The sequence below is a fragment of the Pseudomonas sp. EB271-G4-1 genome, from assembly GCF_058791355.1.
The window spans coordinates 1-115,343 of the sequence record NZ_JBYTEO010000006.1 but is presented as its reverse complement, the minus strand read 5'-3'; the positions used below and the strand labels follow the sequence as shown (position 1 = coordinate 115,343).

Here is a 115,343-nt window from a genome sequence, read left to right as displayed (position 1 = left end):
GATACGGGAACTGCATGACCGACGTGGTAATGGAAATACCACGTTGCTTTTCCATTTCCATCCAGTCGGAGGTGGCATGGCGGTCGGACTTACGAGATTTCACCGTACCGGCTACCGCAATCGCCTTGCCCATCAGCAAGAGCTTCTCAGTGATGGTGGTCTTACCGGCATCGGGGTGGGAAATAATGGCGAAAGTGCGGCGTTTCGCGACTTCGGCGGCCTGTTTGGTCATGGGAAATCGCCTGGCAGGTGATTCAAAAAAGGGCGCAGATTATAGCCCAACTTGATTCAATAACCGAACCGTTGAGCACATTAGGGGTGGCCAAATGATTCTTCAGATGGGAACCTTTTAATACACGGAGACGTCCACTCCCCCGTAACGACCACTCGTCGGGGGCTTGAAATACCTGCAAAGCGGCCTGACGAGGCTGTGCTCATGGCTCAATAGCCGTACGCCTCCCCCTGTAGGAGCGAGCAAGCTCGCGATGGACGTTAACGACAACGCTGGGTACTTGAATGTGCGCGTTGTCTGAAGGTTTTTCGCGAGCATGCTCGCTCCTACAGGGGACCGCGCCCGGCATGAGCTGCTTCTCGCGATCATTTTTTCGGCAGCCAGGAATGGCGTTGCCACACGAGAAAGTGTTCGCCGACTGAAAAAAAGGAGTCCGCCTGTGGCTATTCGCTATGGCAAAGGGCTGATAGGAGGCGCGCTGGTAATCGCCCTTCTGGCCCTGCTGGTCCACTGGATCGGCATCAACACGATCGAACACTACCGCGACGATTTGTTGTTTTACCTGCAAGCTCATCTGATTCTCGTCCTCGCTTCCATGCTGGCCGCCCTCATTGTGGGCATTCCTGCCGGCATCTTCCTCAGCCGCCCGACCATGGTTGGACGCGCCGAACGCTTCATGCAGGTCTTCAACATCGGCAACACCGTGCCACCTCTCGCCGTACTGGCCATTGCCCTGGGCGTCCTTGGCATCGGCAGCGGCCCCGCGATATTCGCCCTGTTCCTCGCTTCATTGTTGCCGATCGTGCGCAACACCTACGAAGGCCTGAAAAATGTTCAGGGTTCGCTCAAGGAAGCGGCCGTCGGCATCGGCATGACCCCGTCTCAGGTGCTGTGGCGGGTCGAACTGCCCAATGCCGTGCCGATCATCATCGGCGGCGTGCGCGTCGCCTTGGCGATCAACGTCGGGACGGCGCCGCTGGCGTTCCTGATCGGTGCCAACAGCCTGGGCAGCCTGATCTTCCCAGGCATCGCCCTGAACAACCAGCCGCAACTGCTGCTGGGTGCGGCCTGCACCGCCCTGCTGGCGTTGCTGCTCGACGGCCTGGTGACACTCGCCAGCCGTCTCTGGCTCGAACGCGGTTTGCGCCCGTCTTAAGCCCCGGCAAAGGAATCATCATGAAAACATCAAGCTTTTTACTAGGCTGCATGCTGCTGTTCGCAGGATTTGCCCAAGCCGCGGATAAACCCGTTATCCGCATCGGCGCCCGGGTATTCACCGAGCAAACCCTGCTCGCGGAAATCACCTCTCAATACCTGCGCGCCAAGGGTTATGACACCCGGGTGACCGGTGGATTGGGCAGTAACCTGGCCCGCAGCGCCCAGGAAAGTGGCCAACTGGATCTGATGTGGGAATACACCGGCGTGTCGCTGGTGGCCTACAACCATGTCACCGAAAAACTCGACAGCGCACAGTCCTACACCAAGGTGAAAGAACTCGACGCGAAAAAAGGCCTGATTTGGCTCACTCCGTCGAAGTTCAGCAACACATACGCATTGGCGCTGCCGGAAAAAACCGCAAAGGCCTACCCGCAGATCAACTCCATCAGCGAACTGAACACCGTGATGCAGGCTGAGGCGAAAACCAATCACCTTGTCGCGCTGGACACCGAGTTCGCCAACCGTTCCGACGGTCTGGACGGCATGGTCGACCTCTACGGCATGAACCTGACCCGCAAAAACATCCGCCAGATGGATGCCGGGCTGGTCTACACCGCCCTGCGCAATGGCCAGGTGTTCGCAGGCCTGGTCTACACCACCGACGGTCGCCTGAACGCCTTCAAGCTCAAGTTGCTTGAAGACGACAAGCACTACTTCCCGGACTACACCGCTGCGCCAGTGGTGCGTCAGGATTACCTCGATGCCCATCCGCAACTGGCGCAAGAGATCAAGCCGCTGGCCGAACTGTTCGATGACGAAACCATGCGCCAGCTCAACGCGCGGGTCGATGTCGATCACGAAAGCCCTTCGTCCGTTGCCGCAGATTTCCTGCGCCAGCATCCAATCAAATAAGGAGGAAAAGCCATGGAATTTATCAACGCCTTTTCCCACCTCGACTGGGCACAGGTACTGCACCTGACCGGGCAACACATCACCCTGGTCGGCATCGCCGTGACCTTGGCGATCGTGGTCGGCGTGCCGCTGGGCGTCCTGATGACGCGCTTTCCGACGCTCGCCGGGCCGCTGCAGGCCAGCGCCACCGTGCTGCTGACCGTACCATCGATTGCCCTGTTCGGCCTGCTGCTGCCGTTCTACTCGAAATTCGGCCAGGGCCTGGGCCCGATGCCGGCCATCACCGCGGTGTTCCTGTATTCGCTGCTGCCCATCATGCGCAACACCTACCTGGCCCTGACCAACGTCGAACCGGGCATCCGCGAAGCCGCGCGCGGTATCGGCATGACCTTTGGCCAGCGCCTGCGCATGGTCGAACTGCCGATTGCCGTGCCGGTAATCCTTGCCGGCGTGCGCACCGCCGTGGTCATGAACATCGGCGTGATGACCATTGCCGCGACCATCGGCGCCGGTGGCCTCGGCGTGCTCATCCTCGCTTCCATCAGCCGCAGCGACATGTCGATGCTGATTGTCGGCGCCGTGCTGGTCAGCCTGCTGGCCATCTTCGCCGACCTGCTCCTGCAATGGCTGCAACGCTCGCTGACTCCTAAAGGACTGCTCAAATGATCGAACTTCAAAACCTCAGCAAGACCTTCCAAAGCAACGGCAAAGACGTGAAAGCCGTGGACTCGGTGAGCCTGACCGTCAATGAAGGCGAGATTTGCGTGTTCCTCGGGCCTTCGGGCTGCGGCAAAAGCACCACGCTGAAGATGATCAACCGCCTGATCACACCGACCTCGGGCAAGATCCTGATCAATGGCGAAGACACCACCGGTCTCGATGCAGTGACCCTGCGCCGTAACATCGGCTATGTGATCCAGCAGATCGGTCTGTTCCCGAACATGACCATCGAGGAGAACATCGTGGTGGTGCCGAAACTGCTCGGCTGGGACAAACAGAAATGCCACGACCGCGCCCGCGAGTTGATGAGCATGATCAAGCTCGAACCCAAGCAATACCTGCATCGCTACCCTCGGGAATTGTCCGGTGGCCAGCAACAGAGGATCGGCGTGATTCGCGCGCTGGCCGCTGATGCACCGCTGTTGCTGATGGACGAACCGTTCGGCGCAGTCGACCCGATCAACCGCGAAATGATCCAGAACGAATTCTTCGAGATGCAGCGGGCGCTGAACAAAACCGTGATCATGGTCAGCCACGACATCGACGAAGCCATCAAGCTCGGCGACAAGATCGCGATTTTCCGCGCTGGCAAACTGCTGCAGATCGACCACCCGGATACCCTGCTGGCCCACCCGGCTGACGACTTTGTCAGCAACTTCGTCGGCCAGGACAGCACTCTCAAGCGCCTGTTGCTGGTCAAGGCTGAAGACGCGGCGGATAACGCCCCGTCCGTCAGCCCGGAGACCTTGGTGGCCGAGGCGCTGGAACTGATGGACGAGCATGACCGGCGTTATGTCGTGGTCACCGACGGTGAGAACAAGGCGCTGGGTTATGTACGACGCCGCGACCTGCACCGTCAGACCGGTGCCTGCGCGCAGTACTTGCGCGAGTTCAACGCTACGGCGGCCTACGACGAGCATTTGCGTATCCTGCTGTCGCGCATGTATGAGTTCAATCGAGCGTGGCTACCGGTGATGGATGCCGAACGAGTGTTTCTGGGCGAGGTGACGCAAGAATCGATTGCCGAGTATCTGAGCTCCGGCAAGTCACGTGGCGGCAAGACCCAAATCGTTTCGCCGGCCGAAACTGTGTCGGCCTGATAGCCTGCTTCAACCGACCGCGTTCAACCGATGGAGGGGGGTAATAGGCTGCTTTATATTTTAGGAGCTGCCCCCTATTAGAAATAGAAAACTCTCACAAAAACACAATTTCCATTCTTTTTAACTCTTAAAACTAACACTTCAGATAGTTTCAACACCTTTCGACTCGTGACACCATCAGTCCGGATTCAAACAAAATATCTGAATCACAACAGCTTGCTCGAGTGACCAATAACTTTTTCGAATCAAGGATTAGATTAATGAAAACTGAAACAACTGAAAGTGTGAAAAACGTGCCGAATGAAATCAGAATTAGCGGCATCCCTGCACAGCCTATAAAAACCGGAAACCCCCTCAATGCTAACACCGGCGTGAGCGTGCACGGCCCAAACGGAAGTACATTCCCCAATGAGTTTATCAACTGGGAAGTATCATCGCAGCCGGCTTCCAATATGACTGCCATTAAAACTGGCACTCAATTCGCAAGAATCCATTTGCCTAGTGTACAGAGAAGCTACAACGTAACAGTAACTGCAACAGTGCATAACTATCCAAACCTGAAAGCAACCACGACATTTGCTGTCAATGCAGTTTAATCAAATCTAGTTTTAAAAATCACCAAGCCAGCAACCCAACACATGTAGTCACTTTACTGCTGACTTTTCCACCGAAACAAAGTTTTTGTGGTGAAGGAGCTTGCTCACTCGCCACAAAAACCGTTCGAATTCCTTTCAAATCTCCCTCCTGGGGGAACATCAATCCGTCATCCCTGTCGGTTACACAGGTAGCTGTAGGCTGCCTTACGACGGATGCGTGCAAAAACGCGACATTTTTTGTTGATCTCAAGCCCCTCACGCCCTAAAGTTCGCGCCGAACGTCCATGCTGGAAACGATCCATCCGGCTCAAGTACTGACGACGAGACAGCAAGGCCAAGGGAAAGCAGCGCTTCCCATGGCCTTTTTGCTTTCGGCGACATGCCTTGGGAAGTAGGCGAACCAAAGTGGGGATACGGAGGACGTTCATTTGCACCCATTGATAATTTCAGTTTGCCAGTAGGAGTTCCCAGCATGTCGATCCAGGTCGAAGACTATTTCGCGCGTGAAACCTTCCAGAAAATGAAGGCGTTCGCCGACAAGCAAGAAACCCCGTTCGTGGTGATCGACACCGCGATGATCAGCCAGGCCTACGATGACCTGCGCGCCGGTTTCGAATTCGCCAAGGTCTACTACGCGGTCAAGGCCAACCCGGCGGTGGAAATCATCGACTTGCTCAAAGAGAAAGGCTCGAGCTTCGACATCGCCTCGATCTACGAGCTGGACAAAGTGCTGAGCCGCGGCGTCAGCGCCGATCAGATCAGCTACGGCAACACCATCAAGAAATCCAAGGACATCCGCTACTTCTTCGAGAAGGGCGTGCGCCTGTATGCCACCGACTCCGAAGCCGACTTGCGCAACATCGCCAAGGCCGCACCGGGCTCGAAAGTCTACGTACGCATCCTGACCGAAGGCTCGACCACCGCCGACTGGCCTCTGTCGCGCAAATTCGGCTGCCAGACCGACATGGCCATGGACTTGCTGATCCTGGCCCGTGACCTGGGCCTGGTGCCTTACGGCATCTCCTTCCACGTAGGCTCGCAGCAGCGCGATATCAGCGTCTGGGATGCCGCGATCGCCAAGGTCAAGGTGATCTTCGAACGCCTGAAGGAAGAAGACGGCATCGTACTGAAGCTGATCAACATGGGCGGTGGCTTCCCGGCCAACTACATCACCCGCACCAACAGCCTGGAAACCTACGCCGAAGAAATCATTCGCTTCCTCAAGGAAGACTTCGGCGACGACCTGCCGGAAATCATCCTGGAACCAGGCCGCTCCCTGATCGCCAACGCCGGCATCCTGGTCAGCGAAGTGGTGTTGGTCGCCCGTAAATCCCGCACCGCCGTCGAGCGTTGGGTATACACGGACGTGGGCAAGTTCTCCGGCCTGATCGAAACCATGGACGAAGCCATCAAGTTCCCGATCTGGACCGAAAAGAAAGGCGAGATGGAAGAAGTCGTCATCGCCGGCCCAACCTGTGACAGCGCCGACATCATGTACGAAAACTACAAGTACGGCCTGCCGCTGAACCTGGCGATCGGTGATCGCTTGTACTGGCTGTCGACCGGCGCCTATACCACCAGCTACAGCGCGGTTGAATTCAATGGCTTCCCGCCGTTGAAGTCGTTCTACGTGTAAGCGCTACACGCCGAAATCAAAAAGCCCATGACGAGTCATGGGCTTTTTTGTGCCTGAAATTTTTTGTACCTGATCGTTCCCACGCTCTGCGTGGGAACGATCTGTCTTCAGGTGTGCCTACAGTTCGGCGCAACGTTTGGCGTAGTCGTCGGCCATTGCGTGAATCCGGGGCTCGGTTGCGCCCATGAGCGCCTGGCTCGCCACCCGAAGAAAGTTCAGATTGCCATTGGCCAATGCCTTGCGTAGCCAGACCAATGCAGTATCGATACTCCCCTCTGCGGCCAACACCGCCGCAAAACTGAACTGCCCACGAAAATCCCCTCCCTCTGCCGAGCGCCGATACCAGTCCCGAGCCGCTTGGGGATCTGCCGGGCAAACACGCCCCTCTTCCAGATAGCGCCCCAGCAGGTTCATCGATTTCGCATGGCCAAGCTCGGCAGCTCGACGATACAGGTTCAGTGCCGACGATTGATCCTCAGCCACCCCACGCCCGGTCGCCAGCAGATTGGCGTAGTTGTACATCGCCCAATCCAGCCCCGCTTGCGCGGCGATTCGATAATGCCGAGCAGCCATTGCAGCATCGGCCACACACCCCCAGCCGTGTTCGTGACATCGCCCCAGCATGTTGCGGGCCATCAGGTGCCCTTGTCGGGCGGCGATGTCGAACCAGCGCAACGCCAGCGGTTGATCCTGGGCGATTCCATTTCCATCCAGCAGGATCTGCCCAAGCAGCGCCTGGGCATCGACAAGCCCCTCGCGGGCTGCTGCTACGATCGCCTGGGCCGCACGGGCCGGGCTTTCGTCGAGCATGGCTTTGAGACGGTCTCCATCGAGTACCTCTTGGCGGCGCAATTGAAAACTCATACCTCGACCCAACGGCGCAACAGGTTGTGATACGTGCCCGTCAGGCGGATCAATGACGGGTGATCCGGCACGTCCTGGGTCAACTGCCGGATCGCCCCGTCCATCTCGAACAGCAGCGCACGCTGGCTGTCTTCGCGCACCAGGCTCTGGGTCCAGAAAAACGAGGCGTAGCGCGTACCACGGGTGACGGCGTTGACCTTGTGCAGGCTGGTGCCGGGGTACAGCACCATGTCACCCGCCGGCAACTTCACCCGCTGGGTGCCGTAGGTGTCCTGGATTTCCAGCTCCCCGCCGTCGTAATCCTCAGGTTCGCTGAAGAACAAAGTGGCCGAGAGGTCGGTGCGCACCCGTTCGATACTGCCCTTGGGCTGACGCACCGCGTTGTCGATGTGGAAATCGAAACTGCCGCCAGCCGTGTAACAGTTCAGTAACGGAGGAAACACCTTGTGCGGTAACGCTGCTGACATGAACTGCGGGTTTTTCCACAGCCGCTCCAGCATGGCCGCGCCGATTTCCTTGGCCAGCGGGTGGCCTTCCGGCAACTGCAGATTGTGCTTGGCCTTGGCCGACTGGTACCCGGCCGTGATCTTGCCATCAGCCCAATCGGCCTGTTGCAGAGCCTCGCGAATGCGCTGCACTTCTTCTTTTTCGAACAGGCCGGGAATGTGCAGCAGCATGGGGCAAGCACCAGAAAGCAAAGGGATGCCAATGGTATTGATTCTTATTGCCCTTGTAAAACCCGCGAGACGAACGAAACAGTAAAAACCGTAAGGCTAAATTGTAAAGATTGTAAATTCAGTGCGAATAGTAATTTTTCGCAATTGATACAAATACGTGTTTACACTATATTCCGCCGCCTCAAATCCTTGGGGAGGGGAATAAAAATGTCACGCCAACAACCACAACTACCGGTCAGTTCACCGCGTTTACTCGCTTCTGCAATTGGCGTGGCGATCACTGCCGGCTCTGCGGGCCAAATGGTTTTCGCGGCGGAAAAAACCAACGAGCAGGCACCGAGCAACACGATTTCCCTCGGCGCAACCGCGATCACCGGCGAAGCCCAGGATGAGACCTCCTACAACGTCGAAAAAGCCTCCTCGCCCAAGTACACCGCGCCCCTGGTAGACACTCCGCGCTCGATCACTGTCATCCCGCAACAAGTCCTCAAGGACACCGGCGCCCTGAACATGCAGGACGCACTGCGTACCGTCCCGGGCATCACCTTCGGTGCCGGTGAAGGTGGCAACCCTCAGGGCGACCGTCCGTTCATCCGCGGTTTCGATGCCCAGGGCGATACCTACCTGGACGGCGTGCGCGATACCGGTTCGCAGAGCCGTGAGATCTTTGCCGTTGAATCGATCGAAGTCAGCAAGGGCCCTAACTCCGCCATTGGCGGTCGCGGCGCTGCCGGTGGCAGCATCAACCTGGTGAGCAAGAAAGCGCATCTGGGCGACTCGTTCGACGGTGGCTTTACCTGGGGTTCGGACCAGACCCAGCGTTACACCATGGACGGCAACTACCAGTTCTCCGACACCGTTGCCGGTCGCCTGAACCTGATGAGTCACGAAAGCAATGTCGCCGGTCGCGAAAGCGTCGACTACGATCGCTGGGGCGTCGCGCCTTCTCTGGCCTTCGGCCTGGGCACCGACACCCGTGTCAACCTTGACTACTACCATCTGGAAAGCAACGACACGCCAGATTCGGGTATTCCCTACACCATCCCGGCCGGTGGCTCGGCTGCCCGCACCAAGTCCAATCCGGACAAGCCCTATGCCGGCGGCGATAGCAGCAACTTCTACGGCCTGACCGATCGTGACTTCCGCAAGGGTCGTACCGACACCGCGACCATCGCCATCGAGCACGACCTGAACGACGCGTTGACCGTCAAGAACACCCTGCGCCACGGCAGCAGCATGCAGGACTACATCCTGACCCAGCCGGACGACAGCAAGGGCAACGTCAACAACGGTACCGTGTGGCGTCGGGCCAACACCCGCGTCAGCAACACCGATACGACGACCAACCAGACCGACCTGTTTGGTGATGTCTACATCGCAGGCTTCAAGAACAGCTTCGCGACCGGTATCGAGTTGAGCCGCGAGGAAAGCAAGAAGTCCTCATATACCGTCAACACCGACACCACGCCAGGGACCACTCCAGTCACCACCACGTGCAACCCGGCAATCATCGGCGCACCCAGCGGCTACAACTGCACCTCGCTGTCGAACCCGAACCCGAACGATCCATGGAACGGTTCGATCACCCGCAACTACGCCGGCACCGACACCAAGGCGAACACCTACGCACTGTACGTGTTCGACACCCTGGAGCTGTCCGAGCAGTGGCTGGTGAACATGGGCCTGCGCTACGACCATTTCGAGACTCAGTACCGCACTTATGATGCCAGCGGGGCAACGGTCGTGAACAAAGGCGTGCCGGCCAAAGCCAAGGACACCAGCGAGTTCGTCACCGGTCAGTTCGGCGTTGTTTACAAACCTGCTGAAAACGGCAGCATCTACGCTTCCTATGCCACCTCTGCCACCCCGCCGGGGAACTCTCTGGGTGAAGCCGTGGAAACCAATTCGTTGCCTGGCACTCCTGATCGCAACGGCAACCAAATAAGCAGCGACCTGGAACCGGAAACCACCAAGAACTACGAAATCGGTACCAAGTGGGACCTGCTCAACGATCGCTTGTCGCTGACTGCCGATATCTTCCGCACCGAAAAAGACAACGCCCGCGTCCAGGTCGATACCACCACATACGAAAACGCTGGCAAGACCCGCGTCCAGGGTGTCGAGCTTTCGGCCACTGGCAAGATCACCGACAAATGGCAAGTCTTCGCCGGTTACGCCTACATGGACAGCGAGCAAGTCGACGGTGGTGACCTGCCGGCAAACAAAGCCAACGACGGCAACGAACTGCCTAACACGCCAAAAAACAGCGCCAGCCTTTGGACGACCTACCAGGTCACGCCAAGGCTGACCATCGGTGGCGGTGCGTTCTATGTCGACGACGTGTTCGGTAACGTGGCCAACACCACCATGGTCAATGACTATGTGCGCTACGACGCGATGGCCGCGTACAAGCTGACCAAGAACATCGACCTGCAGCTGAACGTGCAGAACCTGACCGACGTTACCTACTACGACAAGGCGTTCTCCAACCACTTCGCCAACCAGGCGGCGGGCCGGACTGCCTTGTTGAGCACCAACTTCCACTTCTGATAACAGAAGCATGGACACAAACCTGTAGGAGCTGCCGCAGGCTGCGATCTTTTGATCTTCGGCGATTGCACCACCGCCCAAAATCAAGATCAAAAGATCGCAGCCTGCGGCAGCTCCTACAGGGGTCAGGCCCCGTTCATCCAGGTGAACGGGGCTTTTGTGTGTAAAGGGAATGTTCCTCGATAACCCACGGCATAATGCGCGCCGTGATGACTATTTTTAAACGAGCAAGGCGAGCGACGTGTTGAAGAAAACCCTGTTCCAGTTGCACTGGTTTCTTGGCATCAGCGCAGGGCTCGTCCTGGCCCTGATGGGCATTACCGGGGCGACGGTCTCGTTTCAGGATGAAATCCTGTACGCGCTGAACCCTTCCGTGTTGCAGGTCCAGAAACAAGTCGCCGGCGTGCTGCCACCGGCTGACCTGGTGGAGAAGATCGAGGCGGCGACGCAGATGAAAGTGGCGATGCTCTCGGTCGGCATCGACAGCGACGTTGCCGCAAAAGTGTTCTTCACCCCGCCAGCGGGCGAGCGTCGCGGCCCCATGCGTTACGTCGACCCGTACACCGGCGAACTCCTGGGCGACGCCACCGGCCAAGGCTTCTTCGGCCTGATGTTGCAACTGCACCGCTTCCTCGCCATGGGCGATACCGGCCGGCAAATCACGGGCGCCTGCACCCTGATCCTGGTGTTCTTCTGCCTGTCCGGCCTGTACCTGCGCTGGCCTCGCCAGTGGAAAAGCTGGCGCGCCTGGCTGACCCTCGACTGGAAGAAAAAAGGCCGCAGCTTCAATTGGGACTTGCATTCGGTTGCCGGCACCTGGTGCCTGGTGTTTTATCTCCTGGCCGCGCTGACCGGGTTGTCCTGGTCCTACGAGTGGTACAACAAGGGCCTGACACGCCTGCTCTCCGATTCGCCACAGAATGAACGTGTTCGCGGTGGACGCGGCCCTGGGCCAAGCGGTCCGGCACCGGTGGTCGACTACTCGGCGATGTGGAGCAGCATCTACAGCGCTGCCGGTCCCGACCTGAGTTTCTACAACACCCGCATGCCGTCCGTGGCCGGGCAACCGGCAACTGTTTTCTACCTGTTGAAGAACTCGCCCCACGACCGCGCGCTGAACCAGATCACCCTGGACCCGGTGACCGGCGCGATCAAACGGCATGACCGCTACAGCGACAAGAGTTTCAAGGCGCAGTTGTTGACCAGCATCTACGCGCTGCACGTGGGCAGCTATTTCGGCATCGTCGGGCGCATCGTCCTGACGCTCACGGCCCTGAGCATGCCGCTGTTCTTCGTCACCGGATGGCTGCTGTACCTGGATCGTCGACGCAAGAAACGCCAGATCAAGGACGCCCGCAAAGGCCTGGCACAACCCGACAGTAACACCCCGGCCTGGCTCATCGGTTTCGCCAGCCAGAGTGGCTTTGCCGAGCAATTGGCCTGGCAGACCGCCGGCCAGTTGCAGGCGGCGGGCCTGCCGGTGAAGGTGCAGCCACTGGCGGATGTCAGCGAGCAGGACCTGCATGCTTCGAACAACGCGCTGTTTGTGGTCAGCACCTTCGGTGACGGCGAAGCGCCGGACAGCGCCCGGGGTTTCGAGCGCAAGGTGCTGGGCCGGTCGTTAAGCCTCGACAGCCTGAACTATGCCGTGCTGGGACTCGGCGACCGGCAGTATCAACACTTCTGCGGGTTTGCCCAGCGCCTGCACAAGTGGCTGGGCGAGCACGGCGGCAAGACCTTGTTCGCGCCGGTGGAAGTCGACAGCGGCGATCCCTATGCCTTGCGTCACTGGCAGCAGCAACTGGGCCTGTTGACCGGTCAGGCGCCTGTGGGCACCTGGCAAGCACCGAGCTACGAAAACTGGACGCTGGTCCGCAGGGAATTGCTCAACCCCGACAGCAGCGGCTCATCGGTGTACTTGCTGGGCCTGAAGGCGCCAGGTACCAACAGCTGGCTGGCCGGTGACCTGGTGGAGGTGCTACCGCGCAATTGCCCTTGGGCCATCGAGCACTTCCTCGAAGGATTGGGGATCGACGGTCGCGCGACGATTACCCACGAGGGTTTGTCGCAACCGCTGGAACAAGCCCTCGCCAGCCGGCAGCTGCCCGAGAACCGCAGCCATTTGGTCGGCCTGCATGCGCAGTCCCTGGTGGATGCCCTCGTGCCGTTGGCCATGCGCGAATACTCCATCGCCTCGATAGCCGCCGACGGCATCCTGGAATTGATCGTGCGCCAGGAGCTGCACCCTGATGGCACCCTTGGCGTCGGCTCCGGCTGGCTGACCGAACACGCCGCCGTGGGCGGCAGCATCAGCCTGCGCGTGCGGCGCAACAGCGGTTTCCACCTGCCCAATGAACCGGTGCCGATGATCCTGCTGGGCAACGGCACGGGACTCGCTGGCTTGCGTAGCCTGCTCAAGGCGCGCATCGCCGATGGCCAGCAACGCCAGTGGTTGTTGTTCGGCGAGCGCAATCGCGAACACGATTACCTGTGCCGCGACGAGCTGGAGGAGTGGTTGATTTCCGGCGACTTGCAGCGCCTGGACCTGGCATTCTCGCGTGATCAAGCCGAGAAGATCTACGTGCAGGATCGCTTGCGCGATTCGGCCGAAGAGCTGAAGAAATGGCTGGCGGAGGGTGCGGTGATCTACATCTGCGGCAGTCTTCAGGGGATGGCCGCAGGCGTCGATCAGGTGCTGAACGATGTGTTGGGCATCGCCGAAGTCGAGCGCTTGATCGAACAAGGCCGCTACCGCCGCGACGTTTACTGACCCTACAGTGATCATTCCCACGCTTTGTGTGGGAATGCCTCAACGGACGCTCCGCGTTCGGCTCCGGAAGGGACGCGGAGCGTCCCGGGCTGCGTTCCCACGCAGAGCGTGGGAACGATCAATCTGATTTAACGCCCGGAGCCTGATAGCGCCTACAGGGGGCCAGTGTCAGGCGTTGACGGGTTCCACCGCCATCTCCACCACTTCCGGCCGCTTGACCAGCGCATACACCACCGCCGTCAACAAACTCCCCGCCACAATCGCCAGCAAGTACAGCAATGCATGGTTGATCGCATTCGGAATCGCCAACACAAACAACCCACCATGGGGCGCCATCAACTTGCAGCCGAAGTACATCGACAACGCACCGGTCAGCGCACCGCCGGCAATGCTCGCCGGGATCACCCGCAGCGGGTCTTTGGCGGCAAATGGAATCGCGCCTTCGGAGATAAAGCACAGCCCCAGTACCAAGGCCGCTTTACCCGCCTCGCGTTCGGTCTGGGCGAACTTGCGCCTGGCAATGAACGTGGCGATGCCCAGGCCGATCGGCGGCACCATGCCGGCGGCCATGGTCGCCGCCATCGGTGCATAACTCTGCGACGCCAGCAGCCCGACCGAAAACGCATACGCGGCCTTGTTGATCGGCCCGCCAAGGTCGACACACATCATGCCGCCCAGTAGCACGCCGAGCAGAATCGCGTTGGTCGTGCCCATGCTGTCGAGGAAATGCGTGAGCCCGGCGAGCATGCCCGCCACCGGCTTGCCGACCACGTAGATCATCACCAGGCCAGTGAACAGGCTTGCCAGCAAGGGGATGATCAGGATCGGTTTCAGCGCCTCGAGACTCTGCGGCAACCGCGCATAACGATTGATCGCCTGCGCCGCGTACCCGGCGAGGAAACCGGCAATGATCCCGCCGATAAAACCGGCACCCAGGGTGCTGGCCAGCAGGCCGCCGATCATCCCCGGCGCCAGGCCCGGACGGTCGGCAATCGAATAAGCGATGTAGCCTGCCAGCAGCGGCACCATGAGCTTGAACGCGGTGTCGCCGCCGATCTGCATCAGCGCCGCCGCCAGCGTCCCCTCTTCCTTGAAGGCGGTGATGCCGAATACGAACGACAAGGCAATCATCAAGCCGCCTGCCACCACCATCGGCAACATGTACGACACGCCGGTCAACAGGTGTTTGTAGACCCCGGTCTTCTCTTGTTTGACCGGCCCCTTGGCACCGGTCGAAGCGCTTTCCTGCTTGCCTTCGGCCAATGCTTTATTGAGTGTCGCTTCAGCCTGCTTGAGGGCAATGCCGGTGCCGCAACGGTAGATTTTCTTGCCAGCGAATCGCTCGGTGGCCACTTCGATGTCCGCCGCCAGCAGCACCACATCGGCGTCGGCAATCGCTTGGGCGCTCAGCGGATTGCGTGCGCCGACCGAACCCTGGGTTTCCACCTGCAAGTCATAGCCCAAGCGCTTGGCCGCTTGCTGCAAGGCTTCGGCGGCCATGAAAGTGTGGGCGACACCGGTTGGACAGGCCGTCACGGCAACGAGTCGCGGCGCGTTTTTAACGACGGCCACCGGCTCAACCACGGCTTGCGGTGCGACATACACCTGAGCCTCTTCAGCACCACGGCGCAATACCGCTTCGACGTCTTGCAGCGCTTGGGCAGGGGTACTCTGGAACAAACGCTTACCGACAAAACGCGACATATCCACAGGCGCGCTGGTCACCAGCAACACCCACTCGGCCGCCTCGATCGTGGCGGCCGACAGTTGCCGTTCGGGATGTGCCGAATCGCTGATCTCCACGCTGGTGCTCCAGCCCTGACGCTGGGCCGCGGCATCGAGCAACCGGGCGCACAGCACACTGGTGACCATGCCGTTCGGGCAGGCAGTAACAATGGCTAACTTCATGACCAACCCTCTTATTGTTCTGTCAGGGCGCGCACGCGCACGCCCTGTTCGAGCTGCGCCAGTTGCGCTGCATCGCTGATACCGAAGCCGATCTGGGTGACCGCCATCGCGGCAATCGCCGTGGCGGTGCGCAAGGTTTGTTCAGGCGTATCGGCACTGAGCAACCCGTGGAGCATGCCGGCCAACAACGAATCGCCCGCGCCTACCGTACTGGCGACGCTGACTTTCGGCGGCGTGGCATGCAGCGCCGAACCGACGCTGAACCAGTTCACACCCTCGGCACCGTGAGAAATCACCACATGCTCGATGCCTTGGGCGTGCAGGCGACTCGCGGCTTGCGCCTGGGCCAGGACCGACACCGTCTCGCCACCGAGCACTTCAGCCAACTCCTCGGCATTGGGCTTGATCAACCATGGAGCAGCCTTGAGCGCCGCCCGCAATGCTTGCCCACTGGTGTCCAGGGCGACCTTCAAGCCCAGATCATTCAATCGCCCGATCAATGCCTGCAACCACTGCGGGCTGATGCCTTGGGGCAGACTGCCGGCAACCACTACCGCATCATGCCCCGGCGCTATCTGGTCGAGACGCTCGAGCAATGCCTGCTGCGCCGCGGCGCTGACCAGCGGCCCTGGCCCATTGAGGTCGGTGATACGTCCATCGCTTTCCGCCAGCTTTATGTTGCTGCGCGTCTCACCGGGAACACGAATGAACGCATCGACAAAACCGCGTTTGGCGAACAGGTTTTCGAAAGCTTGCTGATTGTCTTCACCGAGAAAACCGCTGACGGTCAATTGATGCCCGAGGTCCGCCAACACCTGCGCCACGTTCACCCCTTTGCCCGCAGCATGGGTGTGCATGGTGTCGCTGCGGTTGACCTGACCGGGTTCCAGGCGCGCAAGCTGGACGGTGAGGTCCAGCGCCGGGTTGAGGGTCAGGGTTAAAATCCTGGCCATTACAAAGCCTCCACTAATGCGCGCACTTCATTCGCGCTGCCCACGGCAAGTGCCTGTTGGGCAAGGGTTTGAGCCTGGGTCAGGCTGAGTTCGCGAACCCGCGCCTTGACCTCGGCAATGCTGCGTGCGCCGACACTGAGTTCATCCACGCCCAAGCCAACCAACACCGGTACCGCCAACGGATCGGCCGCCAACTCGCCGCACACACCGACCCATTTGCCATGGGCATGGGCCGCGCGCACGGTGATGTCGATCAGCTGCAGCACCGCCGGATGCAAGCCATCGGCCTGGGCCGACAAGGTTGGATGGCCACGGTCGATGGCCAGGGTGTATTGCGTCAGGTCATTGGTGCCAACGCTGAAAAAGTCGACTTCCCTGGCCAGCACCGGCGCCAGCAAGGCCGCCGACGGCACTTCGATCATGATGCCCAATTGCAGGTCCGCCACTGGAATTTCCAGGCGCAGGCGTTCGGTCATGTCCCGCGCCTGGCGCCACTCGTCGACGCTGCCGACCATCGGAAACATGATCCGCAGCGGGCGGTTGTCGGCGGCGCGCAACAAGGCGCGCAACTGGGCTTCCATGATCTGCGGCCGTTGCAGGGTCAAGCGAATGCCGCGCACCCCGAGGAACGGATTTTCTTCCTTGGCGATCGGCCAATACGGCAGCGGTTTATCGCCACCGACATCAAGGGTGCGCACCACCAGCGGACGACCGGCCAGGCCATCGAGAACACGGCGGTATTCGGTTTCCTGGGTCGCCTCGTCCGGCGCTTGCGGGTGGGCCATGAAAATCAATTCGGTGCGCAACAGACCAATGCCTTCGGCGCCCTGCTCTACCGCACTGGTGACGCCGGCACTTTCACCGATATTGGCGAACACTTCGACGGCATGGCCATCGGTGGTCAACGCCGGTTGATGGCGTTGTTCGGCGGCGGCCTTCAGGCGTTGCTCGCGGGTATCACGCTCCTGGGTGGCGCGCTGCAAGGTCGCCGCGTCGGCGTCCACATGCAAACGCCCGCGTTGGCCATCGATCAACAGCGGCGTGCCCGGCGCCAGCAGCAACACCGCGGCACCGGCACCGACCAGGGCTGGAATTCCCAAGGCCCGCGCAACAATCGCGCTGTGAGCGGTGGCGCCACCGCGGGCGGTGAGAATACCGGCGACACGGGCCGGATCAAGGCGCGCCACATCGGACGGACCGACTTCGTCCATCACCAGAATGTAGGGCTGCTCAGGTTCATGCGGTGTTTCGACACCACTGAGCTGCGCCAGCACTCGACGGCCGATATCGCGCAGATCGGCGGCGCGCTCGGCGAGCAAGGCGTCCTGCAAGGACTCCTGTTGCCTGGCAGCGGCTTCGATCACCGACATCCACGCCGCTTCCGCGCTTTCGCCCTGCTTGAGACGGGTGTCGACCTCATCGGTCAACTCCGGGTCGTCGAGCATTTCCTGGTGGGTGATGAAAATCTCGCGGATAGCCTTGGCCTTGCTGCGTTCGATCAAGCCGCCGATGTCCTGGCGCACGTGCGCCAGCGCTTGCTTGAGGCGCTCACGCTCGATGGCGGCGGACTCTCCCCGTAGCGGGTAATCGATGGTTTGCAGTACCTGGATATGCGCCGGGCCGATGGCGATTCCCGGAGCGGCGGCGATGGCCTGCACCAGACTGCCCGGCGCCGGGGCGAGCAGTACTTGGGCCACCTCGACGATTTCTTCACGAGGCTGGCTCACCGCTGGCAACGGCTCGACTTCTTCACCGAGGCCCTCTTCAATCGCGGTCAACAGAGCGGGCAAGGCATCGGCGGCGATGCTCGGCTCGGCGATGATTTCCAGCACCTGCCCACGACGGGCGCCCAGGCTGAGCAGTTTGCTCAAGCTTTTCACCGACACCGCACTGTCCTGGCCGTCGACGATGCGGATGCGAATCTCGCCTTCAAAACTTTTCGCCAGTTGCGCGAGGATCTTCGCCGGACGGGCATGCAGACCGTGGGCGTTGGCCAGCGCAATGCGTGCGCTCGGCCAGTCTGCCGGCAACTCGCCGCCGAGCACTTCAAGCACCGCGCGGCAACTGGTGGCACGGCCCAACTCATGGCCGCGACCTTCAATCAGCAACGCACACAGGCGTTCGAGCAACGCTTGGTGGGCCTCGCCCAGGCTGGCCAGGCAAAACAGGCCGCTCAGCGGTTGACCGAGGTAGCGCAGCGGTTTGTCCGGGGTGACGAACGCCAGGCCTGGACGCTTGACCGTTTGTTCACTGTGCAGCCACCACAGCCCATCGCCCAGCGGCAGCGCTTCGACTTGCTGCAACACGGCGGAGAAACCATTGCTGACGCAGTCGGCCTGACGCAGTAACCGCGCGCCACGCCAGACCAGCTCTTCGAAATCTTCGGCAGCGACGCCCAAGCCGATCATCTGCGCATCCAGCGCCAGCTCTTGCGGCGCGCCTTGCAGCAGTTTCAGCAAGGCCTCGGCGCTGCTGGCGCGACGCAAGGCTTGGCCAAGGTCGGTCTCGCCGAGCGCGCGGGTCAGCAGTTGCAGCAGGCGCAGGTGTTCGTCGGATTTGGCGGCAATCCCGATCGCCAGGTAGACGATCTGTCCGTCACCCCAGTCCACGCCGTCGGGGAACTGCATCAGGCGCACGCCCGTGGAAAACACTTGGTCGCGGGTTTCTGGCGTACCGTGGGGGATGGCAATACCTTGACCAAGAAAAGTCGAGCCCTGGGCTTCGCGTGCCTGCAAGCCGGCGAGGTAGCCTTCGTCAACCAGACCATCGTCGACCAGGTGCCTGGCCAGCAGTTGCAGCGCGGCGGATTTATCCACAGCCGACTGGCCCATGGATATCTGCTCTATGGTGAGCTCGAGCATGCTGTCTCCTGTTGGCGCCCTTGGGGCGCCAGGTATTGTTTTTGAATGATTCAGCTTAGGCCTTTGTCTTAAAACAATCTTCGGCGGTTTCACGGCAGAACCGGCCAAAGCAGCCATTAATGTAGAAAATACGCTTGCTGAATCGTTTAACCTAGAGTGATTGGCACGTTACTCGATAATGGTGCATCGTTGAAGCCCAACTTGTCGGATGCGTTGTGACCAAGGTCGCCTGCCTGAATCGGGTAGGATTGGTGAAAATGTCGAGGCAAGCTCGAAAAAACAAGGAATAGCGGGTTGAAACTCAGTGATATAGCCCAGCTGGCCGGTGTGTCCGTCACCACCGCCAGCTACGTCATCAACGGCAAGGCCGAACAGCAACGTATCAGCAGCGCCACCGTTGAGCGCGTGCGCGCGGTCGTCGAAGAACATGGTTTCACGCCTAATCCCCAGGCGGCCGGCCTGCGCAGTCGCCACACCCGGACCCTGGGCTTCATTCTGCCGGACCTGGAAAACCCCAGTTACGCGCGGATCGCCAAGCTCCTTGAACAAGGTGCCCGGGCGCGTGGCTACCAGCTATTGATTGCCAGTTCCGACGATGCACCCGACAGCGAACGGCAATTGCTGCAACTGTTCCGCGCCCGTCGTTGTGATGCCCTGATCGTTGCCAGTTGCCTGCCGCGGGGTGACGACAGCTATCGCCAACTGCAAGCCAAAGGCATTCCGATCATCGCCATCGACCGGGTCATGGAGCCTGAATATTTCTGCTCGGTGATCAGCGATGACCGAGAGGCCAGCCTGCACCTGACCCAAAGCCTGCTTGAGCCGTTGCCCAAGCAGATCGCCTTGATCGGCGCGCGTCCCGAATTGAGCATCAGCCAGGAACGGGCTGCTGGCTTCAAGCAGGCCCTGGTCGGGTACGACGGCGAAGTGCTCATCGAACACGCTGATTCGTTCAGCCGTGAGTGCGGCAAGCAGTTGATGGAAGAACTGATCCAACGCGTAGGACATTTGCCCGAGGCCCTGGTGACGACGTCCTATGTACTGCTTCAGGGTGTGTTCGATGCGTTGCACGATTTCCCGTTGAAAACCCGCCCGCTGCGCCTCGGCACATTTGGAGACACCCAGTTGCTGGATTTCCTGCCGCTGCCGGTGAACGCCATGGCACAACAACACCAATTGATTGCCGACAAGGCGCTCGCACTCGCCCTGGCAGCCATCGAGCAGTCCGATTACCAACCCGGTGTGCTGGCCATCGCGCGGACGTTCAAACAACGTATTCGCCAGGACTGAGCCATGGACCTGATCGACACCCACACCCACCTGGACTTCCCCGACTTCGACGCGGATCGTCAGGCACTGATGGCCCAGAGCCGTGCTCTCGGGGTACGTGAAATGGTGGTATTGGGGGTGTATCAGGGTAATTGGCAGCGCGTCTGGGAATTGGTGCAAAGCGATCCCGACCTGCATGCGGCGTTCGGTTTGCACCCTGTGTACCTGGAGGATCATCGCCCCGAACATCTCACCGAACTGGGCGACTGGCTGGGGCGACTGGCCGGCCATCGCCAGCTGTGTGCGGTGGGCGAGATCGGCCTGGACTACTTCATCGAAACCCTGGACCGCGAACGACAGCAGGCGTCGTTCGATGCGCAACTGCAACTGGCGGTGGATTTCCACCTGCCCGCGCTGATCCATGTGCGGCGCAGTCATGCGGCGGTGATTGCCACGCTCAAGCGTTTCAAGTTGAAACGCGCCGGAATCATCCACGCCTTCGCGGGCAGTCAGGAAGAAGCGCGCGAATACATCAAGCTCGGTTTCAAGCTCGGCCTCGGCGGCGCTGCGACCTGGCCCCAGGCACTGCGCATGCACCGCGTACTCGCCCACTTGCCACTGGAGTCGGTGGTGCTGGAAACCGACTCGCCGGACATGGCGCCAGCGATGTTCCCCGGCCAGCGCAACAGCCCGGCGCACTTGCCAGCGATCTGCACGGCGCTGGCGCAAATCATGTCGCTCGCCCCGGAACAACTGGCCGCCGCGAGCAGCGCCAACGCCCGTGAACTGTTCAACTGGTAATCAGTCGACGTGGGCCTTGGCGGCCTCGAGAATCAACGTCATGTGCTGACGCTGGCGGGCGAATCGAAGAGCAACGAAGTAGACGAAAATCGCCACCAGTGAAATGTTCAGTTGCTCCACGACGCTGAGCATTCCAATCCATTCCAGTACCAACGCCACCAGCAATGTGCTGCAAATCATGATTAGCAGGCTGGCCTTCAACATGGCTAACGAGTCCAGGGTCTTGAAGCGCCTGATCTGTTTCGGGTCGCTCAGTTGCAGGGCTTTCTGACAGTGGGTACAGGTGAATGCTTCGTTGATTGCAATGGCATTGAGTTGCCAGGGTTTGAGCAATAGCGTGCGCTGGCAATGTGCACAGCGCCCCTGGATACCAAGTGTTGCGACAGCCATAACCGTGCCTCCTCCATGCGGTCAGTGACGTTGATAGTCCTTCATTGAAGACGAAAAAAGCAGTTCCTAAGAAAATAAGGACCTTTCCTACAAAAGAAGAGGATGAGGTACTACAGAAATTTCAGGCGCTCACCAACCTGTGGGACTGAACTCCCACAGGTTGGTGAGATGTCTTCAGACCCGGAAGGCGCTGATCAACTGCTTGAGCTGCACCACCTGCGCCGACAGCGCGCGACTGGCATCCTCCGTCTGGTGCGCACCTTCGGCAGTACGCTCTCCGGCACGATTGATCTCGACAATGTTCTGGTCAATGTCGTGGGCCACGGCGGTCTGCTGCTCCACAGCCGCGGCAATCTGCTGGTTCTGATCGACGATCATGCCGACAGCGCCCAGGATATTGTCCAGGGCTTGCTGGACCTTTTCCGACTGCCCCACCGTTCCATTGGCCATCTCATGGCTGACGCTCATCGCCTTGACCGCGGCCCCAACACCGCCATGCAGCTTGGCGATCATCTGTTCGATCTCTTCGGTCGATTGCTGGGTGCGCTTGGCCAGTGTGCGGACTTCATCCGCCACCACCGCAAATCCGCGCCCCTGCTCACCCGCCCTGGCTGCCTCAATAGCGGCATTGAGTGCCAGCAAGTTGGTCTGTTCGGCAATGCTCTTGATCACCTCCAGCACACGACTGATGGACTGGCTGTCGCTGGCCAGTTGGTTGATCACCTGCACCGACTGGTCGATTTCACTGGCCAGCGCAGCGATGCTGCCCTGCTGCGATTCCACCAGCCCACGACCGCTCGCCGTTTCGTCGTTGACACTGTGGGCGCTGCTGACGGCGGCGGCAGCACTGCGCGCCACCTCAAGGGACGTGGCCGACATCTGATTCATCGCCGTGGCGACCTGCTCGATCTGCGAGCGCTGACCGGCCACGGCCTGGTTGCTTTGCGCGGAGACACTCTCTACTTGCCCGGCTTGGCGCTCGACCTCGCCGACGGTCTGTCCGACACGCTCGATCAAGTCATGGATCTTTTTCACGGTGCCGTTGAACACCTCGCCCAACTCACCCAGCTCATCACGACTGTGGGCGTTGAAAGTGACCGTCATGTCGCCGGCCGCCACTTTGTCCATGACCTCGCCAAGACGTTTGAGGGTGGTGCGGGTCGAGGCGTAGAAGGCGCCGTAAAGATAAAAAATCAGCACAAACACCACCGACAGCGCCACAGCCTGCAGAATCATGTGCGTGCGGTTCTGTTCCAGGCGTTGTTGCAACTGGGTGCCGAGAAATTTCAAGGTGGCTTCATTGAGTTGATAGGTCTGGCCCATCAGCGCCGAGACCTGATCGTAAAAGGCCTGCCATGGTGCATCGAGCGTGTCGGCCATCACCACCTGCTCTTCGAACAGTTCGCTGGCCTTTTTCAACGAGGCCTTGCTGCTGTCAGCCTGGGTCGCCAGGGTTTCGCGTGCGGCGTTGCTCGAGCCCGTTGCGTCCTGCAGCTTCAGGCCGTACTCGGCATGGAGCTTGTCGAGCTGTACCAGCAATTCATCGAAACGCGTGCTCGACGACGAATTGAGAAACCCCTGGCCCAGGGAAGAGGAGCCCAATGCGCGACCTTCACCCAGCATCTGGGTAACGCGCGGAGTGATGTTGGTGACGAGCTCGCTCAGCTGACGCATGTCACTCTGGCTATCGTGGCTGAGACCGGCCTGACTGGCGATGATCTGGCCGAAGACCTGCGCATTGCCGAGCAGCTTGCTGATCAGTGCACTTTTGCTTTGCAGGGACTTTTCCGTCTGCTGCGCTTTGAATGCGCTGATCATTTCATCGCGCTTGGCATCGAACAGCACGACCTGCTCCGGATCGGTGGCCATTGCCGTCAAGCCCTGCAAACGTGCCAGGACACCTTGTTCAAGCGTACCGATCTGCGTCTCGACATTTCCCGCCTTGCCCGACTGGCCCAAGGCGACGTTGATCTGCACAAGATTGTTCAGGGTTTCCAGATCACGCCTTAACGCGAGACTGCTACCCAACAGATCCAGGCTCTGCAATTCGACCCGGGTGCCCTGGAACTCGCGATAGGAATCACGCACCAGGTAGAAGTTGGTTACCAGCATCGGCACCAGGAACAGTACGCTGATCAGGCTGAACTTCATGCCGAAGCTCAGGCGGTTCATCAGCGCGACGGCGGGATAGAGCAAGCTCTTCACTGGAAGTCTCCCTTCGATTTCTTATTTTTATTGGCGGGCGCAGCGAGACGGCAGATAGCCAGTATTCGGCGCTATCTCTGTATAGCGTAAATCAGGGGAGATTTTTGTAACTTAAGGTTAACGGAAGACACATTTTAAGAGTGACGGCATTCCCGCGAAGAACGATGACGCGGTGCTACAGACACACCGCGGCGCCTGGTTCGCCGGCAACCCAGCGCCTACGGCAGAACCGTCCACAACGCAAACCCCGCATACCAGAGCACTGCCGCTCGCAGCAGCAACTCCCAGATGCGATCGAGGCTGTTGACGCCTTCAGGCCCGACCACCGGGGCTGGAATCTCACCGGCTACCAGCCCGACCTTTTCGATCAATTGGGCAGCGCTGATGTTCCAGTTCAACAGTTCGTGCAACATCACCCGGCTGACCGCGACAAAGTTGCCGACCAGGGCAAAGCTCGCTGCCAACAGACGCACCGGCACCCAGTCGAATGCATGGCGCAGTTGCGCAGCACGCTCGACCACAGCCGGGTTTTGCCCGTGTTCTTCTGCCAGCGCCAGCAATCGATAACTCAGCGCGGCCACCGGCCCGAGCAGGAAGTACCAGAAAATTATCGCGAAAAAGCTCTGGTAGGCCTCCCACAGCAAATGCCCTTCGACCCGCTCCAGCAGTTGCTCGGCATTGTCGGCGCAGATGTCCAGGTCACGCTTGGCCACATGAGCCGCCGCTTGCAGGTCTTCGCGACGCCAGGCATCGCGAAAGGATCCTAGCTCCCCCAGCAGGTCACCACGCCCCAGGCTGTAGATCACCACCAGCAAATGCACCGGCAACGCCAACAGACCGTAGGCTACGGGGTCGAGCACCACCAGCAGCAAGCCCAGCACCGCCACTGGAAACAACACCAGCACGGCAAGGACCAGCCACGGCCGCTCTACCAGACGCGGGCTGAGCTCTAGCTTGTTCAGCTCACGAATCCAGCCAGCGTCGTGCTGAACCCGGTGGCGCAGGGCCGAAAACTTCTCGATCCATACCGCCAACAGCAACACCAGAAAACTCATTATCCTTCCTCTTGTGCCAAGGCCGCGCGAAAGCGTGCCCAATCGAACGCGGGTCCCGGATCGGTCTTGCGCCCAGGGGCGATATCGCTGTGCCCGCAGATACGCTGCGTGGTGATGGCCGCAAATGCCGATTGCAACTGCCGGGTCAGGGTCGTCAACGCTCGATATTGCGCATCGTCGAACGGCAGATCATCCGTGCCTTCGAGTTCGATGCCTATGGAAAAATCGTTACAGGTTTCCCGCCCTTCAAAACTCGACACGCCCGCATGCCAGGCACGCTCAAGGCAAGAAACAAACTGAGTGACGGTGCCGTCACGCTCGATCAGAAAGTGCGCGGAAACCCGCAGGTGCGCAATCCCTTCAAAATAGGGATGCTCCGTGACATCCAGGCGGTTCTGGAAAAACTCCTGCACCTTTCCAGTCTTGAACTGCGCTGGCGGCAGGCTGATGTTGTGGATCACCAGCAGGGAAATTTCGCCCTCGGGGCGCGCATTGAAGTTGGGCGAGGGGCATAAATGCACGCCTTTGCACCAACCGCTGGCGGGGTCCAACTGCATACAGGTTCCTTCAACGACGACTGTGTTGGCGCCAGTATGCCGCGATAGGCCATCGGGGGCGATCATTTGACGCGATTGAGGTACTGCAATTTGCCCATCACTGAAGCCAGGTCTGGTTCAAACAATACGCCATCGTCGAACACACGTGCAGTATCAACCGGACCTTCCTCAGCCGTAGGCAGGATGATTGGCTCCAATACCTCGACCGTCGCTGTCGCATCGGCTCGCGAATGCCCTGGATGCTCGAACATTTGAACGTGCAGGTACTCCAGCTCGCTGAAAAACGCACGGGTCGCAAATGGATCGAACGCCGAACCGCTCAGCCCTTCGCGCAATGCCTTTAGCAACGCCGGAACCAGCGTCAACAAATGCTCACGAGCATCGGGCGGGTCATGACGTTGGACGCTCCAGATCAATTGCATCATGGTCTGCACATCAGCCTGCCACTGCAGTGACAGATGGCCACGCTTGAGGCAGGTCAGTAGCAATACCTTGCTCCAAGTCTCGAGCACGAATGCCAGCACACTTTGCGGCAATGTCTTACCCAGCAGAGCCTGGTTCAAAGCTTGCTCTACTCGCTGGCGGGCCAAAGCGGTCTGGGCGTGACTTTCTTCGGCGTCGCGAATCCGCTGCTCCAGCCGTTCAATGCGTCGGCGTTCGTCACGGGTGAGCGCGTCAGCTTGCTCACCTTCCGGCATGGCAAGCTCAGAAGCGATGTTGTTATCCATCGTGTCGTTTGTAGGGGCAGGTGTCAGGCCTGGCAGCACGCCGGTGGCGATCAACAGTTGGTTGGCCTGGGCGTAAAGCTGGCCGGCGCCACTGAGCACATAGCGATCAAACAGCGTGAGGATGATCAGCTTGACCTTGATGTCCACACCGAGGTGACGCCCGGCCGCCAGGAAGCACTTGCAGAGCACCGTGGGCCCCAGGGGATTGTGCTGTTCGATCAGCGTCCTTCCCAACAACGTACTGAGGCGTGCGGTGAGCTGGTCGAGGGCGAAACCGTCGCGGTAGAGCACCTTGTTGACCATCGCTTGCACAGCCAGGTTGCGTTCGGGCGCGTCATCAGTCGGCGCAACACTCGCATTGGGAGACAATGACCGAGGCAGCATCCTGTAGGCGAGATCGCATTGGCCGAGGTTGATGAACGCCTTGAAGAGTTGCTCGAAAAACAACCGCTCGATACTTTTGCGTTTCAAACGCAAATCGCGCATCGCCTCAAAGAAAAGATTCTGCTCAACATCGTCAGGTGCCCGGTCGGCCATTTCGAAGAGGGTATCGTCGGCATTATCGAACAGCGCCTGCAAGCCCTGCCTGAGCTGTTGCGTCGCCTTGTCGCGAACCTGCAACACAATGACAGGCAGGCGGGCGAGTGGCAGTTGCGTCGCCTGGTCACTAGCGACCCTGCGCAATGGCACTACATTCCCGTCGATGTGCATCCAGCCTCCTGAAATTCCAGACCGTCAAAGCCATGACGTCAAATCCAAGGCGAATTATCAGGTAAAGGGCGTCCTTGCGCCACCCCGGCGCGTACTTCGCAGGAAAAGGAGGCAGCCCCAAGGGGGCATCACACACGCAATCGACCAAATGCAGGCTTCAGAACGCCAGCAACCGTTCTGACGCCTTGGGTTGCTCAGTACCATGGCCCTATAATCGGGGCACTTTGTTTGTGGAGCGCCTTATGCCGAATCTACGTCTCGCCGACTTGAACGCCGAAATCGAAGCCAACGTGCGCCGCGCGTTGCTCGAAGACATCGGCAGCGGCGACATCACCGCACAGCTGATCCCTGCTGAACGCCTGGCCAAAGCCACCATCATCACTCGCGACGCTGCCGTCATCAGCGGCACCGCCTGGGTGGATACCGTGTTTCGCCAGCTCGACCCACGGGTTGCGGTGCACTGGCAGGTTGCCGATGGCGAGCGGGTCAAACCCAATCAGGTACTGTTCCACCTCGAAGGGCCAGCTCGCTCGCTGCTGACGGGGGAGCGCAGCGCGCTGAACTTCCTGCAAATGCTCTCTGGCGTTGCCACTCGCGCGCAGCAGTTGGCGGACTTCGTTGCCAATACCCAAGTTAAACTGCTCGACACCCGCAAAACCCTGCCAGGGCTGCGTTTGGCGCAGAAGTACGCCGTAACCTGTGGCGGTTGCCACAACCACCGCATCGGCCTGTATGACGCCTTCCTGATCAAGGAAAACCATATCGCCGCCAGCGGTGGCATCCCGCAGGCCATCGCCGCCGCCCACAAGATTGCGCCGGGCAAGCCGGTAGAAGTCGAAGTGGAAAGCCTGGATGAACTCAAGGAAGCCCTGGCGGCCGGTGCCGACATCATCATGCTTGATGAGCTGAGCCTGGATGACATGCGCGAAGCCGTGCGCTTGAACAACGGCAAGGCAAAGCTGGAGGCCAGCGGCGGGATCAACGAAAGCACGCTGCTGCCGATTGCCGAAACCGGGGTGGATTACATTTCGATTGGGGCGATGACCAAGGATGTGAAGGCTGTCGATCTGTCGATGCGACTGAGTCTGTGACCCGCAACGCATACCTGTAGAAGCCCGGCTTGCCGGCGATGGCGATCTGAAGGACGCTATCGTCGGCAAGCCGGCCTCTTAAAGAGCGTTTTTGTCAGACCACCAGATTGTTCATCTCGCAGTACTCTTCCCATTCCACACCCAAGACCTCGGCCGCTTCCTTGTGCAGTTTCAGGCGTTCGGTCTCGTACTCTTCAGGGGTCGAGGTGTACTTGAGCGTCAACTCCCACGGCTGCAAGCCCTGGGCTTCGGCTTCATCCTCGAATGCCCACTGGATCTGGTCCTTCTGATCATCGGGTGGCAAGTCCTTGATCTCTTCCAGCAAATGGGGTACGTCCAGCACGTATTTCTTGAGGGCTTCTTCGTGTCTGGCTTCTTGAGACAATTCTTTAACGGTCATGGCGTTCTCTTTGATCGGGGGAATGGAAGATGGATCTGGATCATCAAGGATCTCTCTGACGCAAAAAAACCGCGTGAAGCCCGGCTTTTCTGGCCTTCAGAACCATTCGGGATCATCTGAAAACAACGTGTCGCTGGTGCCCGAGACAGGAATCGAACCTGCGACCTTCGCGTTACGAGTGCGCTGCTCTACCGACTGAGCTACACGGGCAGTGGGCTAAACCTAGCACTGACCATGGGGCCAGGCAACTTCGAACACTGTTAAAAATCAAAAGATCGCAGCCTTCTGCAACGCCCGCATAAGGCTACGATCCTTTGATTTTTCTGCACATGGCAAAACGCCCCGAACCAGTCGGGGCGTTTTGTTGTTCAGCGGTCAGATGCGGGAGTGATTAAACGCCCGAAGCCTTCGCCGCCGCTACGTCCTTGATGGACAGCTTGATACGGCCGCGGTTGTCCACGTCCAGTACCAGCACTTCCACTTCCTGACCTTCTTTCAGAATGTCAGTCACTTTCTCTACGCGAGCATCGCTCAGCATGGAGATGTGAACCAGACCGTCCTTGCCAGGCAGGATGTTGACGAATGCGCCGAAGTCGACGATGCGCTCAACCTTACCGACGTAGATCTTGCCGATTTCGGCTTCAGCGGTAATACCCAGGACGCGCTGACGAGCAGCTTCTGCAGCTTCCTTGGTTTCACCGAAGATCTTGATCGAACCGTCGTCTTCGATGTCGATCGAAGCCTTGGTCTCTTCACAGATCGCACGAATGGTCGCGCCGCCTTTACCGATGACATCACGGATTTTGTCGGTGTCAATTTTCATCGCGATCATGGTCGGAGCGTTTTCCGACAGCTCGGTACGCGACTGGCCAATGATCTGGTTCATCTGGCCGAGGATGTTCAGGCGCGCTTCCAGGGCTTGGCCCAGAGCGATCTCCATGATCTCTTCGGTGATGCCCTTGATCTTGATGTCCATCTGCAGCGCGGTCACGCCTTTGGCGGTACCGGCTACCTTGAAGTCCATGTCGCCCAGGTGGTCTTCGTCACCCAGGATGTCGGTCAGGACGGCGAATTTCTCGCCTTCTTTAACCAGACCCATGGCGATACCGGCAACCGGTGCCTTCATTGGGACGCCAGCGTCCATCAGGGCCAGGGAAGCACCGCAAACGGAAGCCATGGAGCTCGAACCGTTGGATTCGGTGATTTCCGATACAACGCGGATGGTGTACGGGAACACGTCAGCGGCAGGCAGCATGGCCTGAACCGAACGACGTGCCAGGCGGCCGTGACCGATTTCACGACGACCAGCGCCACCCATGCGACCACACTCGCCCACCGAGAACGGAGGGAAGTTGTAGTGCAGCATGAACGGGTCTTTTTTCTCGCCTTCCAGGGTGTCCAGAAGTTGTGCGTCACGGGCAGTACCCAGCGTCGCAACTACCAGGGCCTGGGTTTCGCCACGGGTGAACAGGGCCGAACCGTGAGTCTTCGGCAGAACGCCGACTTCGATGTTCAGCGGACGTACGGTACGGGTGTCGCGACCGTCGATACGTGGCTTGCCGTTCACGATGTTTTCGCGAACGGTGCGGTATTCGATTTCGCCGAAAGCCGCTTTGACTTCAGCAGCGGAAGGTTGGCCTTCTTCGCCGGACAGCTTGGCGACGACCTGGTCCTTCAGCTCACCCAGGCGAGCGTAACGGTCAGCCTTGATGGTGATGGTGTAGGCCTGGGAGATCGCCTCGCCGAACTCGGCGCGGATCGCACCCAGCAGTTCAGTGGCTTCAGCTTGCGGAGCCCAGGTCCAGGTTGGCTTGGCAGCTTCGGCAGCCAGCTCCTTGACGGCCTGGATCACGGCCTGGAATTCGTCGTGGGCGAACAATACTGCGCCCAGCATCTGGTCTTCGGTCAGCTCTTTGGCTTCCGATTCAACCATCAGGACAGCTTCCGAAGTACCGGCAACGACCATGTCCAGGCTCGAAGCCTTCAGTTGTTCGTAAGTCGGGTTCAGCAGGTAGCCGGTGCTTTCGTGGAAGGCAACGCGGGCAGCGCCGATCGGGCCATCGAAAGGAATGCCGGAGATGGCCAGGGCAGCCGAGGTACCGATCATCGCAGCGATGTCCGGATCGGTCTTCTTGCTGGTGGACACGACGGTGCAGACAACCTGCACTTCGTTCATGAAGCCTTCAGGGAACAGCGGACGGATCGGACGGTCGATCAGTCGGGAAGTCAGGGTTTCTTTCTCGGAAGGACGGCCTTCGCGCTTGAAGAAACCGCCAGGGATCTTACCGGCAGCGTAAGTCTTTTCCTGGTAGTGAACAGACAGTGGGAAGAAACCCTTGCCTGGATCGGCTTGCTTGGCACCAACGACGGTCACCAATACGCTGACGTCGTCGTCAACGGTGACCAATACTGCGCCGGAGGCCTGACGGGCGATACGGCCAGTCTCGAGGGTAACGGTCGACTGACCGAACTGGAATTTTTTGATTACCGGGTTCACGGTGTCCTACCTTCTTTTGTGGCTCTTGGGGAAACTGGGTTCTTGCGAAATTCTTGGGCAACACCGGGAATCGGCCCGACGGGTTGTCCTGGGTGCTCTTGCACAGGCAAAACGAGTATCCAGATAAAACTTGAGGCTGGGAGCCTGCCATGCACCGGCGGAAACCCGCTGACGCATGACAGACAACCAACCTCTAGCGCAATCGCTGATTAGCGACGCAGACCCAGGCGAGCGATCAGAGCGCTGTAACGGCTCACGTCCTTGCCTTTCAGGTAGTCCAGCAGCTTACGACGCTGGTTAACCATGCGGATCAGACCACGACGGGAGTGGTGATCTTTACCGTTGGCCTTGAAGTGACCTTGCAGTTTGTTGATGTTGGCGGTCAGCAGTGCAACTTGCACTTCTGGCGAACCAGTGTCACCAACAGCTTGCTGGTAGTCAGCTACGATTTGAGCTTTTTCTTGAACGTCGAGAGCCATGTGGCAATCCTTTTATCAGGAAACTGTTTCAAAAACAGTTTCAACAGGCCAGGGACAAATCCCTGTATCTAAAAATGAGTAGTGACCGTGCCTGCTAACAGCCACACTCGTCCGGTCATTCTGACCGAATCAGTCGACGCGGCGCGATGCGCCCGTCTTCGCTCACTTCACCAATACCGATGAAGCGACCATTGTGATCCTGTACCCGTACCATGCCGAACTTCGGGGCATCCGGGGCGCGTACCGGCTGGCCATTGAGCCAGTAGAACGCGCTCGCTTCCGAGAACTGCAACAGTGGCCAATCCAGCAGGCCGCTGTCCGATGGCATCAGGAAGCGGTCGACCGCCTCGTTGCCGCCTTCGGCATGTACCGCTTCCAGCTCTTCGAGGGTCACGGTCTGCGCCAGGGTGAAAGGCCCGGCCTGGGTACGTCGCAGTTCTGCAACGTAAGCGCCACAACCGAGTTGCTCACCGATATCCTCCACCAGGGTGCGAATATAGGTGCCTTTGGTGCAATCCACCGCAAGCCGCGCAGTATCCCCTTCGAAGGCCAGCAATTCCAAGCGCGTAATAGTAACAGAACGCGGTTCGCGCTCCACTACTTCACCTGCACGGGCCAGCTTGTACAAGGGCTGCCCATCACGCTTGAGAGCCGAGTACATCGGCGGTATCTGACTGATTTGCCCACGAAATTGCGGTAATACAGCTTCGATATCGGCGCGACCAACGGTCACCGGGCGCTCCTGCAAAACCTCGCCCTCGGCATCGGCCGTGGTGGTTGTCTTGCCCAGTTGCGCGAGGGTTTCGTAACCCTTGTCGGAATCGAGCAGGTACTGCGAGAACTTGGTGGCCTCACCGAAGCACAGCGGCAACACGCCAGTGGCCAGCGGATCGAGACTACCGGTGTGCCCGGCCTTCTCGGCGTTGAGCAACCAGCGGACCTTCTGCAAGGCTGCGTTGGAGGTGAACCCCAGCGGCTTGTCGAGCAGGATGATGCCGCTGACGTTACGACGGATACGTTTGACCTGAGCCACCGATTACTCCTTGGTGTCTTCGGCTTGTGCCGCAACCGAGTGCTGGTTGTCTTCAGCCACTGCGCGCTCGATCAAGGCCGACAGATGCGCACCGCGCACGACGCTTTCATCGTAGTGGAAGTGCAACTGTGGAACGCTGCGCAGCTTCATCTCGCGAGCCAGCTGCATGCGCAGGAAGCCAGCGGCGGAGTTGAGCACCTTGATGCTTTGCGCGATCTCTTCGTGACTGTCCTGGCCCATCACGGTGATGAAAATCTTGGCGTGACCGACGTCACGGCTGACTTCCACAGCGGTAATGGTGACCAGGCCGACGCGCGGGTCTTTGACTTCACGACGGATCAGTTGTGCCAGCTCACGCTGCATCTGATCGCCGATACGTTGGGTACGGCTGTATTCTTTTGCCATGTCTTGTTACCTGTTACTGCCCCACGGTGAAACCCGTAAGGTCTGAAAGCGGCAAACGCCCGGCCTGACAAAAGCCAGACCGGGCGTTGCGTTTAGAGTCCGGGCGATGCGCCGCGCAATTGCATGCGGCTGGCCATCACGGCTCTTGAAGTGCGCGAGTTAGAGGCTGCGAGCAACCTGGACCTTCTCGAAGACTTCGATCTTGTCACCGACCTTGACGTCGTTGTAGCTCTTCACGCCGATACCGCATTCCATGCCGGCACGTACTTCGGAAGCGTCATCCTTGAAGCGACGCAGGGATTCCAGCTCGCCTTCGAAGATAACGATGTCTTCACGCAGTACACGGATTGGACGGTTACGGTGAACAACGCCTTCGATCACCATGCAGCCGGCGATCGCGCCAAACTTCGGCGAACGGAACACGTCACGCACTTCGGCGATGCCCAGGATGTTCTCGCGAACGTCGCTGCCGAGCATACCGGTCAAGGCTTTCTTGACGTCTTCGATGATGTCGTAGATCACGTTGTAGTAACGCATATCCAGACCTTCCTGCTCGACGATCTTGCGAGCGCCGGCATCGGCACGCACGTTGAAGCCGAACAGTACAGCGTTGGAAGCCAGTGCCAGGTTGGCGTCGGATTCGGTAATACCACCGACACCGCCACCGACCACGCGCACTTGCACTTCGTCGTTGCCCAGGCCGTTCAGGGCACCGTTCAACGCTTCCAGCGAACCACGGACGTCGGATTTGAGGACGATGTTGAGCGTCTTCTTCTCTTCCTGACCCATGTTTTCGAAGATGTTTTCCAGCTTGCCGGCGTGAGCACGGGCCAGCTTGACTTCGCGGAACTTGCCTTGACGGAACAGAGCCACTTCACGGGCCTTCTTCTCGTCGGCAACCACGCTCATCTCGTCGCCAGCGTCCGGGGTACCGTCCAGGCCGAGAATCTCGACAGGGATGGCCGGACCGGCTTCCTTGATTGGCTTGCCGTTCTCGTCGAGCATGGCACGTACGCGGCCATAGTTCGAACCGACCAGCACCATGTCGCCCTGGCGCAGGGTACCGTCTTGAACCAGAACGGTTGCAACCGGGCCACGGCCCTTGTCGAGGCGGGATTCAACCACGACACCACGGCCAGGAGCCGATGGAGTAGCGGTCAGTTCCAGTACTTCGGCTTGCAACAGAACGGCTTCGAGCAGTTCGTCAACGCCGGTACCCATCTTCGCGGAGACCGGTACGAATGGAGTGTCGCCACCCCACTCTTCGGAGGTCACGCCGTGAACCGACAGTTCGCTACGGATGCGATCGAGATCGGCGCCCGGCTTGTCGATTTTGTTCACAGCAACCACCAAAGGAACGCCAGCCGCCTGAGCATGCTGAACAGCCTCGATGGTCTGTGGCATCACGCCGTCGTCCGCTGCAACTACCAGGATCACGATGTCGGTCGCCTTGGCACCACGGGCACGCATTGCGGTAAACGCGGCGTGACCCGGGGTGTCGAGGAACGTCACCATGCCACGGTCGGTTTCAACGTGGTAGGCACCGATGTGCTGGGTGATACCGCCGGCTTCGCCAGCAGCTACCTTGGCACGACGGATGTAGTCGAGCAGGGAAGTCTTACCGTGGTCAACGTGGCCCATTACGGTCACGACCGGTGCACGGGAAACCGCCTCACCTTCAAACTTCAGGGACTCAGCCAGGGAATCTTCCAGGGCGGTGTCGCTGACCAGGGTCACTTTGTGGCCCAGCTCTTCGGCAACCAACTGGGCAGTTTCCTGGTCCAGTACCTGGTTGATGGTCGCTGGAGTACCCAGTTTGAACATGAACTTGATGATTTCAGCAGCCTTGACCGACATCTGCTGGGCCAGATCGCCCACAGTGATGGTCTCGCCGATCTTCACTTCGCGCACGACAGGGCCGGTTGGGCTCTGGAAACCGTGGGCGTTGCGCTTCTTCAGCTTGGCCTTGCCGCGACCACCACGACGGAAGCCATCGCTTTCTTCGTCGGTAGTACGTGGGGCAACGCGTGGCGCAGGCGCCTTTTCCTTGACCGAAGCACGATGCGGAGCGTTTTTGCGCTCACCATCGCCGCCACCGCGACGATTGTTGTCGTCGGCACGTGGTTTGTCCGGACGACGCTGTTCGTCGCGCTTGCGGGTATCGGCTGCAGGTGCCGGAGCGGCAGCCACGACCGGCGCGCTTTCGCGCACAGGCTCGGCCACCGCAGCTGGCGCTGCAGCAGGTTGGGCTTGGGCGGTCGGCGCAGCAGCTGGCTGGCGACGCGCTTCTTCTTCGGCGCGGCGCTTGGCTTCTTCTTCAGCCTTCTGACGTGCAGCATTTTCTACTGCGCGACGTTCATCCAGTTCACGCTTGCGTTCGGCTTCGATTTCTTCCGGGCTGCGCTGTACGAAGACTTTCTTCTTGCGTACTTCAACGCTGATGCTTTTGCTGCCAGCAACACGCAGGGTGCTGGTGGTTTTACGCTGCAGCGTAATCTTGCGTGGTTCTTCCACTTTCGCCTTGTGGCTGCTTTTCAAGTGAGTCAGCAACGATTGCTTCTCACTGTCAGTCACACTTTCTTCGGCGGCGGTGTGCGGCAGACCTGCCTCACGCATCTGCTGCAACAGGCGCTCTACCGGTGTTTTGACCTCATCGGCCAGTTGTTTCACCGTGACTTGCGTCATGCATTTCTCTCCTCAGGCCGCGCCTAATTACTCGAACCAGTGGGCTCGGGCGGCCATGATCAACTTGCCGGCACGATCATCGTCAATGCCGTCGATGTCGAGCAGGTCGTCAATAGACTGCTCGGCCAGGTCTTCGCGGGTAATTACGCCGCGCACCGCCAGTTCCATCGCCAAATCCTTGTCCATACCCTCAAGCGAGAGCAGGTCTTCGGCCGGATGGGCGTCTGCCAGCTTTTCCTCAGTAGCGATGGCTTTGGTCAACAAACGATCCTTGGCACGAGCGCGAAGCTCGTTGACGGTGTCTTCGTCAAAGCCGTCGATGTTGAGCATTTCTTCCAGCGGTACGTAGGCAATCTCTTCCAGGCTGGTAAAGCCTTCATCGACCAGCACCTGTGCCAGATCTTCGTCGACTTCCAGCTCGTCGATGAAGTTGCGCAGGATGTCGCCGGTTTCTGCTTGCTGCTTAGCCTGGATGTCCGATTCGGTCATCACGTTCAGGGTCCAGCCAGTCAACTGGCTGGCCAGACGCACGTTCTGACCACCACGACCGATGGCCTGAGCCAGATTGTCTGCGCCGACGGCGATGTCCATTGCATGGGCATCTTCGTCAACGATAATTGCCGCAACCTCAGCCGGGGACATGGCGTTGATCACGAACTGAGCCGGGTTGTCGTCCCACAGGACGATGTCCACACGCTCACCGCCCAACTCGCCCGACACTGCCTGGACGCGCGAACCGCGCATACCGATGCAAGCGCCCTGCGGGTCGATGCGTTTGTCCTTGGAGCGAACGGCGATCTTGGCGCGCGAACCCGGATCACGGGACGCAGCCATTACTTCGATCAGCCCTTCAGCAATTTCCGGCACTTCGATGCGGAACAACTCGATCAGCATTTCCGGCGCGGTACGCGACAGGATCAACTGCGGGCCGCGGTTCTCGGTGCGGATTTCCTTGAGCAGCGCACGCAAGCGCACGCCAACCCGGAAAGTTTCGCGAGAAATGATGTCCTCACGGGCCAGCAACGCTTCGGCGTTGTTGCCCAGATCAACGATCACGTTGTCGCGGGTAACTTTTTTCACGGTGCCGGAGATGATTTCACCCAGGCGTTCGCGGTAAGCGTCGACAACCTGGGCGCGCTCGGCTTCGCGAACCTTCTGCACGATGACTTGCTTGGCAGTCTGTGCAGCGATACGGCCGAATTCGATGGACTCGATCTTCTCTTCGACAACGTCACCGACCTTGGCGCCAGGATGCGTCTCGGCAACCTTGCTTGGCCAGGTTTCGATGGCCGGATCGTCAAGATCGTCTTCTTCGACGACCGTCCAGCGACGGAAAGTCTCGTACGCACCGGTGTGGCGGTTGATTTCCACACGCAGATCGACTTCGTCCTCGAAACGCTTTTTGGTAGCCGTGGCCAGAGCGAGCTCCAGCGCTTCAAAAATTACGTTAGCCGGTACGCCCTTTTCATTGGATACCGACTCAACAACCAGCAGTACTTCTTTGCTCATCGTACGCCTCGCCTTTCGCAAGCCATTGGATCCGCGGGATCCGCAGTATCTGGCACGCCTCAGTCAAAACTGGGAATAATGTTGGCCTTGTCGATCATATCGATCGGCAACAGGAACTCATGGTCTTCTACCTGCACCACGACGTCCTGCTCTTCTACACCGCGCAGAAGGCCCTGAAAGTTGCGTCGTCCTTCAAAAGGCGAGCGCAGCTTGATCTTCACTTGTTCACCGGCAAATTTTGCAAACTGCTCAAGAGTGAACAGCGGGCGTTCCATGCCTGGCGAGGAAACTTCGAGGGTGTATTCAACGGAGATTGGATCTTCAACATCCAGCACACCGCTGATCTGACGGCTGACGATGGCACAATCGTCCACCAGCACACCGCCCTCTTTATCAATATAAACGCGCAACATCGAGTGACGACCCTGAGCCGAAAACTCGATACCCCAGCATTCATAGCCTAGGGCCACGACCACCGGGGCCAGCAAGGCCTGCAACTCTTCTAGCTTGCTCGACACCTGAACCCCCTCGTGCATGTATGTGCATGCTATGCAAAATAAAAAAATGGGCGAAGCGCCCATCCTTGAAACGCCGTCGAACAGCGGCGTTGGAAGTGTCCAGCTAACAAAAAGCCCCTTAAAAGGGGCTCCTTAAACTGGTTGCGGGGGCCGGATTTGAACCGACGACCTTCGGGTTATGAGCCCGACGAGCTACCAGACTGCTCCACCCCGCGACAAAGCTGGGGCGGAAGTATACGACCGATCCCCGACAGGGTCAATGTAACCTTCCACCTGCAAGAAAGCCCGCAACAGCGGGCTCTCCTGACTAATTGGTACCGAGAAGGGGACTCGAACCCCTACACCCTATGGGCACAACCACCTCAAGGTTGCGTGTCTACCAATTCCACCACCTCGGCAATACTACGTTTGAAACCCTTCTTACTTCTGCTCTTGAGCTGGAGGCACGTCAGTCGCTGGAGTAGCCGACTTTTGCTCTTGAAGCACCGGGACATCATCAGAAGCCGGTTGTTGCTTTGGTACTTCCAACACTGCTGGGTTTGGCAAACCTACTTGAGTCAGCTGGTGAGCTTTCTCTTTAGCAAAGTAACCTAACCCTAAGCTGGTTATGAAGAAACCTGCGGCAAGTATAGCAGTAAACTTACTAAGAAAGGTAGAGGAACCTTGGCTTCCGAACACAGTATTTGAAGCACCTGCTCCGAAAGACGCGCCAGCGTCCGCACCTTTACCCTGCTGCAGCAAAACCAGAGCTACTACGCCCAATGCACCCAGCAGATGAAAAACGACTACGACTGTTTCCAGCATTTTTTCAGTTTCCCGCGGCGCGAATAATCGCACCGAACTCATCTGCATTCAGGGAAGCCCCACCAATGAGGCCCCCATCGATATCCGGCATGCCGAACAGTTCGACCGCATTGGCCGCCTTCACGCTGCCGCCGTATAGAAGCCGCACACCTTGTGCGACTTCAGAATTCTCTGCCGCCAACTGCGCGCGAATGGCTGCGTGCACATCCTGCGCCTGTTGCGGCGAAGCAGTCAGCCCGGTGCCAATGGCCCAGACCGGCTCGTAAGCAATTACTGCCTTTGCAAACGCACCGACACCCAACTCATCGATGATGCTGCCCAATTGCTGCGAGACAACCTCAAGGGTCTTCCCGGCTTCACGCTGCTCAAGGGTTTCCCCTATGCACAACACCGGAACCAGGCCACTTGCCTGTGCCGCTGCGAACTTGCGAATCAGCACTCCGTCCTGCTCACCCATTAACTGGCGGCGCTCGGAATGCCCGACAAGAACCAGGGAACAACCTGCATCCACCAACTGACTAGGCGAGACCTCACCGGTCAGTGCACCTTGTCCGGATTCCACCGCAGAATTCTGCGCACCGACCGAAATCGACTTTCCTTTCAAGCCATCAACCACTTGGCTGATATGCAACAAAGGCGGGAATACCGCTACTTCAACACCGCTCGGCAAGGCCAAGTCACGTAGGCCGTTGATCAGCTCAGCGACGCTGGCGCGGGTACCGTGCATCTTCCAGTTACCAGCTACCATAGGGCGACGCATGCTGTACCTCGTCGGTCAAAGTGGGCGCAGATGTTACCCAACACAATCGAGGCTGGCAAGCCGAATTCAGGCAGAAACTTCAGTAACCAGTTTTGCCAGCTCTTCGGCATAGCCGCGAACCAGGGTTTCGTCTTCGCCTTCGACCATCACACGCACCAGCGGCTCGGTCCCGGACTTGCGCAACAACACGCGCCCGCGGCCCGCCATGGCCTGGGTGACACGCTCGCTGGCTTCCTTGACCGACGCATGCTCGAGCGGGTTTGCACCGCCACCGAAACGCACATTGATCAATACCTGAGGACACTTGCGTAACGCCTGACGAGCCTCTGCCAACCCTTGCGAACGAGTCTTCAACGCCATCAACACCTGCAACGCGGCAATGATCGCATCACCGGTCGTGGTGTGATGGAAGCACACGATATGCCCCGAGTTCTCGCCACCGATCAGCCAGTTACGCTCCAGCAGGTCCGCGATCACATAACGGTCACCGACGTTGGCGCGCACAAAGGGAATCGCCAGGTCCGCGAGGGCGAGCTCCAGCCCCAGGTTACTCATCAACGTACCGACTACGCCGCCTTGCAGCTTGTCCTGTTCATGCAGATCGCGAGCGATGATAAACAGCAGCTCGTCGCCATCGACGATGGCACCGGTGTGATCAACCATCAACACCCGATCGCCGTCACCATCAAATGCGATACCCAGGTCGGCATGCTCGGCCAAGACGGCAGCCTGCAATTGGCCCATGTGGGTTGAACCGCAGTTGTCGTTGATGTTCAGGCCATTGGGGTGCGCGGACAGAACCACGACCTCGGCACCCAGCTCGCGAAATACGCTTGGCGCCACCTTGTACGTCGCACCGTGGGCGCAATCGATGACGATTTTCAGACCGGAGAAGCTGGTGCCGGTTGGCACGCTGCTCTTGCAGAATTCTATATAGCGGCCAGAGGCATCGTTGATTCGCGAGACCTTGCCGATCTTGCTCGACTCAACCACGGTCATCGGGGTGTCGAGCAACTCTTCGATCATGTGCTCGATCTCATCGGGAAGCTTGGTGCCCTTCCCGGAGAAAAACTTGATGCCATTGTCGTCATGGGGATTGTGCGAAGCACTGATCACGATGCCGGCTTCGGCATGAAAGGTACGCGTCAGGTAGGCGATGGCCGGTGTCGGCATCGGGCCCAGGAGCATCACGTCGGCACCCGCCGATGTCAGCCCGGCCTCGAGCGCCGATTCGAACATGTAACCGGAAATCCGCGTGTCCTTGCCCACCAGCACCTTGCACGCACCCATCTTGCGGAACGCCATGCCGGCAGCCCAGCCCAGCTTGAGCATGAAGTCAGGAGTGATCGGATAAACACCGACCCGACCGCGAATGCCGTCGGTGCCAAAATATTTCTTTGTCATAACTACTCCATAATTCTTATTCGGCTGATTCCACTGCGGTGATCATTTTCACCACATCAACTGTTTCAGCTACGTCATGGACACGCAATATACGCGCGCCCTTGTGCGTTGCCAGCGCCGCCAGGGCAAGACCGCCATACAGGCGCTCACCGACAGGGCGACTCAACGCTTGACCGATCATGCTCTTTCGCGACACCCCAACCAACAACGGGCGCCCCAAGGCATGCAAGGCTTCCATATGCTTGAACAAGCTTAGATTGTGCTGCAGATTTTTTGCGAACCCAAAACCCGGATCAAGAATGATCCGCTCAGCTGGAATCCCCACCGTCGCACATTGAGCCATGCGCTCGGCTAGAAACTCGCCCACCTCTTGGGTGACGTCCTGGTAGTGCGGGTTGTCCTGCATGTCACCCGGCTCACCGAGCATATGCATCAGGCAAACGGGCAAGCCGGTCGCCGCCGCCGCATCCAGGGCACCCTCGCGGCGCAAGGAACGCACGTCATTGATCAGGCCGGCACCCAGCCGCGCCGATTCGCGCATGACCGCGGGCGTGGAGGTATCGACCGAGATGATCACATCCAGTTCACGGTGAATCATTTCAACGATTGGTGCCACGCGCTCAAGCTCTTCGAGCGGTGAAACCGCCCTCGCGCCTGGCCGAGTAGACTCGCCGCCAACATCGATCAAGGTGGCGCCAGCCGCAACCATGGCTTGCGCATGGCGCAACGCCGTATCGAGCTGGCTGAATTTGCCACCATCGGAGAAAGAATCGGGAGTGACATTGAGAATGCCCATGACATGCGTCTGGGACAAATCAAGAACCCGGTTGCCGCAAGGCAACCGGGTCGAGGACTGAACAAAAGTCATTTCAAACCTTAAACGTCAGCAGCGGGACCGCCGATAGGTGTTTCCGGACGCTCACCCTGCACCGCTGGCGGCGTACCGGAGGTACCCGTGCCACCCGACCAGTCGCGAGGCTCGCGAGGTGTGCGTCCAGCCATGATGTCGTCGATCTGCTCGGCATCGATGGTTTCATACTTCATCAGGGCATCGGCCATGGCGTCGAGCTTGTCACGGTTGTCCGTGAGGATCTGCTTGGCGGTGCCGTAGCACTGGTCGATGATGCTGCGCACTTCGGAGTCGATCAGCTTGGCTGTCTCACCGGAGAAACTTGCACTCTGGCCACCGCCTCCGCGACCGAGGAACACTTCACCTTCCTCTTCAGCGTACATCAGCGGGCCGAGTTTTTCGGAAAGACCCCACTTGGTCACCATGTTCCGTGCAATCTGGCTGGCACGCATGATGTCGTTGGACGCACCGGTGGTGACGCCATCGAAGCCCAGGGTCATTTCTTCAGCGATACGGCCACCGTAAAGCGAGCAGATCTGGCTGATCAGCGCACGCTTGGACAGGCTGTAGCGATCTTCTTCCGGCAGGAACATGGTCACGCCCAGCGCACGACCGCGCGGGATGATCGAGACCTTGTAAACCGGGTCATGCTCAGGCACGACGCGACCCACAATGGCGTGGCCAGCTTCGTGATAAGCCGTGTTCTGCTTTTCTTTCTCGGACATGACCATGGATTTGCGCTCGGCGCCCATCATGATCTTGTCCTTGGCCAGTTCGAACTCTTTCATTTCGACGATGCGCTTGCCGGCACGGGCAGCGAACAACGACGCCTCGTTGACCAGGTTGGCCAGGTCGGCACCGGAGAAACCCGGGGTACCACGAGCGATCACTGCCGGAGCGACGTCGTCGCCCATTGGCACCTTGCGCATGTGGACCTTGAGAATCTGTTCGCGACCACGGATATCCGGCAGACCGACCACGACCTGACGGTCGAAACGGCCCGGACGCAGCAGCGCAGGGTCCAACACGTCAGGACGGTTGGTCGCGGCAATCACGATGATGCCATCGTTCATTTCGAAGCCGTCCATCTCCACCAGCAACTGGTTGAGTGTCTGCTCGCGTTCGTCGTGACCACCGCCCATGCCGGCACCACGGTGGCGACCGACGGCGTCGATTTCATCGATGAAGATGATGCATGGAGCGTGTTTCTTGGCCTGTTCGAACATGTCGCGAACACGGCTTGCACCGACACCGACGAACATCTCGACGAAATCGGAACCGGAAATGGTAAAGAAAGGCACCTTGGCTTCGCCGGCAATCGCCTTGGCCAGCAAGGTCTTACCGGTACCCGGAGGACCGACCATCAATACGCCACGAGGAATGCGGCCACCCAGGCGCTGGAACTTGCCCGGATCACGCAGGAACTCGACCAGCTCACCGACTTCTTCCTTGGCTTCGTCGCAACCGGCAACGTCTGCCAGGGTGGTTTTCACCTGGTCTTCGGAGAGCAGGCGCGCCTTGCTCTTGCCAAAGCTCATCGGCCCGCCCTTGCCACCGGCACCGCCCTGCATCTGGCGCATGAAGAACATGAACACGGCGATGATCACCAGGATCGGGAAGCTCGCGACCAGGAGTTGGGTCCAGATGCTTTGCTGTTCAGGCTGCTTGCCTTCGACCACGACGTGGTTATCCACCAGGTCGCCGATCAGGCCGTTGTCCTGGATTGCCGGACGAATGGTCTTGAAGCTGTCGCCATCGTTGCGCTTGCCGGTAATCACGTAGCCATCAACCGCCACGCGCTCGACCTTGCCATCCTTGACCTGCTGGATGAAGTCGGAATAGTTGAGGGTCTGCGGCTCGTTAGGGCTGGAGAAGTTGTTCATCACTGTCACCAGGACAGCCGCGATGATCAACCACAGGATCAGATTCTTTGCCATATCGTTCAATTAACTACCCTCTGAAGCAAGCGCCGCTGTTGGCGCGCGCTTCGCATGATATTCACCGGCCTAACTTACTACATTACCTACAACTCTGGCAGGCGCCGTCTGTAACCCTTTGTGAAACTCTTCCTACACAATATTCGCTATTTCCCACAGGGCGAAATACGAAATTCCTATTGCCCTGCAAAAAAACCGCGCTTTATTCACTCCGGCCGCGGTAGCCCCAAGCCAGCATGTATTGCTCGCGGGAGCTGCCTCGGGAAGAGTCCGGCTTGATCATCTGGACCTTGTCGAATTTCTGACGAGCGTCCTTCACGTAAGCATCAAACCCTTCACCCTGAAAAACCTTGATCACAAAATTACCACCCGGCTTGAGTATCCGGGCTGCCAGATCAAGCGCCAGCTCGCAAAGAAACATGGCTTTGGGCATATCTACGGCAGGCGTACCACTCATATTGGGGGCCATATCGGAAATCACAAGGTCCACCGGCGAATTACCGACGGCGTCCAGGATCTGAGCGAGCACTTCGTCCTGGGTAAAGTCCCCCTGGATGAAAGTCACGTCCGGAATGCTGTCCATTTCCAGGATATCCGAGGCGATCAGGCGCCCCTGACCACCGATCAGCCGGCTAGTGACCTGCGACCAGCCACCAGGCGCCGCCCCCAGGTCAACAACGGTCATGCCCGGACGGATCAGCTTGTATTTCTCCTGGACCTCCAGAAGCTTGTAACTCGCACGCGAGCGGTAGCCATCCTTCTGCGCCTGCTTCACATAGGGATCATTGACATGTCTTTTCAGCCAACCAAGGCTTGTCTTGGAACGCGCCATTGGGCACCTCGATGATAAGGGTCGTGATTAGTTGGGCGGATCCACGAACCCTCGGGTAAAATGGCCGCCATTTTACAGAATCCAGACGAAAGGGTCAGATTATGCCGCTCACTCAAGAGCAGAAGAAACAGTACAAATCCATTGGCCACCATCTGAAACCGGTTTTGATTGTGGCTGACAACGGTTTGACTGAAGGTGTGTTAGCCGAATTTGAACGCGCATTGGCGGATCACGAACTGATCAAGATCAAGCTCAATATCCTCGATCGCGAATCGCGCCTGGCATCCATTGCCGAGCTGTGCAAGGTTGGCAAAGCGGATCTGGTACAGGTCATCGGCAAGATGGCACTGATTTACCGCAAGAACTTCAGCGTCAACAAGCAGCTGTCGAACGTCCATCGCTTCAAGTGATGACAAGGGTCAAGGGTGTGCTTCGCGCACCCTGACACTCCATCCGGGCACCGGCTGCATAATCAGCACCAGCCCCGAGAACCCCAAAACCAGATAGCTGAACACCTGCCAGCGCTGCGCATCCGGCCAGCCGATAGGCACGGCCACAAACATCGCACAGGCGCACAACGCGACCAGCAGCACCTGCCCACGAAAATCCCGCCATAGACTGGCAAGGCCATTAGCCTGTACCAGCACCAAAGCCTGAAAGATCACGCACACGGCGGCAAACCCCACCACCACGGTCTCGAACATGCCGGCGATCTCATCGATCAGCAACGGTGCCAGGCCAATTCGGCCCAACACCGGCTGCAAACCGAGATGCACCAGCCACAGACCGCCGACCCACAACATCTGGGCCAGCTGCCAGAGCATGGCGCCCGCATTCAGCGGGCGCCTTGCTTCAGATGTGACGGACTTCGACAATCTCGTACTCGATAACGCCACCAGGCGTTTTGACGACGACCACATCACCCTCTTCCTTGCCGATCAAGGCTCGAGCCAAGGGTGAACCGACCGAAATCTTGCCGAGTTTGAAGTCAGCCTCATCCTCACCCACGATGTGGTAAGTGACGCTTTCATCAGTCTCGACGTTGGCGATTTCGACGGTGGTGCCGAAGATAACCTTGCCAGTGTGAGGAATGGTCGTGACGTCGATGATGACCTGATTCTGAATCCGGCCTTCGATGTCACGAATCCGCGCCTCGACCATACCCTGCTGCTCGCGAGCAGCGTGGTATTCGGCGTTTTCCTTCAAGTCGCCCAACTCACGGGCCGTACCGATGTCCTGGCTGAGCTTTGGACGGACGACTTTGGTCAGGTGAGCGTGCTCTTCCTCCAGGGCGCGAGCGCCCTGAACGGTCATCGGGTACTTCGTTATGCTCATGCCTTCAATCCTGCGTGTAGATCCTGCAAGCGGCGTACGGTCTTCTCGGGACCGAACTTCAGCGCTTCACAGATCGCTTCGCCAGCAGCAATGGTGGTGGTGCAGTAAATCTTGTGCTGCAGGGCATTGCGACGAATGGAATAGGAGTCAGCGATCGACTGACGGCCTTCGGTGGTGTTGATGATCAAGGTGACTTCGTCATTCTTGATCATGTCGACTACGTGCGGACGCCCTTCGGTCACCTTGTTCACGCGGCGCACTTTCAGGCCTGCGGCTTCGATCAGCTTGGCAGTACCGGCAGTGGCAACCACTTCAAAGCCCAAGTTGATCAGATCACGGGCCACGCCTGCAACCAGTGGCTTGTCGTCATCACGTACGCTGATGAACGCAGTACCGCCGGTCGGCAGTACTTCGCTGGCACCCATCTGGGCCTTGGCGAATGCTTCACCGAAGGTGTCGCCCACGCCCATCACTTCGCCGGTCGACTTCATCTCTGGGCCGAGGATCGGGTCGACGCCAGGGAATTTGGCGAACGGGAACACCGCCTCTTTCACGCTGTAGAAGTTCGGGATAATTTCCTTGGTGAAACCCAGCTCCTGCAGGGTTTTACCGGCCATCACGCGCGCTGCGATCATCGCCAGGGAAACACCGATGCACTTGGACACGAACGGTACGGTACGCGAAGCGCGCGGGTTGACTTCGATGACGTAGATGTCTTCGCCTTGCAGCGCCAACTGAACGTTCATCAGGCCGACCACGCCCAGTTCCAGGGCCATTTTCTTGACCTGTTCGCGCATTTCGTCCTGGATGTGCGCCGGCAGGGAGTATGGCGGCAGCGAGCACGCGGAGTCACCGGAGTGAACGCCGGCCTGCTCGATGTGCTGCATGATCGCGCCGATCACTACGTCCTTGCCGTCGCAGACCGCATCCACGTCCATTTCAATGGCGCAGTTGAGGAAGTGGTCCAGCAGCACCGGGCTGTCGTTGGACACTTGAACCGCTTCACGCAGGTAGCGCTTGAGTTCTTCTTCTTCGTAGACGATTTCCATCGCACGACCGCCCAGTACATAGGACGGGCGCACCACCAGCGGGTAACCGATCTTGCTGGCTGCACGAATCGCTTCGTCTTCGCTGCGCACGGTGGCGTTTGGCGGCTGACGCAGGTTCAGGCGCTGGACCATTTGCTGGAAGCGCTCGCGGTCTTCGGCACGGTCGATGGCGTCAGGGCTGGTGCCGATGATCGGCACGCCAGCGGCTTCCAGGGCACGGGCCAGTTTCAGCGGGGTCTGGCCGCCGTACTGAACGATCACGCCTTTTGGCTTCTCGACGCGGACGATTTCCAGCACGTCTTCCAGGGTCACTGGTTCGAAGTACAGGCGATCGGAGGTGTCGTAGTCGGTGGAAACGGTTTCCGGGTTGCAGTTGACCATGATGGTCTCGTAACCGTCATCGCGCAGGGCCAGTGCCGCGTGTACGCAGCAGTAGTCGAACTCGATGCCCTGGCCGATACGGTTAGGACCGCCACCCAGGATCATGATCTTGTCGCGGCCCGACGGCGCGGCTTCGCACTCTTCTTCGTACGTGGAGTACAGGTACGCGGTATCGGTGGCGAACTCGGCGGCGCAGGTGTCGACGCGCTTGTAGACCGGGAAGATTTCCAGCTTGTGGCGGTGGGCACGCAGGCTCTTCTCGGTCACACCCAGCAGCTTGGCCAGGCGCATGTCGGAGAAGCCCTTGCGCTTGAGACGGAACATCAGGTCACGGTCGATGCTGGTCAGACCCAGGGTCTTGACCTTCTCTTCGTCCTTGATCAGATCTTCCATCTGCACCAGGAACCAAGGATCGATCATGGTCATGCCGAAGATGTCTTCAACGCTCATGCCAGCGCGCATGGCGTCCGCCACGTACCAGATACGCTCGGCGCCCGGCACGGTCAGTTCGCGCTTGAGGATGCTCATGCTTTCCGGGTTGCGCAGGTCAACCTTCTCGTCCAGACCGCAAACACCGACTTCCAGGCCGCGCAGGGCTTTCTGCAGGGATTCCTGGAAGGTGCGGCCGATGGCCATGACTTCACCTACCGACTTCATCTGAGTGGTCAGGCGCGCATCAGCCTTGGAGAACTTCTCGAAGGCGAAACGTGGCAGCTTGGTCACGACGTAGTCGATGGACGGTTCGAAGGACGCCGGGGTCTTGCCGCCGGTGATGTCGTTCGACAGCTCGTCCAGAGTGTAGCCCACAGCCAGCTTGGCCGCGACCTTGGCGATCGGGAAACCGGTGGCCTTCGAGGCCAGTGCCGAGGAACGGGATACACGCGGGTTCATTTCGATCACAACCATGCGGCCGGTGTTCGGGCAGATACCGAACTGAACGTTCGAACCGCCGGTTTCCACGCCGATCTCACGCAGTACCGCCAGGGAGGCGTTACGCAGGATCTGGTATTCCTTGTCGGTCAGGGTCTGTGCCGGCGCCACGGTGATCGAGTCACCCGTGTGCACGCCCATCGGGTCAAAGTTTTCGATGGAGCAGACGATGATGCAGTTGTCCTTTTTGTCGCGGACAACTTCCATTTCATATTCTTTCCAACCGATCAGCGATTCGTCGATCAGCAGCTCTTTGGTCGGAGACAGGTCCAGGCCGCGGGCGCAGATTTCTTCGAACTCTTCACGGTTGTACGCGATACCGCCACCGGTGCCGCCCATGGTGAAGGACGGACGGATGATGCACGGGAAGCCCAGCTTCTCGAGGACCGCATTGGCCTCTTCCATGCTGTGCGCGATGCCGGAACGCGGGCACGCCAGGCCGATGGATTTCATCGCCTTGTCGAAACGCGAACGGTCTTCAGCCTTGTCGATGGTGTCGGCGTTGGCACCGATCATTTCTACGCCGAACTTCTCCAGGACGCCTTCGCGCTCCAGGTCCAGGGCGCAGTTCAGGGCGGTCTGGCCGCCCATGGTCGGCAGCAGCGCGTCCGGACGCTCTTTCTCGATGATCTTGGCAACGGTCTGCCACTTGATCGGCTCGATGTAGGTGGCGTCGGCCATGGCCGGGTCGGTCATGATGGTGGCCGGGTTGGAGTTCACCAGGATGACGCGGTAGCCCTCTTCGCGCAGGGCTTTGCAGGCCTGGGCGCCGGAGTAGTCGAATTCGCAGGCCTGGCCGATCACGATCGGGCCAGCGCCGAGAATCAGGATGCTTTTAATGTCTGTACGTTTTGGCATGGGTTTGTCACTCAAATCCGCAGGTCAGTCGGCAAGCCGTCTTGTTCAATCTGTGAAGACTTGAAGGGGTCGCCGATATCGGGACCACCCTCAAGCTTTGCAACATCAGGGCGAGCGATCAGCGTCGCTTGGCCATCTCGTTGATGAAGCGATCGAACAGAGGTGCTACGTCGTTCGGGCCAGGGCTGGCTTCAGGGTGACCCTGGAAGCTGAAGGCGCTCTTGTCGGTACGCTCGATACCTTGCAGGGTGCCGTCGAACAGCGATTTGTGAATCGCGCGAACGTTGGCAGGCAGGGTGGCTTCGTCTACCGCAAAACCGTGGTTCTGGCTGGTGATCATCACCACGCCGCTGTCCAGATCCTGGACCGGGTGGTTGGCACCGTGGTGGCCGTGACCCATTTTCAGGGTCTTGGCGCCGGAGGCCAGGGCCAGCAACTGGTGACCGAGGCAGATACCGAACACCGGGATGTCGGTTTCCAGCACGTCCTTGATCGCCTGGATCGCGTAGTCGCAAGGCTCGGGATCGCCAGGGCCGTTGGACAGGAACACGCCGTCCGGCTTCAGGGCCAGCGCTTCGGCGGCTGGAGTTTGTGCAGGCACCACGGTCACGCGGCAACCGCGCTCGACCAGCATGCGCAGGATGTTCACCTTGACGCCGTAGTCGTAGGCCACCACGTGGTACGGCAGTTCGGAGGCTTCGATGGTCGCGTGGCTGTCGGTCTTCAGATCCCAGACAGTCGAACGCCACTCGTACTTCTCTTTGGTACTGACGACTTTCGCCAGGTCCATGCCCTTCAGGCCAGGGAAGGCCTGGGCAGCGGCGATGGCGGCCTCTTCGGAAATGTTGTCGCCGGCCATGATGCAGCCGTTCTGCGCGCCTTTTTCACGCAGGATGCGCGTCAGGCGGCGGGTGTCGATACCGGCGATGGCCACGACGTTGTTGGCCTTCAGGTAGTCCGACAGGGACATCGTGTTACGCCAGTTGCTCGCCACCAGCGGCAGGTCACGGATGACCAGGCCAGCAGACCAGACGCGGTTGGACTCGGCGTCTTCCGGCGTGGTGCCGGTATTGCCGATGTGCGGGTAAGTCAGGGTAACGATTTGTTGGGCGTAGGAAGGATCGGTAAGGATTTCCTGATAGCCGGTCATTGCGGTGTTGAACACCACCTCACCAACGGTTTGACCGTCGGCTCCAATGGCTTCGCCGCGAAAAATGCTGCCATCAGCAAGGGCGAGTATGGCTGGCTTAGTCAAGAAGACCTCCCGTAAATAAAGCCTGAAAGGGCGATCGCAGGTTGTAAAAAAGCGGAGTGACGTATGGACACGTCACCCCGCTTCTTCACTGAATTATTCTGCGCGCTTTTAGTGGACACACTAAAGCTGTAGCTTACAGAAAAAGGCATTTTTGGTCTACCGCCAATGAGCCTTAAAGGCTGGAGAATGCGACAGGTCGTCGCTTGGCGGGGTAAAACCGGGCTCAAACGCTGTGCGCGAGCCCGATTTAGGGTGCATCTTAACGCAGGTCGAGCACGTCTTGCATGTCATAAAGACCCGCTTCACGCCCGTCGAGCCACAAAGCAGCACGCACCGCACCCTTGGCGAAGGTCATGCGGCTGGAGGCCTTGTGAGTGATCTCGACACGCTCACCGTCGGCTGCGAACAACACAGTGTGATCACCCACGATATCGCCAGCGCGCACCGTGGCAAAACCGATGGTCTCGCGCTCGCGAGCACCGGTCTGGCCCTCACGACCGTAAACCGCGACTTTCTTCAGGTCGCGACCCAGGGCATCGGCAATCACCTCACCCATGCGCACGGCCGTACCGGACGGCGCATCGACTTTATGCCGATGGTGAGCTTCGGTGATCTCGATATCGACATCGTCACCCAACACCCGGGCGGCGGTATCGAGCAGCTTCAGGCACAGGTTTACACCGACGCTGAAATTGGCCGCGAAGACGATCGGGATATCCTTGCCCGCCTCTGCCAGCAACTGCTTCTCTTCAACACTGAAGCCGGTGGTGCCAATGATCATCGCCTTGTTGTGCTTGCGGCAGAAGGCGAGGTTTTTCAGGGTCACCGTCGGATGAGTGAAGTCGATCAGCACGTCGAACTCATCGACCACGCGATCCAGGTCACCCGACAGCGGCACGCCGATGCGACCGATAGCCGCCAGCTCACCGGCGTCCGCGCCGACCAGCGTACTGTCAGGACGATCCACTGCCGCCGTCAGGCCGGCACCTGGCGCCTGCTGCACAGCCTCGATCAGGGTTTTGCCCATGCGCCCGGCGGCGCCCATCACAGCTATACGTCGCATGCCTGTCTCCTTACAAATCGCCGAAGAAGCGCTTCACGCCTTCGAACCAGCCCGTGGTTTTCGGGGAATGACTGTTGTCGTCCGCCAGGGAGCTGCGGAACTCTTCGAGCATTTCACGCTGGCGACGGCTCAGGTTGACCGGCGTCTCGACTGCCACACGGCACATCAAGTCACCCGCACCGCCGCCACGCACAGGCGCAACGCCCTTGCCACGCACGCGGAACTGCTTGCCGGTCTGAGTCCCCTCAGGGATTTTCAGCTTGACTCGACCATCGAGGGTCGGAATCTCCAGCTCGCCACCCAACGCCGCATCGACGAAGCTGATAGGCACTTCACAGAACAGATGCTTGCCGTCACGCTGGAAAATCGAGTGCTCGCGCACGTTGATCACCACGTACAGATCGCCGGTTGGCCCGCCCTGGGCACCCGCCTCGCCCTCGCCCGACAGGCGAATGCGGTCACCGGTATCGACACCGGCCGGCACTTTGACCGACAGGGTCTTGTACTCTTCGACACGACCTTCGCCATGGCAGGAATCGCAAGGATCGGAAATGATCTTGCCCTGGCCGTGGCAACGCGGACAGGTTTGCTGCACCGAGAAGAACCCTTGCTGCATGCGCACCTGGCCGATACCGCCACAGGTCGGGCAGGTCACCGGCGAAGAGCCTTTCTTGGCACCCGAGCCGTCACATGGCTTGCAGTTGACCAGTGTCGGAACGCGAATATTCACGCTGGTGCCACGCACCGCTTCTTCCAGGTTCAGCTCCAACGTGTAACGCAGGTCGCTGCCTCGCTGGGCACCACCGCGGGAACCACCGCGACCGCCACCGAAGAAGTCGCTGAAGACATCACCAAAGATGTCCGAGAAGTTCTGGCCACCGAAACCGGCGCCGCCACCACCCATGCTCGGGTCGACACCGGCATGACCGTACTGGTCGTAGGCCGCACGCTTGCTGGAATCGGAGAGCACTTCGTAGGCCTCGTTGGCCTCCTTGAACATCTCTTCCGACGCCTTGTCATCAGGATTACGGTCCGGGTGGTGCTTCATCGCCAGGCGACGGTAGGCCTTTTTCAGGTCCGCCTCGCTTGAACCTCGCTCAACACCCAATACTTCGTAATAGTCACGCTTTGCCATAAGTCTCTGCACTCTTGAGGACGTTCGACAAACCTCTCCTGAGCCTCGTCAAACTCGTTGAGCCCCAATACAGGCCCGGACCCAACTCACGTCAATTCAACGATCCTGGTCTTTGTTTCAATGTGGCACTTTCGGCTCGGAAAGCAGGAGCATTCCCGACCATGCCGCCAACAAGCGAACCGTGTCGCATGCTGTAAAAATTCGCTGACTCCAGACACGCCAACGCGGGAGCAAGCTCCCGCGCGGCGACATCCTACCAGTCACCGCCTGAAGGCAGTCAACCGGCCGACCAACAACTTACTTGTGGTCTTTTACTTCTTCGAACTCAGCATCGACAACGTCGTCTGCCTTTTGCGCCTTGTCGTCGTGCGGTGCCGCGCCTTCAGCAGGCTGAGCCTGTTCGGCGTACATCTTCTGCGCCACTGGAGCGGAGACTTTCGACAGTTCTTCAACCTTGGCTTCGATAGCAGCCTTGTCGTCGCCTTTTACAGCGGCTTCCAGGGCAACCACGGCAGCTTCGATCGCAGTCTTCTCTTCAGCGCTTACCTTGTCGCCAGCGTCAGCGACCATTTTGCGCGTCGAGTGAACCAGTGCATCACCCTGGTTACGGGCAGCGGCCAGCTCTTCGAACTTGCGGTCTTCCTCGGCATTGGCCTCGGCGTCACGCACCATGCGCTCGATCTCTTCATCGGACAGGCCGGAGTTGGCCTTGATCACGATCGACTGAGTCTTGCCGGTGGCCTTGTCCTTGGCGCCTACATGCAGGATGCCGTTAGCGTCGATGTCGAAGGTCACTTCGATTTGTGGCACGCCACGTGGTGCTGGTGGAATCTCGGCCAGGTCGAACTTGCCCAGGGACTTGTTCTGTGCAGCCTGCTTACGCTCACCTTGCAGCACGTGAATGGTCACGGCGCCCTGGTTGTCGTCGGCAGTCGAGAACACTTGCGATTTCTTGGTAGGAATCGTGGTGTTTTTCTCGATCAGCGCAGTCATCACGCCACCCATGGTTTCGATACCCAGGGTCAGCGGGCTGACGTCCAGCAGCAGAACGTCTTTCACGTCACCGGCCAGTACCGCACCCTGGATGGCAGCACCCATGGCAACAGCTTCGTCCGGGTTCACGTCTTTACGTGCTTCTTTACCGAAGAACTCGGTCACCAGCTTCTGAACCAGTGGCATACGGGTCTGACCGCCGACCAGGATCACGTCGTTGATCGCGCCAACGTCGATACCGGAGTCTTTCAGCGCAATGCGGCAAGGTTCGATAGTGCGTTGAACCAGGTCTTCAACCAGCGCTTCCAGCTTGGCGCGGGAGATCTTCACGTTCAAGTGCTTAGGACCGGTAGCGTCTGCAGTGATGTACGGCAGGTTGACGTCGGTCGACTGAGCGGAAGACAGCTCGATCTTGGCTTTTTCAGCGGCTTCTTTCAGGCGCTGCATCGCCAGCGGATCACCCTTGAGGTTCATGCCGCTTTCTTTCTTGAATTCGTCGACGAGGTAGTCGATCAGACGAATGTCGAAGTCCTCACCACCCAGGAAGGTGTCGCCGTTGGTGGCCAACACTTCGAACTGGTGCTCGCCATCGACTTCAGCGATCTCGATCACGGAAACGTCGAAAGTACCGCCACCCAGGTCATAAACGATCACGGTGTGATCGCCCTTGGCCTTGTCCATACCGTAAGCCAGAGCAGCCGCGGTTGGTTCGTTGATGATACGTTTCACGTCCAGGCCCGCGATGCGGCCGGCGTCCTTGGTCGCCTGACGCTGGCTGTCGTTGAAGTAGGCCGGAACGGTGATCACCGCTTCAGTCACTGGCTCGCCGAGGTAGTCTTCGGCGGTCTTCTTCATCTTCTTCAGGATTTCAGCCGAGATTTGTGGCGGCGCCATCTTCTGGCCGTTCACTTCAACCCAGGCGTCACCGTTGTCAGCCTTGGCGATCTTGTACGGAACCATCTTGATGTCTTTCTGCACGACTTCTTCGTCGAACTTGCGACCGATCAGACGCTTCACGGCGTACAGGGTGTTATGCGGGTTGGTCACAGCCTGACGCTTGGCGGACTGGCCGACCAGGATTTCGCCATCGTTGGCGTAAGCGATGATCGACGGCGTGGTACGCGCGCCTTCGGCGTTTTCAATAACTTTGGCTACGCCGTTTTCAAGCACGGAGACGCAGGAGTTGGTGGTCCCCAGGTCGATACCGATAATTTTGCCCATGTTCACTCTCCCGAAACTTTGGATTTGGTTGCCGCAGCAGTGGTGGCTAACTGCGGTAGCACTTAAACGCTTGACTTCTAAATGGGGGCCTTGCGGCTAATTTCAAGCCTGCTCGTCAATAGAAGGCGAAACTGGCGCCGGAGCCTTGCTGACCACGACCATCGCCGGGCGCAGCAGGCGACCGTTAAGCTGGTAGCCCTTCTGGAACACCTTGAGCACGCTGTTTGGCTCGAGGTCAGCGCTTTCCTGCATGGCCATTGCCTGATGAAGAACGGCGTTGAACGGCTCGCCATGCGGATCGATCGCTTCCAGCTGATAACGCTTCAGGGTGTCCTGGAACATTTTCAGGGTCAGCTCGATGCCTTCACGCATCGGACGAATGCTTTCGTCATCCGGGCTGGACAATTCCAGGCCACGCTCCAGGCTGTCGATGATCGGCAGCAGGTCGCCGGCGAATTTTTCCAGCGCGAACTTGTGAGCTTTTTCTACATCCTGCTCGGCGCGACGGCGGACGTTCTGCAGATCGGCGGCTACACGCAAAGCCTGATCCTGCGCACCTGCCAGTTGCTCTTCGAGCACTTGTACACGAGCCGCCAGGTCATCACCCGAAGCCTGGGAAGCCTGATCGGCGTCTAGATTTTGCGTATCCACTGTCTGTTCGTCAGCCATAGAATTCTCCTTTCAATATCGTCCGCGAGCCTGACTCGCGCTTCTGTCCAGCTATATGGGGCCGCAAAATCCGGCTTCAAGGGCTGATCAAACATTAACCCTACAAAAAACAGCTGCATTGTCATTCCCCTCCGCGCTAAGGATTTCGTCGGATCAAGCAAATCGAGCTAACGAGGGGCATTGTCAGCCGCAAATAAAACACTGTATAAATAACCAGACCTAAAGCCTGGGAGCGGCCTTCATGCTGGTGCACCTGTCCGTACATAACTACGCCATCGTTGAACATCTCGATCTTGAACTCGATCGAGGCATGAGCGTGATCACAGGGGAAACCGGCGCTGGCAAGTCGATCATGCTCGACGCCCTGGGCCTGACCCTCGGCGATCGAGCCGACAGCGGCGTGGTCCGGCCCGGCGCAGACAAGGCCGACATCCTGGCAACCTTTGACCTGGCCGACATCCCGGAAGCCAGCGCCTGGCTCGCCGAACGCGACCTCGAGAACGATGGCCCGTGCATCCTGCGCCGAGTCATTACCGCCGAAGGGCGCTCGCGCGGCTACATCAACGGCACCCCCTGCCCGCTGGGCGACCTCAAGGCCCTGGGCGAACTGCTGATCGACATCCATAGCCAGCATGAACACCAGTCCCTGCTCAAGACCGATACCCATCGCCGCCTGCTCGACGAATACGCCGGCGCCACGGACCTTGCCCGCCAGGTGCACCTGGCCGCCCAGCGTTGGCGCCAGAATCACCAGGAGCTTGAGCGACTGTCCAACTCCGGCGACGAGCAGCGCGCTCGCCATCAGTTGCTCAGCTACCAACTTGAAGAGCTTGAAAACCTTGGCCTCGGCGACAACGAGCTGGAGCAGCTGGAACAGGAACACAAGAACCTGACCAACGCGGAAACCTTGCTGGGTATCTGCCGGCAAGTGGTCGAACAATGTAGTGAGAGTGATTCCGGCAACGTCCTGAACGCCCTGACTGCAAGCCTTAATCGCCTGTCGAGCGTTAACAACTCGATTGGCGCGCTGGGCGAAGCCAGCAGCTTGCTGACCAGCGCGCAGATCCAGGTTGAAGAAGCCGTGGGTGAGCTGAACCGCTTCCTGGATAACTTCGACGCAGACCCGGCGCGCCTTCAATACCTGGAAGAACGCCTCGATGCGATCTACACCATGGCACGCAAGCACCGCATCCAGCCAACCGAGGTCGCAGAGATGCAACAGCGGTTACTGGATGAAATCGAAACCCTGAACGCCAACGATGAATCCATCGAGCGACTGAGTGATGAGCTGGCGTCTTATGCCCGTCATTATCAGGAGAAGGCTCGAGAGTTGAGCGACCTGCGCCACCAAGCCTCCAGCAGCCTGGCCAGCGCGGTGGAACAGGAGATCCAGCGCCTGGGCATGCCCGGAGGGCGCTTTGCCATTGAGCTGCGACCGAACAGCAGCAATGAATTGCTTCCGAACGGACTCGAACAGGTGGAACTGTTGGTTAGCGCTAACCCGGGGCAGCCATTAAAAGCCCTGGCGAAGGTGGCATCGGGTGGCGAACTGTCGCGTATCAGCCTGGCGATCCAGGTGATCACCGCGCAAACGTCCCGGGTCCCGACCTTGGTGTTCGACGAAGTGGACGTCGGCATTGGCGGACCGACTGCAGAAATCGTCGGCCAATTGCTGCGCAGGCTTGGTGAACGCGGGCAGGTCCTGACGGTCACGCACCTGCCCCAAGTTGCCGCACAAGGGCATCAGCACCTGTTCGTGCACAAAGTCCGGGGCGAAGATGCCACTCGCACGGCCGTCTCCAAATTAAGCAAGAACGATCGCGTAGAAGAAGTGGCGCGAATGCTGGGCGGGATCGATCTCACCAAGGAATCCCTGGCTCACGCCAAGAAAATGGTCGTCACTGCAAAAATCTAAAACGAACCCTGTAGGAGCTGCCGAAGGCTGCGATCTTTTGACTTTGCCCATACAAGATCGCAGCCTTCGGCAGCTCCTACAGAACCGTTTGCAAACCGCACAAGCGGCAGAAAGCACGAAGGCGACCCTGGGGTCGCCTTCGTTCGTTTCGCGAACCCTGGGTTCGCGCGACATGCTTACTTTTTCTTGCGCACGTACAACACAAGATTGTGATCAACCATCTCGAAACCGTACTTGTCGACGATGGCTTTCTGCAGGCGCTCGATTTCTTCGTCGAAGAATTCGATCACTTCGCTGGTTTCGACGTTGACCATATGATCGTGATGCTTGCCGTCGTCCAGTTCGAAGACCGCATGGCCTCCGTCGAAGTTGTGTCGCACCACAAGTCCAGCTGCCTCGAACTGGGTCAGTACACGGTAAACCGTGGCCAGACCGACGTCCTCGCCAGCCTCCATCAATGCCTTATAGACATCCTCGGCACTCATGTGGCGCTGCTCGGCAGAGTCGAGCATTTGCAGAATCTTGACCCGTGGCAGGGTCACTTTGAGGCCGGCTTTGCGTAGTTCGCTATTTTCAACCATGGTCAGCTTTCTCGCGATGCTGCTTCGCAGCTTCTCTTAATGCGGGTATGATCGGCGTTTACGTTGTCCCAGCCAAGATAGTGGAAGTCGCCCACCGATGCAAAACACCAAGCTCTTGCTAACCAGTTTCACCTTTGTGGGACTGCTCGCACTCGCCGGTTGTTCATTCCCCGGGGTTTACAAAATCGACATCCAGCAGGGCAATGTCGTCACGCAGGACATGATAGACCAGTTACGCCCGGGAATGACCCGTAAGCAAGTAAGGTTTATCATGGGCAACCCCCTGCTGACCGATACGTTCCATGCCGATCGCTGGGATTACCTGTATAGCCTGCAACCGGGTGGCGGCGAACGCCAACAGGAACGCATTAGCGTTATCTTCAACTCAAATGACCAGCTTGTCAGTCTCTCTGGCGATTTCATGCCTGGCATGAGCCGCGACGAAGCCATTCTGGGCAAGGACACTGGCACCACCGTGACTGCGCCAGCAGAGCAGGTCGAGCAGCCGAAACCGGAAAAACCGGTCAAGCCTGGCTCGTTGCTCGATCAGATCCAGAAGGAAGTGGACGGTGTCGAAACCGTGCCAGTCCCGACTCCAGAACCCCTGGAAACCTCGCCGCAATAATTTGCGACGTAAAAAAACCCGGCATGTCCGGGTTTTTTACGCCTGGCATTTACCCGGCTTACTGGTTCCGGGCCTTGGCCTCGGCAGCCTTCGCTGCACGCAAGCGACGCACTTCCTTTGGGTCCGCCAGCAACGGCCGGTAGATCTCGATGCGATCACCTGATTGAACCGGACGACTGTCGGGATCGGCAATCACCTTGCCGAAGATCCCCACCGGACACTGCGACAGGTCCAGCTCAGGAAAAGCCTGACGCATGCCGGACTTCAACAACGCGGCGCGAACGGTGGTTCCTGCCGGCACGCTCACCGACAAGAGCAGCTGACGATCAACGGCGGTATAGACCACCTCGATTTCTATCATCGCCTCAACCATGCATTTGCTTGGCGCGCTGGCAGAACGCGTCCACCAGCGTATTCGCTGCCTGATTGAACAACGGCCCCAGGGTGGCGCGAATGATCGGCCCTGCATAATCGAACGACAGGTCCAGGCTGATCTTGCAGGCCTTCTCACCCAACGGCTTGAACACCCAAACGCCATGCAACTGGGTGAACGGTCCCTCCTCGAGGTTCATCTCGATCGACTGGCCGGGCACCAGGGTGTTGCGCGTCACGAAATGCTGGCTGAGCCCGCCCTTGGCCACGCCAACGCTCGCGCGCATATGATCGGCAGAGCTTTCCAGCACTTCAGCTGAAGAGCACCAGGGCAGGAATTCCGGATAACGCGCCACGTCGTTGACCAGGTCATACAGCGCTTGCGCGGGGTACGGCAGCAACGCCGAACGTGAAATGTGTGTCGTCATGTCAGCGTCACTTCCAGAGCTGGGCGGCAAACACTATGAGAATGCCGATTGGCGCCACATAGCGCATCAAGAACAAGGACAAGGCAAACAACATCGGGTTTCGCATCGACAGCTCGTCACGCACTGCTTCACGCCCCATTACCCAGCCTGCAAATACCACGAAACACAATCCACCGAGCGGCAGCATGATCCGTGAGGTGAAGAAATCGATCACGCCAAAGAAGTCCAGACCACCCGCCGCACCCCATTGATAGAGGTGAAACAGCCCGTCTTCGTTCACGAAAAACTTGGCTTGTTTCCAGACATTGAAGGAAAACACGGTACCCAGACCGACAAACCAGCAACTGAAGGCCAACCAGAAGGTGACCCAGGTTCGACTGATTTTCGAGCGCTCCACCAGGTAAGCCACCATGGGTTCGAGCAAGGATATGGCCGAACTCCAGGCTGCAATCGCGACCAGCACGAAGAACACTACGCCCATCAACTGGCCAAACGCTACGTTGCCAAAGGCATATGGCAGGCTGACAAACATCAGGCCAGGGCCTTCGCTTGGGTTCAACCCTCCGGCAAATACAATCGGAAACAGCGCCAGGCCAGCCACCAGGGACACAAAGGTATCCAGCAGCGCCACGCCAACGATGGTCCCGGAGATCGACGAATGCTTGGGCATGTAGGCGCCGTAGATCATGATCGAACCGACACCGACGCTCAGGGAAAAGAAGGCGTGCCCCATGGCCGGCAGCAAGCCGTCGAGGACTTTTTCCGGGTGGAAGTCGAACATGAAATGCACGCCTTCCATGAAATGCCCGGTGGTCATGCTGTAGCCCAGCAACACAAGGATCATCACGAACAGCAACGGCATCATGATCCGCAGACTGCGTTCAAGCCCCGCGACCACGCCTTTTGCGATCACCACCGCAGACAGCAGCATAAAAATCGTGTGCCAAAGTGTCAGGCGCCAGGGATCGGCAATCACATTGCCAAAGTACGCCCCCACCTGATCGGGAGTCGCTCCCTGGAAGTCGCCACGACCCATATCGATGATGTAGTCCAGCGACCAGCCGCCGACGACACTATAGAAAGACAGGATCAACAATGCCGTGATCATTCCGGCAAAAGCACCCCAGGACCATTTTGTCGAATGGCCCGCTTCCAGCGCCAGCACCTTCAAGGCATTGGCCGGGCTCTGCCGGGCACGCCGGCCAATCAGGGTTTCGGCGAGCATGACCGGCACGCCGATCAAGGCGATACAGGCCAGGAACATCAGCACGAAAGCGCCGCCGCCGTAGACGCCAACCATGTAGGGGAATTTCCAGATACTACCCAGGCCCACGGCCGAACCGGTCGCGGCGAGTATGAAAACCCAACGGCTAGCCCAACTGCCGTGGACAGAAACCTTGTCTGTCGACATCTATATTACGACCAAGCGTTCAAAAAAGAGGCCGCATTGTCCGGGATTCAATCAACCTGCTCAAGCATGTAGCAATCCCGTAGCCGACTCGCGTGCAACTCCCTATAATGCCGCCCCTATGGCTAAACAGAAGAAACACCCAACAGGGACCATCGCGCAAAATAAAAAGGCGCGACACGATTACTTCATCGAACATCGGTTCGAGGCTGGTCTGGTCCTGGCCGGCTGGGAAGTAAAAAGTCTGCGGGCAAGCAAGTTGCAACTGGTTGACAGTTACGTACTGCTCAAGGATGGCGAAGCCTGGCTGCTCGGCAGTCATATCACGCCCCTGACGACCGCCAGCACCCACGTCATCGCCGATCCGGTGCGCACGCGAAAATTGCTGCTCAACCGGCGGGAGCTGGAAAAGCTCGCCGCTGCCGTGCAGCAAAAAGGCTACGCCTGCGTGTGCCTGTCCTGGTACTGGAGCAAGCACATGGTCAAGTGCGAAATTGCTCTGGGCAAGGGCAAGAAGGAATACGACAAGCGCGACACCGAGCGCGAACGCGACGCCGGGCGCGAATTGCAGCGCGCGGTGCGCAACAAGGGCAAGGAAGATTAATTCCTTGCACTGATCGTTCCCACGCTCTGCGTGGGAATGCATCCCGTGACGCTCCGCGTCACAAAGCGAATGCAGAGCGTCCATTGCCGCATTCCCACGCAGAGCGTGGGAACGATCACCAGCTGACTACATCCCCTTGCGCCGCTCCGCCCGAGCCACGCGCTGCACTTCCTGACGCACCTCCTCCAGCACCTCCTGCACATACAGAATGTGTCGACTGGAGACTTCCCGGGCCTGTTCCGCCCTGCCTTCGATAATTGCCTGATACAGCTCCCGGTGCTGCGTAATCAGCATGTCGCGGGTCTCTGTACGCTGCTTGTACATGCCGCCAATGTTCGTGACCACGTTGCGCTTGAGCAGGTCGAACAACCCGCGAATGGTGTGCAGAAGCACCGCGTTATGACTGGCTTCGGCAATCGCCAGATGAAAATTTGCATCCGCCGCGCCCTCCTCCGCCCGACTGACTTCATCGTGACGCGAATAGCAGTCCTGCAATTGATTGAACGCGGCAGCCAGTCGCTCGCGGTCAACGTCGGTGGCACGTAGCGCTGCGTAATAGGCGCAGGACGCTTCCAGCGTGTGGCGAAACTCCAGCAGATCGCGCTGCGCTTCGGGGTTGCTTTCCAGCAGATGCAACAGCGGATCACTGAACGTCGTGCCCAGGGATTCCACCACATAATTGCCGCCACCTTGACGGCTGACCAGCAGCCCCTTGGCGGTCAATTTCTGAATAGCTTCGCGCAACGAAGGTCGAGAGACACCAAATTGCTCGGCCAGCGCGCGTTCCGCCGGCAGGCGTTCACCGGCTTTCAGCGTGCCCTCAAGGATCATGCCCTCGAGCTGCTCGACAATATCGTCAGACAAACGGCGCTGCCGAACCTGATCAAACCCCATAACTCGATTTCTCCACCATCCCGACGGCGCGCCGGGGCTCTATTCTGGCCTATCCAGGCTACGCAGGCACCTGCCAAGCGACCATTACCCAAACGGGCCAGACCTTCTGCAAATCCCTGCCTACGACAAAAGTTTTAGGGCGGCAAATTGACACACCGCCTACAACGCTTTTACCCTAGCCAACAGCGATTGTAAATTGGTATTACCAATTAACCAAGAACGCTGATCAGTGCCTGACCAACAACAATTAGGGGCCACCCCATATGCAAACCTGGCAACAGCTCTACAGCCCACTCGGCAGCCTCGGCCTGTCCGCACTCGCAGCCGTTATTCCCATCGTGTTTTTCTTCCTGGCCCTGGCCGTGTTCCGCCTCAAAGGACACGTGGCTGGCAGTATCACCCTGGCCTTGTCGATCCTGGTGGCAATCATTGCCTTCAAGATGCCAGTCGACATGGCGTTCGCCGCCGCCGGGTATGGTTTCGCCTACGGCCTGTGGCCAATCGCCTGGATCATCGTGGCGGCCGTGTTCCTCTACAAACTGACGGTCAAGAGTGGCCAGTTCGAAGTGATCCGCAGCTCGGTGCTGTCGATTACCGACGACCAGCGCCTGCAAGTCCTGTTGATCGGCTTCTGCTTCGGCGCCTTCCTCGAAGGTGCGGCCGGTTTCGGCGCACCGGTGGCGATTACCGCCGCACTGCTCGTAGGGCTGGGCTTCAACCCGCTGTACGCCGCGGGCCTTTGCCTGATCGCGAACACCGCGCCGGTCGCCTTCGGCGCCCTGGGTATTCCGATCATCGTGGCCGGGCAAGTGACCGGCATCGACGCCTTCAAGATTGGCGCCATGACCGGTCGCCAGTTGCCGCTGCTGTCGTTGTTCGTGCCATTCTGGCTGGTTTTCATGATGGATGGCCTGCGCGGCGTGCGTGAAACCTGGCCGGCAGCGCTGGTCGCGGGTTTGAGCTTTGCCGTGACCCAATACTTCACCTCCAACTTCATCGGCCCGGAACTGCCGGACATCACGTCAGCCCTGGCCAGCCTGGTTTCCCTGACTCTGTTCCTGAAGGTCTGGCAGCCAAAACGCGCCGCCGGCCAACACATCGTCGGCGCCGTCTCGGCTTCCGTGGTCAGCGCCAGCGTCGGTGGTTTCGGCCAGAAGCGCACCACCGTGGCTTCGCCTTACAGCCTCGGGGAGATTTTCAAGGCCTGGTCGCCGTTCCTGATTCTGACCGTGCTGGTGACCATCTGGACGCTCAAGCCATTCAAGGCGATGTTTGCCGCGGGCGGCTCGATGTACAGCTTCGTGTTCAATTTCGCCATCCCGCACCTGGACCAGTTGGTAATCAAGGTGGCACCGATCGTGGCCGCGCCGACTGCCCTTCCGGCGGTGTTCAAGCTTGACCCGATCTCCGCCACCGGCACCGCGATTTTCTTCTCGGCGCTGATCTCGATGCTGGTCCTGAAGATCAACCTCAAAACTGGTCTGACCACTTTGAAAGAGACCTTCTACGAACTGCGCTGGCCGATCCTGTCCATCGGCATGGTGTTGGCCTTCGCGTTTGTCACCAACTACTCGGGCATGTCGTCGACCATGGCCCTGGTCCTGGCCGGTACAGGCGCAGCCTTCCCGTTCTTCTCGCCGTTCCTCGGCTGGCTGGGCGTGTTCCTGACCGGCTCCGATACCTCGTCCAACGCGCTGTTCAGTTCGTTGCAGGCGACCACCGCCCACCAGATCGGCGTCAACGACACCTTGCTGGTGGCAGCGAACACCAGCGGTGGCGTGACCGGCAAGATGATCTCGCCACAATCGATCGCCGTGGCCTGTGCGGCAACCGGCCTGGTGGGCAAGGAATCGGACCTGTTCCGCTTCACCCTCAAGCACAGCCTGTTCTTTGCAACGATTGTCGGCCTGATCACCCTGGCCCAGGCCTACTGGTTCACCGGCATGCTGGTGCACTAAGCGCTACAAGCGACATGGAAAAACGACGCCGGGCCACGACCCCGGCGTCAGCTATTCACTACCCGGTCTGCAAGGCTGCTGAAAGATTTTCTCTCTATATTCAGTGGCCTCGACGGACGGATAACCGGCCGAGAGACACGCCTGATGAGCGAGCTTTTTTACAACGCTGTGCCGAATGCGACCCGTGTCGCCCCGCCACTGCCCGAGCCTCGGCAATACCCCAGCGAGAAACCTCAACGGGTGTACCTGTTCGGGACCTGCGTAGTGGATCTGTTCTACCCGCAAGCCGGAATGGACGCGATCCACCTGCTGGAACGCGAGGGCATTCGTGTCGAGTACCCGCAAGGGCAAAGCTGCTGCGGTCAACCGGCCTACACCTCGGGCTACACCGAGCAGGCCAGGACCGTCGCGCGCTCGCAACTGGCGCTGTTCGCCGGGGATTATCCGGTGGTGGTACCTTCGGGTTCCTGCGCGGGCATGTTGCGTGAACACTATGCCGACTTGTTCAAGGATGAGCCGGACACCTTGCAACAGGTTCAGGCACTGGCTGCCAGGACCTATGAACTCGCCGAGTTTCTGTTGTTTGTCTGCAAGGTGCAGTTCAAGGACAGCGGTATGCCGGTGAAGGTAGCGTTGCACACGTCGTGTTCGGCACGCCGTGAGATGAACACCCACCTGCACGGCCGCGAGCTGTTGTCGCAACTGGGCAACGTGGAGCGGGTCGAACACAGCCACGAAAGCGAATGCTGTGGCTTCGGTGGGACTTTCAGCGTCCGTATGCCAGATATTTCCGGGGCGATGGTGGCTGACAAGACCCGCTCGTTGAAAGAATCCGGCGCGCACCAGGTACTCAGTGCCGACTGCGGTTGCCTGATGAACATCAACGGCTCGCTGGAGAAACAGAAGGAAGCGCTGCGCGGTCAACACCTGGCCAGCTTCCTCTGGCAGCGTACCGGAGGTGCCCAATGAGTGCCGCCGAGATTATTCCTACGGTCGCCGTAGAAGAAGACTTTCGCACCCGGGCGCACGAGGCGCTGGGTGACGCGCAATTGCGGGGCAACTTCCGCAAGGCGATGGATTCACTGATGACCAAACGGGCAGCGGCTTTCAGCGATGCTCACGAAAGAGAACATCTGCGAGCGCTGGGCAATGCTGTCCGCGCCCGTGCGTTATCGAAGTTGCCCGATTTGCTCGAGCAACTTGAACAGAACCTGACCCGCAACGGTGTGACAGTGCACTGGGCGGAAACGGTGGACGAAGCCAATGGCATCGTCCTGTCGATCATCCGCGCTCACGAGGGGCGGCAAGTGATCAAGGGTAAATCGATGGTCAGCGAAGAAATGGAGATGAACCACGTCCTCGCTGAACAGGGCATTGAATGCCTGGAATCGGACATGGGCGAGTACATCGTCCAGCTCGACCACGAGAAGCCTTCACACATAATCATGCCGGCGATCCACAAGAACGCCGGTCAGGTCGCGTCCTTGTTCCACGACAAACTTGGCGTGGAATACACCAAGGACGTTGACCAACTCATTCAGATCGGTCGCAGGGTCCTGCGGCAGAAGTTCTTCGAAGCGGACATCGGCGTCTCCGGCGTCAACTTCGCCGTGGCCGAAACCGGCACCTTGTTGCTGGTGGAAAACGAAGGCAACGGCCGCATGACGACCACTGTGCCACCGGTGCACATCGCCGTCACCGGCATCGAGAAAGTCGTAGAGAACCTGCGCGACGTAGTGCCGCTGCTGTCGTTGCTGACCCGCTCGGCCCTGGGCATCCCGATCACCACCTACGTCAACATGATCTCCGGTCCGCGCAAGGAACATGAGCTCGACGGCCCGCAGGAAGTGCACCTGGTCCTGCTCGACAACGGTCGCAGCCAGGCGTTTGCCGACAGCGAACTGCGCCAGACCTTGAACTGCATCCGCTGCGGCGCCTGCATGAATCATTGCCCGGTCTACACTCGAATCGGCGGCCATGCCTACGGCGAGGTCTACCCCGGCCCTATTGGCAAAATCATCACCCCGCACATGGTCGGCCTGGCGAAAGTCCCGGATCATCCGAGCGCCTCTTCGCTGTGCGGTGCCTGCGGCGAAGTGTGCCCGGTCAAAATCCCGATCCCTTCTTTGCTGCGCCGTTTGCGCGAAGAGAACGTGAAAGCGCCGGACAGCCCGGATCAAGTGATGCGTGGCCAGGGCAGCAAGTACTCGCGCAAGGAACGATTCATCTGGAACGCCTGGGCCAGGCTCAACAGTTCACCGACGCTGTATCGCCTGTTCGCTTTGGCCGCAACTCGCCTGCGTGCCCTTACGCCGAGCAATGTCGGACCATGGACGCAGAACCACAGCGCCCCGCAACCCGCCGCCCGTTCACTGCATGACATGGCTCGCGAGCATCTGGCCAAACAGGGAGATCGTTGATGAGCGCCAAGCAAAACATCCTCGCCAAGCTGCGTAAAAGTCTGACAGGCACCACGCCGGTGCCTGACAACTTCGACGTCGAGCTGGTAACGAAGCCCTACACCTACACGTCAGATCAACGCATCCCGCAACTGCGTAAATTGATGGAAGCGGTGCACACGGAAATCCACCTGACTTCGGGCGAGCACTGGCCGACCCTGTTGGCAACACTGCTGCAAGACCGCCAGTTGCCCAGCCTGTTGATCGCCCCGACTACACCGCACGGGCAACGCGTCTCGCAGCACTGGGCGAAAAATCCCGGCCTGCCGACGCTCAAGGCCTACGACCGCCCGGTTGAAGAATGGAAAGCAGAACTGTTCAACGACACCCCGGCGAGCCTGACCACCACCCTTGGCGCAATCGCCGCCACGGGCAGCCTGATTCTCTGGCCGACGCGAGAAGAACCGCGCCTCATGAGCCTGGCGCCACCGGTGCATTTCGCCTTGCTCAAGGCCAGTGAAATCCGCGATAACTTCTATCAGGTGCAACAGGAATTCGAATGGGCCCAGGGCATGCCGACCAACGCCTTGCTGGTTTCCGGCCCGTCGAAAACCGCTGATATCGAGCAAGTCCTGGCATACGGCGCCCACGGTCCGAAAGACCTCGTGGTGTTGATCCTGGAGGACCAATGAGTCTACCGGCCGCTTTCCTGCGCGATGCGCAGCAACTGATTCCCCGGGAACGGCGTTTCGACGATCCACTGTCGACGCTGGCCTTCGGCACCGATGCCAGCTTCTATCGACTGATTCCGCAACTGATAATTCGCGTCGAGTCCGAAGACGAAGTGGTGGCGCTGCTGCAATTGGCGCAGCGCGACCGGGTTCCCGTGACCTTCCGCGCTGCTGGCACCAGCCTGTCCGGACAAGCCATCAGCGATTCGGTGTTGATCGTGCTTGGGGATAACTGGAACGGTCGTGAGATCCGTGGCCAGGGCACACAAATCCGCCTGCAACCGGGGGTGATCGGCGCGCAGGCCAACGCCTGGCTGGCACCGTTCGGGCGCAAGATCGGCCCGGACCCTGCGTCGATCAACGCCTGCAAAATCGGCGGAATCGTTGCCAACAATGCCAGCGGCATGTGCTGCGGCACGGCGCAAAACACTTATCACACCCTGGCGGGCATCCGTCTGGTGCTGGCCGACGGCAGCCGTGTCGATACCGAAGATGCCGCCAGTGTCGCGGCGTTTCGCGCCAGTCACGGCGACCTGCTGGAGCGTCTTGCGACCTTGGGCCGCGAGACCCGCGCCAATGCCGAACTGGCTGCAAAAATTCGCCACAAATATCGTCTGAAAAACACCACGGGCCTGTCACTCAACGCCCTGGTGGACTACGACGAGCCTGTGGATATCTTGAGCCACTTGCTGGTGGGTTCCGAAGGCACTCTGGGCTTCATCAGCGCGGTGACCTACGACACGGTGATCGATCACCCGAACAAGGCCTCGGCGCTGATCGTATTCCCGGACGTGGAAACCTGCTGCAACGCTGTCACCGTACTGAAAAGCCAACCGGTCTCAGCGGTAGAACTGCTGGACCGCCGCAGCCTGCGCTCGGTGCAGGACAAACCCGGCATGCCCGCTTTCGTACAACAGCTGTCGAATAATGCCTGCGCCCTGCTGATCGAGTCCCGCGCGGCATCGACCTCTTTGTTGCACGAGCAACTGGCGCAAATCATGGCGTCACTGTCCTCGTTCCCGGTAGAGAAACAAGTCGATTTCACCGAAGACCCACTGGAAAACGCCCGACTCTGGGCAATCCGCAAGGACACCTTTCCCGCCGTCGGCGCGGTGCGCAAAACCGGGACCACAGTGATCATCGAGGACGTGACCTTCCCGGTGGAACAACTGGCGACCGGCGTGAACCGCCTGATCGAGCTGTTCGACAAACATCACTACGACGAAGCGATCCTTTTCGGACACGCCCTGGAAGGTAATCTGCACTTCGTCTTCACCCAAGGCTTCAACAATCCGCAGGAAGTCGCACGCTACCAGGCGTTCATGGACGACGTGGCGCAACTGGTGGCGGTCGAGTTCGGTGGTTCGCTCAAGGCCGAGCACGGTACCGGGCGCAACATGGCACCCTTCGTCGAACTGGAATGGGGCAGCGACGCCTACCAGTTGATGTGGCAGCTCAAGCGCCTGCTCGATCCCAACGGCATTCTCAATCCGGACGTGGTGCTCAGCGAAGACCCACAAATCCACCTCAAGCACCTGAAGCCGCTGCCAGCCGCCGACGAGATTGTGGATAAGTGCATCGAATGCGGCTTCTGCGAACCGGTCTGCCCCTCCAAAGGCCTGACCTTGAGCCCGCGCCAGCGCATCGTGATCTGGCGTGACATCCAGGCGAAGAAACGCGCCGGTGTCGATACCCGCGAACTCGAAGCTGCCTTTGAATACCAGGGCATCGATACCTGCGCCGCCACCGGTCTTTGTGCCCAACGTTGCCCTGTAGGCATCAACACCGGCGAGCTGGTGAAAAAGCTTCGTGGACAGCACGCTACCCATAGGAAAACTGCCACCTGGCTTGAAGGCAATTTCGCCACGGCGCTGCAAGGGGCGCGCTTCACCCTCCACGTGGCCAACGGTGCACGGATGTTGTTGGGCGCGCCACGCCTGGCAAAACTGTCGGCAACGCTGACCCGCTTGTCCAAAGGCCAGGTCCCGCAATGGACCAACGCCATGCCGCAGCCGGAAAAAGCCATTCGCTTCAGTCCGGCGGTGACCGACGAACGCCCGCGCGTGGTGTATCTGGCAGCCTGCGTTTCACGAGCCATGGGCCCGGCGGCGGGCGACAAGGAGCAAATGTCGCTGTACGACAAGACCCGCGGCCTGCTGGAAAAAGCCGGTTATCAGGTGGTTTTTCCCGACAATCTGGATAACCTCTGCTGCGGCCAGCCCTTCGCCTCCAAGGGTTATGCCGAACAGGCCGAACACAAACGCCAGGAACTGATCGGCGCCCTGCTCCACGCCAGTCGTGGCGGGCTCGATCCGATTTACTGCGACACCAGCCCCTGCACCTTGCGCCTGACCCAGGACCTCGGCGATGTGCGCCTGGACCTATACGATCCGGTACGTTTCATTCGCACACACTTGATGGATCGACTGCAATTCACACCGCAGGAAGCCCCCATTGCCGTGCATGTCACCTGCAGCACCCAGCATCTGGGCGAAAGCCAGGCGCTGATCGATCTGGCGCGCAAGTGCAGCAATAACGTGATCATCCCCGAGGGTATTCACTGCTGCGGGTTTGCCGGCGACAAAGGCTTCACCACCCCGGAGCTGAACGCACATTCGCTGCGTACCTTGAAGGATGCGGTGCAGTATTGCAGCGAAGGCATTTCTACCAGCCGCACCTGTGAAATCGGCCTTAGCCAGCACGGCGGGATCGATTATCACGGGCTGGTCTACCTGGTGGACCGCGTAACCCAAGCCCGCCCGGCCCTGTAGGAGCGAGCATGCTCGCGATGGACGTCAACGATAACGCGTGCTGCCTGGATAAACGCGGCGCCTTCGAGTCCATCTCGAGCGAGTTCGCGCTCCTGCAAATTCTTTCCCCACACAAAACGCAAAAAAAAACCGAATTCCTGCGCCCGGCTATAGTCATTTAGCTAGGCCCTGTAAACGAGCTTATAACCACCTCGGACGGCAGCCCGATCTACCGGCAGCACCGAGCCCTCATGCGCAAGGAGATTCCCATGAAGCACTCTGCAATAGCTGGATTGTTCATTTCTGCTGCACTGTTGGCCTCGCCGGTGTTTGCGGCGGATAAAGATCTTTGTGACGCGCAGGTTCAAAAGCTGGACGACGCAATCACCACCGCACCCGCCGTATCCGAGAACTCCATGGATAACGCGAAAACCGCGCTGGCTGATGCGAAAAAGGCCCAGGCAGCCGGTAACGACAAGGACTGCATCGAAATCTCCGGTCAGATGCTGGAGAAAATTCAGCAGCGCAGCCCTACCAAAAAGTGAACACAGGTAAGGCCAACCTTCGGGTTGGCCTTCCGCGCCTCATTGGCGTACACTGTACTGGCTTGTTGCTCAACGAGATTTTCGGGCAATGAGTTCGGGGCCGTTTAGGATTCGACGCCGGTTGCGAAACTTTAGGTGCATGCCGAGTTGGTAACAGAACTCGTAAATCCACTGTTGCAACTACTTATAGTTGCCAATGACGAAAACTACGGCCAGGAATTCGCTCTCGCTGCGTAAGCAGCCTTAGCCCTGAGCTTCTGGTACCTTCGGGTCCAGCAATCACCAGGGGATGTCTGTAAACCCAAAGTGATTGTCATATAGAACAGAATCGCCGTGCAGTACGTTGTGGACGAAGCGGCTAAAACTTACACAACTCGCCCAAAGCACCCTGCCCGTCGGGTCGCTGAGGGTTAACTTAATAGACACGGCTACGCATGTAGTACCGACAGCGGAGTACTGGCGGACGGGGGTTCAAATCCCCCCGGCTCCACCAAATACGAAGCAAGACAAAACCCGCCCAGTGCGGGTTTTGTTGCATCTGGGGTTCGGTAATCCCTGCAACACACGCCCCTGTGGGAGCGGGCTTGCCCGCGAAGAGGCCAGCCAGACTCAATAGAACTCGTCCAGCAAACAGTAAAACGCTATACGTTGCTGATCTGGCTCCACACCGTACTCACGAAAAAATGGGGCCACCCATGCCGGTCCCAAATTGCGTTCAATGCTTCGGGCAGCCAGGGCAAGGTCTTGATAGATGTCACTGATGCCTAGCCGGCCGCAGTCGATGTAGCCGGTAAAACGGCTCGCTTCGACCATGAAATTCGGCAGGCAGGCATCGCCGTGGGTGACGGCAAGGTCATAGGTTTCGGGAAGCGTAGATAGCAGCTCTAGGAAGACATCCTCAGCGGTCCGCCCCAGCCGCTCATCGTCAAAGTCTGATTCGTCGACTAGCCCGGCACTCACTCGATTCCTGGCGGCTGCCATGCGCTGCTGCAACGGGTGGTCAAAGGGACATTTCTCAGTTGGCACCTGGTGCAGCCTACGTAGCGCCATCGCCAGGGCGCTGATGACTTGGGGCGCAGACAAGTCGTTGGCACTGGCCAAATCTTGTCCGGGGACGGCACTCATGAGTAACCAATGGCGATTGTCCTCTGTCGTCGCATCAAGAACGGTCGGCCCAGGCAGGTCTAGCCGGTTCATCCAACGAAGACGCTTAATCTCTTCCGGCAGCTCACTGTGCGGGCCAATGGATTCGGACTTCAGGAACAGGTGTTCGCCGTTGATGCAGCGAATGCGAGAAACCTCGGCTCCTGACTCTCCGATAGTTTGTCGCTCAATAAGCGCCGTACTGAATGTTCGGGACCATTGGGCAGGAATATCCATCCTCTCATTACTCTTTGTATTTGGAGATGCGTCGGGGTGAATCAGGTTTAAATCTATTTCAGGATTAGAGACCCACCTTGCCACTCAGCTCAATCGAAAATCGCTCAAGTCAATCGACACCATCACCCTCTCCCGCAATGGCTGCCGATCCTCACCCCGCAAATAGGCTCTGCGCCGAGTGGGAAAACGAAAGCCTTGGGCCTCAACGTACTCGCTCACGTACTGGGCGGCTGCAAACCCGCCCGCCACATCGACGTGGTAATCATGCCGACGCAACAGGCCATCGTCCCCGAAGTAAAAATCCTGGAAACGGCTATGGCTGGCGATGTGTGCTGGAAACTCGACCCGCAGGCCGCGCCATGTCTCGGGGCCTTCCTGCCAGGGTGCGATTTGCGTGACGTTGAAACCCGGCATCGCCATGAAAAATGGTGTCGTCAGGTAGGTCCACATGGCGTAGCCGCTGAAGTACGCGCGGTGCAGCGGGTCCCAGGGGGTGTCCATGGCGTGGCCGGCGAATGATTCTCGCGGGTTCGATCGCTCGCGCACGATTTCGCCATCGGTGGTTTCGATGGCGATGTAGTCGGCCCGGAATGCCGTGCGCCAGTGCGGGTTGCCGAAGGGTGTCACGCTGGCGTTTTGCTTGTGCAGGCTGACGGTCATCTCGCGGGGCATGGTGTCTTGCACCACGCTTTTCATTGCCCATAATTCCCCGCCGGTGACGATGGTGGCGTTGAGCGTGGTGAACGTGTTCCAGCGCTCCAGCTGGCCATGGGCGTCGAGTACTTTTTTCAGCAAATCGTTCATGGGTCTTGCCCCTTTCGATGCTGGCCGGAATCAAAAGAATAGATCACCGGCGGGTCGTGGGCGGCTCTATGCTGATGACGTCCCTACAGACTCGATCCTCCACTGAACAGAAGCATTGAGGCATGCAAAACATGAATAAGCGGATTCTGGCCCTCCTGGCAGCGATGGTTTGCCTGCCGGCACATGCCGCCAGCAAAGTCGGTGCCTTCGATGCCGGCAATGGCGGCCGGCCTTTCGACCAGACGCTGGAACTGCAGGGCATTGTCTTTCATGTGACGGATGAGTCGATCGACGGTAGCCGTGCAGTACGCATCGCTCCCCAAGGGCTGGAAATCGATAATTCGGTCATGACTCACCCCCTGAATGGCGACATTGCCCGGGCGGAGGTCGCGGACCTTGATCGAGATGGCTCACCGGAAATCTACGTCTTCGTCAGGTCACCAGGGCGCGGACTACCCGGCGAACTCGTGGCCTACGCCGCCAACCGTAAAAAGTCGCTGAGTGCGATCTATCTGCCACCGGTCAGCGAAGACCCGACGATTGCCAAGGGGTATCGGGGCGAGGATGAGTTTGCCGTGGTGGAAAACACATTGGTGCAGCGGTTTGCGCTGTATGACAGCGCGGACGCCTCGGCGGGTAGAACCGGGAAGATGCGCGAGGTTCAGTACCGGTTGATGCCGGGCGAAGCTGGGTGGATTTTGCGCAGGCAGAAGGTGACAGAGTATTGAGCCATTTTCCGCTTTCGCCCCCCGGGCAACACATGAACTTTTCTTCACCCCGCGTTCAGGCAACTCCCTGTAAATTTGCCCTCGCTCATTCAAGAAACTACGGTTTGCCCGCCCTCCCGCGGGCTTTTTTTTGTCTTGCGAAAAGTCCTACTCCGGGGCGAATCGCGGGGAAAAATCCCACAGGTCTTTCAGGTTGTCGCTCGGAAGGGGGCCCTTTAGCCTTTGGTGGTCACTGACAAATCAGTGATCGGGTGTGAGATCCCGGGAGTATGAATCCAGTGCCAGTACCACCATAATTGCCGCCAGCTATCCGCTGTCAGCAATGTTTTATGGCGGCTGTGTGCGGGCAGGCTTCGGTCTGGCCGGTTTCCTACTCCCGGTAATCTCACTCCGCACATAGCTGCCACCCATTTCTCCGCGTGAGATCGGTGATTGTGGTGGTTCTCAAATCGAGTGGAGAACTCAGATGATCCCGGATCCGCCTTTCACAACTGAAAAACCCTACCGCCCCAGCCCCTTCTTCACGCTCCACCCCGACATAAAATCCGAAAGCCTACTCGCCCACGCGTGCGAATCATTGGCTTCAGCCAGCGTCATGCTCAATGATTTCGCCACTTACCTCAGCGGCCCCCAGCGCAACACCGCGCTGGGGATTGCGCAGATCGTCATGCTGGCGGAGCTGGCTGTGAACCGGGCACTGGATACTATTGATCCGCAGGCATAAGTCCGACAGGTTGAGCCACCAACGCCGGTTCTTCAGCCTTGCCCAGAACCGGCATCTCCAACCGCGCCCGCCCATAAAACGCCAGCGCCGTCAGCAAACATGCCAGCCAAACGAAGATCCCGGCCCAGAAGGTGTGGGACATGTAGTGCCACCCCTGCACCACCCGCGTCGTGCCATACACGAACCCGAGGGCCAACGAGCCGTACATGATTGCCTTGGAATAGCGCCAGCGGTAACGGCGTGCAACAAAGTACAAGGCGAGCATGGTGAAGCCACCGGAGGCATGCCCGCCCGGCCAGCAACGACCGTCACCCGCGACCTTGAGTAGATCGAAATTCTCGTACCACTCCTTATGCTCGATCTTCCCGCCGTACTGGGTCGTCTCGATCGGGCAATACACACTGGTGTGGCCCTTGAGGTAGTGAATCACACCGGTGCTGATGGAGAACGCAAGCACCACGTAGAGGAGATCCCGACGATGCCGGGTGGCGAAACGCAGTACCGGCGCAACTCTGATCTTTTCCAGAAAATCGATGATTTTCGCGTGTTTTTCAGCCTTCAAACGCGGCCAGAGAAACGACAGCAAGGCACCGATGATGGCGATTTCGCCGGTCCAGTTCGGAATGATCCGCGCCCATTTATGGGTGATTTTTTCGAACAGGTGCACATGGTCCAGCGGGAACGTCTGCGTCACCGGATCATAAAAAAGATTGTTGAAGGCGATGTCGATCCGGGTCAGGTCGAACATCAGGAACACCACCACCGCGCAGGCCAGTGGGATACCAAAGTTCAGCCAGTAAAAACGGGAGCGGGAAGCCGTCTGCATCGTGTGTCCTGGTTCAGAGTGTGAATTCATTCGGTGGTCACCGAGTGCCAGTCCGAGGCCTCGATGAATCCAAGTACGTGTGGTGCTTGCAGCGCTTGGGCAGTGACGAAAAGCGCGGCGCCGTAGCCGAAGGTCGAGGTGGGCACCTCGAGATCCTTTTGCAGTTGCGCCATGCATTCGCTGTGGGTCACCAGGATAAGGTTGCGCCCGGCGACCTTGTGCGCCAGGGCGTCGCGCAACATCGTGCCTTTGCAGTTGATCAACCAGTCGTCGCCAGCGTCGACCTTGTTGAACATGTACCCGCTGGTCTGCGCGGTACGCACCATCGGGCTGTTGTAGATGTCGGCCCGCGCCAGACCCAGTCGCTCGAATCGCGCACCGACGGCCACCGCAACGCTGCGCGAGCGATCGGTGATGCCATCGTCGCCACTCAGGCAGGGGGCGCTGGAGTGATCGCAACGCTCGACATGGCGAACCAGCACGATCATGTCGCCCTTGGCCCAACCCGCCAACAGCGCCCGCGCGCCCTGCACATTGCCATGGGCCAGGTCCGGCACGGCGGCGGGCCGTAACAGCAATACTGTCAAGATGATCGCCAGCAGCGCCGAGGCCAGCACCACAAGCGCATTGCGATACCGGGCAAAAGGCCTCAGGTCGATCGAGCGGGTTATTCCGAACAGACTCAGTCTCAGTTCCACATCAAGCCGCCTCGCAGCCCTTCATCAGGTGCCGTGAGGGTAAGGAGGCGGGCGTCGGCTACCAGTGAAACCAATGTGAAAAAAAGCTTAAGCCTGCGGCAAAAAGCTTGTTACAGAATCCGCCCGACAAAATCCTTTCAGCTCTCACGATTGCTGCCGATACAGACCTGCAACCCACCTTGCTGGCGCCTAAAAACAACAATCTTCCAGCCAACCGACGATCAAGAAACACACGTTCCTGGAGGAATTTGATGAATAGCTGGTTCGGCAACATCAGCGTGAACCTCAAACTGGGCCTGGGCTTCGGCCTGGTCCTGGCCCTGACCTGCGTCCTCGCCCTGACCGGCTGGACCAGCCTGGGCAGTTTGATCGACCGCAGCAACTGGATGAGCGACATCACCCAGCTCAACGCGGGCCTGACCAAGCTGCGCGTGGTGCGCCTGCAGTACATGCTGACCAACGGCGACGAAGTCACTGCGCAAAATGTACAGGCCACGCTGCAAGACTTTTCCGATCAGCAACAAGCCTTGCTGGCGAAGTTCAAGAGCCCGGAAAACATCAAATTGCTCAAAGAGCAAGGCGCTGTCATCGACGCCTACAAGACGTCCCTGGCCAAGATGCGTGGCGCCTATCGCACCGGCAACAGCGCACGCGAGGTCATGGGCGCCAACGCCGAAACGGCCAGCACGCTAATCGACGATTTGAACAGTCGCGTGCAACAACTGCCACCGAGTGATCAGCGCTTCGAGCAGTTCCAGGCCATCACCGCCGCCAGGCAAGCGTTCTTGCTGGCCCGCTATGAAGTGCGTGGCTACACCGCGACTACCAATGCCGAAACCGAGCAAAAAGCCGTCGCTCAACTGGACGTCGCCATTGCCAGCCTGAAACAGCTCAACGTGCATTTCACCGACGTCCAGCCCGAAACCCTGCGTCAACTGGAGACCGCACTGGGCAACTACCGCAGCGCCTTGCAGGCTTACAAAGCCGCGAACAGCGATGCCGTGCAGGCGCGCAAGGAAATGACCGACCAGGGCGCGGCCATCGTGAGCCTGAGCGAACAGCTGTATCAGATCCAGCTCGACCGTCGCGATGCCGAAAGCGCGCAGGCGCGTACCCTGCAATTGATCAGCACGCTGCTGGCTCTGTTGGTCGGCATTATTGCCGCCGTTCTCATTACCCGGCAGATCACCGGCCCGCTGCGCGAAACCCTGGCCGTGGTCGATCGCATCGCCAGCGGCGACTTGTCCCAGGACGTGAGGGTGACCCGCCGCGATGAGCTGGGTGTCTTGCAACAAGGCATCGCGCGCATGGGCGTGACCCTGCGTGACCTGATCAGCGGTATCCGCGACGGCGTCACCCAGATCGCCAGCGCGGCCGAAGAACTGTCGGCCGTGACCGAGCAAACCAGCGCCGGGGTCAACAGCCAGAAAGTCGAGACCGACCAGGTCGCCACCGCCATGCACGAGATGACCGCGACCGTGCAGGAAGTCGCGCGCAATGCCGAACAAGCCTCCCAGGCCGCCGCCGCGGCGGATGGTGAAGCCCGCGAAGGGGACAAGGTTGTCGGCGAAGCCATTACCCAGATCGAACGCCTGGCCAGCGAGGTGGCACGCTCCACCGAAGCCATGGGCCTGCTGCAACAGGAAAGCGACAAGATCGGCAGCGTCATGGACGTGATCAAGGCCGTGGCCGAACAGACCAACCTGCTGGCCCTCAATGCTGCGATTGAAGCGGCACGCGCCGGTGAAGCCGGACGCGGGTTTGCCGTGGTGGCCGACGAAGTGCGGGGCCTGGCGCAACGCACGCAGAAATCCACCGAGGAAATCGAAGGCCTGGTGGCGGCCTTGCAGAACGGCACCCAGCAAGTGGCGACCGTGATGAATAACAGCCGCACCCTGACCGACAGCAGCGTGGCCCTGACCCGCAAGGCCGGTACCTCACTGGAAAACATCACCCGCACGGTGTCCAACATCCAGTCGATGAACCAGCAGATCGCGGCCGCGGCCGAGCAGCAAAGCGCAGTGGCCGAAGAGATCAGCCGCAGCATCATCAACGTGCGCGACGTGTCGGAACAGACCGCTGCGGCCAGCGATGAGACGGCCAAGTCCAGCGTGGAACTGGCGCGACTGGGGAATCAGTTGCAGATGATGGTCAGCCACTTCCGCGTCTGACGTTCACTGCGCGGTGAATGAAAGATCCATTCGCGAGCAAGCCCGCTCCCACAGGTTCAATGAGCATCCTGTGGGAGCGAGCCTGCTCGCGAAGGCGATATGACAAACAACCTGCCTGCCCGCACTAGCGAGCAGGCCATACGGATTTGACGCTTGCTCTGGAGCTGCCGCAGGCTGCGATCTTTTAGTGTCACGCAAATCCAGCGCTCAAATCCCCTTCCCGCGCCAGGAACCGCCCTTCCCTGCGCCCGTTCGCCTGACCGTCCTGGTAACTCAATACCCCGTTGACCCACACGCCATCGATGCCTTCGGCCGCCCGTTGCGGATCGTTGAAGTCCGCGACATCGCGAATGGTCGCCGGGTCGAACAGCACCAGGTCGGCCCAATGGCCTTCGCGGATCTCGCCCCTTTGCTTGAGGCCAAATCGCGCCGCCGACAAGCCGGTCATCTTGTGCACGGCGGTGTGCAGGGGAAACAGTCCTACGTCACGGCTGAAATGCCCGAGCACCCGCGGGAAGGCGCCCCACAACCGTGGATGAGGAAACGGATCTTCCGGCAGGCCGTCGGAGCCGACCATCGACAAAGGGTGCGCCAGAATCCGTCGCACATCGGCTTCGTCCATCCCGTAGTACACAGCGCCGGCCGGTTGCAATTGGCGGGCGGCATCGATCAGGGACAGGTTCCACTCGGCGGCGATATCCATCAGGTCGCGCCCGCCCATCTGCGGGTGCGGCGTTGACCAGGTGATGGTAATGCGATGTGCATCGGTGACTTGCTTGAGGTCCAGGGTCGAGGAACTGGCAGCGTACGGATAGCAATCGCAGCCCACCGGGTGGGTTTTCGCCGCCTGCTCAAGGGACGCCAACAGTTGCGGGCTGCGCCCCCAGTTACCGGCGCCGGCACATTTGAGGTGGGAAATGATCACCGGGGATTGCGCATGCCGGCCGATCTGGAATGCCTCGTCCATGGCGTCCAGCACCGGCTCGAACTCGCTGCGCAAATGGGTGGTATAGACCGCGCCAAACGCTGTGAGCTCTTCGGTCAGTTGCATCACTTCATCGGTCGATGCCGAAAACGCACTGGCGTAGGCAAGACCGGTGGACAAGCCCAGGGCGCCAGCCTCGAGACTTTCGCGCAGTTGCTCGCGCATGGCGGCAATTTCATCGGGCGTAGCGGTGCGAAACAGGTCGTCGAGGTGGTTGCTGCGCAGCGCGGTGTGGCCCACCAGCGCGGCGACGTTCAGCGTGGTGTTTGCCGCCTCCACCGCCGCACGGTAATCGCTGAATGTTGGATAAACAAACGCCGCAGCGCTGCCGAGCAGGTTCATCGGGTCCGGTGGATCGCCGCGCAGGCTCACCGGCGAGGCGCTGATCCCGCAATTGCCGACGATCACCGTGGTCACGCCCTGGCTGAGCTTGGGCAGCATCTGCGGCTGACGGATCACCACCGTGTCGTCGTGGGTGTGCACATCAATGAAGCCGGGCGCCAACACGCGGCCAGCAGCGTCGATTTCTTCGGTGGCACGGGCATCCTGCAAGTCACCGATGCGCTCGATGCGGCCATTGCGGATCGCCACGTCGGCCGGGTAGCCAGGGCTGTTGCTACCGTCGATGACCAGGGCATTGCGAATCAGCGTGTCGTACATCATGTCAGTCTCCCAGCGGCAAGTGATCGTCGCCGCCGCGGTAATCGTCCAGGGCGAGTTTGATCCGCCGCAGGCGCTCTTGATTGTCTTGAGGATTGGCCAGTGCCAGCTCGGTGGCAAGCACATCGATGGCGAGCAACATGCCGTAGCGTGCTGCTGTCGGTTTATAGATGAAGGAGGTCTCGGCGCTTTGCAGCGGCAATACGATGTCGGCCAGTTGCGCCAGCGGCGAATCGCCTCGGGTAATGGCCAGAATGGGCGCGCCATAGCTGCGGGCCAGCTCCACAGTTTCCAGCAGTTCGGGTGTGATCCCGGTCAGTGAACAGACGATGACTACCTGATCGGCACTGAGACTGGCCGCCGTGATCCGCATCATTACCGCGTCGTGGCAGACCGCGATCGGGTAGCCAAGGCGCACGAGGCGCACCTGCAACTCATCGCTGCACAAGGTCGAGCAGCCGCCCATGCCGAAGGCATGAATCATCCGCGCCTTGCCCAGCAGTTTCACGGCATCGGCGAACCGCGACTCGTCGAAGGCCGACAGGTGCTGGCGCAGGGTCGATTCGATGTCGCCGACTATTTGCCCATAAAACGCTGACTGCTCCGGTGTGCCCGCCGGATCGAGAAAACGGCTGCCGACGCCGCTGGCCTGGGCCAGTTGCAACCGCAGGTCGCGCAGATCCTTGCAGCCGACCGTACGGGCAAAGCGCGACAGCGTGGCAGTGCTGACCTCTGCGCGCAGCGCCAGCTCATCCAGGCTTGCGGAGGCGGCAAACCCCACATCGTCGAGCATCAGGCGCGCGATGCGTCCTTCCCCGGCGCTGAAGGAATCCTGGCGGGCGCGGATCTGGTAGAGGATGTCCATGGCGGGCGGCTCCGGTTAAATCAGGTAGGAAAGGCCCACGGTCAGGCCGAAGGCGACGAGCGAGATCAGGGTCTCCAGCACCGTCCAGGTCTTGAAGGTCTGGGTCACCGTCATATTGAAGTATTCCTTGATCAGCCAGAAGCCGCCGTCGTTGACGTGGGAAAAGATCACCGAGCCCGCCCCTGTTGCCAGCACCAGCAGCTCCGGGTGTGGATAACCCATCGCGATGGCCACGGGCGCGACCACGCCCGAGGCGGTGGTCATGGCCACGGTAGCGGAGCCGGTGGCGATGCGCATCAACGCGGCGAACAGCCAGCCCATCAGCAACGGCGACAAGTGAAATTCGTTGGCCAGGCCGACGATCTGGTCGGTGACACCGGCGTCCACCAGGATCCGGTTCAGGCCGCCGCCAGCGCCCACCAGCAAGGTGATGCTGGCGGTCGGCGCCAGGCATTCGTTGGTGAACTTGAGGATCGACTCGCGATTGAAGCCCTGGGCCAGGCCAAGGGTCCAGAAGCTCAGCAAAGTCGCCAGCAGCAATGCGATGACCGAGTTGCCGATGAACAACAGGAACTGGTTAAAACCCGTGCCCGGGGTGGAAATCAGGTTGGCCCAGCCGCCGATCAACATCAGCACCACCGGCAACAGGATGGTCGCCATGGTGAGGCCGAAGCTTGGCAGGCTGTCGCGCGGTTCGCGTTCGAGGAACTGCCGCTCCAGTGGGTTTTCCGCCGGCAACTGGATACGCGGCACGATGAACTTGGCGTACAAGGGCCCGGCGATGATCGCCGTGGGAATACCGATCGCAATCGCATAGAGCAAGGTCTGCCCCACCGACGCCTGGTACACCTGCACCGCCAGCATCGCCGCCGGGTGCGGTGGTACCAGCGCATGCACCACCGACAGGCCGGCGACCATCGGCAAGCCGACCATCAGGATCGATACGCCGACCCGCCGCGCCACGGTGAACGCGATTGGCACCAGCAATACGAAACCGACTTCGAAGAACAATGGCAGCCCGACCAGGAAAGCGATACACACCATCGCCCAATGCGCGTTTTTTTCGCCGAAGCGGTCGATCAAGGTGCGCGCCACCTGCTCGGCGCCGCCGGACTCGGCCATCATCTTGCCAAGCATGGTACCCAGCGCCACCACCAGGGCGATATGTCCCAGGGTCTTGCCGACGCCCGCCTCATACGCCCCGACCACGCCGGACGGCGGCATGCCCGCCACCAGCGCCAGGCCGATGGAGATCAGGGTGATGACAATGAACGGATTAAGCCGGTAACGGGCGATCAGCACGATCAGCGCGATGATGGCGACAGCGGCATACACCAACAGCCAATAGCCGAAGGACGGGGTCATGCGGTACTCCTCGAGAGGGTCACGTCGAAAGTTTTGTGAAACTCTTAAAACATTTCGAGGCGCGATTTTCAAACGAGGTGAAAGTAATTTTCGTTTAGAGGTAAGGGATGTCGCTCAGAGATATGTCGTGTCGCGACTAATGAAAATCAGGCAGGTAGATTTTCATCACGACACCGATCGTTCCCATGCTCTGCGTGGGAACGATCAGGCAGGCGGACCTCAGTCGTGTTGTACCCGGGCGCGCTTGAGCAGTTTCTTGCAGCGCTCGGACAGGCCCAGCACCCGTAGGTGCTTGCCAGCCTTGCTGTAGCGCTCGCGCAAGGTCTCCAATGCAGCGATGGCGGAGTAATCGACGAAGCTCAGGTGGCGACAATCGAGGGTCACTTGCACGGGGTCGTTGGCCGCGTCGAACTGGTTGAGAAACGGCGTGGTCGAGGCAAAAAACAAGGTGCCGTGCACGCGGTACAGCTTGCTGCCGTCGCTTTCCAGGTGACTGTCGGCGTACAGCTGCCGGGCTTGCTGCCAGGCGAAATTGAGCGCCGCAATGATGATCCCGCACAACACCGCCATGGCCAGGTCGGTAAATACAGTGATCACCGTCACCGCGATAATCACCAGCACATCGTTCAATGGCACCTTGTTCAGCACCCGCAGCGAAGCCCAGGCGAAGGTCTGCTGCGAGACTACGAACATCACCCCCACCAACGCCGCCAGAGGAATACGTTCGATCAACGGCGACAGGAACAGGATGAACAGCAGGATCGACACCCCGGCCACCACACCGGACAGCCGCCCGCGCCCCCCGGAGCTCAAGTTGATGACGGTCTGGCCGATCATCGCGCAACCGCCCATTCCCCCAAACAGACCGGACACCACATTGGCCGCGCCCAGCGCCACGCACTCGCGATCGGGGTAACCGCGGCTCTCGGTGAATTCGTCGGTGAGGTTGAGGGTCAACAGGGTTTCCAGCAGGCCGACCATCGCCATCAAGAACGCGTAGGGCGCAATGATGCTTAGGGTTTCCAGGTTCCAGGGAATGTCCGGCAAGGCAAATGTCGGCAAGCCGCCGGCGATATGCGCCATGTCGCCCAGGGTGCGGGTTGGCAGGCCGAGGAAGTGCACAGCCAACCCCACTCCCAGGATCGCCACCAACGCCGGCGGTATCGCGCGGGTCAGACGCGGTAGCACATAGACAACCGCCATCGTCACCGCCACCAACCCGATCATGTAGTACAACGGCGTGCCGCTCAGCCAGGTCTCACCACTCTTGAAGTGCTCAAGCTGCGCCAGGGCAATGACGATTGCCAGGCCGTTGACGAACCCCAGCATCACCGGGTGCGGCACCATTCGCACCAGCTTGCCCAGTCGCAGCAGCCCGAACGTCGACATGATCAACCCGCCCAGCAGCACCGTCGCCAGCAAGTACTGCACGCCGTGCTGCACCACTAGCGCGACGATCACCACCGCCATCGACCCGGCAGCACCGGACACCATGCCAGGCCGGCCACCGAATAGCGCGGTCAGGGTGCAAATGATGAACGCACCATACAGCCCCATCAGCGGATTGAGATGAGCCACCAGCGCGAAGGCAATGCATTCGGGTAACAGGGCGAAAGACGTCGTGAGGCCGGCTAGGGCATCGGCGCGTAGATGTTTTGGTTTCATGGAGGACCGCGTGCAGGGAGAAGCAAGAAAGAGTGTGGGGATGTTACGGAATCAAGGGCGGCCCGGCCAGTTTATGCAACTTCAGAAACGCCTTCGCGAGCAGGCTCGCTCCCACAGTTGACCGCGTCCATCTGGACAATGCGGTCTAATGTGGGAGCGAGCCTGCTCGCGAAGGCAGCAACGCGGTGTTAAGCGAACTCACACCATCTCGTGACGAATCCACTCCAGCACCGACGTGCGCTTCGGCACCCAGCCCAGCAATTCCCGCGCATGCTTGCCGCGAACACGGCTGTTGGAGCCCAGGCCATAGTTGGCCATTTCATAACCCCACTCGGCTTCGGCGTCCTTCAACGGCCAGTCTTGCGGCTTGCCCAGGTTCAGCGCCTCGGCGATCGCCGTGGTCATGTCGATGAATGACGCTTCACCGCTTTCGACGAAGTAGAACGTGCCTGGGACGTTTTTGTTCAGCGCCAGCAGGTACAGCGATACCACGTCTTCGATGTGCACGTTGGACCAGATGTTCTGCCCGGTCCCGACATGGCGGACCACGCCGCTTTTACGCGCCTGCTTGAGCAAGCGCGGCAACTGCACGCTGTCGCGCTTGACGCCCAGGCTGTGGCCGTAGATCAACGTGTTGCAGATGACGGCCGAGTTCACGCCGTCCTTGGCCGCGGCGAGGATCAGGTTGTCGATGGCCACGCGTGCAGCCTTGTCCACGGTGGGTTCCGGCAAGTTGTCTTCGTAATAGATAACGTCGCTGGACTGACCGCCCGAGGCATCGCCCACGATGCTCGAACCGCTGGTATGCAGCAATACCTTGTTGGAGCCGCGCAAGGCATCGAGCAAGGCTTCGACAGCGCCGCGATGGTCGCTGCTGGCGGCGTTGATCACGGCGTCGGCTGCGCGGGCCTGTTCGGCCAATAGTGCGCTGTCGTCCAGCGTGCCGGTCACGGGGGTGATGCCCAGTGCCTTGAGCTCGTCCGCTTGCTCGGCGTTGCGCACCAGGCCGGTAACCTTGTGGCCGGCCTTGACCAGGCCGGTGGCGATGGAGCCGCCGATGAAACCGGCAGCACCGGTAACGAATACGTTCATGGAGAAACTCCCTGCATTGATAAGTGATGCAACGAGTATCAAGCAGTGATCCCAGACGAAAAATCCCTGCTGACCCAATTCACTCTTGCGCAGGAATCACGAATCAGTCGCTGAAATCCGTGGAAGCGTAAAGCGCCAATTTGCCCTGGATGAAGTCAAGGAAACACTGGATGCGCAAGGCCAGCTGCGAGTTACGGTAGTACACCGCGTTGATCGGCTGGCGATAGCCGCTGTTGAACTCGGCCAGCACGACCTTCAACCGCCCGGCACGAATGTCCTCGATGGTCATGTAATGCGACAGGCTGGCGATGCCTTGGCCTTCCAGCGCCAGATGGCGGATGGTTTCACCGCTGGATGCGCTGAGTGACGCCTGGATCGGCCAGCGATCGCCATGCACGTAGCGCAACGGCCATTGGTTGAGGCCTTCGTTCTGGGTGAACCCCAGCAGGGTGTGTTCGGCCAGGTCCGCCACGGCTGTCGGTGTGCCATGTTTTTCCAGGTAGGCGGGGCTGGCGACGATGTGCAGCGGACTGCATCCCAGGGAACGGGCGTGCAGGGTCGAGTCGGCCAGTGTGCCGATGCGGATGGCGATGTCGGTGCTTTGCTCGAGCAGGTCGATGATCAGGTCGTTGCTGTTTAGTTCGAGCTGGATATCTGGATAGAGCCGGCGGAACTCATCGATGTACGGCACGATGGCATGCAGCATGAACGGCGACGCGGCGTTGATGCGCAAGCGCCCGGACGGCGTTTGCTGGCGCGAAGACAAGCGTTCTTCGAGTTGGTCCATCTGATCGAGAATCAGCTTGGCGTGCTCGAAGAAATATTTGCCCTCCTCGGTCAGGTCCATGCGCCTCGTGGTGCGGTTGATCAACGTGGTATCGAGCTTGGCCTCCAGCCGCGACAGCGTGCGACTGACCGCCGACGGCGTTTGCCCGACCTGCTCGGCGGCCGCGGAAATCGACCCGCACTCGATCACGCAGACGAAGATCTGCAATTCATCGGATCTGGCTTTCACGTGTGTCCTCTTTCACGAATCGGCATGGCATGAATCGCCAGGATCGCAGCCTTCGGCAGCTCCTACAGGGTATTGCGTATACCTGTAGGAGCTGCCGAAGGCTGCGATCTTTTAAGCCATTGCGACCGATATTAGCTGAGCGTTACACCTTCAGGCCAAACACCTCGGCCAAGTGCTGCTTATAACGCGCCACATCGGCCTCGATGTTCGGGCGTTTCATCACGTCCACGCAGAGGAAGGTCGGCAAAGCGGTCATGCCGAGGAATTGGTTGGCCTTGTGGAACGGGAAGTACACCGCGTCCACGCCTTTGGCCTCGAAGAAGTCGGTCGGGTCGTCGAAGGCTTGCTGCGGCGCGTTCCAGGTCAGCGACAGCATGTATTGCTTGCCCTGGATCAGGCCGCCGCTGCCGTACTTCTGCGAGGCGTCGGAACGGGTGCGGCCGTCGCTGGCATAGAGGCTGCCGTGACCTTCGGTGAAGACCTCGTCGATGTACTTCTTCACGGTCCATGGCGCACCCATCCACCAGCCCGGCATCTGATAGATGATCACGTCGGCCCAGAGGAATTTGGCGACTTCTTCGGCGACGTCGTAACCCTCGTCGATGAAGGTGGCCTTGACATCCACACCGCCGCGATCCAGCACGCTTAGCGCGGCTTCATGCAAGGTGGTGTTGTAGCGGCCATCGGAGTGAGCGAATTTTTTGCCGCCATTGAGTAACAGGACTTTTTTCATGAGAGGTCTCGCAAGGGTCAGAAACTGGATGGCGGCAGCGTAACGATCCGCTTCGCGCGGAGTAAGCGCCGCTGTCGCAAAATACATTTGACCCATACGCACGAATCACCAGCAGATTGTTGCCTTAGACTGGCGCCGATTCTGACTTGAGGAGTGTTTTCCAATGAGTGAAATGCAAGGTTTCATCCTGCACGCCAAGACCCGCCCGGAAAAATCCGACGCCTTCGAAGCGTTTTTCAGCGGCTACGTAGAAGCAAGTCGCGCCGAACCCGGCTGCATCGAGTACCACATGCTGCGCGACAAGCAGGACCCTACCCTGTTTATCTTCTTCGAGATCTGGCAGTCCCAGGCACATCTCGACGTGCACTCGAACCTGCCGCACATGAAGCAGTTCCTCGATCAACGCAATGAGTACCTGGAACGGGATTTCGTAATCCGCGCCATCGAGATGCTCAGCCCGTCGTCCGCTAGCCGCTGATCAACAAATGGCCGCCGAGCAACCCGAGGCCAATGAAGAATACGCGCTTGAACAACAGGGCGCTGATCCGCTGGCGCAGCCACTGCCCCAGCCACATGCCGAGCACCGCCGGGATCAGCGCCAACAGCGACGCACTCAACTCGCCACCACCCAGGGCACCGAGCCATAGCAGGCCGCCCGCGAGGGCAAGGGTCGAGACGGTGAATGACAGGCCCAACGCCTGCACCAGTTCGTCCTTGCTCAAGCCCAGCGCCTGCAGGTAAGGCACTGCCGGAATCACGAACACGCCCGTGGCCGACGTAATGACACCGGTCATCACGCCGCACATCGGACCTAGCCAGGGCTCATTACCCGCACCGACACGCAAGGTCGGCAAGAACAAGCCGCAGAGCGCATAGAGCAACAACGCCGCGCCCAATCCGCGCACCACCCAATGTCCACCGACCATGCCGATCCACAGCGTACCGGCACCGGTGCCGATGAAGATGGCCAGCAGCATCGGCCACAGCCGCAGGATCAACCCGCGCAGATGCCCGCCGAAGGCCAGCTGCCAGACGTTGGTCAGGGTCGCGGGAATGATCAACAGCGCCGCAGCCTGTGACGGGGCCATAGCCAGACCGAGCAAGCCCATGGCGATGGTCGGCAGGCCGAGGCCGATGATGCCCTTGACCAAACCGGCCAGCAGGAAGGTGGCAATGACCAGTAATGAAAGGGTCAGGCCGAGATTTTGGTAGAACGAGGCGAGAGTATTCATGGGCTGATGGTGAGCCCGGATTGGCCGGATGGAAATCTGCCATATACTGAGCATGCCTCTTGATTAGCAAGAGGCATGATCGTTCCCACGCTCTGCGTGGGAATGCAGCCCGTGACGCTCCGCGTCACATGCCAAAGCGGACGCGGAGCGTCCGGTGAGGCATTCCCACGCAGAGCGTGGGAACGATCTCCTGGATCCTGTATGCACTTCGACCTGACCGACCTGCGCCTCTACCTGAACATCCTCGACACCGGCAACATCACCGCCGGCGCGGCGCGTAGCCATCTTTCCCTGGCCGCCGCGAGCGCGCGAATCCGTGCAATGGAAGCATCACTCGGCACTGAGTTCCTGCAGCGCGGCCGTCGCGGCGTTACCCCGACGCCTGCCGGCAAGGCTCTCGCGCAACACGCGCGGGTCCTGCTGCAACAGGCCGAACGCATGCAGCAGGACTTGGCCGAATATGCCAAAGGCGTCAAAGGCCAGGTGCGGTTGTTGTGCAACACCACGGCCATCACCGAATACCTGCCGGAGTTGCTCGCCGACTTCCTGCGCGAGCATCCCAACCTCGACATCGACCTGCAGGAATTGCCCAGCACGCGCATCACCCACGCGTTGCGCCAGGGTGCCGCCGACCTTGGCATCGTCTCCGACGCGGTGGACACCCACGCCCTCGAAACCCTGCCCTTTCGCGACGACCCGCTGGTGCTAATCATGCCGCCCAGCCATCCGCTGGCCGACAGCGAACCGCCGACTTTCAGCGATACCTTGCAGCACGACTATGTGGGGTTGGCCGCTAATAGTGCACTCGCGGTGTACCTCGAAGAACAGGCGTTGCACGCAGGTATGCGCATGCAGATCCGCATCCGTGCGGAGGGTTTCGACGGGGTGATTCGCATGGTTGCCCGCGGCGCCGGGCTGGCGATTGTGCCGCTGGCGGCGATCCAGCGCCGGGCACTGGATCAACCGCTCAAAAGCTTCTCGTTGAACGAAGACTGGGCACAGCGAAAACTGCTGCTGTGCGCGCGATCATTCACTGGCCTGCCCGGTTATGCCAGGGCGCTGCTCGAGGCGTTGCTCATTGAGTGAGACCGGTTTGGGCTTCCTGAAAAACACGCCGTAGACAACGGTCAGCAACAACAGGAACGGCACACCGAACACCAGGGTCATCTTGAAGGCTTCGGTGAAGTAGGTGGTGATCATCACCGCGCCCATCAGTACCAACCCCAACCAGGTGCTGTAGGGGAACAGGCGCATGCGAAACGACAGTTTTCGCTCGCCGTGGCGCTGGTGATAACGACGGAAACAGTAGTGCGTCAGGAAGATCATGAACCAGGTGAAGATGGCGCCGAACATGGAGATCGCCATCATCAAGGTGAACGAACTTTCCGGGTACAGGATGTTGAGCAAGGTCGCCAGGGCAATGCCCGAGCTCGACAACAACAGGGCGTTCAGTGGAATCCCGCTCTTGCTCAACTTGCCCATGGACTTGGGGGCGTAGCCGCCACGGGACAGGCTGAACATCATGCGCGTGGTGATGTACAACTGGCTGTTCATCGCCGAGAGCGCGGCGATCAGGATGACGAAATTCATCACTCCGGTGGCGCCGGGAATGCCGATGGCTTGCATGACCGTGACGAACGGGCTTTGCGCATGACCGGCCTGGACCCACGGCACAATCGCCAGCATCAGAGCGAGGGTCAGCAGGTAGAACACCACCAGGCGCACGATGGTCGCGCGAAAGGCTTTCTTCACCGCTTGCTCCGGGTCCTGCGCCTCACCGGCGGCCACGGCGATCATCTCCACGCTCAGGTAACTGAAGATCGACACGATGACCGCGACCCACATGCCTTGCAGGCCATTGGGGAAAAAACCGCCGTGGGCGGTGTAATTGTGCACGCCGTATTCCGGGTTGCCGGAACCGAACACCACGTACACCGCGAGAATGATGAAGCCGACGATCGCGCCGATCTTGATGGTCGAGAACCAGTACTCGAACGTGCCGAATGTCTTCACGCTGATTGCGTTGAGCACGATCAGCACACTGGAAAACGAGACGATCCACACCCACTCCGGCACGTTGGCAAACCAGTACTTCATGTACATCGCCACCGCCGTTACTTCCGTACCGACCGCCAGCACGATCGCCGCCCAATAGGCATAGCGCACCAGGAACCCGGCCAAGGGGCTGACATAGAATTCGGCGTAAGCACCGAACGAACCGGAGGTCGAATGGGCCACGGTCATTTCCGCCAGGCAGCCCATCAACAACAGCGTGATGATCGCGCCGATGGCGTAGCTGAGCAGCACGCTCGGCCCGGCATAGCCGATCGCGTAGGCGCTGCCCATGAACAGCCCGGTGCCGATCGCGCCACCAATGGCGATCATGCTCATTTGCCCGGACGTCAGCTGACGCCGCAGACCCTGTTCACGGTTGGATATCGTTTCAAAACCGGTGTTATCGGTCATTTTTATGTCCTCTGAATATTGTCTTTCTTGAAGAGCACGTCTTGGTTTTTACCGGTGGGGATCAGCCACGCACAGCAGGACACGGATCAGAAAATACTCAGTGGATATTCGATGATGACGCGCACTTCGTTGTTGTCCGTGGTATCGGCCCGCGCCACTTGCGCGGTGGAACGCACACTGGCCTGACGCACCCGCACCGTCAGGTCCCGCGCCTTGCCCGACTGCACGACGTAGCGCGCCTCGATGTCGCGTTCCCAGCGCTTGCCGTCATCGCCGTAGCGTCCGTAGGCGCCGTTGGGACCACCGTCGTAATGGCTGTCGTCGATATGGTCACCGCTGACGTAACGGGACATGAAGCTCAGCCCCGGCACGCCGAACGCCGCCATGTCCAGGTCATAACGCAGTTGCCATGAGCGCTCGTTGGGGGCATTGAAGTCGAGCACCTGAATCGAGTTGGCGAGGAAAATCGAAGTGCCTGGCTGTTGATCGAAACCCAGGTAATCGAACGGCTCGTTGCCATCGACTTGTTGATACGCCAGGGTCAATCGATGGGCACCGAACTTATAGCCGGTGGCCAGCGACCAGGTGGTGTTGTCGATTTTTCCGGCCAGGCTCTGACCATCATCGTTGGTGCGGTAGATGTTGAAATCCAGGTTCAGCGACTGGCCTTCACTCAGGGCAAAGGTGTAGTTGCCGTTGGCGTAGTACTGCCGCCAGATATCGGTGAACTGCGAGCCGTAGAGGCTGATGCTCAGTTGATCGCTCAGGGCATAACTACCGCCCAGATAATCGACACTGCGGGTTTCCACGCCAGCGTACAGCGCTTTCAGCGCGCCATCGGCATTGGTCGAGTTACTGTCGTTGCCGGCGGTGAAATGACCGATGTCCAGTTGCAAGGCCTTGAGTTCTTGGCTGGTCAGCTGGAAGCCCGTGGCAACACTGGTGAACAGTCGCGCATTGCCGGTGCCGAACACCGGGTTTAGCGGGGTCAGGTTGCCGTACTTGAGTTCGGTCTGCGATACCCGCGCCTTCACCGCGCCACCCGCTTCGGAGTACTCATCCTCGGGGCGACCATCGGAATCGACCGGCAGCAAACCGGTGCCGGTGCGCCCCTTGCCGCTGTCGAGTTTGAGACCCAACTGCGCGTACGCATCGACCCCGAACCCCACCGTTCCCTGGGTGTAGCCGGAGCGGTAATCGAGCATGATCCCGTGGGCCCATTCATCCCGATAATTCTGGCCGCCAGGGTTGTTGAGGTTATTGCGATAGAAAAAGAAGTTACGGTTGGTCAGGGTCAGGCTGCTGCCTTCGACGAATCCATTGTCGGCGGCGGCATAGGCCATTTGCCCGAGGCAACTGCCGATGGCGAGCGACAAGGCGGGCCAGGGGGACAGTCTCATTCTGCGTGCTCCTTATTATTGTGTTTGCACAGAACAGTTGATCGATCGCAGGCGAAGCCCTGCCGCCAGGAAACCTGGCAGCAAGACCTGGACAACGCAGGTATCAGGTGACGCTGTGGCGAACCTGGAATTGCGCTTGCGCCCAGGTTTTCTGATCGAGAATCTCGCCGAGGATCTGCACTGCATCCCAGACCTCGGTGAAGGTCGTGTACAGCGGGGTGAAACCGAAACGCATGATGCGCGGCTCGCGGTAGTCGCCGATCACGCCCCGGTCGATCAGGGCCTGGATCACTGCATAGCCTTCGGGGTGTTCGAAGCTCACGTGACTGCCACGCTTGGCGTGCTCACGCGGCGTGATCAATTTCAGTTCGTGAGCCGAGCAACGCTGCTCGACCAATTCGATGAACAAGTCCGTCAGCGCCAAAGATTTGCGGCGCAAGCTGGCCATGTCGGTCTGGGCGAACACATCCAGCCCGCACTCGACCATCGCCAGCGACGTGATCGGCTGGGTACCGCACAAGTAACGGGCGATGCCGCTGCTCGGCTCGTAACGCGACTCCATGGCGAACTGCCGCGAGTGACCGAACCACCCCGCCAGCGGCTGCGGCACCAGATCGCACAACGGCGGCGAGACCCAGACGAACGCCTGCGAACCCGGACCGCCATTGAGGTATTTGTAGGTGCAGCCGATGGCGTAGTCGGCGCCCGCCTGATGCAAGTCGACCGGCACCGCGCCAGCGGAATGCGCCAGATCCCAGATGGCCAGTGCCCCGCACTCATGGGTCAGCGCGGTCAGCGCTTGCATGTCGTGCATGTAGCCGGTCTTGTAGTTGACGTGGGTGAGCATCACCACCGCCGTGTCCTGGTCAATCGCTTGTGGCAACTCTTCAGGGCTATCAACAAGGCGCAAGGTGTAACCCTGCTGCAGCATGTCGGCCAGGCCTTCGGCGATGTACAGGTCGGTGGGGAAATTGCTGCTTTCGGTGACAATCACCCGTCGCGCTGGCGACCTTGTGGCTTGCACCCGCAGCGCGGCACTGAGCACCTTGAACAGGTTGATCGAGGTCGTGTCGGTCACCACCACTTCACCGGCACGGGCGCCGATCAACCCGGCCAGGCGATTACCCAAACGCTCGGACAAATCGCGCCAACCGGCAGTGTTCCAGCTGCGGATCAGGCCATTGCCCCACTCTTGGGCAATCACTTCCTGAGCACGCGCCAATGCCGCGACCGGGCGTGCGCCCAGGGAATTGCCATCGAGATAAATCACACCGTCGGGTAGCGCAAATTGCTGGCGTAGCGGCGCGAGAGTGTCCTGGGCATCACGCGCCAGGCAATCGTTTCTTGTTGTCATCGGGTGTCCTGTTCTTTGAAGGTCGTAGCGTTTATGCAGGCGTTGTCGGCCCCTTTTCGTGGAGAAATAATGAACGATGCCTTGGAGAATTTTCGTGCAAACTAAGCGGCTACCAGGTAGTTATTTCGCATAAAATTCGAATCCAACACCCATAAACGCGGATTTACGCCAGCCATGAATCTCGACTCGACAGACCTGCGAATCCTCCATCAATTGCAACAGGATGGTCGCATCAGCAATCAGGAACTGGCAGAGAAAGTCGCCCTGTCGCCGTCGGCCTGTCTACGAAGGTTGCGCCTGTTGGAAAGCGAGGGAATCATCAGCGGCTATCGCGCGGTGTTAAATGCCGAACGGCTGGGGATCGAACTGGAAGCCATCGTCCATGTGTCATTGCGACAGGACGTCGAGGATTGGCACGAGACATTTATCAAGAAGGTCCAGTCGTGGCCGGAAGTGGTCACCGCGTATGTGATTACGGGAGCGAGCAACTACGTGCTGCGGGTCCAGGCGCGTAATCTCAAACACTTCTCCGACTTCATCGTCAACCACTTGAACCGCACGGCGGGGGTGACTGACATCCGCTCGGAAATCGTCCTGCAGAAGATCAAGGAGCGTGAATCGCTGTTGGACCTGGTGGTGCGCAAGTAAGGAACGGATCGCTCAGAAGCCGCGCAGGCGCCGGGCTTCATTGCGCTGCAAGGTCATGCTCGGGGATTCGTCGAACAGCTTGCGGTATTCGGCGGAAAAGCGCCCCAGGTGCGTGAACCCCCAGCCCATGGCGATCGCGGAAATATTGCGTGCCGAGCCGTGCTCAAGCAGCTCCTGGCGCACGCCGTTCAAGCGGTACTTCTTCAGGTAGACCATCGGCGACAATGCGAAGTACTTCTTGAACGCTTCAAACAGCTTGAAGCGTGAAACCCCGGCAGCCGCTTCGATGTCCTCCAGGTGCAAAGCCTCGCGAGCATTGTCGTGAATGTATTGCCGCGCCCGGATCAGGTAGTGCGGTAATTTAACGCCCAGCACCTGGCGCAGCTCTTCTGAATAGTTGTTCGGCTGGGCGAGGATCAAGCCTTTGATCAGCGAACTTTCAATGTCCCGGGTGAAGGCCACTTGCTCGTAGAGTTCGCTACTGCGCTCCAGCTCAGCGATGAAATAGCGCGCCATGCGCCACCATGAAGCCGACGCGCCATCGACCGCATCCATCACCGGTTCGAAACGCAGCGGCGCATCCAGCGGTCGCTGCAGCAAGCCTTCCAGGGACTCGCTCATGGCGGCGCGGGTGATCACCACCTGGACTTTGCGGCAGTCGCCGGAAATCGCCAGCAGCTGGTTTTCATTGGGGGAAATGATCACCCCCTGATCGCGGTCGGATTTCACCACGCTGCCGTTCTTGCTCAACTCCTGTTCGCCCACCAGGGGCAGGCTCAGGCTGTAGCTGCTGAAGCGCTCGGGATCCTCGATATCGATGGTGACATCGGTGCCGTATTCGATGGTGCCCAGCGTCGTGGCCATCGACTTGAACGTGTTGGCACTGTGATGGAAGCGGATCCGCTCGGGCGTCGTGGTCACGAGCCGGTGCGGCCCGCAAATACCGGACATCCAGCTTCTTGCGGCCTCGAGGTCGTCGCTGTCGACACGAATGTCGCGACTCTGCGGATCGGTTTTGCTGTTCATCACGGTGCACCCACGGGCTATTTTCCAGCGCGCTCTGACGGCGCGTCTCAGGCGTGGAAAACGCAAGTTCCAGGCCACAAAACGCCAGCGCCAACTGAGTGGATAGCAATCCTCGACTATGTGGATAACGTAGCCGGTAAACGTGTCCCAACAGGCACTCGACGTTGCGCAAAACAGTACCTGATTGCTGCAGACAGGTGCAGCCGTTCATCGTTTGGTGCGCCTTCTGGGTAGTCGCTGCCCAGTTTGATACCGAGTGGGTGTTACCCCACAAATTTTACGGACTGCCTTCGCCCACAAACCGGATAGACCCCCACCCGCCCCACTCCCTCTAATGAGCACACCGATTAGCCCCAATAAAAAACAGGTGCACACCCATGAGTGGCGAAAAAAACGTCGAGCAGTGGAAAGCGTTTATCCAGGGCTGCCTGGACTTCCGTCCGGCAGAAGGCGTGTTCCGCATCGCCAGGGACATCTTTACCGAGCCGCAGTTGTTCGATCTGGAGATGGAACTGATCTTCGAGAAAAACTGGATCTACGCCTGCCACGAAAGCGAACTGGCCAATAACCACGACTTCGTCACGATGCGCGCCGGTCGCCAGCCGATGATCATTACCCGCGATGGCGACGGCCAGCTCAACGCATTGATCAACGCCTGCCAGCATCGCGGCACGACCCTGACCCGCGTTGGCAAGGGCAATCAGTCGACCTTCACCTGCCCGTTCCATGCCTGGTGCTACAAAAGCGACGGGCGCCTGGTGAAGGTCAAGGCGCCGGGCGAGTATCCGGAAGGCTTCGACAAGGCCACGCGCGGTCTGAAAAAGGCGCGCATCGAGAGCTACAAGGGTTTCGTGTTCATCAGCCTCGACGTACACGCCGACAACAGCCTCGAAGACTTCCTCGGCGATGCCAAGGTGTTCTTCGACATGATGGTCGCCCAATCGCCAACCGGTGAGCTGGAAGTGTTGCCCGGCAAGTCGGCCTACACCTACGACGGCAACTGGAAACTGCAGAACGAGAACGGCCTCGACGGCTATCACGTCAGCACGGTCCACTATAACTACGTGGCCACGGTGCAGCATCGCCAGCAGGTCAACAGCGAGAACGGCACCAGCAGCGCCAGCACCCTGGACTACAGCAAGCTCGGTGCTGGCGACGCCAACACCGATGACGGCTGGTTCGCGTTCAACAATGGCCACAGCGTGCTCTTCAGCGACATGCCGAACCCGTCCGTGCGTTCCGGCTACGCGACCATCATGCCGCGCCTGATCGAAGAACACGGCCAGGAAAAGGCTGAATGGATGATGCATCGCCTGCGCAACCTGAACATCTACCCGAGCCTGTTTTTCCTCGATCAGATCAGCTCGCAACTGCGCATCATCCGGCCGGTGGCCTGGAACAAGACCGAGATCATCAGCCAGTGCCTGGGGGTGAAAAACGAGTCGGACGCCGACCGCGAAAACCGCATTCGCCAGTTCGAGGATTTCTTCAACGTGTCGGGCCTGGGTACACCCGACGACCTGGTGGAATTCCGTGAAGCCCAGCGCGGTTTCCAGGCTCGCCTGGAGCGCTGGAGCGATATTTCCCGCGGCAGTCACCGCTGGGCCACCGGGGCCACGCCCAACAGCGAGTCGATCGGCATCGCCCCGGCCATGACCGGCACCGAGTTCACCCACGAAGGGCTCTACGTCAACCAGCACAGCAACTGGCAGAAATTCCTGCTCGATGGCCTGGACGCGAAATCCCTGAAACTCCGTGAGGTGTAATGATGAATGCGCAATTGCAGTACCAGATCGAACAGTTTTTCTACCGCAAATCCGAACTGTGCGATGCCCAGGACTGGGACGCCTACATCAAGCTGTTCGACGAGCAAAGTGAGTTCCACCTGCCGCAATGGGACTCGGAACACGTCTACACCCGCGACCCCAAGCGCGAGATGTCGCTGATCTACTACCCCAACCGTTCAGGCCTGGAAGACCGTGTGTTCCGCCTGCGCACGGGCAAGTCCGCCTCCTCGACACCGATGCCGCGCACCTTGCACCTGATCAACAACGTGCGGATCAGTGAACTGGAAAACGGTGAATTGGAGGTGCGCCTGAACTGGCACACGCTGTTCTATCGCCTGGCCACCTCCGAGCAGTTCTATGGACGCGCAACCTACCGGCTCAAGCCCCACGCCGACAGTTGGCTGATCAGCCGCAAGCATGTGCTCTTGCTCAACGACACCATCAACTCGGTACTGGACTTCTACCACCTCTGAATCCAAGGAGATCGAGGCATGAATCACAAAGTGGCGTTCAGCTTTGCCGACGGCAAGACCCTGTTCTTTCCCGTACAACCCAACGAAATCCTGCTCGACGCCGCCCTGCGCAACGGCATCAATATTCCTCTGGATTGCCGCGAAGGCGTCTGCGGTACGTGCCAGGGTCGCTGCGAATCGGGTGACTACAGCCAGGATTATGTGGACGAGGAGGCGCTCTCGAGCCTGGACCTGCAGCAGCGCAAGATGCTCACCTGCCAGACCCGGGTGAAGTCCGATGCGGCGTTTTATTTCGACTTCGCTTCCAGCCTGTGCAATGCCTCGGGCCCGGAACAACTGAGCGCAACGGTGACGGACGTCAGGCAAATTTCGGCCAGCACCGCGATCCTGCACCTGGATCTCGGTACGACAAACCCACTGGATTTTCTGCCGGGGCAATACGCCCGGCTGTTGATTCCGGGGACTGAAAGCAAGCGCTCCTACTCGTTTGCCAATCGGCCGAGTGAGCACAATCAACTGCAGTTCCTGATTCGCCTGCTACCCGACGGCGTGATGAGCAACTACATCCGGGAACGCTGCCGGGTGGGCGACGAAATCATGCTCGAGGCACCGCTGGGTGCGTTCTATCTGCGGCATGTGGCCAAACCACTGATCCTGGTGGCGGGCGGAACCGGGCTGTCGGCACTGCTGGGCATGCTCGACGACCTCGCCGAGCGCGGTTGCACGCAGCCGGTGCACCTGTACTACGGCGTGCGCGACGCTGCCGACCTGTGCGAACGGGCACGGATCGAGGCTTATGCCGAACGCCTTGCGGGGTTTCGCTACACCGAAGTGGTCAGCGATCCATCGCCACAGTGGACAGGTAAGCGCGGCTACATTGCCGAGCATTTCGACCTCAGTGAACTGCGCGACGCGCCGGTCGACATGTACGTCTGCGGGCCGCCGCCGATGGTCGAATCGATCAAAGACTGGTTGCAGGCCCAGGCGCTGGACAGCGTTCACCTGTATTACGAAAAGTTCACCGAGAGTAATATCTGATCTTTCAAACCAGGCCTGACAACAATAACCAGAAGGGAACGAGATGGCGGATGAAATCTTGCAACAGGGAACGCTCAAGCGAGGGTTGAAAAATCGACATATTCAACTGATCGCCCTGGGCGGGGCGATTGGTACCGGGCTGTTCCTCGGCTCTGCAGGGGTACTCAAGTCGGCCGGCCCGTCGATGATCCTCGGTTATGCGATTGCCGGATTCATCGCCTTCCTGATCATGCGCCAGTTGGGCGAGATGATTGTCGAGGAGCCGGTAGCCGGTTCGTTCAGTCACTTCGCCCACAAATACTGGAACGGTTTTGCCGGTTTCCTTTCGGGCTGGAATTACTGGGTGCTGTACGTGCTGGTGGGCATGGCCGAGCTGACGGCCGTGGGCAAGTACGTGCAGTTCTGGTGGCCGGAAATCCCGACCTGGGTCAGCGCCGCGGTGTTCTTCGTCCTGGTCAACCTGATCAACACGATGAACGTCAAAGTCTTCGGCGAGATGGAGTTCTGGTTCGCGATCATCAAGGTCGTGGCCATCATCGGCATGATCGTCCTGGGCTGCTACATGCTGTTCAGCGGCACCGGTGGCCCACAGGCATCGGTCAGTAACCTGTGGAGCCACGGCGGTTTCTTCCCCAACGGCACCACCGGCCTGCTGATGTCGATGGCGTTCATCATGTTCTCCTTCGGTGGCCTGGAACTCGTCGGCATCACGGCCGCTGAAGCCAGCGAACCGAGGAAGGTGATTCCCAAGGCGATCAACCAGGTGGTTTATCGCGTGTTGATCTTCTACGTCGGCGCACTCACCGTGCTGCTGTCGTTGTACCCTTGGGATCAACTGCTGCAGACCCTTGGCGCGTCCGGCGATGCCTACAGCGGCAGCCCGTTCGTCCAGATCTTCTCGTTGATCGGCAGCGATACCGCCGCGCACATCCTCAACTTCGTGGTGCTCACCGCGGCGCTCTCGGTCTACAACAGCGGCGTTTATTGCAACAGCCGCATGCTCTACGGCCTGGCCGAACAGGGCGATGCACCGAAATCGCTGATGAAACTGAACAAACAGGGCGTGCCACTGCGGGCGCTGGGCATCTCGGCGCTGATCACCATGCTCTCCGTGCTGGTCAACTACCTGGCGCCCCATGAGGCGCTGGAATTGCTGTTCGCCCTGGTAGTCGCCTCGTTGATGATCAACTGGACGCTGATCAGCCTGACCCACCTGAAGTTTCGCAAAATCATGGGCCAGCAAGGCATCGTGCCGAGCTTCAAGTCGTTCTGGTTTCCTTACAGCAACTACCTGTGCCTGGCGTTCATGGCCATGATCATCTGTGTGATGTGGATGATCCCGGGCATACGCGCGTCTGTCATTGCTATCCCGGTGTGGGTGTTGATCATCTACGGGTTCTACCGGATGCGTGTGGCGCGGGATCGCAGCTTGCCTGTCGCGCAATAATCCTTAGCCCAACAAAAAGCCCCGGCATTCAATGAATGCCGGGGCTTTTTCATGCGCGTCCCCTGTAGGAGCGAGCCTGCTCGCGATGAACCTGAGAGCGTCGCGGGGTGTCAGGTTTCCCGCGTTATCGTTGGCCTCGATCGCGAGCATGCTCGCTCCTACAGGGATGTAAACGTCAGATCACAGGGTCGAACGCACCCGCCACAACTCCGGGAACAGCACGGTATCGAGCATCTTGCGCAGGTAACCCACCCCTTCGGTGCCGCCAGTGCCTGGTTGAAAGCCAATGATCCGCTCGACCGTGGTGACATGGCGGAAGCGCCACTGGCGGAACGAGTCTTCGAGATCGATGAATTTCTCGGCCAGTTGGTAGAGATCCCAATAACGCGACGGATCCTTGTAGACCACACGCCACGCCGCTTCGACCGAGGCGTCATGTTGCGTCGGGCTCGTCGGGTCGCGCTCGAAACGCTGAGGATCAATCGCAAGGCCAGCGCTGGCCATCAAGCGAATAGCTTCGTCATACAGCGAGGGTGTGGCGATGGCTTTTTCGAGTTCCTGCAGCAACTCCGGGCGATGGGCGTGGGGGCGCAAAAGCGTCGCGCTCTTGTTGCCCAGGATGAATTCGATTTCACGGTACTGAAACGACTGGAAGCCCGACGACTGTCCCAGGAAAGGCCGGATCGCGTGGTACTCGGTAGGTGTCATGGTGGCCAGTACTGTCCACGCATGCACCAGCTGATCAAAGATCCGCGAAACCCGCGCCAGCATCTTGAAGGCCGGCGGTAACTCTCCCAGCCGCACGTGTTCGCGGGCAGCCTTGAGCTCGTGCAGCATCAGCTTCATCCACAGCTCAGAGGTCTGGTGCTGGATGATGAACAGCATCTCGTTATGGTCCGGCGACAAGGGGTGCTGGGCACTGAGAATACGCCCCAGGTCCAGGTAGTCGCCGTAGCTCATGGAGTCGGAAAAATTCAGCTCGGCGTTATGCCATTCCTCTGTCTGACTGGCAGGCGAATACGGACATTGGCTCATTGAGCAGGCTCCTCATGTGGCGTGGAATTCAGTGGACGCAAGATAGCCCTGACCGGGCTGGCGTCGAGGTTGGCAAAGCGCAGCGGCAGCGCGATCAACTCGTAATCCCCTTCCGGTACGTCATCTAGCACGATGCCTTCGAGAATGGCCATGCCGTGACGCGCCACGGCGTTGTGCGAATCCATGGTCTTGGATTGCTGCGGGTCCAGCGATGGCGTATCGATGCCGATCAGGCGCACGCCGAGACTGGCGAGCAGGTCGACGGTGTCTTTGGCGACCGCCGTGAATTCGGGGTCCCAGGTGGCCAGCGGCGCGTGTTGATAGGTCCGCAGCAGGACGCGTTCGGGCAAATTGTCCAAACGACCTTGCAGTTGTCCGGGTTGCACCAGTGCGCCGCTGCCAAGGCAATGCAGCACCCGGCAAGGCCCGATATACACATCGAGGGACACGTCGCCGATGGCCGCGCCGTCCTCGCTGTAGTGCAATGGCGCGTCGACATGGGCGCCGGTGTGCGGCGACAGCGTGATGCGCCCGACATTCACCGGGCATTCAGGCCCCAGTGTCCAGACGCGTTCTTCCTGAAACGGCGTATCTCCCGGCCAGGTCGGTGTTGCGGTACTCAAGGGCGGGCTGATGTCCCACCACGACATTGTTTTTTTCATTGCACAGCTCTCGGCCTTTTCCGAAGTGAATGATACGAGCGATACCTGTGCATGTTCTTGCAAAAAGATTCGAAAAAGCCTGGGGCTTTCGCACAAACTGCCAGATATCGGCGGTTTATCGAGTGGAAATTTCAATGGGCTTGCAGGCGCTTTCAGCCGTCAAGCGGGTGAGGGTCGCTGCGTTTCTGGATACCTCGATGTCGAGTACAGACAACTGATCCCCCGGCAGGCCCTATAGGGTGCGTCTTCAGCTCTCCCCCAACGCCGGAGTCATCATGACCGCACCGATTACCGTTCTTCGCGACACCCATCCGCTGCCCGTACTCGACGCCTGCAAATGGGAAAAACTCGAAGGCGACCCGCACACCGTCAACCTCAACGCCTACACCAGCGAAGATGGCAGCAAGATCATGGGCACCTGGATCTGCACGCCAGGCAAGTGGTACGTGGAATATGTGAAGTGGGAATACTGCGACTTCCGCGAGGGGTACTGCATCATCACCCCGGAAGGAAAAGAGCCGATCCACCTGCGCGCCGGAGACATTTTCGTCATTGAGCCGGGGATGAAAGGCACCTGGGAAGTGGTGGAAACCGTGCGCAAGTACTTCGTGTTTGCCTGATGCAAAAAAACCGGGAAATCACCCGACGTGATTTCCCGGTCAATGTCGATGCGCACATGCAATACCTGTAGGAGTGAGCATGCTCGCGATGGACTCAAGAGCGCCGCGTGAACCCAGGAAACACGCGTCATCGTTAACGACCATCGCGAGCAGGCTCGCTCCCACAGGTTTTATTGCGGCTTGCGATAACTGTTGATGATCGCCGAGAAGTCACTGCCGCCTTCCCCACGCAAACTCATCGCCTGATACAACTGCTGCGCCACCGCGCCCAGTACCACCGGCTGGTGCGCCTGACGGGCCGCTTCCGTTGCCAGTCCCAGATCCTTGAGCATCAGCTCGGCGCCGAAGCCACCGGTATAGCCGCGCGAGGCTGGTGCCGTTTCAACGATGCCCGGCCATGGGTTGTACATCTCCGAACTCCAGCAACGTCCGGTGGAGCTGTTGATGATGCCCGCCAGCACCTTGGTGTCGATGCCCAAGGCATCGCCCAGGGCCATGGCTTCACTGACGCCAACCATGGAAATGCCCAGCAGCAGGTTGTTGCAAATCTTGGCAATTTGTCCGGTGCCCACTTCGCCGCAATGGACGATGTTGCGGCCCATCTGCGCCAGCACCGGTTGCAGGGTCGCGAAGAGTTCCGGGGTCGCACCGACCATGAACGTCAACGTCCCCGCCGCGGCGCCCCCGGTGCCACCGGAGACCGGCGCATCGGCCATGGCCACGCCCTGCTTGGCAGCGGCGGCGGCCACGTCACGGGCGGTCTGCGGATCGATGGTGCTGCAATCCACGGCTGGCACACCCTTGCCGATACCGGCGAGCACACCGTCTTCGCCCAGCCAGACGCTGCGTACATGCACGGCAGCGGGCAGCATGGTGATGACCAGTTCGGCACCTTGCGCCGCCTCACGGGCCGAAGCGCTGATGGTGCCGCCCAGTTGTTCAAGCTCCGCCAGCACGGCCTTGTTCAGGTCGACCAGGCGCAGTGAATGGCCGGCCTTGATCAGGTTGCGCGCCATCGGCGCGCCCATGTTGCCGAGACCGATAAAAGCAATGTTCATGTCCGGCTCCTTAACGCAGGTTGATGGTGGTGTTCACACCGTCGTTGACGCTGTCGTCATCGAACCAGCGGCTGGTGACGGTCTTGGTCTGAGTGTAGAACTGCACCACTTGCTTGCCATACGGGCCAAGGTCGCCAAGCTTGGAGCCACGGGAACCGGTGAAGCTGAAGAATGGGACCGGTACCGGAATCGGGATGTTGATGCCGACCTGGCCGACGTCGATTTCGCTCTGGAACTTGCGCGCCGCCGCACCGGACTGGGTGAACAGGCCCGTGCCGTTGCCGAACGGGTTGGCGTTGACCAGGGCAATCGCCTCGTCGAGCGTATTGACTTCCAGCACCACCAACACCGGACCGAAGATTTCCTGGGTGTAGATCTGCATGTCGGGGGTCACACCGGAGAACAGGGTCGGGCCGACGAAGTTGCCCTTCTCGTAACCAGGAACCGTGATGTCGCGACCATCGAGCTCGAGTTTCGCGCCTTCCTTGATGCCGCTTTCGATCAGCTCGAGAATTCGCGCCTTGGCCTTTTTCGAAATCACCGGGCCGACGTCGGTGCCCGGCTCGCTGCCGGCATTGACCTTGAGTTTCTGCGCCAGTGCTTTCAAGTCAGGCAGCCATTGCTTGGCCGCACCGACCAGCACCACCACCGAAGTCGCCATGCACCGCTGACCGGCCGCGCCGAAACCGGCGCCCACCAGCGCATTCAGCGCCTGTTCGCGATTGGCATCGGGCAGCACCACGGCGTGGTTCTTCGCGCCCATCATCGATTGCACGCGTTTGCCATGCTTGCCGGCCAAGTCATAGACGTGGGTGCCGACCGCCGTCGAGCCCACGAAGGAAACGGCCTTGATGTCTTTATGGGTGCACAGCGCATCCACCACGTCCTTGCCGCCGTGCACGACGTTGAGCACGCCGGCCGGAATCCCGGCCTCGATAGCCAGTTCCACCAGCAGCATGGTCGACATCGGATCCTGTTCGGACGGCTTGAGCACGAAGGTGTTGCCGCAGGCGATGGCCATCGGGAACATCCACAGCGGAATCATCGCCGGGAAATTGAACGGTGTGATACCGGCGCAAACGCCGATTGGTTGACGCAGGGTGTAGGTGTCCACGCCACCCGCCACGTTTTCAGCGAACTCGCCCATTTGCAGGCTGCCGATGGAGCACGCGTGCTCGACCACTTCCAGGCCACGGAAAATATCACCTTCAGCGTCGGCAATGGTCTTGCCCTGCTCGGCGCTGAGGACTGCCGCGATGCGCTTGGAATGTTCGCGGATCAACGCCTGCAGTTTGAGCATGATGCGCATCCGCGCGCCGATCGGCGTCAGCTTCCAGGTCTGGAAGGCGCGGTGGGCGGCACTGATGGCGGCGTCGACTTCTTCAGCTGTGGCAAACGGCACCTTGGCCAGCACTTGCTGGGTTGCCGGGTTGATGATGTCGTGCCACTCGGTGGACTGCGATTCGACCCACTGGCCGTCGATCAACAGTTTGACCTTTTGCACGGTGGTCTCGTCAGGCGTAAGCGAAGCGTTCATGTGGGGTCTCCGAATCTTTGTTTTTATTTCAGGAGCCAGGGCGAAACGTCACCCTGCGATAAGACGTGTGCCACGAATTGGTTATCGGGCCGTTTTTGGAGTATAGATGTGCAAACTTCTAATAAGAACGCACATAAAAGCCGGTCCATCATGCAAAAAAACATCACGTCTCTGGGTTCACTGAACTGGGATGACCTCAAGTTTTTCCTTGAGGTCTCACGCACCCGCAAGGCCAGCACCGCGGCCAAGCGCCTGGCCGTCGACTACACCACCGTGTCGCGGCGCATCAGTTCACTGGAAGCTTCGCTGGGCACCCTGCTGTTCGAGAAGTCCCGGACCAGCGGCTTTGTCCTGACCGCCGAAGGCCAACGCCTGATGGGCTACGCCGAGTCGATCGAAAGTACGCTGCACATGGCCTGCGAACAGGTCTCAGGGTCCGGGGTGGCGTTGTCCGGCCATGTGCGCATGGGCTGCACCGAAGGTTTCGGGAGCTTTTTCATTACCCCGCAACTGAGTCACTTCGTCGACGCCTACCCGGCGATCTCGGTGGACATCCTGCCGCTGCCGCACTTCATCAGCCTGTCCAAGCGCGAGGCCGACATCGTCATCGCCCTGGAGCGCCCGGAACACGGCCCCTATGTCTGCTGCAAACTGACGGACTACCGCCTGCAGCTGTATGCGACGCAGCAATACCTCGACAAGCACCCGGCAATCCGCCGGCCGGCCGACTTGAGCAAGCATTCGTTCATCAGTTATGTCGACGACCTGGCGTTCAGCTCCGAGCTGCTGTACCTGGCCAACGTGCTCCCCGGCGCCAGCGCCAACTTGCGCAGCACCAGCGTGATCGCGCAGTTCGTGGCCGCGCAGCAAGGGCGGTCGCTGGCCATCCTGCCGTGCTTCCTGGCAGCCCAGGACCCACGGTTGCTGCCGGTGTTGCCGCAGGAAATCAACATCACCCGGCAATTCTGGATGTACTGCCGCGAGGATCTGAGGAAGCTCAAGCGGATTACCCTGTTGTGGGATTACATCCGCGCCGTGACCGAGCAGAACCAGGCACTGTTGATGGGTGACAGTCGGCAGATGGTGTTTGCCGACTGAGGATGTTCAAGAACGTTCAGGTTGTAACCGGTTGGCGGCCAGCCACTTTCCTGGACAATGTCTTGCCGAACGCTATCCACCATTTTTCATAATAGAAGGTGGAGATATGCGCGGTGATGAAAATGGCGGCGAACAACAACGGTCGCTTCAGATATTTAACGATGGTATCCCCGCTACCCAGCCAGGTATGCGCCAGCAGCGGATGAACAACGTAGAGCGCGTAGGAGATGGTGGCGATATAAAACAGAATGCGGTTGTTCAGAACATGGGCAATGAATGTCCGGCCATTGAGCAGCGTACTCCCGACCATTGCGGCGGCAATGTAAGGGCGCAAGTAGTTCATGAAACCACCGTCGGGATGACTGGACACGACAAACAAGGCGAATAAAGCCATTTGCACGACCAGCATTTGTGCCGGCGCCTTCACAAGATTGTTACCCAGTCTTTTGTGATAGATCAGCGCCAGTATGCAACCAGACAGTATTTCATCAATGCGGTAATAGGTATTGATGACGACATGGGCATCATTCATGACTCGATAGGTTGTGACGGCGATGGCGAGAAAAGGGATGAGCACCATCCACCTTTTCCTCATCATGACTACCAGCAAGGCGATGGCCACATAAAACTGGACCTCCATGCACAAACTCCATAAATGGCCGTTTACCTCGCCAAGCCACATGGGCGGCCAGTTGGCAAAGAACAAAAAGTTTGCGATGTAGTAATCCGGAGGGCTGCTCATGATAGGCAAGACAATTGCCATGTACAGCCAGGCAAGAGGCACAATGCGAAAGAACCTGCGAATCAGAAAATCAATGACGCTGTCGTTATTGAGCAAAAAACTTGTGATCAGGAAACCCGACAAGGTAAAAAATATAGCCATGCCCATGACGCCTGCAGCAGAATTCAACTGCAAAAACTTTGGGCCAAGTGGTAGCAGGTGACACGCCAGTACCAGCAAGATACTTATTCCGCGCCATCCATCAAGTACGTTTAATCGAGAGCCTGCTACGGAACTATCACTCATATTGGCATTCGCTCTTTGGATATAAAAACCCAATAGTCGTAGCAGTGAAATTTTCATGAAGCCAGACCATTCAAGCCTGAAGTCTAGGCCACCTTTTGCGCTTTACACTTCACGCCACGATAAAATTTTGTCGCGAGCCATTGGCTGAATAACTACTTTTTTGACGTTGCTTTCATGGCGTGAAGTGCAACGCCCACTTTTTGGCAGATGCGCTGCGAGCGCTGTCAGGCGCTCGCCTCCTTGAGTTCCAGCATCAGCCCGCTCAAGCGTTTGACCCGACGTCGCACCGCCTCTTCGAAGACGCCAGCCCGAGGTTCGATCAATGTGAACCAATCCTTGGCCCGGGTGATGCCGGTATAGATCAGCTCCTTGGTGAGCACCGGGTTCAGGGCATCGGGCAGGATCAACGCAGTGTGGGCGAATTCCGAGCCCTGGGATTTGTGCACGGTCATGGCGTACACGGTTTCGACATCATTGAGGCGACTGGGCAACACAAAACGCACGCCGCCCTGGCCGTCGTTCCTCGGGAACGCGACTCGCAGCACCGGTTTCCCGGCCTCGGGCCCCTCGCGCTCGGGAAGCTTGAGGGCAATGCCGATGTCGCCATTCATCAAGCCCAGGCCGTAATCGTTGCGGGTCATCAGCACTGGCCGGCCTTCGTACCACTGCTGGTCGCTGTCGATCAGCCGGGCCTTCAGCAAGGCGTCGGTCACCCGCTGGTTCAAGCCTTCCACGCCCCACGGGCCTTTGCGCACCGCGCACAACAACTGGAAGGCGTCGAACGCCTGCAAAACCTGCCGGGCCCAATCGGTCCAGCGCGCATCGTCCAGGGGACAATCGAGCGCTGGACGCTGGTTGCGCAGCAGGCTCAAGTAATAGCGGTAGCCTTGCGGCCCCTCACCATGACCTTCGAGCAACAGGCGCTCCAGCGCCCGATCCTGTTCATTGCGCAGGGACAGGCTGAACACATCGTCGTGGCTTCGCGCCGCCAGCAACTTGCGGGCTTGCGCGGGCTGTTGCTGGTTCACCCAACGAGCCAACTGGCCAATGCCGCTGCCTTCGCCGAAACGCCGCGAGTGGCGCAACATCACCACTTGCTGGGCCAGCGGATGGGTGCCCTGGGTGTCTTCCTGCAGCCCGCTGCCTTCCAGGCTTTCACCGCTGACGGTTTGCAGCCATTGTCGAGTGTGTGGGCTATACCAGCCCGCTTCGGCGTCGCGACACAGATCGCCCAGCACGGCACCGGCCTCCACCGACGCCAGTTGGTCCTTGTCACCCAACAGCACCAGGCGGGCATGGGCCGGCAGCGCATCGAGCAGGTTGGCCATCATTTCCAGGTCGATCATCGACGCTTCGTCCACCACCAGTACATCCAGCGGCAAGTGATTGCCGGCGTGGTGACGGAAATGTCGCGTCCCCGGGCGGCTGCCGAGCAGGCGGTGCACGGTGGTGACGTCAGAGGGGATTTTCTCACGGATGGCTTCAGTGACTTTCAGCGTTCGCACTTGTGCGCTGATGGACTCGGTCAGCCGCGCCGCCGCCTTGCCGGTTGGCGCCGCAAGACGAATGCGCAGCGGCTTGCCCGCCTCTACGGCCGGGGCCTGGAGTAAGGCGAGCAAGCGCACCACCGTGGTGGTCTTGCCGGTTCCCGGACCGCCGGTGACGATACTGAAAGCGCTGCGAGTCGCCAGGGCGCAAGCGAGTTTTTGCCAGTCGACGACCTCACCGGGCCTGGCCGGACCGAATAGCCCCGTCAGGCGCTGCAACAAGTCCCCTGGTGCGTTCTCGTGCACCGCCAGGCGCTCGCGCAACGCATTGTCGATACGTCGTTCGTAGGTCCAGTAGCGTCTCAGGTACAGGCGCTTGCCGGCCAACACCAGAGGCCGCTGATGCACGCTGTCGCGCTCGTCCGCCGCCAATGCGACCAGGCTGCTGGCGGCCAGCACCTTGCACCAGTGGGCGCCATCCAGCCCTTCCAGCAGTTGCGATGGCAGCAACATCGCGCCACCTTGCAGGTCGCCTTCCGGGGGCAGCGACAGGGCGAAGTCCGGCTCCTTGAGGGTTTCGAACAGGTCCAGGCACACATGCCCATGACCCAACTGGTGACTGGTCAATGCCGCCGCCAGCAGTACCAGCGGATCATCGTTCGGAGCCAGTTCGTGAAGAAAACCGACGAAGGCCTTGTCCAGTGCTCGCAACCAGCCACGCTCGACCCAACGCGTGAGCAGCAGCAACAAGTCTTCGGCACGCGTCAAAGGGCTGAGTTGCGCCAGGCTGTCGGCACTCAATGGCGTCGACAGTACATTGGCGAAGGTGCGGTTCATAGCAGTTCTCCCTGTTCCCAGGCGGGTTCGACCCTGGGCTGCGGCTTGCCCTGAAACAGGCGGTCCAGTTGCTCGATCAGCACCTTGGGTGGGCGGGCAAAATACACGCCCTGGCTTGGCGCACGGGTACCGCGCAGGAACAGGTACAGCGCGCCTCCGACATGCCGGTCGTAATCGTAATCGGCAAGCCGGGCCTTGAGCTGGCGGTGCAGGGCCAGCAGGTACAACACGTATTGCAGGTCGTAGCGGTTGTCGAGAATCGACTGCTCCATGGCCTGCGCGGTATAGGCCGCGTCGTCGACGCCGAGCCAGTTGGATTTGTAGTCGGCGACGTAATAGCGGCCGTCATGCTCGAACGTCAGGTCGATGAAGCCCTTGAACATGCCGTTGAGCAACACCGATTCGGCGGCCACCCGAGGCACACCGTTGTGGGTGTATTGACACACCAGCGCATCGAGCTTGAGCACATCGACCTTGTGGCTGGCGAACCAGAACTCCATTTCGACACGGTACTGGGTCAACTGCCCGAATACCACCGGTGCCTCGCCGCTGCCCAGCGGCAACGGCGAATTGAGCAGGTGCTGCAGCCATTCACTCAGCGTGCTGATCCAGCCTTCCCAGCCACGGCGATTGCAGCGACGGGCAATCGCATCTTCCACGGCTTGCCCGGTGACGCCAAAACCTTCGTTGCCTGCCCATTCGAGCAACCCATGGAGAAAGGTGCCCGGGTTCGGGCCACGGGGGAATCGATGGATATCGGCACCGCCGGCCACCATCTCTCGAGGGGTATGCGGGTCGAGACGTTCGTCGTCGAAGAGTTTCTGTGCCTGTGCACTTTCGGGCGCCTGATCACTGCCGATACTCAGGCTGTCGCCGATGCGCAAGGCGCTGTAAGAAGCAATCCACCAGTTTTCACTGGCCTTGCGTTGCACGGTCAACGGTGCCAGCAACGCAGCGGTGTTCTGCGGTGGATGGTAGTGCTCGCGGGTGGCTTCAGGCATTTGTTCAAGACCAATCGCCGGACAGCCCTGTTGAAGGTCTCGCAACCAGGCCTGCAAGCCCGCCGACTCGTTCAAGCAAGCACCGCCACCCAACAGATACCCGAGCGCCGACAGGTGCAGCACCGAGCTGTTGTTATTGCCGCGCTTGAGATCCGCCACGCCCAGCCAGCAGGCATGTTGCGCCCGGGTCAGCGCCACATACAACAGGCGCAGGTCTTCGGCCAGGCGCTCATCATCGGCCAGGGCGATCAATTCGGCCGTGGGGTTCAACGTCACTTGGGCCTTGCCTGCGGCGTCGTGGTAATGCAACGGCAGACGGCTGCCATCCACCGGTTTCGCCGAGCAAATGAACGGCAGGAACACCAACGGGTACTCCAGCCCCTTGGACTTGTGGATGGTCACGACCTTGACCAGTTGCTCGTCGCTTTCCAGACGCAGGATCTGCTCTTCACCCGCCTGGCCCGACAATGCCAGGTGCTCGGACAAATGCCGGATCAATGCCTGCTCGCCATCAAGTTCGGCGGCCGCCTGTTGCAGCAACTCGGACAGGTGCAGCAGGTTGGTCAGGACCCGCTCGCCATCGCTGCGCGCTATCAATGCCTGGGGCAGCTTGAAGTCATGCAGCAAGCGTCGCAGCATTGGCAACACGCCCTGCTTTCGCCAAATCTCGCGATAGCGGCGAAACTGCATGACCCGCGATTCCCAGGCCAGTTCGTCCTGGTTCAATTGCTCAAGCTCGACCAACGACAGATTCAGCGTGATGCTGGCCAGTGCCGCGCGCAGTGGCCGCTCGACGTCCGGCTCGGCGCAGGCCTTGAGCCAGGTCAGCACGTCATGGGCTTCCTGCGCGGCGAACACCGAATCCTTGTCCGACAGATAAACGCTGCGCACGCCTCGGTTAGCGAGCTCGGTACGCACCGCCTGCGCCTCCTTGCCATCACGCACGAGGATGGCAATGTCCGCAGGCATCAAGCCTCTGAGCGGCTGGTCATCGCGCACGAAGCCCGCAACGCCTTGTTGTCCGCCGTTGAGCAAGGCGGTGATTTCGCTGGCACAGGCGGCGGCCAGTTGTTGGCGATAGACCGCACCGGACAACGGCTGCTCGGCGCACAGGTGCCAGATGTTCAACGCCGGTACTGCCTGGTGATCGATGCGCAGGACTTCCTTGCGCCCCTGGGACTCGACAGGCTGGAAGGGCACCGGGTTGTCGCCATTGTTCTCCCGGAACAGGAACGCCCCGCGCCCGGACTCGCGAGACTCGGCATAGTCGAACACGTGGTTCACGGCACTGACCATGCCATGGCTCGAACGGAAGTTGGTGCCCAGGGTATGCAGGCGGCCTGTGGTCGCCTGGCGGGCCCGCAAGTAGGTATAGATGTCGGCGCCGCGGAAGGCGTAGATCGCCTGCTTCGGGTCGCCTATCAGGAACAGCCCGCTGTCGGGGCTGTTGTCTTCAATGCGGTAGATACTCTCGAAGATCCGGTACTGCACCGGGTCGGTGTCCTGGAATTCATCGATCAATGCCACCGGGAACTGTTCGCGGATCAAGCTCGCCAGTCGCTCGCCACCATCGCTTTGCAGCGCCGCGTCCAGGCGCAGCAACATGTCGTCGAAGCCCATTTCCGCACGACGGCGCTTTTCCTCTTCGAAACGCGCCCCCACCCAATGGGCAGCGTGTTGCAGTACGGCCGCATCGGGCGTCGGCAAGCCATCAAGACAGGCCTTGAGCGCGGGCATCGCGTCCAGGCCCGGATGATCCGGCGCGACGCCTTTCTTCCAGGCTTCTGCCATACCCTCAGGCGTCAGGCGCGTGAAGCCGGTGCCGATGTCCAGTTGCTCGAGGGACTCGTCTTCGGCCCAGGCTTTGATTTTCTCGAACCAGGGTTCGAAGTACCGCGCCTGCATCTTGCGCCCGTCGACACTCTTGCTGGCGACACCTTCGTGACACAGGGCCAGCAACTCGTCGGCCCACTGGCGCCACGGCATCTTCAGCTCAAGCAAGGCGGCTCGCCGCTCCTGCAGGCACTCGGTGATCAATTGCGCCGGCTCCTTACCGGCGAGGGTGTCGCGCGCGCTGGCGAACAACCCGCGGATCCGCGGCAACAAGGCGGCTGGACCGCCCCAATTGCTGCGCACCCAGTTCAACGCATCGCCCTGCATCGGATAACAGAACAAGCGCCAGTAATCGCGCAGCACTTCCCCCAGCAGATCGCTGTGGTCGGTTTCCAGGGTCTGAGTGAACAGGCTACCGCTGTCGAAAGCGTGCTCGCGCAACATGCGCTGGCACCAACTGTGGATGGTCGACACGGCCGCCTCATCCATCCATTGCGCGGCGATGTCCAGGCGGTTGGCGCAGCCGGGCCACTGTTCCGGCGCGTACTCTTGCCGCAGCTGGTTGATCAGTGCGTCGGGGGCCGGCGTTTCGTCGCGGAAAAACCGTGCGGCTTCTGCCAGTCGCGTACGGATGCGTTCGCGCAGCTCTTTGGTCGCGGCATCGGTAAAGGTCACCACGAGGATCTGTGGCGGCAGCAGTTCACGACCGAAACCATGGGAGTCTGCACCATGGCCCAGGATCAGCCGCAGGTAGAGTGCGGAAATGGTAAAGGTCTTGCCGGTCCCGGCGCTGGCCTCGATCAGTTGACTGCCACGCAGCGGGAACGCCAGGGCCAAGGGTGTCTGGGTGGTCATGGGCGGGCTTCCTCACTGGACACTGAGCGCCAAGGGGCCTCAAGCAGTGGTCGATACAAGGCATCGCACCAATCGACGAATGTCTCGTCGGCGACCAGGGCGTCGTAATCGGCGAACTGACGGGCCAGCGCCATGCTTTCGCGGCGCTCGCCATCAGTGGTCAAGCCGTCCCCCTCATAGGCCTTGCGGGCCGCTGCCTGGGCTTTGGCCGGGTCGGTCTGCCCGAGCCATGCAAAGGCGGTCTTGACCGCTATCGGCAGGGGTTGGCGCATTCCGGATTGCCAGGCCAGTAACAGATCACCCAGGGTTCCCAAGGCACTCTCCTGTGCAATCGGGTCGAGTAGCAGGCTGTCATCACTGGCGACCAAGGCCGTGGTCATCGGCATGCCGCTGGCGCACGCCACCAGATGATTGACCCACGGTCGTGTCAGCCGATGCCACTTGCGGGTCTTGATCGAACCAATGCTGTTGGGGATCGTCGTGACTGCCAGCAAGCCCCCGTCTGCCCGTTGATGCAGGCCACTGAGCCAGCCCTCGATACGCAGGTCGTCCACTTGCAGATTGACTGGCAGGGCACTGCTCAGGGGTGTTGGCCATAACGCCAGGAGCTGTTGATAACGCGCAAGCAGATCCGGCAAGGGTTCGATCAACTCGCGTTGCAGGCATTCGCCAAATCCTGCCATGGGCAGCAGCCCACTGTTTTGCAGGCGACTGGCCTGCGCCTCCAGCACCTGCTCGGTATTTTCCAGGTCTGCCAACGCCGCGCCGAGCAAACTGTCGCTCAGGCCATAGCGTTGCAAGGCATCGAGGACAAAGGGTTCTTCATCGGCCAAAGGCGCTTCTGCAGCTTCAAAGAACACCTTCAATCGCTGACTGAAGAAATGTCGCACCGGGTTGCGCAAGAAATCCTGCAGTTGCCCAAGACTCAGCGGTTCCTCCTGGATGTGGGCATCGAGCATCTCATGGCCAGGCGCATGCCCACCAGCCTGGTGAAGCACCTGCCACTCGCTGGCATAGCTGAACAGGGCATCACCCTGGTGGAAGTAACGGGCACTGAAGGGTTGCAGCGGATGCTCCTGGGTCATGGCCTCAAGCAAGCCTTCCTCGGCATCGGCCAATCGCCAACCGCTGGCCAGGTGGTCACGGAGCTGGCCGATCAGCACGGATGCCGGGCGCTCGCTGTTATCGCGAATGCTGCGACCGACCCAGCTTATGTAGAGTTGATCGCGCGCCGACAACAATGCCTCCAGCAGCAAATAGCGGTCGTCCTCACGCCGCGAGCGATCGCCAGGCCGGTAGTCGCTGCCCATGAGGTCGAAGTCCAGTGGCGGCTGTGCCCGCGGGTAATCACCATCGTTCATCCCCAGCAGGCACACCAGCTTGAACGGAATCGCGCGCATGGGCATCAAGGTACAGAAGTTGACCGCTCCAGCCAGAAAACGCTGGGACAATCGCCCCTGATCGAGACCGGCCAACCAGGCTTCACGGACGACGGTCAGCGGTAGTTCGTCGTGCAAGCCAACTGACTCACAGTTTTCCAGCCAGGTTTCGCGTAACGTTTCCAGCTGCGTCAACAAATACTCGTCGTGCTCGTTACTGGCCTGGAAGAACAGTGCCACCAATGCCTGCAAGCGCTGGCTCCATTGCTGCGGCGATGCCGGTTGAGAGAGCTCGTGGTGGGCAATTTCCAGTGCGTCCAGTAGCGCAACCAGCGGGCCTATGAGCGCGGCATCCAGACCACCGATTTCGTCATAGGGTTCGATGCCGCCACAGGCACCCGAACTGCCAACGGCATACCCGAGCAACATGCGCCGCAAGCCAAAACGCCAACTGTTTTGCTCCAATGCCTCGGGCAGCCCCAGGCCTGCGCGCTGCTCGGCGTTCATCCCCCAGCGGATACCCGCCCCTTCGATCCAGCGATGCAGGGTTGGCAGGTCACGTTCCTCTACGCCGAAACGCTCCCGTAGCGCCGGGACATCCAGCAGGTCGAGAATCTCGCTGACCGGGAAACGGCTGTCTGGCAACTTGAGCAGATGCTCCACCGCGATCAACAGCGGGTCACGGCCGCGCTGCCCTTGGTCCGCGAGGGTGAAGGGTATGAAGCGCGGGTCGTGGCGCTCAAGCTGGCCGAACACCGCGCGAATATGCGGGGCGTAGGCATCAATGTCCGGGACCATGACAATCACATTCCGGGGACGTAAAAGCGGATCGGCGCTGAAGCGTGCGAGCAACTGATCGTGCAGGATCTCCACTTCGCGCTGGGCGCTGTGGGCAATATGGAAGCGGATCGACGAGTCTTTCTGTAGATCCACGGCCGGCCAGTATTCACGGGTTTCGCCCAATGGACGCAACTCAAGGATGTCGTCTTGCAACTGGTTGAGCATGTGCAGCGGTTGGCTTTCACTGAACAGGTCGATGCGCCCGTCACGAAACGCCGAGCGATAGCTGTTGGGATCGTCGTAGCTGTCGAGCAGGTTGATGTAGTCCCGTCCCTGCTTGCCCCATGCAGCCAGTAAGGGATGCGCGTGTTGATGCAGGGTTTGCGGATCGAGAACGCCCGGCATGCCACTTTTGCGCGCCTGCCGTTTGTATTGATGACGTAGCAGGTCTTTGTCGGCGACGATGTCTGCCCAATGGTGACGACAGGGGTTGTGCACGCACAGCAGCACCTGGCTGAACCGAGCCAGTCCGGCCAGGGCCTCGAGGGCTTGAGCCGGCAGCGAGGAAATGCCGAATACGATGACCCGTGACGGTAATCCACTCGGAGCCACGTCGAGGCTTTTGATGCGTTCGATAAACCGCTGGTGCACGCCGGCCCGGCTTTGCGCCATCCCTTCTTCACCGACATCCAGCAACAGTGCACGCCACAACTCTGCCTGCCAGGCATTGGCAGCAGTCAGCAGCTTGGCTTCGCCCCTGCCGTTACGTAACTGGTGACGACCTTGCGCCCAGTCTTCGAGCCAATCGGCGCGGTACACCTGGTACTGGTCGAACAGATCCGCCAGTCGCTCAGCCAGTTGATAGCGTTTGCGCAAATCGGGGTCATGCGTGAGAAAACGCTGGAGCGGCTCGAAGTGTGGCTGATTGATCAACTGCGGCAGCAGACGCATCAGGCGCCAGGTCAGGGGGGCTTTATCCAGCAGCGACTTGGCCGGGATCTCGTCGCGACCCAGGACCATCCGGTAGAGCTGCCACATGAAACTGCCGGGCAATTGCACATCGATGGCGGCGGCGATCCCGCAGCCGCCCATGTCGTCGTCTTCAGGATCTTCGGCGAGCGCCAGCTTAAGCCATTGCGCTATGCCGTTGCTCTGCACCAGGGCGATTTCATTTTCCAGGGGGGCCAGCGGGTAGCGCCGCATCCAGCTCACCACCAGGCTGCGTAACTCGTCCAGGCGATTGCCGTGAACCACCATAAAACCAGCACTGAGGGACGTTGCGTCCGGCATAAAGGCTTCCTTGGAAAGCGCAAATCGAGGGACGACTTTAACATTGAAGGCGGTTGGCTTCATTTTTAGGAGCGAGCATGCTCCGGGCGGCGTTCCGATGATGGTCGTCAACGATAAGGCTGGGGGCCTGATACCCCGTGGCGCTCTCCGGTTCATCGCGAGCGTGCTCGCTCCTACAGGAGGGTTAGCGATTGCCACAAAGACAAAACCCCTACCTGCATACGCAGATAGGGGTTTTGGAATTTAATCTTGACGATGACCTACTCTCACATGGGGAAACCCCACACTACCATCGGCGATGCATCG

At 59.7% G+C, this 115,343-nt stretch carries 96 protein-coding genes, 3 tRNA genes and 1 other RNA gene (1 of these 100 running past the window's edge); 35 read left to right on the top strand and 65 right to left on the bottom strand.

Annotated elements, in window-relative coordinates; genetic code table 11:
• Positions 1-232 carry the beginning of a peptide chain release factor 3 gene (locus AC3WWR_RS05130; protein WP_033040112.1) on the bottom strand. The gene continues 1,352 nt to the left of window position 1, outside the view, so 232 of the gene's 1,584 nt are visible here — the first part of the coding sequence; it begins with the start codon at positions 230-232; the stop codon falls past the left edge of the window.
• Between the two features lie 439 nt (positions 233-671).
• On the opposite strand from AC3WWR_RS05130, the gene AC3WWR_RS05125 reads away from it, so the two are divergent.
• From AC3WWR_RS05125 to AC3WWR_RS05100, 6 genes are all read left to right on the top strand, one after another.
• Positions 672-1,388 carry an ABC transporter permease gene (locus AC3WWR_RS05125; RefSeq protein ID WP_033040109.1) on the top strand — a complete coding sequence of 239 codons (717 nt, stop codon included), beginning with the start codon at positions 672-674 and terminating at the stop codon, positions 1,386-1,388.
• Between the two features lie 20 nt (positions 1,389-1,408).
• The gene (locus AC3WWR_RS05120) at positions 1,409-2,302 is read left to right on the top strand and encodes a glycine betaine ABC transporter substrate-binding protein (protein ID WP_020796559.1); all 894 of its coding nucleotides are present in this window, start codon (positions 1,409-1,411) and stop codon (positions 2,300-2,302) included.
• A 12-nt stretch (positions 2,303-2,314) separates the two neighbouring features.
• Complete coding sequence (locus AC3WWR_RS05115; protein ID WP_020796558.1) at positions 2,315-2,968, top strand: ABC transporter permease; 654 nt, start codon at positions 2,315-2,317, stop codon at positions 2,966-2,968.
• Entirely contained in the window at positions 2,965-4,122 is a 1,158-nt protein-coding gene (locus AC3WWR_RS05110; protein ID WP_020796557.1) for an osmoprotectant ABC transporter ATP-binding protein OsmV, read from the top strand. Before AC3WWR_RS05115 ends, AC3WWR_RS05110 begins: the two co-directional genes overlap by 4 nt.
• A 260-nt stretch (positions 4,123-4,382) precedes the next feature.
• Positions 4,383-4,718, top strand: coding sequence for a hypothetical protein (locus tag AC3WWR_RS05105; protein ID WP_489327332.1), 336 nt, complete (start codon positions 4,383-4,385; stop codon positions 4,716-4,718).
• A 472-nt stretch (positions 4,719-5,190) separates the two neighbouring features.
• Positions 5,191-6,354 (top strand): type III PLP-dependent enzyme, encoded by a 1,164-nt coding sequence (locus AC3WWR_RS05100; RefSeq protein WP_020796555.1) that lies wholly within the window; start codon positions 5,191-5,193, stop codon positions 6,352-6,354.
• Positions 6,355-6,471: 117 nt separating this feature from the next.
• Here the strand turns inward: AC3WWR_RS05100 and AC3WWR_RS05095 are convergent, their stop codons facing one another.
• Both AC3WWR_RS05095 and AC3WWR_RS05090 read right to left on the bottom strand, forming a co-directional pair.
• Positions 6,472-7,218, bottom strand: a complete 747-nt coding sequence (locus AC3WWR_RS05095; RefSeq protein WP_489327330.1) for a tetratricopeptide repeat protein — start codon at positions 7,216-7,218, stop codon at positions 6,472-6,474.
• The gene (locus AC3WWR_RS05090; protein WP_008057456.1) at positions 7,215-7,895 is read right to left on the bottom strand and encodes a Fe2+-dependent dioxygenase; all 681 of its coding nucleotides are present in this window, start codon (positions 7,893-7,895) and stop codon (positions 7,215-7,217) included. Before AC3WWR_RS05090 ends, AC3WWR_RS05095 begins: the two co-directional genes overlap by 4 nt.
• Before the next feature lie 207 nt (positions 7,896-8,102).
• Here AC3WWR_RS05090 and AC3WWR_RS05085 point away from each other — a divergent pair, with 207 nt between their 5' ends.
• Both AC3WWR_RS05085 and AC3WWR_RS05080 read left to right on the top strand, forming a co-directional pair.
• On the top strand, positions 8,103-10,445 hold the full coding sequence (locus AC3WWR_RS05085) for a TonB-dependent receptor (RefSeq protein ID WP_083348217.1): 2,343 nt from the start codon (positions 8,103-8,105) through the stop codon (positions 10,443-10,445).
• A gap of 241 nt (positions 10,446-10,686) precedes the next feature.
• Complete coding sequence (locus tag AC3WWR_RS05080) at positions 10,687-13,215, top strand: PepSY domain-containing protein (RefSeq protein WP_492598538.1); 2,529 nt, start codon at positions 10,687-10,689, stop codon at positions 13,213-13,215.
• A 168-nt stretch (positions 13,216-13,383) separates the two neighbouring features.
• On the opposite strand, the gene AC3WWR_RS05075 is transcribed toward AC3WWR_RS05080, so the two are convergent.
• Genes AC3WWR_RS05075 through ptsP form a run of 3 tightly spaced genes read right to left on the bottom strand, consistent with a single transcriptional unit; the run spans position 13,384 to position 18,937 of the window.
• Entirely contained in the window at positions 13,384-15,123 is a 1,740-nt protein-coding gene (locus AC3WWR_RS05075; RefSeq protein WP_020796551.1) for a PTS fructose-like transporter subunit IIB, read from the bottom strand.
• 11 nt (positions 15,124-15,134) lie between these two features.
• The gene (gene pfkB / locus AC3WWR_RS05070) at positions 15,135-16,076 is read right to left on the bottom strand and encodes a 1-phosphofructokinase (protein WP_492598537.1); all 942 of its coding nucleotides are present in this window, start codon (positions 16,074-16,076) and stop codon (positions 15,135-15,137) included.
• Positions 16,076-18,937: a phosphoenolpyruvate--protein phosphotransferase gene (ptsP, locus tag AC3WWR_RS05065; protein ID WP_020796549.1), complete on the bottom strand. Its 2,862-nt coding sequence runs from the start codon at positions 18,935-18,937 to the stop codon at positions 16,076-16,078. Before ptsP ends, pfkB begins: the two co-directional genes overlap by 1 nt.
• A 294-nt stretch (positions 18,938-19,231) precedes the next feature.
• Between ptsP and cra the strand changes: the two genes are divergently transcribed.
• Entirely contained in the window at positions 19,232-20,227 is a 996-nt protein-coding gene (gene cra, locus AC3WWR_RS05060; RefSeq protein WP_020796548.1) for a catabolite repressor/activator, read from the top strand.
• 3 nt (positions 20,228-20,230) lie between these two features.
• Positions 20,231-21,007 (top strand): TatD family hydrolase, encoded by a 777-nt coding sequence (locus AC3WWR_RS05055; RefSeq protein WP_083348216.1) that lies wholly within the window; start codon positions 20,231-20,233, stop codon positions 21,005-21,007.
• On the opposite strand, the gene AC3WWR_RS05050 is transcribed toward AC3WWR_RS05055, so the two are convergent.
• The 5 genes from AC3WWR_RS05050 to AC3WWR_RS05030 all read right to left on the bottom strand — a co-directional run bounded on the left by AC3WWR_RS05050 (position 21,008) and on the right by AC3WWR_RS05030 (position 26,653).
• Entirely contained in the window at positions 21,008-21,397 is a 390-nt protein-coding gene (locus AC3WWR_RS05050) for a hypothetical protein (protein WP_020796546.1), read from the bottom strand.
• A 174-nt stretch (positions 21,398-21,571) separates the two neighbouring features.
• On the bottom strand, positions 21,572-22,276 hold the full coding sequence (locus AC3WWR_RS05045) for a methyl-accepting chemotaxis protein (RefSeq protein WP_371106603.1): 705 nt from the start codon (positions 22,274-22,276) through the stop codon (positions 21,572-21,574).
• Positions 22,277-23,820: 1,544 nt separating this feature from the next.
• A complete protein-coding gene (ampE, locus tag AC3WWR_RS05040; protein WP_020796544.1) occupies positions 23,821-24,657 on the bottom strand; it encodes a regulatory signaling modulator protein AmpE in 837 nt (278 codons plus the stop codon).
• The gene (gene ampD, locus AC3WWR_RS05035) at positions 24,657-25,214 is read right to left on the bottom strand and encodes a 1,6-anhydro-N-acetylmuramyl-L-alanine amidase AmpD (protein WP_492598541.1); all 558 of its coding nucleotides are present in this window, start codon (positions 25,212-25,214) and stop codon (positions 24,657-24,659) included. The genes ampE and ampD overlap by 1 nt, the downstream gene beginning before the upstream one ends.
• 62 nt (positions 25,215-25,276) lie before the next feature.
• The gene (locus AC3WWR_RS05030; RefSeq protein WP_083348215.1) at positions 25,277-26,653 is read right to left on the bottom strand and encodes a DUF1631 family protein; all 1,377 of its coding nucleotides are present in this window, start codon (positions 26,651-26,653) and stop codon (positions 25,277-25,279) included.
• Between the two features lie 242 nt (positions 26,654-26,895).
• Here AC3WWR_RS05030 and nadC point away from each other — a divergent pair, with 242 nt between their 5' ends.
• Positions 26,896-27,744 carry a carboxylating nicotinate-nucleotide diphosphorylase gene (gene nadC / locus AC3WWR_RS05025; protein WP_020796541.1) on the top strand — a complete coding sequence of 283 codons (849 nt, stop codon included), beginning with the start codon at positions 26,896-26,898 and terminating at the stop codon, positions 27,742-27,744.
• A 94-nt stretch (positions 27,745-27,838) separates the two neighbouring features.
• On the opposite strand, the gene AC3WWR_RS05020 is transcribed toward nadC, so the two are convergent.
• The 17 genes from AC3WWR_RS05020 to rlmE form a co-directional block, all read right to left on the bottom strand.
• Positions 27,839-28,144 carry a DUF6388 family protein gene (locus AC3WWR_RS05020; protein ID WP_020796540.1) on the bottom strand — a complete coding sequence of 102 codons (306 nt, stop codon included), beginning with the start codon at positions 28,142-28,144 and terminating at the stop codon, positions 27,839-27,841.
• 134 nt (positions 28,145-28,278) lie between these two features.
• Positions 28,279-28,354, bottom strand: a tRNA-Thr gene (locus AC3WWR_RS05015).
• 181 nt (positions 28,355-28,535) lie between these two features.
• On the bottom strand, positions 28,536-30,641 hold the full coding sequence (pnp, locus tag AC3WWR_RS05010) for a polyribonucleotide nucleotidyltransferase (protein WP_020796539.1): 2,106 nt from the start codon (positions 30,639-30,641) through the stop codon (positions 28,536-28,538).
• A 209-nt stretch (positions 30,642-30,850) separates the two neighbouring features.
• The gene (rpsO, locus tag AC3WWR_RS05005) at positions 30,851-31,120 is read right to left on the bottom strand and encodes a 30S ribosomal protein S15 (RefSeq protein WP_011332409.1); all 270 of its coding nucleotides are present in this window, start codon (positions 31,118-31,120) and stop codon (positions 30,851-30,853) included.
• A 115-nt stretch (positions 31,121-31,235) separates the two neighbouring features.
• Positions 31,236-32,153: a tRNA pseudouridine(55) synthase TruB gene (gene truB / locus AC3WWR_RS05000; protein WP_020796537.1), complete on the bottom strand. Its 918-nt coding sequence runs from the start codon at positions 32,151-32,153 to the stop codon at positions 31,236-31,238.
• A gap of 3 nt (positions 32,154-32,156) precedes the next feature.
• Positions 32,157-32,558 carry a 30S ribosome-binding factor RbfA gene (gene rbfA / locus AC3WWR_RS04995; RefSeq protein WP_033039870.1) on the bottom strand — a complete coding sequence of 134 codons (402 nt, stop codon included), beginning with the start codon at positions 32,556-32,558 and terminating at the stop codon, positions 32,157-32,159.
• A 159-nt stretch (positions 32,559-32,717) separates the two neighbouring features.
• Positions 32,718-35,243: a translation initiation factor IF-2 gene (gene infB, locus AC3WWR_RS04990; RefSeq protein ID WP_110746743.1), complete on the bottom strand. Its 2,526-nt coding sequence runs from the start codon at positions 35,241-35,243 to the stop codon at positions 32,718-32,720.
• Positions 35,244-35,270: 27 nt separating this feature from the next.
• Positions 35,271-36,752 (bottom strand): transcription termination factor NusA, encoded by a 1,482-nt coding sequence (gene nusA, locus AC3WWR_RS04985; protein ID WP_020796534.1) that lies wholly within the window; start codon positions 36,750-36,752, stop codon positions 35,271-35,273.
• 59 nt (positions 36,753-36,811) lie between these two features.
• A complete protein-coding gene (gene rimP / locus AC3WWR_RS04980; protein WP_007973115.1) occupies positions 36,812-37,270 on the bottom strand; it encodes a ribosome maturation factor RimP in 459 nt (152 codons plus the stop codon).
• 138 nt (positions 37,271-37,408) lie between these two features.
• Positions 37,409-37,485, bottom strand: a tRNA-Met gene (locus tag AC3WWR_RS04975).
• Positions 37,486-37,582: 97 nt separating this feature from the next.
• Positions 37,583-37,668 (bottom strand) — tRNA-Leu (locus AC3WWR_RS04970).
• Positions 37,669-37,690: 22 nt separating this feature from the next.
• Positions 37,691-38,074 (bottom strand): preprotein translocase subunit SecG, encoded by a 384-nt coding sequence (secG, locus tag AC3WWR_RS04965; RefSeq protein ID WP_017336473.1) that lies wholly within the window; start codon positions 38,072-38,074, stop codon positions 37,691-37,693.
• 4 nt (positions 38,075-38,078) lie between these two features.
• Positions 38,079-38,834, bottom strand: a complete 756-nt coding sequence (tpiA, locus tag AC3WWR_RS04960) for a triose-phosphate isomerase (protein ID WP_033045245.1) — start codon at positions 38,832-38,834, stop codon at positions 38,079-38,081.
• A 66-nt stretch (positions 38,835-38,900) separates the two neighbouring features.
• Positions 38,901-40,238: a phosphoglucosamine mutase gene (gene glmM / locus AC3WWR_RS04955; RefSeq protein ID WP_020796532.1), complete on the bottom strand. Its 1,338-nt coding sequence runs from the start codon at positions 40,236-40,238 to the stop codon at positions 38,901-38,903.
• 16 nt (positions 40,239-40,254) lie between these two features.
• Positions 40,255-41,106 carry a dihydropteroate synthase gene (folP, locus tag AC3WWR_RS04950; protein WP_020796531.1) on the bottom strand — a complete coding sequence of 284 codons (852 nt, stop codon included), beginning with the start codon at positions 41,104-41,106 and terminating at the stop codon, positions 40,255-40,257.
• 8 nt (positions 41,107-41,114) lie between these two features.
• Positions 41,115-43,025 carry an ATP-dependent zinc metalloprotease FtsH gene (ftsH, locus tag AC3WWR_RS04945; RefSeq protein ID WP_020796530.1) on the bottom strand — a complete coding sequence of 637 codons (1,911 nt, stop codon included), beginning with the start codon at positions 43,023-43,025 and terminating at the stop codon, positions 41,115-41,117.
• A gap of 202 nt (positions 43,026-43,227) precedes the next feature.
• Positions 43,228-43,857, bottom strand: a complete 630-nt coding sequence (rlmE, locus tag AC3WWR_RS04940) for a 23S rRNA (uridine(2552)-2'-O)-methyltransferase RlmE (RefSeq protein WP_008057410.1) — start codon at positions 43,855-43,857, stop codon at positions 43,228-43,230.
• A gap of 101 nt (positions 43,858-43,958) precedes the next feature.
• On the opposite strand from rlmE, the gene AC3WWR_RS04935 reads away from it, so the two are divergent.
• Positions 43,959-44,267, top strand: coding sequence for a YhbY family RNA-binding protein (locus AC3WWR_RS04935; protein ID WP_020796529.1), 309 nt, complete (start codon positions 43,959-43,961; stop codon positions 44,265-44,267).
• A gap of 9 nt (positions 44,268-44,276) precedes the next feature.
• Here AC3WWR_RS04935 and AC3WWR_RS04930 read toward each other — a convergent pair whose 3' ends face one another.
• The 8 genes from AC3WWR_RS04930 to grpE all read right to left on the bottom strand — a co-directional run bounded on the left by AC3WWR_RS04930 (position 44,277) and on the right by grpE (position 54,746).
• Positions 44,277-44,681: a hypothetical protein gene (locus AC3WWR_RS04930; protein ID WP_020796528.1), complete on the bottom strand. Its 405-nt coding sequence runs from the start codon at positions 44,679-44,681 to the stop codon at positions 44,277-44,279.
• A 28-nt stretch (positions 44,682-44,709) separates the two neighbouring features.
• Positions 44,710-45,186, bottom strand: coding sequence for a transcription elongation factor GreA (gene greA, locus AC3WWR_RS04925; RefSeq protein WP_032831479.1), 477 nt, complete (start codon positions 45,184-45,186; stop codon positions 44,710-44,712).
• Positions 45,187-45,188: 2 nt separating this feature from the next.
• Positions 45,189-48,410 carry a carbamoyl-phosphate synthase large subunit gene (gene carB, locus AC3WWR_RS04920; protein ID WP_020796527.1) on the bottom strand — a complete coding sequence of 1,074 codons (3,222 nt, stop codon included), beginning with the start codon at positions 48,408-48,410 and terminating at the stop codon, positions 45,189-45,191.
• A 118-nt stretch (positions 48,411-48,528) separates the two neighbouring features.
• The gene (gene carA, locus AC3WWR_RS04915; RefSeq protein ID WP_454866561.1) at positions 48,529-49,665 is read right to left on the bottom strand and encodes a glutamine-hydrolyzing carbamoyl-phosphate synthase small subunit; all 1,137 of its coding nucleotides are present in this window, start codon (positions 49,663-49,665) and stop codon (positions 48,529-48,531) included.
• A 259-nt stretch (positions 49,666-49,924) separates the two neighbouring features.
• Positions 49,925-50,728, bottom strand: a complete 804-nt coding sequence (gene dapB, locus AC3WWR_RS04910; RefSeq protein WP_008057399.1) for a 4-hydroxy-tetrahydrodipicolinate reductase — start codon at positions 50,726-50,728, stop codon at positions 49,925-49,927.
• Positions 50,729-50,738: 10 nt separating this feature from the next.
• On the bottom strand, positions 50,739-51,863 hold the full coding sequence (dnaJ, locus tag AC3WWR_RS04905; RefSeq protein ID WP_020796525.1) for a molecular chaperone DnaJ: 1,125 nt from the start codon (positions 51,861-51,863) through the stop codon (positions 50,739-50,741).
• Positions 51,864-52,160: 297 nt separating this feature from the next.
• Positions 52,161-54,077: a molecular chaperone DnaK gene (dnaK, locus tag AC3WWR_RS04900; RefSeq protein WP_020796524.1), complete on the bottom strand. Its 1,917-nt coding sequence runs from the start codon at positions 54,075-54,077 to the stop codon at positions 52,161-52,163.
• 102 nt (positions 54,078-54,179) lie between these two features.
• Positions 54,180-54,746, bottom strand: coding sequence for a nucleotide exchange factor GrpE (gene grpE, locus AC3WWR_RS04895; RefSeq protein ID WP_020796523.1), 567 nt, complete (start codon positions 54,744-54,746; stop codon positions 54,180-54,182).
• Positions 54,747-54,987: 241 nt separating this feature from the next.
• Between grpE and recN the strand changes: the two genes are divergently transcribed.
• On the top strand, positions 54,988-56,661 hold the full coding sequence (recN, locus tag AC3WWR_RS04890; RefSeq protein ID WP_454866560.1) for a DNA repair protein RecN: 1,674 nt from the start codon (positions 54,988-54,990) through the stop codon (positions 56,659-56,661).
• A gap of 176 nt (positions 56,662-56,837) precedes the next feature.
• Here the strand turns inward: recN and fur are convergent, their stop codons facing one another.
• The gene (gene fur / locus AC3WWR_RS04885) at positions 56,838-57,242 is read right to left on the bottom strand and encodes a ferric iron uptake transcriptional regulator (protein ID WP_003197684.1); all 405 of its coding nucleotides are present in this window, start codon (positions 57,240-57,242) and stop codon (positions 56,838-56,840) included.
• A gap of 97 nt (positions 57,243-57,339) precedes the next feature.
• Between fur and AC3WWR_RS04880 the strand changes: the two genes are divergently transcribed.
• Positions 57,340-57,867, top strand: coding sequence for an outer membrane protein assembly factor BamE (locus AC3WWR_RS04880; RefSeq protein ID WP_020796520.1), 528 nt, complete (start codon positions 57,340-57,342; stop codon positions 57,865-57,867).
• A 58-nt stretch (positions 57,868-57,925) separates the two neighbouring features.
• On the opposite strand, the gene AC3WWR_RS04875 is transcribed toward AC3WWR_RS04880, so the two are convergent.
• The 3 genes from AC3WWR_RS04875 to AC3WWR_RS04865 are packed head-to-tail and all read right to left on the bottom strand — an operon-like array spanning position 57,926 to position 60,078.
• The gene (locus tag AC3WWR_RS04875; protein ID WP_454866559.1) at positions 57,926-58,240 is read right to left on the bottom strand and encodes an RnfH family protein; all 315 of its coding nucleotides are present in this window, start codon (positions 58,238-58,240) and stop codon (positions 57,926-57,928) included.
• Complete coding sequence (locus tag AC3WWR_RS04870; RefSeq protein ID WP_020796518.1) at positions 58,233-58,667, bottom strand: type II toxin-antitoxin system RatA family toxin; 435 nt, start codon at positions 58,665-58,667, stop codon at positions 58,233-58,235. Before AC3WWR_RS04870 ends, AC3WWR_RS04875 begins: the two co-directional genes overlap by 8 nt.
• A 7-nt stretch (positions 58,668-58,674) precedes the next feature.
• A complete protein-coding gene (locus AC3WWR_RS04865; protein ID WP_083350116.1) occupies positions 58,675-60,078 on the bottom strand; it encodes a sodium-dependent transporter in 1,404 nt (467 codons plus the stop codon).
• Between the two features lie 118 nt (positions 60,079-60,196).
• Here AC3WWR_RS04865 and smpB point away from each other — a divergent pair, with 118 nt between their 5' ends.
• Complete coding sequence (gene smpB / locus AC3WWR_RS04860; RefSeq protein ID WP_008057382.1) at positions 60,197-60,679, top strand: SsrA-binding protein SmpB; 483 nt, start codon at positions 60,197-60,199, stop codon at positions 60,677-60,679.
• A 126-nt stretch (positions 60,680-60,805) separates the two neighbouring features.
• Here smpB and AC3WWR_RS04855 read toward each other — a convergent pair whose 3' ends face one another.
• Positions 60,806-61,573: a GntR family transcriptional regulator gene (locus AC3WWR_RS04855; protein WP_492598536.1), complete on the bottom strand. Its 768-nt coding sequence runs from the start codon at positions 61,571-61,573 to the stop codon at positions 60,806-60,808.
• A 263-nt stretch (positions 61,574-61,836) separates the two neighbouring features.
• Between AC3WWR_RS04855 and AC3WWR_RS04850 the strand changes: the two genes are divergently transcribed.
• From AC3WWR_RS04850 to ssrA, 8 genes are all read left to right on the top strand, one after another.
• Complete coding sequence (locus AC3WWR_RS04850; RefSeq protein ID WP_020796515.1) at positions 61,837-63,531, top strand: lactate permease LctP family transporter; 1,695 nt, start codon at positions 61,837-61,839, stop codon at positions 63,529-63,531.
• Between the two features lie 144 nt (positions 63,532-63,675).
• Positions 63,676-64,500 (top strand): (Fe-S)-binding protein, encoded by an 825-nt coding sequence (locus tag AC3WWR_RS04845; RefSeq protein ID WP_020796514.1) that lies wholly within the window; start codon positions 63,676-63,678, stop codon positions 64,498-64,500.
• Entirely contained in the window at positions 64,497-65,951 is a 1,455-nt protein-coding gene (locus AC3WWR_RS04840) for a LutB/LldF family L-lactate oxidation iron-sulfur protein (protein WP_020796513.1), read from the top strand. Before AC3WWR_RS04845 ends, AC3WWR_RS04840 begins: the two co-directional genes overlap by 4 nt.
• Positions 65,951-66,622: a LutC/YkgG family protein gene (locus tag AC3WWR_RS04835; protein ID WP_432668983.1), complete on the top strand. Its 672-nt coding sequence runs from the start codon at positions 65,951-65,953 to the stop codon at positions 66,620-66,622. Before AC3WWR_RS04840 ends, AC3WWR_RS04835 begins: the two co-directional genes overlap by 1 nt.
• Positions 66,619-69,432, top strand: coding sequence for an FAD-binding and (Fe-S)-binding domain-containing protein (locus tag AC3WWR_RS04830; RefSeq protein WP_492598535.1), 2,814 nt, complete (start codon positions 66,619-66,621; stop codon positions 69,430-69,432). Before AC3WWR_RS04835 ends, AC3WWR_RS04830 begins: the two co-directional genes overlap by 4 nt.
• Positions 69,433-69,440: 8 nt before the next feature.
• Positions 69,441-69,593, top strand: a complete 153-nt coding sequence (locus AC3WWR_RS04825) for a hypothetical protein (RefSeq protein ID WP_177326135.1) — start codon at positions 69,441-69,443, stop codon at positions 69,591-69,593.
• An 87-nt stretch (positions 69,594-69,680) separates the two neighbouring features.
• Positions 69,681-69,956 (top strand): PA2433 domain-containing protein, encoded by a 276-nt coding sequence (locus tag AC3WWR_RS04820; protein WP_020796510.1) that lies wholly within the window; start codon positions 69,681-69,683, stop codon positions 69,954-69,956.
• 96 nt (positions 69,957-70,052) lie between these two features.
• Positions 70,053-70,449, top strand: a transfer-messenger RNA (tmRNA) gene (gene ssrA / locus AC3WWR_RS04815).
• A gap of 116 nt (positions 70,450-70,565) precedes the next feature.
• On the opposite strand, the gene AC3WWR_RS04810 is transcribed toward ssrA, so the two are convergent.
• Both AC3WWR_RS04810 and AC3WWR_RS04805 read right to left on the bottom strand, forming a co-directional pair.
• Positions 70,566-71,336 carry an APH(3') family aminoglycoside O-phosphotransferase gene (locus tag AC3WWR_RS04810; RefSeq protein ID WP_432668981.1) on the bottom strand — a complete coding sequence of 257 codons (771 nt, stop codon included), beginning with the start codon at positions 71,334-71,336 and terminating at the stop codon, positions 70,566-70,568.
• Between the two features lie 84 nt (positions 71,337-71,420).
• Positions 71,421-72,140 (bottom strand): hypothetical protein, encoded by a 720-nt coding sequence (locus AC3WWR_RS04805; RefSeq protein WP_020796489.1) that lies wholly within the window; start codon positions 72,138-72,140, stop codon positions 71,421-71,423.
• Between the two features lie 131 nt (positions 72,141-72,271).
• On the opposite strand from AC3WWR_RS04805, the gene AC3WWR_RS04800 reads away from it, so the two are divergent.
• Together AC3WWR_RS04800 and AC3WWR_RS04795 are read left to right on the top strand one after the other, a co-directional pair.
• The gene (locus AC3WWR_RS04800; protein ID WP_454866557.1) at positions 72,272-72,868 is read left to right on the top strand and encodes a hypothetical protein; all 597 of its coding nucleotides are present in this window, start codon (positions 72,272-72,274) and stop codon (positions 72,866-72,868) included.
• Positions 72,869-73,334: 466 nt separating this feature from the next.
• The gene (locus AC3WWR_RS04795; protein ID WP_042955268.1) at positions 73,335-73,592 is read left to right on the top strand and encodes a DUF6124 family protein; all 258 of its coding nucleotides are present in this window, start codon (positions 73,335-73,337) and stop codon (positions 73,590-73,592) included.
• On the opposite strand, the gene AC3WWR_RS04790 is transcribed toward AC3WWR_RS04795, so the two are convergent.
• Both AC3WWR_RS04790 and pmrG read right to left on the bottom strand, forming a co-directional pair.
• A complete protein-coding gene (locus AC3WWR_RS04790) occupies positions 73,573-74,418 on the bottom strand; it encodes a phosphatase PAP2 family protein (protein ID WP_083350109.1) in 846 nt (281 codons plus the stop codon). The two genes, AC3WWR_RS04795 and AC3WWR_RS04790, sit on opposite strands and share 20 nt — an antisense overlap.
• Positions 74,419-74,444: 26 nt before the next feature.
• Positions 74,445-75,116, bottom strand: a complete 672-nt coding sequence (gene pmrG, locus AC3WWR_RS04785) for a lipopolysaccharide core heptose(II)-phosphate phosphatase PmrG (protein WP_020796485.1) — start codon at positions 75,114-75,116, stop codon at positions 74,445-74,447.
• Between the two features lie 251 nt (positions 75,117-75,367).
• Between pmrG and AC3WWR_RS04780 the strand changes: the two genes are divergently transcribed.
• The gene (locus tag AC3WWR_RS04780; RefSeq protein WP_020796484.1) at positions 75,368-77,287 is read left to right on the top strand and encodes a HAMP domain-containing methyl-accepting chemotaxis protein; all 1,920 of its coding nucleotides are present in this window, start codon (positions 75,368-75,370) and stop codon (positions 77,285-77,287) included.
• Positions 77,288-77,477: 190 nt separating this feature from the next.
• On the opposite strand, the gene AC3WWR_RS04775 is transcribed toward AC3WWR_RS04780, so the two are convergent.
• From AC3WWR_RS04775 to mdaB, 7 genes are all read right to left on the bottom strand, one after another.
• Positions 77,478-78,935: an N-acyl-D-amino-acid deacylase family protein gene (locus AC3WWR_RS04775; protein ID WP_033045478.1), complete on the bottom strand. Its 1,458-nt coding sequence runs from the start codon at positions 78,933-78,935 to the stop codon at positions 77,478-77,480.
• A gap of 1 nt (position 78,936) precedes the next feature.
• Positions 78,937-79,797 carry a MurR/RpiR family transcriptional regulator gene (locus AC3WWR_RS04770; RefSeq protein WP_020796482.1) on the bottom strand — a complete coding sequence of 287 codons (861 nt, stop codon included), beginning with the start codon at positions 79,795-79,797 and terminating at the stop codon, positions 78,937-78,939.
• A gap of 15 nt (positions 79,798-79,812) precedes the next feature.
• Entirely contained in the window at positions 79,813-81,162 is a 1,350-nt protein-coding gene (locus AC3WWR_RS04765) for a GntT/GntP/DsdX family permease (protein WP_033045481.1), read from the bottom strand.
• Positions 81,163-81,381: 219 nt separating this feature from the next.
• Complete coding sequence (locus AC3WWR_RS04760) at positions 81,382-82,827, bottom strand: SulP family inorganic anion transporter (RefSeq protein ID WP_020796480.1); 1,446 nt, start codon at positions 82,825-82,827, stop codon at positions 81,382-81,384.
• Between the two features lie 198 nt (positions 82,828-83,025).
• On the bottom strand, positions 83,026-83,919 hold the full coding sequence (locus AC3WWR_RS04755; RefSeq protein ID WP_083350107.1) for an NAD-dependent epimerase/dehydratase family protein: 894 nt from the start codon (positions 83,917-83,919) through the stop codon (positions 83,026-83,028).
• A gap of 103 nt (positions 83,920-84,022) precedes the next feature.
• Positions 84,023-84,934 (bottom strand): LysR family transcriptional regulator, encoded by a 912-nt coding sequence (locus tag AC3WWR_RS04750; RefSeq protein WP_020796478.1) that lies wholly within the window; start codon positions 84,932-84,934, stop codon positions 84,023-84,025.
• A gap of 142 nt (positions 84,935-85,076) precedes the next feature.
• Positions 85,077-85,667 (bottom strand): NADPH:quinone oxidoreductase MdaB, encoded by a 591-nt coding sequence (gene mdaB / locus AC3WWR_RS04745; RefSeq protein WP_432668979.1) that lies wholly within the window; start codon positions 85,665-85,667, stop codon positions 85,077-85,079.
• 163 nt (positions 85,668-85,830) lie between these two features.
• Between mdaB and AC3WWR_RS04740 the strand changes: the two genes are divergently transcribed.
• Positions 85,831-86,145, top strand: a complete 315-nt coding sequence (locus tag AC3WWR_RS04740; protein WP_020796476.1) for a putative quinol monooxygenase — start codon at positions 85,831-85,833, stop codon at positions 86,143-86,145.
• On the opposite strand, the gene AC3WWR_RS04735 is transcribed toward AC3WWR_RS04740, so the two are convergent.
• Positions 86,135-86,899, bottom strand: a complete 765-nt coding sequence (locus tag AC3WWR_RS04735; protein WP_432668978.1) for a sulfite exporter TauE/SafE family protein — start codon at positions 86,897-86,899, stop codon at positions 86,135-86,137. The genes AC3WWR_RS04740 and AC3WWR_RS04735 overlap by 11 nt on opposite strands.
• Positions 86,900-87,100: 201 nt before the next feature.
• Here AC3WWR_RS04735 and AC3WWR_RS04730 point away from each other — a divergent pair, with 201 nt between their 5' ends.
• Positions 87,101-87,985 carry a LysR substrate-binding domain-containing protein gene (locus AC3WWR_RS04730; protein WP_042955301.1) on the top strand — a complete coding sequence of 295 codons (885 nt, stop codon included), beginning with the start codon at positions 87,101-87,103 and terminating at the stop codon, positions 87,983-87,985.
• Here the strand turns inward: AC3WWR_RS04730 and AC3WWR_RS04725 are convergent.
• The 3 genes from AC3WWR_RS04725 to kynU all read right to left on the bottom strand — a co-directional run bounded on the left by AC3WWR_RS04725 (position 87,926) and on the right by kynU (position 92,119).
• Entirely contained in the window at positions 87,926-89,365 is a 1,440-nt protein-coding gene (locus AC3WWR_RS04725; protein ID WP_151140450.1) for an amino acid permease, read from the bottom strand. The two genes, AC3WWR_RS04730 and AC3WWR_RS04725, sit on opposite strands and share 60 nt — an antisense overlap.
• Positions 89,366-89,451: 86 nt before the next feature.
• Positions 89,452-90,765 carry an OprD family porin gene (locus AC3WWR_RS04720; protein ID WP_432668977.1) on the bottom strand — a complete coding sequence of 438 codons (1,314 nt, stop codon included), beginning with the start codon at positions 90,763-90,765 and terminating at the stop codon, positions 89,452-89,454.
• Positions 90,766-90,868: 103 nt separating this feature from the next.
• Positions 90,869-92,119, bottom strand: a complete 1,251-nt coding sequence (kynU, locus tag AC3WWR_RS04715; RefSeq protein WP_033043613.1) for a kynureninase — start codon at positions 92,117-92,119, stop codon at positions 90,869-90,871.
• A gap of 174 nt (positions 92,120-92,293) precedes the next feature.
• Here kynU and AC3WWR_RS04710 point away from each other — a divergent pair, with 174 nt between their 5' ends.
• Complete coding sequence (locus tag AC3WWR_RS04710; RefSeq protein WP_020796471.1) at positions 92,294-92,767, top strand: Lrp/AsnC family transcriptional regulator; 474 nt, start codon at positions 92,294-92,296, stop codon at positions 92,765-92,767.
• A 12-nt stretch (positions 92,768-92,779) separates the two neighbouring features.
• Here the strand turns inward: AC3WWR_RS04710 and AC3WWR_RS04705 are convergent, their stop codons facing one another.
• Complete coding sequence (locus AC3WWR_RS04705; protein WP_020796470.1) at positions 92,780-93,793, bottom strand: AraC family transcriptional regulator; 1,014 nt, start codon at positions 93,791-93,793, stop codon at positions 92,780-92,782.
• A gap of 377 nt (positions 93,794-94,170) precedes the next feature.
• Between AC3WWR_RS04705 and antA the strand changes: the two genes are divergently transcribed.
• Genes antA through AC3WWR_RS04685 form a run of 4 tightly spaced genes read left to right on the top strand, consistent with a single transcriptional unit; the run spans position 94,171 to position 98,538 of the window.
• Complete coding sequence (gene antA / locus AC3WWR_RS04700; protein WP_020796469.1) at positions 94,171-95,559, top strand: anthranilate 1,2-dioxygenase large subunit; 1,389 nt, start codon at positions 94,171-94,173, stop codon at positions 95,557-95,559.
• A gap of 2 nt (positions 95,560-95,561) precedes the next feature.
• A complete protein-coding gene (gene antB, locus AC3WWR_RS04695; RefSeq protein WP_151140448.1) occupies positions 95,562-96,053 on the top strand; it encodes an anthranilate 1,2-dioxygenase small subunit in 492 nt (163 codons plus the stop codon).
• 18 nt (positions 96,054-96,071) lie between these two features.
• Positions 96,072-97,091 (top strand): anthranilate 1,2-dioxygenase electron transfer component AntC, encoded by a 1,020-nt coding sequence (gene antC, locus AC3WWR_RS04690; protein ID WP_020796467.1) that lies wholly within the window; start codon positions 96,072-96,074, stop codon positions 97,089-97,091.
• Positions 97,092-97,134: 43 nt separating this feature from the next.
• Positions 97,135-98,538 (top strand): amino acid permease, encoded by a 1,404-nt coding sequence (locus AC3WWR_RS04685; RefSeq protein WP_020796466.1) that lies wholly within the window; start codon positions 97,135-97,137, stop codon positions 98,536-98,538.
• A 180-nt stretch (positions 98,539-98,718) separates the two neighbouring features.
• Here AC3WWR_RS04685 and kynA read toward each other — a convergent pair whose 3' ends face one another.
• Together kynA and kynB are read right to left on the bottom strand one after the other, a co-directional pair.
• Positions 98,719-99,573 carry a tryptophan 2,3-dioxygenase gene (gene kynA, locus AC3WWR_RS04680; protein ID WP_020796464.1) on the bottom strand — a complete coding sequence of 285 codons (855 nt, stop codon included), beginning with the start codon at positions 99,571-99,573 and terminating at the stop codon, positions 98,719-98,721.
• Positions 99,570-100,235 (bottom strand): arylformamidase, encoded by a 666-nt coding sequence (kynB, locus tag AC3WWR_RS04675; RefSeq protein WP_020796463.1) that lies wholly within the window; start codon positions 100,233-100,235, stop codon positions 99,570-99,572. The genes kynA and kynB overlap by 4 nt, the downstream gene beginning before the upstream one ends.
• Positions 100,236-100,510: 275 nt before the next feature.
• Between kynB and AC3WWR_RS04670 the strand changes: the two genes are divergently transcribed.
• Entirely contained in the window at positions 100,511-100,855 is a 345-nt protein-coding gene (locus AC3WWR_RS04670) for a cupin domain-containing protein (RefSeq protein WP_007946320.1), read from the top strand.
• 170 nt (positions 100,856-101,025) lie between these two features.
• On the opposite strand, the gene mmsB is transcribed toward AC3WWR_RS04670, so the two are convergent.
• Together mmsB and AC3WWR_RS04660 are read right to left on the bottom strand one after the other, a co-directional pair.
• Positions 101,026-101,913 carry a 3-hydroxyisobutyrate dehydrogenase gene (gene mmsB, locus AC3WWR_RS04665; protein ID WP_020796462.1) on the bottom strand — a complete coding sequence of 296 codons (888 nt, stop codon included), beginning with the start codon at positions 101,911-101,913 and terminating at the stop codon, positions 101,026-101,028.
• A gap of 10 nt (positions 101,914-101,923) precedes the next feature.
• Positions 101,924-103,450: a CoA-acylating methylmalonate-semialdehyde dehydrogenase gene (locus tag AC3WWR_RS04660; RefSeq protein ID WP_020796461.1), complete on the bottom strand. Its 1,527-nt coding sequence runs from the start codon at positions 103,448-103,450 to the stop codon at positions 101,924-101,926.
• A 150-nt stretch (positions 103,451-103,600) separates the two neighbouring features.
• On the opposite strand from AC3WWR_RS04660, the gene AC3WWR_RS04655 reads away from it, so the two are divergent.
• Positions 103,601-104,548 carry a LysR family transcriptional regulator gene (locus AC3WWR_RS04655; RefSeq protein WP_151140447.1) on the top strand — a complete coding sequence of 316 codons (948 nt, stop codon included), beginning with the start codon at positions 103,601-103,603 and terminating at the stop codon, positions 104,546-104,548.
• A 16-nt stretch (positions 104,549-104,564) separates the two neighbouring features.
• Here the strand turns inward: AC3WWR_RS04655 and AC3WWR_RS04650 are convergent, their stop codons facing one another.
• From AC3WWR_RS04650 to recC, 4 genes are all read right to left on the bottom strand, one after another.
• Positions 104,565-105,632 carry an acyltransferase family protein gene (locus AC3WWR_RS04650; protein ID WP_492598534.1) on the bottom strand — a complete coding sequence of 356 codons (1,068 nt, stop codon included), beginning with the start codon at positions 105,630-105,632 and terminating at the stop codon, positions 104,565-104,567.
• Between the two features lie 167 nt (positions 105,633-105,799).
• The gene (recD, locus tag AC3WWR_RS04645; protein WP_454866550.1) at positions 105,800-107,899 is read right to left on the bottom strand and encodes an exodeoxyribonuclease V subunit alpha; all 2,100 of its coding nucleotides are present in this window, start codon (positions 107,897-107,899) and stop codon (positions 105,800-105,802) included.
• Positions 107,896-111,588, bottom strand: coding sequence for an exodeoxyribonuclease V subunit beta (gene recB, locus AC3WWR_RS04640; RefSeq protein ID WP_033045390.1), 3,693 nt, complete (start codon positions 111,586-111,588; stop codon positions 107,896-107,898). The genes recD and recB overlap by 4 nt, the downstream gene beginning before the upstream one ends.
• The gene (recC, locus tag AC3WWR_RS04635) at positions 111,585-115,037 is read right to left on the bottom strand and encodes an exodeoxyribonuclease V subunit gamma (RefSeq protein ID WP_492598533.1); all 3,453 of its coding nucleotides are present in this window, start codon (positions 115,035-115,037) and stop codon (positions 111,585-111,587) included. The genes recB and recC overlap by 4 nt, the downstream gene beginning before the upstream one ends.
• Between the last annotated feature and the right edge of the window lie 306 nt (positions 115,038-115,343).

Excerpts from the sequence above, each read along its gene's own strand:
- AC3WWR_RS04780 (WP_020796484.1), top strand. The coding sequence starts at position 75,368 with ATGAATAGCTGGTTCGGCAACATCAGCGTGAACCTCAAACTGGGCCTG.
- AC3WWR_RS04835 (WP_432668983.1), top strand. The coding sequence starts at position 65,951 with ATGAGCGCCAAGCAAAACATCCTCGCCAAGCTGCGTAAAAGTCTGACA.
- AC3WWR_RS04770 (WP_020796482.1), bottom strand. The coding sequence starts at position 79,797 with ATGGACATCCTCTACCAGATCCGCGCCCGCCAGGATTCCTTCAGCGCC.
- folP (WP_020796531.1), bottom strand. The coding sequence starts at position 41,106 with ATGACTTTTGTTCAGTCCTCGACCCGGTTGCCTTGCGGCAACCGGGTT.
- rlmE (WP_008057410.1), bottom strand. The coding sequence starts at position 43,857 with ATGGCGCGTTCCAAGACAAGCCTTGGTTGGCTGAAAAGACATGTCAAT.
- AC3WWR_RS04875 (WP_454866559.1), bottom strand. The coding sequence starts at position 58,240 with ATGGTTGAGGCGATGATAGAAATCGAGGTGGTCTATACCGCCGTTGAT.
- ampD (WP_492598541.1), bottom strand. The coding sequence starts at position 25,214 with ATGCAGTTGGACCCCGCCAGCGGTTGGTGCAAAGGCGTGCATTTATGC.
- AC3WWR_RS05105 (WP_489327332.1), top strand. The coding sequence starts at position 4,383 with ATGAAAACTGAAACAACTGAAAGTGTGAAAAACGTGCCGAATGAAATC.
- AC3WWR_RS04845 (WP_020796514.1), top strand. The coding sequence starts at position 63,676 with ATGAGCGAGCTTTTTTACAACGCTGTGCCGAATGCGACCCGTGTCGCC.
- AC3WWR_RS04725 (WP_151140450.1), bottom strand. The coding sequence starts at position 89,365 with ATGACCGATAACACCGGTTTTGAAACGATATCCAACCGTGAACAGGGT.
- infB (WP_110746743.1), bottom strand. The coding sequence starts at position 35,243 with ATGACGCAAGTCACGGTGAAACAACTGGCCGATGAGGTCAAAACACCG.
- rbfA (WP_033039870.1), bottom strand. The coding sequence starts at position 32,558 with ATGGCAAAAGAATACAGCCGTACCCAACGTATCGGCGATCAGATGCAG.
- AC3WWR_RS04870 (WP_020796518.1), bottom strand. The coding sequence starts at position 58,667 with ATGACGACACACATTTCACGTTCGGCGTTGCTGCCGTACCCCGCGCAA.
- carB (WP_020796527.1), bottom strand. The coding sequence starts at position 48,410 with ATGCCAAAACGTACAGACATTAAAAGCATCCTGATTCTCGGCGCTGGC.
- AC3WWR_RS05085 (WP_083348217.1), top strand. The coding sequence starts at position 8,103 with ATGTCACGCCAACAACCACAACTACCGGTCAGTTCACCGCGTTTACTC.
- nusA (WP_020796534.1), bottom strand. The coding sequence starts at position 36,752 with ATGAGCAAAGAAGTACTGCTGGTTGTTGAGTCGGTATCCAATGAAAAG.
- glmM (WP_020796532.1), bottom strand. The coding sequence starts at position 40,238 with ATGACAAAGAAATATTTTGGCACCGACGGCATTCGCGGTCGGGTCGGT.
- mdaB (WP_432668979.1), bottom strand. The coding sequence starts at position 85,667 with ATGAAAAAAGTCCTGTTACTCAATGGCGGCAAAAAATTCGCTCACTCC.
- AC3WWR_RS04655 (WP_151140447.1), top strand. The coding sequence starts at position 103,601 with ATGCAAAAAAACATCACGTCTCTGGGTTCACTGAACTGGGATGACCTC.
- kynB (WP_020796463.1), bottom strand. The coding sequence starts at position 100,235 with ATGAAAAAAACAATGTCGTGGTGGGACATCAGCCCGCCCTTGAGTACC.
- AC3WWR_RS04735 (WP_432668978.1), bottom strand. The coding sequence starts at position 86,899 with ATGAATACTCTCGCCTCGTTCTACCAAAATCTCGGCCTGACCCTTTCA.
- AC3WWR_RS04740 (WP_020796476.1), top strand. The coding sequence starts at position 85,831 with ATGAGTGAAATGCAAGGTTTCATCCTGCACGCCAAGACCCGCCCGGAA.
- AC3WWR_RS04820 (WP_020796510.1), top strand. The coding sequence starts at position 69,681 with ATGAAGCACTCTGCAATAGCTGGATTGTTCATTTCTGCTGCACTGTTG.
- kynA (WP_020796464.1), bottom strand. The coding sequence starts at position 99,573 with ATGAGCCAATGTCCGTATTCGCCTGCCAGTCAGACAGAGGAATGGCAT.
- grpE (WP_020796523.1), bottom strand. The coding sequence starts at position 54,746 with ATGGCTGACGAACAGACAGTGGATACGCAAAATCTAGACGCCGATCAG.
- dapB (WP_008057399.1), bottom strand. The coding sequence starts at position 50,728 with ATGCGACGTATAGCTGTGATGGGCGCCGCCGGGCGCATGGGCAAAACC.
- AC3WWR_RS05100 (WP_020796555.1), top strand. The coding sequence starts at position 5,191 with ATGTCGATCCAGGTCGAAGACTATTTCGCGCGTGAAACCTTCCAGAAA.
- AC3WWR_RS04800 (WP_454866557.1), top strand. The coding sequence starts at position 72,272 with ATGAATAAGCGGATTCTGGCCCTCCTGGCAGCGATGGTTTGCCTGCCG.
- AC3WWR_RS05020 (WP_020796540.1), bottom strand. The coding sequence starts at position 28,144 with ATGACCGTTAAAGAATTGTCTCAAGAAGCCAGACACGAAGAAGCCCTC.
- AC3WWR_RS05110 (WP_020796557.1), top strand. The coding sequence starts at position 2,965 with ATGATCGAACTTCAAAACCTCAGCAAGACCTTCCAAAGCAACGGCAAA.
- AC3WWR_RS04825 (WP_177326135.1), top strand. The coding sequence starts at position 69,441 with ATGCTCGCGATGGACGTCAACGATAACGCGTGCTGCCTGGATAAACGC.
- AC3WWR_RS04765 (WP_033045481.1), bottom strand. The coding sequence starts at position 81,162 with ATGACCCCGTCCTTCGGCTATTGGCTGTTGGTGTATGCCGCTGTCGCC.
- recD (WP_454866550.1), bottom strand. The coding sequence starts at position 107,899 with ATGAACCGCACCTTCGCCAATGTACTGTCGACGCCATTGAGTGCCGAC.
- AC3WWR_RS05115 (WP_020796558.1), top strand. The coding sequence starts at position 2,315 with ATGGAATTTATCAACGCCTTTTCCCACCTCGACTGGGCACAGGTACTG.
- AC3WWR_RS04840 (WP_020796513.1), top strand. The coding sequence starts at position 64,497 with ATGAGTGCCGCCGAGATTATTCCTACGGTCGCCGTAGAAGAAGACTTT.
- smpB (WP_008057382.1), top strand. The coding sequence starts at position 60,197 with ATGGCTAAACAGAAGAAACACCCAACAGGGACCATCGCGCAAAATAAA.
- AC3WWR_RS05030 (WP_083348215.1), bottom strand. The coding sequence starts at position 26,653 with ATGCACATCGACGGGAATGTAGTGCCATTGCGCAGGGTCGCTAGTGAC.
- AC3WWR_RS04730 (WP_042955301.1), top strand. The coding sequence starts at position 87,101 with ATGCACTTCGACCTGACCGACCTGCGCCTCTACCTGAACATCCTCGAC.
- nadC (WP_020796541.1), top strand. The coding sequence starts at position 26,896 with ATGCCGAATCTACGTCTCGCCGACTTGAACGCCGAAATCGAAGCCAAC.
- fur (WP_003197684.1), bottom strand. The coding sequence starts at position 57,242 with ATGGTTGAAAATAGCGAACTACGCAAAGCCGGCCTCAAAGTGACCCTG.
- secG (WP_017336473.1), bottom strand. The coding sequence starts at position 38,074 with ATGCTGGAAACAGTCGTAGTCGTTTTTCATCTGCTGGGTGCATTGGGC.
- AC3WWR_RS04935 (WP_020796529.1), top strand. The coding sequence starts at position 43,959 with ATGCCGCTCACTCAAGAGCAGAAGAAACAGTACAAATCCATTGGCCAC.
- recB (WP_033045390.1), bottom strand. The coding sequence starts at position 111,588 with ATGACCACCCAGACACCCTTGGCCCTGGCGTTCCCGCTGCGTGGCAGT.
- AC3WWR_RS05120 (WP_020796559.1), top strand. The coding sequence starts at position 1,409 with ATGAAAACATCAAGCTTTTTACTAGGCTGCATGCTGCTGTTCGCAGGA.
- rpsO (WP_011332409.1), bottom strand. The coding sequence starts at position 31,120 with ATGGCTCTCGACGTTCAAGAAAAAGCTCAAATCGTAGCTGACTACCAG.
- antC (WP_020796467.1), top strand. The coding sequence starts at position 96,072 with ATGAATCACAAAGTGGCGTTCAGCTTTGCCGACGGCAAGACCCTGTTC.
- AC3WWR_RS05075 (WP_020796551.1), bottom strand. The coding sequence starts at position 15,123 with ATGAAGTTAGCCATTGTTACTGCCTGCCCGAACGGCATGGTCACCAGT.
- AC3WWR_RS05095 (WP_489327330.1), bottom strand. The coding sequence starts at position 7,218 with ATGAGTTTTCAATTGCGCCGCCAAGAGGTACTCGATGGAGACCGTCTC.
- mmsB (WP_020796462.1), bottom strand. The coding sequence starts at position 101,913 with ATGAACATTGCTTTTATCGGTCTCGGCAACATGGGCGCGCCGATGGCG.
- AC3WWR_RS04805 (WP_020796489.1), bottom strand. The coding sequence starts at position 72,140 with ATGAACGATTTGCTGAAAAAAGTACTCGACGCCCATGGCCAGCTGGAG.
- antB (WP_151140448.1), top strand. The coding sequence starts at position 95,562 with ATGAATGCGCAATTGCAGTACCAGATCGAACAGTTTTTCTACCGCAAA.
- AC3WWR_RS05055 (WP_083348216.1), top strand. The coding sequence starts at position 20,231 with ATGGACCTGATCGACACCCACACCCACCTGGACTTCCCCGACTTCGAC.
- AC3WWR_RS04660 (WP_020796461.1), bottom strand. The coding sequence starts at position 103,450 with ATGAACGCTTCGCTTACGCCTGACGAGACCACCGTGCAAAAGGTCAAA.
- AC3WWR_RS04710 (WP_020796471.1), top strand. The coding sequence starts at position 92,294 with ATGAATCTCGACTCGACAGACCTGCGAATCCTCCATCAATTGCAACAG.
- ampE (WP_020796544.1), bottom strand. The coding sequence starts at position 24,657 with ATGAGTTTTCTGGTGTTGCTGTTGGCGGTATGGATCGAGAAGTTTTCG.
- AC3WWR_RS04775 (WP_033045478.1), bottom strand. The coding sequence starts at position 78,935 with ATGATGTACGACACGCTGATTCGCAATGCCCTGGTCATCGACGGTAGC.
- AC3WWR_RS04830 (WP_492598535.1), top strand. The coding sequence starts at position 66,619 with ATGAGTCTACCGGCCGCTTTCCTGCGCGATGCGCAGCAACTGATTCCC.
- AC3WWR_RS04720 (WP_432668977.1), bottom strand. The coding sequence starts at position 90,765 with ATGAGACTGTCCCCCTGGCCCGCCTTGTCGCTCGCCATCGGCAGTTGC.
- antA (WP_020796469.1), top strand. The coding sequence starts at position 94,171 with ATGAGTGGCGAAAAAAACGTCGAGCAGTGGAAAGCGTTTATCCAGGGC.
- AC3WWR_RS04685 (WP_020796466.1), top strand. The coding sequence starts at position 97,135 with ATGGCGGATGAAATCTTGCAACAGGGAACGCTCAAGCGAGGGTTGAAA.
- ftsH (WP_020796530.1), bottom strand. The coding sequence starts at position 43,025 with ATGGCAAAGAATCTGATCCTGTGGTTGATCATCGCGGCTGTCCTGGTG.
- pfkB (WP_492598537.1), bottom strand. The coding sequence starts at position 16,076 with ATGGCCAGGATTTTAACCCTGACCCTCAACCCGGCGCTGGACCTCACC.
- AC3WWR_RS04790 (WP_083350109.1), bottom strand. The coding sequence starts at position 74,418 with ATGCAGACGGCTTCCCGCTCCCGTTTTTACTGGCTGAACTTTGGTATC.
- AC3WWR_RS04930 (WP_020796528.1), bottom strand. The coding sequence starts at position 44,681 with ATGCTCTGGCAGCTGGCCCAGATGTTGTGGGTCGGCGGTCTGTGGCTG.
- AC3WWR_RS04760 (WP_020796480.1), bottom strand. The coding sequence starts at position 82,827 with ATGAAACCAAAACATCTACGCGCCGATGCCCTAGCCGGCCTCACGACG.
- AC3WWR_RS04855 (WP_492598536.1), bottom strand. The coding sequence starts at position 61,573 with ATGGGGTTTGATCAGGTTCGGCAGCGCCGTTTGTCTGACGATATTGTC.
- AC3WWR_RS04880 (WP_020796520.1), top strand. The coding sequence starts at position 57,340 with ATGCAAAACACCAAGCTCTTGCTAACCAGTTTCACCTTTGTGGGACTG.
- kynU (WP_033043613.1), bottom strand. The coding sequence starts at position 92,119 with ATGACAACAAGAAACGATTGCCTGGCGCGTGATGCCCAGGACACTCTC.
- recN (WP_454866560.1), top strand. The coding sequence starts at position 54,988 with ATGCTGGTGCACCTGTCCGTACATAACTACGCCATCGTTGAACATCTC.
- AC3WWR_RS04670 (WP_007946320.1), top strand. The coding sequence starts at position 100,511 with ATGACCGCACCGATTACCGTTCTTCGCGACACCCATCCGCTGCCCGTA.
- AC3WWR_RS04850 (WP_020796515.1), top strand. The coding sequence starts at position 61,837 with ATGCAAACCTGGCAACAGCTCTACAGCCCACTCGGCAGCCTCGGCCTG.
- AC3WWR_RS04705 (WP_020796470.1), bottom strand. The coding sequence starts at position 93,793 with ATGAACAGCAAAACCGATCCGCAGAGTCGCGACATTCGTGTCGACAGC.
- dnaJ (WP_020796525.1), bottom strand. The coding sequence starts at position 51,863 with ATGGCAAAGCGTGACTATTACGAAGTATTGGGTGTTGAGCGAGGTTCA.
- AC3WWR_RS04810 (WP_432668981.1), bottom strand. The coding sequence starts at position 71,336 with ATGGATATTCCTGCCCAATGGTCCCGAACATTCAGTACGGCGCTTATT.
- AC3WWR_RS04755 (WP_083350107.1), bottom strand. The coding sequence starts at position 83,919 with ATGAACGTATTCGTTACCGGTGCTGCCGGTTTCATCGGCGGCTCCATC.
- recC (WP_492598533.1), bottom strand. The coding sequence starts at position 115,037 with ATGCCGGACGCAACGTCCCTCAGTGCTGGTTTTATGGTGGTTCACGGC.
- AC3WWR_RS04795 (WP_042955268.1), top strand. The coding sequence starts at position 73,335 with ATGATCCCGGATCCGCCTTTCACAACTGAAAAACCCTACCGCCCCAGC.
- dnaK (WP_020796524.1), bottom strand. The coding sequence starts at position 54,077 with ATGGGCAAAATTATCGGTATCGACCTGGGGACCACCAACTCCTGCGTC.
- AC3WWR_RS05090 (WP_008057456.1), bottom strand. The coding sequence starts at position 7,895 with ATGCTGCTGCACATTCCCGGCCTGTTCGAAAAAGAAGAAGTGCAGCGC.
- ptsP (WP_020796549.1), bottom strand. The coding sequence starts at position 18,937 with ATGCTCGAGCTCACCATAGAGCAGATATCCATGGGCCAGTCGGCTGTG.
- AC3WWR_RS04650 (WP_492598534.1), bottom strand. The coding sequence starts at position 105,632 with ATGAAAATTTCACTGCTACGACTATTGGGTTTTTATATCCAAAGAGCG.
- tpiA (WP_033045245.1), bottom strand. The coding sequence starts at position 38,834 with ATGCGTCGCCCTATGGTAGCTGGTAACTGGAAGATGCACGGTACCCGC.
- AC3WWR_RS05050 (WP_020796546.1), bottom strand. The coding sequence starts at position 21,397 with ATGGCTGTCGCAACACTTGGTATCCAGGGGCGCTGTGCACATTGCCAG.
- AC3WWR_RS04865 (WP_083350116.1), bottom strand. The coding sequence starts at position 60,078 with ATGTCGACAGACAAGGTTTCTGTCCACGGCAGTTGGGCTAGCCGTTGG.
- AC3WWR_RS05045 (WP_371106603.1), bottom strand. The coding sequence starts at position 22,276 with ATGTCGGCCACGTCCCTTGAGGTGGCGCGCAGTGCTGCCGCCGCCGTC.